Annotated in this window: 108 protein-coding genes, 16 tRNA genes and 3 rRNA genes (2 of these 127 only partly in view); 88 read left to right on the top strand and 39 right to left on the bottom strand. The window is 38.4% G+C overall.

The genetic code is table 11. The features are described 5' to 3' along the window. Nucleotides 1-354: the 3' portion of a hypothetical protein gene (locus MHB40_RS21620; protein ID WP_342533451.1), read on the top strand. Its footprint begins 282 nt before the window's first position; the window shows 354 of its 636 coding nt (coding positions 283-636); its start codon lies off the left edge, out of view; the stop codon is at nt 352-354. A 489-nt stretch (nt 355-843) separates the two neighbouring features. Further along, on the top strand, nt 844-1,482 hold the full coding sequence (locus MHB40_RS21615) for a hypothetical protein (RefSeq protein WP_342441617.1): 639 nt from the start codon (nt 844-846) through the stop codon (nt 1,480-1,482). Between the two features lie 601 nt (nt 1,483-2,083). On the opposite strand, the gene rlmD is transcribed toward MHB40_RS21615, so the two are convergent. From rlmD to MHB40_RS21600, 3 genes are all read right to left on the bottom strand, one after another. Beyond that, nucleotides 2,084-3,478: a 23S rRNA (uracil(1939)-C(5))-methyltransferase RlmD gene (gene rlmD, locus MHB40_RS21610; RefSeq protein WP_342533450.1), complete on the bottom strand. Its 1,395-nt coding sequence runs from the start codon at nt 3,476-3,478 to the stop codon at nt 2,084-2,086. A 37-nt stretch (nt 3,479-3,515) separates the two neighbouring features. Next, the gene (locus MHB40_RS21605) at nt 3,516-4,340 is read right to left on the bottom strand and encodes a polysaccharide deacetylase family protein (protein ID WP_342441616.1); all 825 of its coding nucleotides are present in this window, start codon (nt 4,338-4,340) and stop codon (nt 3,516-3,518) included. A gap of 68 nt (nt 4,341-4,408) precedes the next feature. Further along, complete coding sequence (locus MHB40_RS21600) at nt 4,409-5,317, bottom strand: TIGR01777 family oxidoreductase (protein ID WP_342533449.1); 909 nt, start codon at nt 5,315-5,317, stop codon at nt 4,409-4,411. 209 nt (nt 5,318-5,526) lie between these two features. Here MHB40_RS21600 and recX point away from each other — a divergent pair, with 209 nt between their 5' ends. From recX to MHB40_RS21585, 3 genes are read left to right on the top strand one after another with little or no spacing between them, the layout of a single operon-like run. Beyond that, the gene (gene recX, locus MHB40_RS21595) at nt 5,527-6,330 is read left to right on the top strand and encodes a recombination regulator RecX (protein WP_342533448.1); all 804 of its coding nucleotides are present in this window, start codon (nt 5,527-5,529) and stop codon (nt 6,328-6,330) included. After that, entirely contained in the window at nt 6,327-6,656 is a 330-nt protein-coding gene (locus MHB40_RS21590) for a YfhH family protein (protein WP_036076977.1), read from the top strand. The genes recX and MHB40_RS21590 overlap by 4 nt, the downstream gene beginning before the upstream one ends. Next, nucleotides 6,657-6,926, top strand: coding sequence for a YfhJ family protein (locus tag MHB40_RS21585; protein WP_205445613.1), 270 nt, complete (start codon nt 6,657-6,659; stop codon nt 6,924-6,926). A 35-nt stretch (nt 6,927-6,961) separates the two neighbouring features. Here MHB40_RS21585 and MHB40_RS21580 read toward each other — a convergent pair whose 3' ends face one another. Beyond that, nucleotides 6,962-7,948, bottom strand: coding sequence for a metal-dependent hydrolase (locus MHB40_RS21580; RefSeq protein WP_205445612.1), 987 nt, complete (start codon nt 7,946-7,948; stop codon nt 6,962-6,964). Between the two features lie 197 nt (nt 7,949-8,145). On the opposite strand from MHB40_RS21580, the gene mutY reads away from it, so the two are divergent. The 19 genes from mutY (at nt 8,146) to MHB40_RS21485 (ending at nt 29,691) form a co-directional block, all read left to right on the top strand. After that, nucleotides 8,146-9,195: an A/G-specific adenine glycosylase gene (gene mutY, locus MHB40_RS21575; RefSeq protein WP_342441613.1), complete on the top strand. Its 1,050-nt coding sequence runs from the start codon at nt 8,146-8,148 to the stop codon at nt 9,193-9,195. Nucleotides 9,196-9,275: 80 nt separating this feature from the next. Next, entirely contained in the window at nt 9,276-9,452 is a 177-nt protein-coding gene (locus MHB40_RS21570; protein WP_008173504.1) for a gamma-type small acid-soluble spore protein, read from the top strand. 333 nt (nt 9,453-9,785) lie between these two features. Further along, the gene (locus MHB40_RS21565; RefSeq protein WP_205445608.1) at nt 9,786-10,334 is read left to right on the top strand and encodes a DUF402 domain-containing protein; all 549 of its coding nucleotides are present in this window, start codon (nt 9,786-9,788) and stop codon (nt 10,332-10,334) included. Nucleotides 10,335-11,662: 1,328 nt separating this feature from the next. After that, complete coding sequence (locus MHB40_RS21560; RefSeq protein ID WP_342441612.1) at nt 11,663-13,408, top strand: ABC transporter ATP-binding protein; 1,746 nt, start codon at nt 11,663-11,665, stop codon at nt 13,406-13,408. Between the two features lie 296 nt (nt 13,409-13,704). Further along, nucleotides 13,705-14,718, top strand: a complete 1,014-nt coding sequence (locus tag MHB40_RS21555; RefSeq protein WP_205445606.1) for an ABC transporter ATP-binding protein — start codon at nt 13,705-13,707, stop codon at nt 14,716-14,718. Further along, on the top strand, nt 14,693-15,673 hold the full coding sequence (locus tag MHB40_RS21550) for a dipeptide ABC transporter ATP-binding protein (RefSeq protein ID WP_205445605.1): 981 nt from the start codon (nt 14,693-14,695) through the stop codon (nt 15,671-15,673). Before MHB40_RS21555 ends, MHB40_RS21550 begins: the two co-directional genes overlap by 26 nt. A 30-nt stretch (nt 15,674-15,703) precedes the next feature. Further along, the gene (locus tag MHB40_RS21545) at nt 15,704-17,320 is read left to right on the top strand and encodes an ABC transporter substrate-binding protein (RefSeq protein WP_342441610.1); all 1,617 of its coding nucleotides are present in this window, start codon (nt 15,704-15,706) and stop codon (nt 17,318-17,320) included. A gap of 225 nt (nt 17,321-17,545) precedes the next feature. Beyond that, entirely contained in the window at nt 17,546-18,550 is a 1,005-nt protein-coding gene (locus MHB40_RS21540) for an ABC transporter permease (protein WP_205445602.1), read from the top strand. A gap of 12 nt (nt 18,551-18,562) precedes the next feature. Then, on the top strand, nt 18,563-19,459 hold the full coding sequence (nikC, locus tag MHB40_RS21535) for a nickel transporter permease (protein WP_205445601.1): 897 nt from the start codon (nt 18,563-18,565) through the stop codon (nt 19,457-19,459). Between the two features lie 285 nt (nt 19,460-19,744). Beyond that, nucleotides 19,745-20,362, top strand: a complete 618-nt coding sequence (locus tag MHB40_RS21530; protein ID WP_205445599.1) for a TerD family protein — start codon at nt 19,745-19,747, stop codon at nt 20,360-20,362. A 30-nt stretch (nt 20,363-20,392) separates the two neighbouring features. Beyond that, the gene (locus MHB40_RS21525; RefSeq protein WP_048394760.1) at nt 20,393-20,974 is read left to right on the top strand and encodes a TerD family protein; all 582 of its coding nucleotides are present in this window, start codon (nt 20,393-20,395) and stop codon (nt 20,972-20,974) included. A gap of 33 nt (nt 20,975-21,007) precedes the next feature. Beyond that, nucleotides 21,008-21,583 carry a TerD family protein gene (locus MHB40_RS21520; protein ID WP_016994007.1) on the top strand — a complete coding sequence of 192 codons (576 nt, stop codon included), beginning with the start codon at nt 21,008-21,010 and terminating at the stop codon, nt 21,581-21,583. A gap of 35 nt (nt 21,584-21,618) precedes the next feature. Continuing rightward, nucleotides 21,619-22,365, top strand: coding sequence for a hypothetical protein (locus MHB40_RS21515; RefSeq protein WP_342441609.1), 747 nt, complete (start codon nt 21,619-21,621; stop codon nt 22,363-22,365). Nucleotides 22,366-22,448: 83 nt separating this feature from the next. Further along, the gene (locus tag MHB40_RS21510; RefSeq protein ID WP_342441608.1) at nt 22,449-23,642 is read left to right on the top strand and encodes an HpcH/HpaI aldolase/citrate lyase family protein; all 1,194 of its coding nucleotides are present in this window, start codon (nt 22,449-22,451) and stop codon (nt 23,640-23,642) included. Further along, the gene (locus MHB40_RS21505; protein WP_342441607.1) at nt 23,623-24,984 is read left to right on the top strand and encodes a phosphoribosyltransferase family protein; all 1,362 of its coding nucleotides are present in this window, start codon (nt 23,623-23,625) and stop codon (nt 24,982-24,984) included. The genes MHB40_RS21510 and MHB40_RS21505 overlap by 20 nt, the downstream gene beginning before the upstream one ends. Beyond that, nucleotides 24,981-26,081 carry a cysteine protease StiP family protein gene (locus tag MHB40_RS21500; protein ID WP_342441606.1) on the top strand — a complete coding sequence of 367 codons (1,101 nt, stop codon included), beginning with the start codon at nt 24,981-24,983 and terminating at the stop codon, nt 26,079-26,081. Before MHB40_RS21505 ends, MHB40_RS21500 begins: the two co-directional genes overlap by 4 nt. 8 nt (nt 26,082-26,089) lie before the next feature. Next, entirely contained in the window at nt 26,090-26,905 is an 816-nt protein-coding gene (locus MHB40_RS21495; protein WP_342441605.1) for an HAD family hydrolase, read from the top strand. 97 nt (nt 26,906-27,002) lie between these two features. Further along, a complete protein-coding gene (locus MHB40_RS21490; RefSeq protein WP_342441604.1) occupies nt 27,003-28,634 on the top strand; it encodes a YceG family protein in 1,632 nt (543 codons plus the stop codon). 22 nt (nt 28,635-28,656) lie between these two features. Further along, nucleotides 28,657-29,691, top strand: a complete 1,035-nt coding sequence (locus MHB40_RS21485; RefSeq protein ID WP_342441603.1) for a toxic anion resistance protein — start codon at nt 28,657-28,659, stop codon at nt 29,689-29,691. Nucleotides 29,692-29,821: 130 nt separating this feature from the next. Here MHB40_RS21485 and MHB40_RS21480 read toward each other — a convergent pair whose 3' ends face one another. Further along, complete coding sequence (locus MHB40_RS21480) at nt 29,822-30,910, bottom strand: aromatic acid exporter family protein (RefSeq protein ID WP_205445590.1); 1,089 nt, start codon at nt 30,908-30,910, stop codon at nt 29,822-29,824. Between the two features lie 135 nt (nt 30,911-31,045). Beyond that, entirely contained in the window at nt 31,046-32,332 is a 1,287-nt protein-coding gene (locus tag MHB40_RS21475) for a glutamate-1-semialdehyde 2,1-aminomutase (protein WP_205445588.1), read from the bottom strand. 129 nt (nt 32,333-32,461) lie between these two features. On the opposite strand from MHB40_RS21475, the gene bcp reads away from it, so the two are divergent. The 3 genes from bcp to perR all read left to right on the top strand — a co-directional run bounded on the left by bcp (nt 32,462) and on the right by perR (nt 34,443). Further along, nucleotides 32,462-32,938: a thioredoxin-dependent thiol peroxidase gene (bcp, locus tag MHB40_RS21470; protein ID WP_205445586.1), complete on the top strand. Its 477-nt coding sequence runs from the start codon at nt 32,462-32,464 to the stop codon at nt 32,936-32,938. Then, a complete protein-coding gene (locus tag MHB40_RS21465) occupies nt 32,935-33,879 on the top strand; it encodes a D-2-hydroxyacid dehydrogenase (RefSeq protein ID WP_205445584.1) in 945 nt (314 codons plus the stop codon). Before bcp ends, MHB40_RS21465 begins: the two co-directional genes overlap by 4 nt. Before the next feature lie 120 nt (nt 33,880-33,999). Then, a complete protein-coding gene (gene perR / locus MHB40_RS21460) occupies nt 34,000-34,443 on the top strand; it encodes a Fur family transcriptional regulator (RefSeq protein WP_205445582.1) in 444 nt (147 codons plus the stop codon). A 23-nt stretch (nt 34,444-34,466) separates the two neighbouring features. On the opposite strand, the gene MHB40_RS21455 is transcribed toward perR, so the two are convergent. After that, complete coding sequence (locus tag MHB40_RS21455) at nt 34,467-34,820, bottom strand: YgzB family protein (RefSeq protein ID WP_205445581.1); 354 nt, start codon at nt 34,818-34,820, stop codon at nt 34,467-34,469. Between the two features lie 149 nt (nt 34,821-34,969). Between MHB40_RS21455 and MHB40_RS21450 the strand changes: the two genes are divergently transcribed. The 21 genes from MHB40_RS21450 (at nt 34,970) to MHB40_RS21350 (ending at nt 43,339) form a co-directional block, all read left to right on the top strand. Further along, nucleotides 34,970-35,854 (top strand): nucleotidyltransferase-like protein, encoded by an 885-nt coding sequence (locus MHB40_RS21450; RefSeq protein ID WP_205445579.1) that lies wholly within the window; start codon nt 34,970-34,972, stop codon nt 35,852-35,854. Nucleotides 35,855-36,036: 182 nt separating this feature from the next. Continuing rightward, entirely contained in the window at nt 36,037-36,510 is a 474-nt protein-coding gene (gene tnpA / locus MHB40_RS21445) for an IS200/IS605 family transposase (protein WP_036129052.1), read from the top strand. A 434-nt stretch (nt 36,511-36,944) separates the two neighbouring features. Next, nucleotides 36,945-38,496: ribosomal RNA gene (locus MHB40_RS21440) — 16S ribosomal RNA — on the top strand. 180 nt (nt 38,497-38,676) lie between these two features. Further along, nucleotides 38,677-41,604: ribosomal RNA gene (locus MHB40_RS21435) — 23S ribosomal RNA — on the top strand. 110 nt (nt 41,605-41,714) lie between these two features. Next, nucleotides 41,715-41,830, top strand: a 5S ribosomal RNA gene (gene rrf / locus MHB40_RS21430). Together the 16S, 23S and 5S rRNA genes with 16 tRNA genes alongside form the textbook arrangement of a ribosomal RNA operon. Nucleotides 41,831-41,846: 16 nt before the next feature. Then, a tRNA-Asn gene (locus tag MHB40_RS21425) sits at nt 41,847-41,923 on the top strand. A gap of 5 nt (nt 41,924-41,928) precedes the next feature. After that, nucleotides 41,929-42,020 (top strand) — tRNA-Ser (locus tag MHB40_RS21420). A gap of 24 nt (nt 42,021-42,044) precedes the next feature. Next, nucleotides 42,045-42,119 (top strand) — tRNA-Glu (locus MHB40_RS21415). Between the two features lie 15 nt (nt 42,120-42,134). Beyond that, a tRNA-Val gene (locus MHB40_RS21410) sits at nt 42,135-42,210 on the top strand. 29 nt (nt 42,211-42,239) lie between these two features. Then, nucleotides 42,240-42,314 (top strand) — tRNA-Met (locus MHB40_RS21405). Between the two features lie 3 nt (nt 42,315-42,317). After that, nucleotides 42,318-42,393 (top strand) — tRNA-Asp (locus MHB40_RS21400). 16 nt (nt 42,394-42,409) lie between these two features. Further along, nucleotides 42,410-42,482, top strand: a tRNA-Phe gene (locus MHB40_RS21395). Nucleotides 42,483-42,494: 12 nt separating this feature from the next. Then, nucleotides 42,495-42,570 (top strand) — tRNA-Thr (locus MHB40_RS21390). Between the two features lie 9 nt (nt 42,571-42,579). Further along, nucleotides 42,580-42,663, top strand: a tRNA-Tyr gene (locus tag MHB40_RS21385). A gap of 13 nt (nt 42,664-42,676) precedes the next feature. Continuing rightward, nucleotides 42,677-42,750: transfer RNA gene (locus MHB40_RS21380), tRNA-Trp, on the top strand. A 13-nt stretch (nt 42,751-42,763) separates the two neighbouring features. Then, a tRNA-His gene (locus MHB40_RS21375) sits at nt 42,764-42,839 on the top strand. Nucleotides 42,840-42,878: 39 nt separating this feature from the next. Beyond that, nucleotides 42,879-42,954: transfer RNA gene (locus MHB40_RS21370), tRNA-His, on the top strand. Between the two features lie 19 nt (nt 42,955-42,973). Then, nucleotides 42,974-43,048 (top strand) — tRNA-Gln (locus tag MHB40_RS21365). Nucleotides 43,049-43,054: 6 nt separating this feature from the next. Continuing rightward, nucleotides 43,055-43,129, top strand: a tRNA-Gly gene (locus MHB40_RS21360). Nucleotides 43,130-43,137: 8 nt separating this feature from the next. Then, nucleotides 43,138-43,211 (top strand) — tRNA-Cys (locus MHB40_RS21355). Nucleotides 43,212-43,258: 47 nt separating this feature from the next. Beyond that, a tRNA-Leu gene (locus MHB40_RS21350) sits at nt 43,259-43,339 on the top strand. Between the two features lie 603 nt (nt 43,340-43,942). On the opposite strand, the gene MHB40_RS21345 is transcribed toward MHB40_RS21350, so the two are convergent. The 3 genes from MHB40_RS21345 to MHB40_RS21335 all read right to left on the bottom strand — a co-directional run bounded on the left by MHB40_RS21345 (nt 43,943) and on the right by MHB40_RS21335 (nt 45,757). Beyond that, nucleotides 43,943-44,293, bottom strand: a complete 351-nt coding sequence (locus MHB40_RS21345; RefSeq protein WP_342441602.1) for a DUF6241 domain-containing protein — start codon at nt 44,291-44,293, stop codon at nt 43,943-43,945. Next, nucleotides 44,272-44,475 (bottom strand): hypothetical protein, encoded by a 204-nt coding sequence (locus tag MHB40_RS21340; protein WP_342441601.1) that lies wholly within the window; start codon nt 44,473-44,475, stop codon nt 44,272-44,274. The genes MHB40_RS21345 and MHB40_RS21340 overlap by 22 nt, the downstream gene beginning before the upstream one ends. 460 nt (nt 44,476-44,935) lie before the next feature. Further along, nucleotides 44,936-45,757, bottom strand: coding sequence for a DUF2785 domain-containing protein (locus MHB40_RS21335; protein WP_342441600.1), 822 nt, complete (start codon nt 45,755-45,757; stop codon nt 44,936-44,938). Nucleotides 45,758-46,698: 941 nt separating this feature from the next. Between MHB40_RS21335 and MHB40_RS21330 the strand changes: the two genes are divergently transcribed. From MHB40_RS21330 to MHB40_RS21320, 3 genes are all read left to right on the top strand, one after another. Continuing rightward, the gene (locus MHB40_RS21330) at nt 46,699-47,046 is read left to right on the top strand and encodes a hypothetical protein (protein ID WP_342533447.1); all 348 of its coding nucleotides are present in this window, start codon (nt 46,699-46,701) and stop codon (nt 47,044-47,046) included. Nucleotides 47,047-47,373: 327 nt separating this feature from the next. Continuing rightward, on the top strand, nt 47,374-47,742 hold the full coding sequence (locus tag MHB40_RS21325) for a BlaI/MecI/CopY family transcriptional regulator (RefSeq protein ID WP_342441598.1): 369 nt from the start codon (nt 47,374-47,376) through the stop codon (nt 47,740-47,742). Between the two features lies 1 nt (nt 47,743). Further along, nucleotides 47,744-49,282 (top strand): M56 family metallopeptidase, encoded by a 1,539-nt coding sequence (locus MHB40_RS21320; RefSeq protein ID WP_342533446.1) that lies wholly within the window; start codon nt 47,744-47,746, stop codon nt 49,280-49,282. A gap of 275 nt (nt 49,283-49,557) precedes the next feature. On the opposite strand, the gene MHB40_RS21315 is transcribed toward MHB40_RS21320, so the two are convergent. Beyond that, on the bottom strand, nt 49,558-50,106 hold the full coding sequence (locus MHB40_RS21315) for a DnaA N-terminal domain-containing protein (RefSeq protein WP_342533445.1): 549 nt from the start codon (nt 50,104-50,106) through the stop codon (nt 49,558-49,560). Between the two features lie 352 nt (nt 50,107-50,458). Between MHB40_RS21315 and MHB40_RS21310 the strand changes: the two genes are divergently transcribed. From MHB40_RS21310 to MHB40_RS21300, 3 genes are all read left to right on the top strand, one after another. Continuing rightward, nucleotides 50,459-51,490 (top strand): ABC transporter permease, encoded by a 1,032-nt coding sequence (locus MHB40_RS21310; protein WP_342533444.1) that lies wholly within the window; start codon nt 50,459-50,461, stop codon nt 51,488-51,490. A gap of 2 nt (nt 51,491-51,492) precedes the next feature. Further along, nucleotides 51,493-52,182 carry an ABC transporter ATP-binding protein gene (locus MHB40_RS21305; protein ID WP_342533443.1) on the top strand — a complete coding sequence of 230 codons (690 nt, stop codon included), beginning with the start codon at nt 51,493-51,495 and terminating at the stop codon, nt 52,180-52,182. 99 nt (nt 52,183-52,281) lie between these two features. After that, nucleotides 52,282-53,370, top strand: a complete 1,089-nt coding sequence (locus MHB40_RS21300) for an S-layer homology domain-containing protein (protein ID WP_342533442.1) — start codon at nt 52,282-52,284, stop codon at nt 53,368-53,370. Between the two features lie 38 nt (nt 53,371-53,408). Here the strand turns inward: MHB40_RS21300 and MHB40_RS21295 are convergent, their stop codons facing one another. Next, nucleotides 53,409-54,155 (bottom strand): arylamine N-acetyltransferase, encoded by a 747-nt coding sequence (locus MHB40_RS21295; protein ID WP_342533441.1) that lies wholly within the window; start codon nt 54,153-54,155, stop codon nt 53,409-53,411. Between the two features lie 187 nt (nt 54,156-54,342). Between MHB40_RS21295 and nagB the strand changes: the two genes are divergently transcribed. Next, on the top strand, nt 54,343-55,056 hold the full coding sequence (nagB, locus tag MHB40_RS21290; protein WP_342533440.1) for a glucosamine-6-phosphate deaminase: 714 nt from the start codon (nt 54,343-54,345) through the stop codon (nt 55,054-55,056). A 20-nt stretch (nt 55,057-55,076) separates the two neighbouring features. Here nagB and MHB40_RS21285 read toward each other — a convergent pair whose 3' ends face one another. Further along, nucleotides 55,077-55,976 carry a DMT family transporter gene (locus tag MHB40_RS21285; protein WP_342533439.1) on the bottom strand — a complete coding sequence of 300 codons (900 nt, stop codon included), beginning with the start codon at nt 55,974-55,976 and terminating at the stop codon, nt 55,077-55,079. A gap of 121 nt (nt 55,977-56,097) precedes the next feature. Between MHB40_RS21285 and MHB40_RS21280 the strand changes: the two genes are divergently transcribed. Continuing rightward, nucleotides 56,098-57,003: an LD-carboxypeptidase gene (locus MHB40_RS21280; protein WP_342533438.1), complete on the top strand. Its 906-nt coding sequence runs from the start codon at nt 56,098-56,100 to the stop codon at nt 57,001-57,003. Nucleotides 57,004-57,018: 15 nt separating this feature from the next. Next, the gene (locus tag MHB40_RS21275) at nt 57,019-57,420 is read left to right on the top strand and encodes a cytidine deaminase (protein WP_205445563.1); all 402 of its coding nucleotides are present in this window, start codon (nt 57,019-57,021) and stop codon (nt 57,418-57,420) included. A 183-nt stretch (nt 57,421-57,603) separates the two neighbouring features. On the opposite strand, the gene MHB40_RS21270 is transcribed toward MHB40_RS21275, so the two are convergent. From MHB40_RS21270 to MHB40_RS21260, 3 genes are all read right to left on the bottom strand, one after another. Then, on the bottom strand, nt 57,604-59,190 hold the full coding sequence (locus MHB40_RS21270; RefSeq protein WP_342533437.1) for a catalase: 1,587 nt from the start codon (nt 59,188-59,190) through the stop codon (nt 57,604-57,606). A 295-nt stretch (nt 59,191-59,485) separates the two neighbouring features. Next, entirely contained in the window at nt 59,486-59,995 is a 510-nt protein-coding gene (locus MHB40_RS21265; protein ID WP_205445559.1) for a hypothetical protein, read from the bottom strand. Nucleotides 59,996-60,010: 15 nt separating this feature from the next. Then, nucleotides 60,011-60,700 carry a phenylalanine--tRNA ligase beta subunit-related protein gene (locus tag MHB40_RS21260; protein ID WP_342533436.1) on the bottom strand — a complete coding sequence of 230 codons (690 nt, stop codon included), beginning with the start codon at nt 60,698-60,700 and terminating at the stop codon, nt 60,011-60,013. 59 nt (nt 60,701-60,759) lie between these two features. Here MHB40_RS21260 and queG point away from each other — a divergent pair, with 59 nt between their 5' ends. From queG to trmL, 3 genes are read left to right on the top strand one after another with little or no spacing between them, the layout of a single operon-like run. After that, entirely contained in the window at nt 60,760-61,890 is a 1,131-nt protein-coding gene (gene queG / locus MHB40_RS21255; RefSeq protein ID WP_342533435.1) for a tRNA epoxyqueuosine(34) reductase QueG, read from the top strand. Between the two features lie 54 nt (nt 61,891-61,944). Continuing rightward, a complete protein-coding gene (locus MHB40_RS21250) occupies nt 61,945-62,949 on the top strand; it encodes a hypothetical protein (RefSeq protein ID WP_342533434.1) in 1,005 nt (334 codons plus the stop codon). Nucleotides 62,950-62,999: 50 nt separating this feature from the next. After that, on the top strand, nt 63,000-63,473 hold the full coding sequence (gene trmL, locus MHB40_RS21245; protein WP_205445551.1) for a tRNA (uridine(34)/cytosine(34)/5-carboxymethylaminomethyluridine(34)-2'-O)-methyltransferase TrmL: 474 nt from the start codon (nt 63,000-63,002) through the stop codon (nt 63,471-63,473). 38 nt (nt 63,474-63,511) lie between these two features. On the opposite strand, the gene MHB40_RS21240 is transcribed toward trmL, so the two are convergent. After that, nucleotides 63,512-64,357 carry a VOC family protein gene (locus tag MHB40_RS21240; protein ID WP_342533433.1) on the bottom strand — a complete coding sequence of 282 codons (846 nt, stop codon included), beginning with the start codon at nt 64,355-64,357 and terminating at the stop codon, nt 63,512-63,514. A 391-nt stretch (nt 64,358-64,748) separates the two neighbouring features. Here MHB40_RS21240 and MHB40_RS21235 point away from each other — a divergent pair, with 391 nt between their 5' ends. Next, nucleotides 64,749-64,919, top strand: a complete 171-nt coding sequence (locus MHB40_RS21235; protein ID WP_004230831.1) for a hypothetical protein — start codon at nt 64,749-64,751, stop codon at nt 64,917-64,919. A 79-nt stretch (nt 64,920-64,998) separates the two neighbouring features. Then, nucleotides 64,999-65,829, top strand: a complete 831-nt coding sequence (locus tag MHB40_RS21230; protein WP_342533432.1) for an aldo/keto reductase — start codon at nt 64,999-65,001, stop codon at nt 65,827-65,829. 47 nt (nt 65,830-65,876) lie between these two features. Here the strand turns inward: MHB40_RS21230 and MHB40_RS21225 are convergent, their stop codons facing one another. Both MHB40_RS21225 and MHB40_RS21220 read right to left on the bottom strand, forming a co-directional pair. Beyond that, on the bottom strand, nt 65,877-66,716 hold the full coding sequence (locus tag MHB40_RS21225) for an RluA family pseudouridine synthase (RefSeq protein WP_342533431.1): 840 nt from the start codon (nt 66,714-66,716) through the stop codon (nt 65,877-65,879). A 54-nt stretch (nt 66,717-66,770) separates the two neighbouring features. Beyond that, nucleotides 66,771-67,196: a disulfide oxidoreductase gene (locus MHB40_RS21220; protein WP_205445544.1), complete on the bottom strand. Its 426-nt coding sequence runs from the start codon at nt 67,194-67,196 to the stop codon at nt 66,771-66,773. Between the two features lie 188 nt (nt 67,197-67,384). On the opposite strand from MHB40_RS21220, the gene MHB40_RS21215 reads away from it, so the two are divergent. Together MHB40_RS21215 and MHB40_RS21210 are read left to right on the top strand one after the other, a co-directional pair. Next, nucleotides 67,385-68,500 (top strand): GAF domain-containing sensor histidine kinase, encoded by a 1,116-nt coding sequence (locus MHB40_RS21215; RefSeq protein WP_054548662.1) that lies wholly within the window; start codon nt 67,385-67,387, stop codon nt 68,498-68,500. A gap of 12 nt (nt 68,501-68,512) precedes the next feature. Further along, the gene (locus MHB40_RS21210) at nt 68,513-69,160 is read left to right on the top strand and encodes a response regulator transcription factor (protein ID WP_004230823.1); all 648 of its coding nucleotides are present in this window, start codon (nt 68,513-68,515) and stop codon (nt 69,158-69,160) included. Nucleotides 69,161-69,208: 48 nt separating this feature from the next. Here MHB40_RS21210 and MHB40_RS21205 read toward each other — a convergent pair whose 3' ends face one another. After that, nucleotides 69,209-70,330: a response regulator gene (locus MHB40_RS21205; RefSeq protein ID WP_342441578.1), complete on the bottom strand. Its 1,122-nt coding sequence runs from the start codon at nt 70,328-70,330 to the stop codon at nt 69,209-69,211. 555 nt (nt 70,331-70,885) lie between these two features. Here MHB40_RS21205 and MHB40_RS21200 point away from each other — a divergent pair. After that, nucleotides 70,886-71,812, top strand: a complete 927-nt coding sequence (locus MHB40_RS21200; protein ID WP_342533430.1) for a YafY family protein — start codon at nt 70,886-70,888, stop codon at nt 71,810-71,812. Between the two features lie 65 nt (nt 71,813-71,877). Beyond that, a complete protein-coding gene (locus MHB40_RS21195) occupies nt 71,878-72,615 on the top strand; it encodes an effector binding domain-containing protein (RefSeq protein ID WP_342533429.1) in 738 nt (245 codons plus the stop codon). An 18-nt stretch (nt 72,616-72,633) separates the two neighbouring features. Here MHB40_RS21195 and MHB40_RS21190 read toward each other — a convergent pair whose 3' ends face one another. The 4 genes from MHB40_RS21190 to MHB40_RS21175 all read right to left on the bottom strand — a co-directional run bounded on the left by MHB40_RS21190 (nt 72,634) and on the right by MHB40_RS21175 (nt 76,264). Continuing rightward, complete coding sequence (locus tag MHB40_RS21190; protein ID WP_342533428.1) at nt 72,634-73,536, bottom strand: cation diffusion facilitator family transporter; 903 nt, start codon at nt 73,534-73,536, stop codon at nt 72,634-72,636. A gap of 182 nt (nt 73,537-73,718) precedes the next feature. Then, complete coding sequence (locus MHB40_RS21185; RefSeq protein ID WP_342443773.1) at nt 73,719-75,038, bottom strand: hemolysin family protein; 1,320 nt, start codon at nt 75,036-75,038, stop codon at nt 73,719-73,721. 433 nt (nt 75,039-75,471) lie between these two features. Then, nucleotides 75,472-75,888, bottom strand: a complete 417-nt coding sequence (locus MHB40_RS21180) for a hypothetical protein (RefSeq protein ID WP_205445535.1) — start codon at nt 75,886-75,888, stop codon at nt 75,472-75,474. Between the two features lie 172 nt (nt 75,889-76,060). After that, a complete protein-coding gene (locus tag MHB40_RS21175; protein ID WP_342534808.1) occupies nt 76,061-76,264 on the bottom strand; it encodes a YheE family protein in 204 nt (67 codons plus the stop codon). A 209-nt stretch (nt 76,265-76,473) separates the two neighbouring features. On the opposite strand from MHB40_RS21175, the gene MHB40_RS21170 reads away from it, so the two are divergent. From MHB40_RS21170 to MHB40_RS21155, 4 genes are all read left to right on the top strand, one after another. After that, the gene (locus MHB40_RS21170) at nt 76,474-77,616 is read left to right on the top strand and encodes a DUF445 family protein (protein ID WP_205445532.1); all 1,143 of its coding nucleotides are present in this window, start codon (nt 76,474-76,476) and stop codon (nt 77,614-77,616) included. Nucleotides 77,617-77,631: 15 nt separating this feature from the next. Next, nucleotides 77,632-77,979, top strand: coding sequence for a YlbF family regulator (locus tag MHB40_RS21165; protein WP_205445530.1), 348 nt, complete (start codon nt 77,632-77,634; stop codon nt 77,977-77,979). A 131-nt stretch (nt 77,980-78,110) separates the two neighbouring features. Beyond that, a complete protein-coding gene (locus tag MHB40_RS21160) occupies nt 78,111-78,773 on the top strand; it encodes a ribonuclease H family protein (protein WP_342533427.1) in 663 nt (220 codons plus the stop codon). A 665-nt stretch (nt 78,774-79,438) separates the two neighbouring features. Then, nucleotides 79,439-80,350, top strand: a complete 912-nt coding sequence (locus MHB40_RS21155) for a copper amine oxidase N-terminal domain-containing protein (protein WP_342533426.1) — start codon at nt 79,439-79,441, stop codon at nt 80,348-80,350. Nucleotides 80,351-80,400: 50 nt separating this feature from the next. On the opposite strand, the gene MHB40_RS21150 is transcribed toward MHB40_RS21155, so the two are convergent. After that, nucleotides 80,401-80,799, bottom strand: a complete 399-nt coding sequence (locus MHB40_RS21150) for a hypothetical protein (protein ID WP_205445525.1) — start codon at nt 80,797-80,799, stop codon at nt 80,401-80,403. 165 nt (nt 80,800-80,964) lie between these two features. Here MHB40_RS21150 and MHB40_RS21145 point away from each other — a divergent pair, with 165 nt between their 5' ends. Continuing rightward, nucleotides 80,965-82,470: a coproporphyrinogen III oxidase gene (locus MHB40_RS21145; RefSeq protein ID WP_342533425.1), complete on the top strand. Its 1,506-nt coding sequence runs from the start codon at nt 80,965-80,967 to the stop codon at nt 82,468-82,470. 21 nt (nt 82,471-82,491) lie between these two features. Here MHB40_RS21145 and MHB40_RS21140 read toward each other — a convergent pair whose 3' ends face one another. Next, nucleotides 82,492-83,589 (bottom strand): sugar diacid recognition domain-containing protein, encoded by a 1,098-nt coding sequence (locus MHB40_RS21140; RefSeq protein WP_342533424.1) that lies wholly within the window; start codon nt 83,587-83,589, stop codon nt 82,492-82,494. Between the two features lie 165 nt (nt 83,590-83,754). On the opposite strand from MHB40_RS21140, the gene MHB40_RS21135 reads away from it, so the two are divergent. The 5 genes from MHB40_RS21135 (at nt 83,755) to MHB40_RS21115 (ending at nt 88,656) form a co-directional block, all read left to right on the top strand. Next, complete coding sequence (locus tag MHB40_RS21135; RefSeq protein ID WP_342533423.1) at nt 83,755-84,894, top strand: glycerate kinase; 1,140 nt, start codon at nt 83,755-83,757, stop codon at nt 84,892-84,894. Continuing rightward, nucleotides 84,895-86,241 (top strand): GntP family permease, encoded by a 1,347-nt coding sequence (locus MHB40_RS21130; RefSeq protein WP_342441569.1) that lies wholly within the window; start codon nt 84,895-84,897, stop codon nt 86,239-86,241. A gap of 69 nt (nt 86,242-86,310) precedes the next feature. Further along, a complete protein-coding gene (locus MHB40_RS21125) occupies nt 86,311-87,501 on the top strand; it encodes an MBL fold metallo-hydrolase (RefSeq protein ID WP_342533422.1) in 1,191 nt (396 codons plus the stop codon). Next, entirely contained in the window at nt 87,488-87,736 is a 249-nt protein-coding gene (locus tag MHB40_RS21120) for a DUF3006 domain-containing protein (RefSeq protein ID WP_342533421.1), read from the top strand. The genes MHB40_RS21125 and MHB40_RS21120 overlap by 14 nt, the downstream gene beginning before the upstream one ends. A 131-nt stretch (nt 87,737-87,867) precedes the next feature. Next, nucleotides 87,868-88,656, top strand: a complete 789-nt coding sequence (locus tag MHB40_RS21115) for an HAD family hydrolase (RefSeq protein WP_342533420.1) — start codon at nt 87,868-87,870, stop codon at nt 88,654-88,656. A gap of 44 nt (nt 88,657-88,700) precedes the next feature. Here MHB40_RS21115 and MHB40_RS21110 read toward each other — a convergent pair whose 3' ends face one another. The 3 genes from MHB40_RS21110 to serA all read right to left on the bottom strand — a co-directional run bounded on the left by MHB40_RS21110 (nt 88,701) and on the right by serA (nt 91,827). Continuing rightward, nucleotides 88,701-89,624: a hypothetical protein gene (locus MHB40_RS21110; protein ID WP_342533419.1), complete on the bottom strand. Its 924-nt coding sequence runs from the start codon at nt 89,622-89,624 to the stop codon at nt 88,701-88,703. After that, nucleotides 89,614-90,117 carry an RNA polymerase sigma factor gene (locus MHB40_RS21105; protein WP_342533418.1) on the bottom strand — a complete coding sequence of 168 codons (504 nt, stop codon included), beginning with the start codon at nt 90,115-90,117 and terminating at the stop codon, nt 89,614-89,616. The genes MHB40_RS21110 and MHB40_RS21105 overlap by 11 nt, the downstream gene beginning before the upstream one ends. A 96-nt stretch (nt 90,118-90,213) precedes the next feature. Next, complete coding sequence (gene serA / locus MHB40_RS21100) at nt 90,214-91,827, bottom strand: phosphoglycerate dehydrogenase (protein ID WP_205445511.1); 1,614 nt, start codon at nt 91,825-91,827, stop codon at nt 90,214-90,216. Nucleotides 91,828-92,636: 809 nt separating this feature from the next. Here serA and MHB40_RS21095 point away from each other — a divergent pair. Continuing rightward, nucleotides 92,637-94,286 (top strand): FAD-binding dehydrogenase, encoded by a 1,650-nt coding sequence (locus tag MHB40_RS21095; RefSeq protein ID WP_342533417.1) that lies wholly within the window; start codon nt 92,637-92,639, stop codon nt 94,284-94,286. Nucleotides 94,287-94,585: 299 nt separating this feature from the next. On the opposite strand, the gene MHB40_RS21090 is transcribed toward MHB40_RS21095, so the two are convergent. Next, a complete protein-coding gene (locus tag MHB40_RS21090; RefSeq protein WP_342533416.1) occupies nt 94,586-95,557 on the bottom strand; it encodes a rhodanese-related sulfurtransferase in 972 nt (323 codons plus the stop codon). Nucleotides 95,558-95,696: 139 nt separating this feature from the next. On the opposite strand from MHB40_RS21090, the gene MHB40_RS21085 reads away from it, so the two are divergent. Further along, nucleotides 95,697-96,479, top strand: coding sequence for an enoyl-CoA hydratase (locus MHB40_RS21085; protein WP_342533415.1), 783 nt, complete (start codon nt 95,697-95,699; stop codon nt 96,477-96,479). Nucleotides 96,480-96,531: 52 nt separating this feature from the next. On the opposite strand, the gene MHB40_RS21080 is transcribed toward MHB40_RS21085, so the two are convergent. After that, entirely contained in the window at nt 96,532-96,717 is a 186-nt protein-coding gene (locus MHB40_RS21080; RefSeq protein WP_036075853.1) for a YhzD family protein, read from the bottom strand. Between the two features lie 258 nt (nt 96,718-96,975). Here MHB40_RS21080 and MHB40_RS21075 point away from each other — a divergent pair, with 258 nt between their 5' ends. The 4 genes from MHB40_RS21075 (at nt 96,976) to MHB40_RS21060 (ending at nt 103,484) form a co-directional block, all read left to right on the top strand. Next, entirely contained in the window at nt 96,976-98,190 is a 1,215-nt protein-coding gene (locus tag MHB40_RS21075; protein ID WP_342533414.1) for a DNA repair exonuclease, read from the top strand. Between the two features lie 4 nt (nt 98,191-98,194). Then, nucleotides 98,195-101,083 (top strand): AAA family ATPase, encoded by a 2,889-nt coding sequence (locus MHB40_RS21070; protein ID WP_342533413.1) that lies wholly within the window; start codon nt 98,195-98,197, stop codon nt 101,081-101,083. Next, nucleotides 101,080-102,015: a 3'-5' exoribonuclease YhaM gene (gene yhaM / locus MHB40_RS21065; protein WP_205445501.1), complete on the top strand. Its 936-nt coding sequence runs from the start codon at nt 101,080-101,082 to the stop codon at nt 102,013-102,015. Before MHB40_RS21070 ends, yhaM begins: the two co-directional genes overlap by 4 nt. Nucleotides 102,016-102,293: 278 nt before the next feature. After that, nucleotides 102,294-103,484, top strand: coding sequence for a methyl-accepting chemotaxis protein (locus tag MHB40_RS21060; RefSeq protein WP_342533412.1), 1,191 nt, complete (start codon nt 102,294-102,296; stop codon nt 103,482-103,484). 676 nt (nt 103,485-104,160) lie between these two features. Here MHB40_RS21060 and MHB40_RS21055 read toward each other — a convergent pair. Beyond that, a complete protein-coding gene (locus tag MHB40_RS21055; RefSeq protein WP_205445498.1) occupies nt 104,161-105,141 on the bottom strand; it encodes a peptidylprolyl isomerase in 981 nt (326 codons plus the stop codon). Between the two features lie 143 nt (nt 105,142-105,284). Between MHB40_RS21055 and MHB40_RS21050 the strand changes: the two genes are divergently transcribed. Then, entirely contained in the window at nt 105,285-105,389 is a 105-nt protein-coding gene (locus MHB40_RS21050) for a YjcZ family sporulation protein (protein WP_004230765.1), read from the top strand. A gap of 231 nt (nt 105,390-105,620) precedes the next feature. Here MHB40_RS21050 and MHB40_RS21045 read toward each other — a convergent pair whose 3' ends face one another. From MHB40_RS21045 to MHB40_RS21020, 6 genes are all read right to left on the bottom strand, one after another. After that, on the bottom strand, nt 105,621-105,806 hold the full coding sequence (locus tag MHB40_RS21045) for a hypothetical protein (RefSeq protein ID WP_008173337.1): 186 nt from the start codon (nt 105,804-105,806) through the stop codon (nt 105,621-105,623). Nucleotides 105,807-105,875: 69 nt separating this feature from the next. Continuing rightward, entirely contained in the window at nt 105,876-106,361 is a 486-nt protein-coding gene (locus tag MHB40_RS21040; protein ID WP_342533411.1) for a DUF3267 domain-containing protein, read from the bottom strand. A gap of 264 nt (nt 106,362-106,625) precedes the next feature. Further along, nucleotides 106,626-107,186 (bottom strand): HTH-type transcriptional regulator Hpr, encoded by a 561-nt coding sequence (locus MHB40_RS21035; RefSeq protein ID WP_004230760.1) that lies wholly within the window; start codon nt 107,184-107,186, stop codon nt 106,626-106,628. 157 nt (nt 107,187-107,343) lie between these two features. After that, nucleotides 107,344-107,739 (bottom strand): YtxH domain-containing protein, encoded by a 396-nt coding sequence (locus tag MHB40_RS21030; protein ID WP_048391751.1) that lies wholly within the window; start codon nt 107,737-107,739, stop codon nt 107,344-107,346. Nucleotides 107,740-107,873: 134 nt separating this feature from the next. Further along, complete coding sequence (locus MHB40_RS21025) at nt 107,874-108,410, bottom strand: tryptophan transporter (RefSeq protein ID WP_205445495.1); 537 nt, start codon at nt 108,408-108,410, stop codon at nt 107,874-107,876. Between the two features lie 148 nt (nt 108,411-108,558). Next, a complete protein-coding gene (locus MHB40_RS21020; RefSeq protein WP_342533410.1) occupies nt 108,559-108,972 on the bottom strand; it encodes an HIT family protein in 414 nt (137 codons plus the stop codon). 104 nt (nt 108,973-109,076) lie between these two features. On the opposite strand from MHB40_RS21020, the gene MHB40_RS21015 reads away from it, so the two are divergent. Together MHB40_RS21015 and MHB40_RS21010 are read left to right on the top strand one after the other, a co-directional pair. Next, on the top strand, nt 109,077-109,826 hold the full coding sequence (locus MHB40_RS21015) for an ABC transporter ATP-binding protein (RefSeq protein ID WP_115674062.1): 750 nt from the start codon (nt 109,077-109,079) through the stop codon (nt 109,824-109,826). Further along, nucleotides 109,810-110,991 (top strand): ABC transporter permease, encoded by a 1,182-nt coding sequence (locus MHB40_RS21010; protein ID WP_342533409.1) that lies wholly within the window; start codon nt 109,810-109,812, stop codon nt 110,989-110,991. The genes MHB40_RS21015 and MHB40_RS21010 overlap by 17 nt, the downstream gene beginning before the upstream one ends. A 76-nt stretch (nt 110,992-111,067) precedes the next feature. Here the strand turns inward: MHB40_RS21010 and MHB40_RS21005 are convergent, their stop codons facing one another. Then, nucleotides 111,068-111,583 carry an antibiotic biosynthesis monooxygenase gene (locus tag MHB40_RS21005; RefSeq protein ID WP_205445490.1) on the bottom strand — a complete coding sequence of 172 codons (516 nt, stop codon included), beginning with the start codon at nt 111,581-111,583 and terminating at the stop codon, nt 111,068-111,070. Between the two features lie 234 nt (nt 111,584-111,817). Here MHB40_RS21005 and hemE point away from each other — a divergent pair, with 234 nt between their 5' ends. The 3 genes from hemE to hemY form a co-directional block, all read left to right on the top strand. Further along, a complete protein-coding gene (hemE, locus tag MHB40_RS21000; RefSeq protein ID WP_342441554.1) occupies nt 111,818-112,867 on the top strand; it encodes a uroporphyrinogen decarboxylase in 1,050 nt (349 codons plus the stop codon). A 164-nt stretch (nt 112,868-113,031) separates the two neighbouring features. Further along, on the top strand, nt 113,032-113,952 hold the full coding sequence (gene hemH, locus MHB40_RS20995; protein ID WP_342533408.1) for a ferrochelatase: 921 nt from the start codon (nt 113,032-113,034) through the stop codon (nt 113,950-113,952). A 14-nt stretch (nt 113,953-113,966) separates the two neighbouring features. Further along, nucleotides 113,967-115,343, top strand: partial view of a protoporphyrinogen oxidase gene (gene hemY / locus MHB40_RS20990; protein WP_342533407.1) — the 5' portion only. Its footprint extends 45 nt past the window's final position; only the first 1,377 of its 1,422 coding nucleotides appear in the window; the start codon lies at nt 113,967-113,969; its stop codon lies beyond the right edge, outside the window.

Below are 115,343 nucleotides of genomic sequence, written 5' to 3'. Positions count from 1 at the left end.
GCTGAGGCAATTGAGCGGAAACAATCCATTCAATACGAAAAGAATTTGCTAGAAATTATACAGCATCAGCACCGCTCAGCAATCAATACCGTTGCCAAAGAAAATGATGCATTACCTGGAAAACTGGAAACCTATTTAATTAACATATTGGGCAATAAAGATAAACAATCGCCAGAGGAAGTCAAATTACATACCGAAACATTTATGAAAAGAAATGAGTTTGAAATCATTGACCCCCTAAATGCTAAACAGCAAATAGAGAGATTGAGCAATCGGATTGAAGAATTTGAAACAGAGGTTGACGCTGTCTTATCAGAATCGAACGCTACAACCTTTATTGAAGTGCAAGTTTAACAAGATTTGCATGGCCTAGCGAAAATGGAAAACGAAAAGTCGCTCGCGCTTCAAGGCATGTGTGCGAGTTAAAACGTAAAACATGCCTTACACAAATGGTAACTTTCAACTAAACTGATTTGAAAGCTCAAAGGTGAAAGATGAAAGTACAAAGCTTACGTGTCAAAGTTCTTTTGATAAAAGCTGAAAGTTTAACATTTAAAAATCATTTAAATCCTGGGATATCGGTTAAGGTATCGACTTTTCTGGACCATCCATCATCCACCAGGCAGCTTGTGCTGTGCATTAGAAAAAAACGTTTCCTATTATATGGAAACGTTTTTTTTTATTTGAAAACTAGTTACTTAAGAAAAAAGCAAATTATAATCTATGTCAATCATCTAATTATTTTACATAAAAAAAATAATAAGTAATATATGGTTTGATATACCATAAATGACAATCAAATCAGAATAAACTAGTACTAATAAAGCAAAAAGGAGGTGGATAATGATGTCAGAAGAATTTTTTGAAATGAATCAGGTTGATATTGAAATAGACTTATCTCAGCAAATGAAAGATTTATATGATGAGGAAAAAATGAGCTTTGTAGGCTCAAAAGAAGAAATGTGGGAGAAATATATCAAACATCCTTCGAAATGTAATAGCCCTTGTAAGAAAAAGTTCTCTACATGTTTTATAAAAGAGGCACCTGTGAATTTACTTGCTGTTTCTAAATATGGATTCAATGCATCAGCTGATTTTTCAAGACTTCATTGTATAGTGAAGCCGTGTACTACTTATGCAACAATAAATATTCCAGGTTGTCCTCCAGAAAAAGTGAAAACTAAATTAAATGCTGTTCATATTTGTGGACAATTAGGTTATTGGTTTAATTTTAAGGAAGTTTTTATAGATGGTTGTAAGAAAAAACTTGACTTTAGAACTGCAGCTGGTCAAGGATCAACATCTGTAGATCAGGTATTGTGCTATTTACCTGAATGTGAATCAGATTGCCCGATAGACCTTTGTCATTCAAAAATTTCAGTTCATTTAAGTGATTTTATTAGATGTGAAGATAAAGTGTATTTAGTTTATCATATCGAATTTACTCTCCCACCATGCCGTAAATATAAATGTCATGATTGAGAAGTTAGAATATGACAAAGAGAATGTAATAATTGTTTTTTATAAATATAAAATAGCTATAATAAATTATAAATGAATTGACTAAGGGGGACCTAAAGTTCAGTCCCTCTTTTTTTATGCACTTCAATTAACTTAAAAAGGTGCAGTCCGCAGTTTGCAGAACAGCACCTTTTAGTCGTTATTTCATTTCTGTCTATCGGTTTTAAGAATCATGGAACAGACGTATTCCACCTGCATTGTTCGAATCCTCTTTTTAGTTTTAAACCATCAAATGAAATTGTATTCCTAGTCCTGAAATCCCCATTTCACTAAATTGCTCTAATTGGGTCGGAATTTTGGATAGTATAGTAGGATATAAGGAACCTATTGCAATGATTCCAATCTAAAGATAAATAATTCTTTAATACTTGTTTGCTTTGTCATAAGCAACCTCCTTAATAGTTATTAAATTATGTATCTTTGTTCATTTTGTTATATTAATAATGTAACAGATGTTGATAGAGTTCAATAATACCCATCTATTTGATTTACTTCCAAATTTGTTAAACACACAAAAAACAGATAACTGTAATTAGTTATCTGTTTATAGCCGCCAATAATTTTATGATTTCTTCTGATAATCTGATTTAAGAACCATGGAGCAAACACATTCCACCTGCGCAGTCTGTGCGAACATATCGACTGGCTGAATATACTCAACATCATAAAGCTTCGCTAATTGTTGTAAGTCCTTTGCCAAAGTGGATGGGTTACAAGAGGTATAAACAAAACGCTTAGGTTTTAGTTTAAGGACTGTTCGAATAAATTCAGGTGCTAGTCCTGTGCGTGGTGGATCTACCGTAATCACATCTGGAGTAAATCCTTCCTTGCGCCATTTTGCTAGGACACTTTCCGCTGTACCAACTGCATATTTCGTATGCTTGAGGCCATGGTTGCGAGCATTTTTACGAGCATCCTGAATGCTTTCAGGAATGACATCCATTCCACGAACTTCTTTCGCTTGATCCGCTAACCATAGTCCAATTGTGCCAACGCCACAGTATGCATCAACTACTGTTTCTTTTCCTGTTAAAGCAGCAGCCTTTTTTATTTCATCATAAAGATGAACTGTTTGTGTTGGATTTAGTTGGAAGAAGGCGCGTGCTGATAAATCAAAAGCCAATTCGCCAAGCTCTTCATGAATTGTTTCTTTGCCATCAAGTACAATGGTTTCATCACCGAAGATTAATGATGTTTTTTCACGATTAATATTTTGTGCAATGGATACAATACTTGGATCGATTTTTTTAATACGTGTAATCAATTCAGCTAAATGAGGGATTTCTTTTCGTGTTGTGACAAGAACGACTTGTGTCTCACCTGTACGAATCCCTGTACGTACAACAATCGTACGCACTAAACCATCTAGCGTACGACCATCGTAAATAGTGATATTTAGCTTTTGCAAAATTTTTCGAGTGGCTACGGTAATTTTAGAAGTAATGGGGTGTTGAACAAGACAATCATTAATGTTTAACAGCTTATTGCTTCCTTCAGCGAATAAACCTGCGTAAACACGCTTGCCTTCTTTACGCACTTGGAATTGGCTTTTATTACGGTAATGCCAAGGGTCATCCATACCAAGTGTTTTTCGTACTTCAATCGTTTCAACTAAAGGTTTGGCATAACGCTCTAATGCTTGCATAACAATGTCACGCTTTTCTATTAGCTGTTTGTCATATGTCATATGCTGAAGCTGGCAGCCGCCACAGTCATCGTACACTGGACAAGGTGCTTCCTGACGATGCTTTGAAGCTTTACGAATGGCTAAAATCTCTGCTTCAGCAAAATTACGCTGTGTTTTCGTTATTTGAGCTGTGATTTCTTCTCCAGGAATAGCTCCCTTTACAAATACCACATTACGTTTATAAAATCCTACACCTTCACCATTAATGCCTAGCCTTTTTATTGTGAGTGGGAATTTTTGTCCCACGGTCATTGTTGTTTGCTGTGTCAAACATTCCACGTCCCTGCTCTATAATGTCATCTCCCCATTATAACGAAGGAGCAGGCGATTGCAAAGCAACAGGGAAATCTTCATATTCTAATACTAAATCGTCAAGCGATAAGAAGGTATAACCCTGTTTTTTAGCTTCTGCAATAAACATTGGTAAAGCTTCTGCATTATCCTGTGCCACTGTATGCATTAAAATAACGGCACCTGGATGCAATTGTTCCATAAGTGCATTATAAGCATAATCTGCACCACGACGCTCATCCTTCATCCAATCCTTGAAGGCCACAGACCAGAAAATATGACGATAGCCTTCAGCATTGCCCACCTCTAACACTTTTGCATTAAAAATACCTTCAGGTGGACGAGCATATGTGGTACGATCGATGCCTGTCAGTTCACGTAACTTGCCATCAAATTTTTTCCATTCGGCACGTATGCCATCCTGTGAGAGTCGTGCCATATTAGGGTGACCATATGAGTGATTCCCAATAATATGACCATCCTTCACCATGCGTTTCACTAAATCGCTGGCACTGTCTAAGTAATGGCCTGTTAAAAAGAAAGTTGCAGGTACATTTTCTTTTTTCAATGTATCCAAAATACTTTCAGTAAAGCCGTTTTCATAGCCATTATCAAATGTTAAATAGGCAATTTTTTTATCTGCCTTCCCTTTATAAATCGCACCATATTTGTCGAGTAACTGATCGAGCTGTGCCCCTGCCTCTGCTTGTTCACCGTTTTTAGCTCGCTTAAAGCCCCAATGATGTTCATCAGAACCAGCAGCAAAATATGGATTAAAGCTAATTCCTGCGGCAATAATAAAAGTAGCAATTACCGCACCTACAATATGTTGTTTCCACATAAAAAACGCATCCTTTCTTTTTCATTAGAATGCGTAATTACTAAAAAAATTATCCAACTTAATTTTTTCTAATCTTGAGCCTTTAACAAATTTTCAAGTGCTTGCTTTAAATAAGGGTATTTAAATATAAAATGTTGTTGTTCTAAAAGGGTTGGCAGCACATGTTGTCCTTCTAGTACAAGTGTGCTTTGTTCGCCGAGAGCACAACGCATCGCAAAGCTAGGAACAGGTAGCCAATGACGTCTGTCCATGACTTCTGCAATCGTTTGACCAAATTCCTTCATTCTCATCGGGTGCGGCGCTGTTATATTAAATGGACCGTGAACATTTTCATTTGTAATAGCGAAATAAATCGCACGTGCTACATCTTCAATATGTACCCATGAAAGCCACTGCTCTCCAGAACCAATCGTTCCACCCACATGCATTTGATAGGGCAATAGCATGGGTGGAAGTGCACCACTATCTCTCCCTAAGATGACACCAAAGCGTGCAAGAGCCACACGTATACCTAACGCTTCTGCTCGTTTCGCATGGCGTTCCCAATCATGAACAGTAGTGCCCAAAAAATCAGTTGCATAATCTGTAAAATCTTCATTATAGATGGCTTGAGTGGAAGTAGGATATATACCAACTGCACTAGCATTGACAAGTACTTTTGGCTTTATCTTGAGCATGTCCATTATCCGTACTAATTCCAATGTTGCATTCATTCGGCTCCAATAGATAGCTTTCTTTTGTTTTTTTGTCCAACGACCATTATTTAATGAAACACCTGCTAAATTCACAAAGGCATCCACATCTTCAAATATTGCCAAAGGTTGCTCGTGCTGCTGCAGCCATTGTACATAGTGAACGCCATTTTCTAGCTTTGACTCATGACGTGTTAAGACAAAAAGGTCATGTCCATTGTTCTGCAATAGCTTTATAAGTGCCTTTCCAACAAAGCCAGTGCCACCTGCAATAACGATTTTCATAACAAGCACCTCTTTTCTAATCGAATAAAAACGCTTCCTAATAAGTTTATCATGTAACAAGAAAGTAAACATCTTTAGGCATTCATTGCAGAGCATGAGAATTACTCGCGGAAGGGAAGTGAATACTCGCGAATGAAGGCAAAATACCCGCGCTAAATATCAGAACCCCCATAAAGAAATGCTATAATGACAATAGTGAGGTGTTTGCTATGCGTATGATTACGAAAATTGCACGTCAAAAAAACAATCCTGAACGCTATAATATCTATTTAAATGAAGAATATGCTTTTCCGGTTGATGAAGCCATTCTCATTCAGTTCGGTTTAACAAAGGGGAAGGTGCTCGATGAATTCGAAATCCAGGAGATTGCCTATGAAGATGAGATACGTAAGGCATTTAATAAGGGGTTAAACTTTCTCTCTTATCAAATGCGAAGTGAGCATGAGGTAAAGAAAAAGCTACTCGCATTAGAATTTGGAGAAGCTGTGGTGTTAGAGGCGATCCAAAAGTTAAAATCCTATGGCTTTATTAATGATGAAAACTATTCGAAGGCATTACTTGATACTAAGAAAGCTACGATGAAAAAAGGACCAAGAGCCATTAGACAAGACCTGATTAAAAAGGGCATTGAGAAAAACTTGCAGGATGAGGTGCTTGCTACATATAGTTTTGAGGAACAATTAAAACTGGCAATGCAGTTAGCGGAGAAAATTATTCGCTCAGAGAATAAGAAAACGCCAACCCAAATAAAGACCAAAATCCAGGATTTTCTTTTAAGAAAAGGGTATGCATTTTCGATCGTGGAAGAGGTGCTTAGCCAAGTGGAGATAGCGCAGGATGATGACAACTGGCAGCAGTTGTTAGATACTCAAGGCGAAAAAGTTTGGAAAAAGTACGTATCGAAGTATACTGGTTATGAGCTAAAAATGAAGGTTAAACAGGCGCTCTATCAAAAGGGTTTTCCTATAGAAGTAATAGATTGTTTTATAGAAGAGAAGGAGAATGAAGAATGAGTGAAAAAAATTATGCAGCTATGTCTGAGCATGAACTGCGAGAGGAAATTGCTTTTCTAAAAGAGAAAGCTCGAAAGGCAGAACAGCTAGGAATTATCAATGAGTTTGCTGTTTATGAGCGCAAAGCTTTAATGGCTGCGGCTTATTTGGTAGATCTGGATACGATCGTTCCAGGAGAAATGTATCGTATTGATGGTTCAGATAATGAGTTTTTCCAAGTAGATTATTTAAAGGGACGTTTTGCTTGGGGACACCGTTTAGGCGGGGACAAGTACCAAGAGGCATTACCAGTATCTATCCTTTCCCCTGTAAAGGTGGGCAAATAAATGGATGAGAAAATTGAAAAATTAACAGCAGAGTTATTAGCAAAGAATCCACAGATGTCTGTTGGACGGGCACGGGTTTGGGTGGAATTGCTATGGAGTGACTTTGAATCAACTGCCGCAAAAGCAGGGTATGATTATCGTGGAGCAGCGTATACAGAAAATCTTGTTCGTCAATTAATTGCTAGCTACGGTGATAAATTACACGCATTTGCAGGACGTAATCCGAAGTATATACATTTACTAGATGCTAGTGATGATATGGCACAATAATAAAACCCTGACCAATCTTGGTCAGGGTTTACTGCTTAATTACTTGCGCCAATTTGTAGTTTTCTCTGGAGCTTATCTTCTGTAAAGATCCAGCCTGTGTAAGACGTAACAATGTCATTATCATCATTTAAATGTGCAACAGCCACGAAAGGATAGCGATTGTCACTGCGGTAACGCAAATCGATTAGCCTTACTTCTATTAGGCCGTTTTCAAGCTCTGAAATCTCCCATCGGTACATTGGAGAGAAGGACACAAATGCAGCTAAGTTAGGATCTTTCATTGCGGCATCTATAAGCGCAGTTTTAGGTAAAGGCTTAATTTCGAATTTATCGTAAATATTAACAGTCCTTCCATATGCACGCCCAACGTAATAATGTGTTTTAGATTTGGCTGCGATACGCCAGTGGAAGAAGCGCATAGTAGGCGCTACAATGACATATTCTTCATCTTGAATAGTATGATGCACTGCATTTTTTACCGCTTTTTGAACGGCAAATCGTAAAATATAGTAAATCACGATAACCATATACATGATACTAAATGTCCATACTGGATTTGTACCGAATGCCCATAACACAATACCAACACAATGTAATGAAAAGATAATGGGATCGAAGGTATTAATGACACCTAAAGCAACCCATTTTCTAGAGAATGGTCGAATTGCTTGCGTACCATACGCATTAAAAATATCAACAAAGACATGAAGACCAACAGCCAAAAATGTCCAAAGCCATAAATGAAACACATTTACGTCTTGCAAAATAAGTGATAAAACAATTGTAATTAAAATAGGCCAAATAGCTACAGCTGGTAGTGAATGTGTAATTCCTCTGTGATGTCGAATATAGATGGCGTTATTACGTAGTTTTAACACAGTGTCGACATCTGGAGCTTGTGAGCCAATAATTGTACCTGCCATTACTGCTGTAAAAGTCATTGAATGATCGGCTACTACAGGGTCGGCTAATGCAAGACCGCCAAGGGCTATACCCATAACGAAATGTGTACCTGAATCCAAAAATATCCACTCCTAGTATGCATTAAAATCGAGTACAATGTGCATACAACTTTATTTCGAAAATGATAAAAGGTATATTGAACTATTCTGACATTCGTGTGAAAGAGACAGTTTTTGTCGAGTATACACGAATATTCTTTTCTTCATTGTATACCCTTTTCATCATAAATTAAATCGTAAAAACAACGGAGGTCACTGTGAATTACCCATATGTAACAGAATTTCGACAATCTTTAGTCGACTGGTTTAACACGGAGAAACGTGATTTGCCGTGGAGACACACAACAGACCCTTATAAGATTTGGGTATCGGAAGTGATGCTGCAACAGACACGTGTCGATACAGTTATTCCTTATTACAATCGTTTTATGGAAAGTTTTCCAACATTAGATTTGCTGGCGGAAGCACCACAAGAATACTTATTAAAGCATTGGGAAGGTCTTGGCTATTATTCCCGTGCTCGCAATTTACAAGCAGGTGCTCGTGAGGTTTTAGAAAATTACGGCGGTATAGTACCTGACAATCGCCATGAAATATCTAAATTAAAAGGTGTTGGTCCCTATACTGCAGGCGCTATATTAAGTATTGCCTATAATAAGCCTGAACATGCAGTTGACGGTAATGTTATGCGAGTTCTCAGTAGGGTGCTTGATATACATGATGATATAGCTCTTCCAAAAACGAAGAAGATTTTTGAAGTGGCGGTTGAGGAACTAATTGATCCTCATCATGCTTCATCGTTTAATCAAGGCTTAATGGAGCTGGGTGCACTTATTTGTACACCTACCTCTCCAAAATGTTTATTATGCCCAGTCAGAGAGTATTGCACGGCTTTTAATGAGGGAGAACCAGAAAAATTACCTGTCAAATCAAAAAAAATAAAAATGAAGCATCTCACATATGATGTACTCGTATATGAAAATGACAATGGACAATTTTTAATGCAACAACGTCCTGAGGAAGGCCTGCTAGCTAATCTATGGCAATTTCCCATGATGGAAACGAGCCAAATTTCAGCAGAAAACTATACAAAGGAATGTACAGAAAATGGACAGGCCAAACAGGAGCTGCTTACATTTAAACATGTTTTTTCACATTTAACTTGGCATATAAATAGCTATTATATAAAATGCGAATCCGCTGAGCTGGGTGATTGGCTAAGTCGTGAGCAAATAGAACTTTTGCCGATGCCTGTTCCGATGCTAAAAATTTGGGAAGAAGTAAAAAAGCAAACAGCAGGAAAATAAAACCTTCTTAAAATAATCAATTCATGAGCATAAAAGTCATCACCTCCGTACACAATAACTAGCGTGGAGGTGAATGAAGGATGAAAAAACAAAACAACCAAAATTTCCAACCGAATAAAAACATGCAACGTCAAAGTGAAGAGTTTGGTTATGAGACGGACGTAAATGAAGTGCAAAAGCAAAATGCGAAAGCAGAGCAAAAGAAAGCTCCAGCTTCAGGTCGTTTCTCTAAAACTAACCAAGATTTAGGTGAGTAACACTTTGTAACTGCATAATTGCATTTACCTCTAAGGGGCTGTCTTAAATCCGAAAAGATGAAAAAGACAGCCCCTTTCAAATTGTTCAGTTAAGTAAATCATCAGCTGTAAAGGAAATCCTCTAGAGGTGGAATATTTGCGGAATTAACTAAAAAATCCCATCAAAGCTGACATTATAATAAAATTCGCTTATAATTGACTAAATTTTATACAAATTCAAAATAGCGTAGTGAAATTTGTGGTTTTCTAACTACACCTTTCGCGTACACATTGCTATAATATACTAGAGACTGCTAGATTTAGGTAGCATAGACGAAAAGGTGGGCTAACAAAATGGCATTACCGGTAGAAGGAGAAACGATACAAATACATAGTTATAAGCACAATGGCCGTATCCACCGTGTTTGGCAAGAAACGATGGTTTTAAAAGGAACGAAAAATATCGTAATCGGTGCGAATGAACGGACACTTGTGACAGAATCCGATGGTCGTACATGGCTAACGAGAGAGCCCTCTATTTGCTACTTCCATGCGGAACACTGGTTTAACATCATCTGTATGCTACGTGAAGACGGTGTGTATTATTATTGCAATCTAAGCTCACCATTTGTTTTCGATAATAATGCCATTAAATATATCGACTATGATTTAGATATTAAAGTTTTTCCTGACATGTCTTATACCCTTTTAGACGAGGATGAATATGAGCTCCATCGTAAGGAAATGTCTTATCCTGATGTCATAGATAAGATTTTAAAGCGCAATGTCGATAAATTAATAAGCTGGATTCAACAAAAAAGAGGACCATTTGCACCCGATTTCATCGATGTCTGGACAAATCGTTACAAGTTCCAGCTTGATATGCAGTCAGATGATCGTTAATGACACCTATTAGTTTAACTAATAGGTGTCATAGTGTTGAAAAACAAAACCATCAATAGAATTTTTGTGAAAGGTGAAAACAGATTTCCGTTGCAGGCTACTTGCTTTCCTGTGGGCGAGCGCCGAATCGCTTCCTCCGCTACCGCTCCGTGCAGGGTTTCGCCTGTCTCGCTATCCCACGGGAGTCAAGTAGCCCTCCACTCCAACCAATAAATATTTAACTTTTTAACAAAGGTTTTCAAATAAAGTGAAGGTGTTCACTACTCTTTATGATGTCACGCATCACTTCTCCACATTGAAAATAAAGGGCCTATCCCCCTAAGAATACAGTTATTGGGCTATTTGATTGCTATGCTAGTATGAAAAAAGTAAAGACATTTTGCAAAATGGTTGATTGGAGTGGAGCCAGCGTCACTCCTAGGGGATTTAGCGTCACAGAGGAGACCCTGGAGCGAACGTTAGTGAGTGAAGCGGCTCATCGGACGCCCCCTGGAAAGGACGCTGGCGGAACGGAAATCACCCCTTCATCTTGCTAAAATATCTTTTTCTGCTAGTGACATGATCTTTTTTCAACAACATGACACCTATTAGTTTAACTAATAGGTGTTTTAGTGTTGAAAAACAAAACAGTCAATTGAAAGGTAGAAATGGATTTCCGTTGCAGGCTACTTGCTTTCCTGTGGGCGAGCGCCGAATCGCTTCCTCCGCTACCGCTCCGTGCAGGGCTTCGCCTGTCTCGCTATCCCACGGGAGTCAAGTAGCCTTCCACTCCAACCCACTGACTTTTTAGCAAAGGTGTTCAAATAAAGGGAAGGTGTTCACTACTCTTTATGAAGAGGTTTTGTCACGCTTCACTTCTCCACATTGAAAATAAGAGCTCATCCCCTCTAAGAATACAGTTAATGGGCGATTTGATCGCGATGCTACTATGAAAAAAAGTAAAGACACTTTGCAGCATGGTTGATTGGAGTGGAGCCAGCGTCACTCCTAGGGGATTGAGCGTCACAGAGGAGACCCTGGAGCGAACGTAAGTGAGTGAAGCGGCTCATCGGACGCCCCCTGGAAAGGACGCTGGCGGAACGGAAATCAACCTCTCACCTTGCAAAGTTGCTTTTTCTGCCGTTGACATCATCTTTTTTCAACAGCATGACCTATTAGTTTAACTAATAGGTGTTTTTTTATTGGAGGGGATCAGAGAGCTGTAAAGACAAATGTAAAATAGTTCGCTATAAAGTCATCATAACTGTATTCTAATCGAAATATTGCTATAATACTTAGGGCATTCATCATCGAATGCCTGTTTCTTTTTGTAAGGATGTGATGATAAATTGGGAAGCATAAAGCGATATATGCGCTTTGTAAAACCATATACATGGGAAATTATTTTAACGATTATCATTGGTATAGTAAAATTTGCTATTCCTCTATTTATTCCACTGCTCATTAAGATTGTATTGGACGACATTATTGCAGCAGATGACTTAACAGATGTAGAAAAAACAAAAGAGCTATTTTATTGGCTGGGTGGAACTATTATTGTGTTCTTTATTATCCGTCCACCTATTGAGTACTATCGACAATATTATGCACAACACGTTAGTAATAAGGTGCTGTTCGATATTCGAAAAGAGATTTATGCACATTTACAGCGCCTAAGCTTAAGATACTATGCCAATACACGTGCAGGTGATGTTATTTCAAGGGTTATTAATGATGTTGAGCAAACGAAGACCTTTGTTATGACGGGCTTAATGAATGTGTGGTTGGATCTTGCGACGATAGTAATTGCAATTGCCATTATGCTAACAATGGATGTGAAGCTAACACTAGTAGCTTTAATCGCATTTCCATTTTATGCATTCAGTGTGAAGTACTTTTTTAGCAAATTGAGGGATTTAACACGGAAACGTTCTCAAGCACTTGCAGGTGTACAAAGTTATTTACACGAACGTGTAGCTGGTATGAGCATTATTAAAAGCTTTACTTTAGAAAAGCATGAACAAAAATTGTTCGATTCAGCAAACGGCGAGTTTTTAGAAAAAGCACTTGATCAAACAAAGTGGAATGCAAAATCATTTGCTGTCGTAAATACAATCACGGATGTTGCACCATTGTTAGTGATAGCCTATGCGGGCTATCAAGTAATAAATGGGTCACTTTCAGTTGGAACAATGGTTGCTTTTATAGCTTATATTGAACGTCTGTATGGTCCACTTCGTCGTCTTGTTAGTTCTTCCACCACTTTAACACAGTCTATCGCTTCAATGGATCGAATGTTTGATTTAATAGACGAGCCTTATGAAGTGAAAGATAAGGACTACGCTCGTGAACTCCCACGCGCAAATGGGGCGGTTTGCTTTCACAATGTAGCCTTCCAATATGAAGAAACTGGTTCACCTATTTTAAATGCAATTGATTTAACGATTAATCCCGGGGAGACTGTTGCCTTTGTAGGGATGAGTGGTGGTGGTAAGTCCACGATTATCAGTTTAATTCCTCGCTTTTACGATACAACAAGTGGGAAAGTGACCATTGATGGATATGATGTACGAGACGTCACTTTACATTCGTTACGATCGCAAATTGGTATTGTCTTGCAAGATAATATACTTTTTAGTGATTCTGTCAAAGAGAATATCTTAATGGGGAGACCAGATGCAACAGATGAACAGGTCATCCAAGCAGCGAAAGCGGCAAATGCCCATGACTTTATTATGAGTCTGCCTAACGGTTATGACACAAAGGTTGGAGAACGAGGAGTAAAGCTATCCGGCGGACAAAAACAAAGGGTTGCCATTGCACGTGTGTTTTTAAAAAATCCACCGATTTTAATCCTTGATGAGGCTACTTCTGCGTTAGACTTAGAAAGTGAAGCACTGATACAAGAATCATTAGACAAACTTGCTCATGAACGAACGACTATTATTATTGCGCACCGTCTTTCTACAATTACCCATGCTGATAAAATTTTTGTCATCGATCATGGACAATTAATCGAAAGTGGAACACATGAGCAGTTAATGGACAGCCAAGGAACATATTATAATTTATTCCAGGTGCAGCATTTAGATTGAAAATTAACGTAAATTCCACGATTTATAAATTTTTTTTTAAAAAAGTCTTTCATTTTTTTGAAAATGGAAGGCTATTTTTTTTTGATAAATGTAAGAAATTATCTCTTTATAAGATTTAATTATTATCGAAGACGATTATTGTAGAAATTCTATGTAATTTGCAGAATATTAATGATTGAAAGAGTCGGGATTTTTAGTTAGAATTATCTGAAAATAAGGAATTTAACGAAAGTTATAGTATTCTATTAATATTATTATACATTTAAGTAAAATATAGGTAGGGTGGGGCGTTACACATGAGGAAAAAACTACTAGAAATAAAAGGTTTGAAAACGACCTTTTTCACAGATAATGGGCAAATTCCTGCTGTAGACGATATCGATTTTTCTGTCCATGAAGGAGAAATTTTAGGGATTGTAGGAGAATCGGGAAGTGGTAAAAGTGTTACGTCGCTGTCCATCATGGGATTAATTCCATCACCACCAGGAAAAATAACAGGTGGAGAAATTTTGCTAGATGGCAGAAATATTGCTAAATGTACGGATAAACAAATGCAAAAAATACGTGGTAAAGACATTGCAATGATTTTTCAGGAGCCAATGACTTCGCTAAACCCTCTGTTTACGATTGGTGACCAGTTAAAAGAGGCGATATTAATCCATAATCCAAAATGGTCGAAAAAGGAAGCGTTTGCAAGAGCGGTTGAAATTATGAAATTAGTGGGTCTACCACGTGCTGAGGAATTGCTAAAGGATTACCCACATCAGCTGTCTGGTGGTATGCGTCAACGTGTGATGATTGCTATGGCACTTGTCTGTGATCCTCAGGTATTAATTGCGGACGAGCCTACAACTGCATTGGATGTTACGATACAAGCCCAGATTTTACAGCTTATGAAAGACTTAAATAAACGCTTGAATACAGCTGTGTTGTTAATTACACATGATCTGGGTGTTGTCGCAGAAACTTGTGAGCGAGTGATTGTTATGTATGCAGGACAAATAGTGGAAGAGGCACCGATTCATGAAATTTTCACTAATCCTAAACATCCCTATACGCAAGGACTCATTCAATCAGTACCTGATATGCGTTATAAAAAGGATAATCTATACTCCATTCCTGGGAGTGTACCGAAACCAGGAAGTATTCAGGTTGGCTGTCGTTTTGCAGCACGCTGTGAGTATGCGATGGAACGTTGTTTACAGGAAACACCACCTTTATTTGAGGCAGCTGAGAATCATAAATCGAGATGTTTTTTACTAGAGAAGCAGGAGGTGGAGCAACGTGTCGAAAGCGCTATTAAAGGTTGAGGGGTTAAAAAAGTATTTTCCGATTCGAAAGGGAGTCCTTAATTCGCATACGGGAGATGTAAAGGCAGTAGATGATGTTTCATTTGAAGTATTTGAAGGAGAAACATTAGGGATTGTTGGCGAATCAGGCTGTGGTAAATCGACAACGGGTCGCTTGTTAATGCGCTTACTAGAGCCAACTGGAGGTAAGATAGAATTCGCAGGTAAAATGATTTCAGAATTATCCAATAATGAAATGAGGAAGGCGCGTAGAGATATTCAAATGATTTTTCAGGATCCCTATGCCTCGCTGAATCCACGCCATAACATCGGCAAAATATTAGAGGAGCCTCTTATTGTTCATGGGATAGGTAATGCCAAGGAGCGCAAACAGAAAGTGTTGGAGCTACTTGAGATTGTTGGATTGAATGAATATCATATCAAGCGTTATCCGCACCAATTTAGTGGAGGGCAAAGGCAGCGTATCGGCATTGCTAGAGCCTTAATGACCAATCCACGCTTAATTATTGCGGACGAGCCAGTATCTGCGCTCGATGTGTCCATACAGGCACAGGTTTTGAATTTATTGCAAAAGCTGCAAAAAGATTTAAAGCTGACTTATATTTTTATTTCCCATGATTTAGGGGTAGTTCGCCATATCAGTAATCGTGTTGGCGTTATGTATTTAGGTAAATTAGTAGAGTTGACAGCGAGTGAGGACTTATATGCTGAACCGCTTCATCCATATACACAGGCACTTTTATCTTCGGTTCCTGTTCCAGATCCTACGTTTGAACGGGAACAGATTATTATTACAGGAGATATTCCAAGTGCATCAAACCCGCCAAGCGGTTGTACGTTCCATACGAGATGTCCATTTAAAAAGGAACAGTGCTCACAGGTAGTACCTAAAATGCAAGAAGTGAAACCGGGTCATTATGTTGCTTGCCATCTTTATGAGGCACTCCAACATTAAATGATATAAAAACTCATAGGGGGAAATTCGATGAAGAAAAAGAAGTTTTGGACTTTAGGTGTAATGCTACTCCTTATCCTCTCGACAATCTTAGCGGCTTGTGGCGGCTCAGATACTAAGGATACGGGTAGTAAAGATACTTCAACTGGTGGCGATACAGCTGGCAGTGGAGAACCAAAAATTTTAGTGTATGGTCGTGGTGGAGATTCTGTAGCACTAGACCCTGCTGTTGTTACAGACGGTGAATCCTTCACGGTAACAGCTAATATTTATGAAACATTAGTAAACTTTGGTGAACGAGATGTAACGATTCAACCAGGCTTAGCAAAATCATGGGAGGCATCAGAGGATGGTTTAACGTATACTTTCCAGCTAGAAGAAGGTGTGAAATTCCATGACGGCACAGATTTCAATGCTGAGGCTGTTGTTAAGAATATTGAACGTTGGAAATCAGGTGCGGATAAACACCCTTATTTTAGTTCGCAATTTGTCGTTGGTGACAAGCAAGTAATTGAATCAGTAACTGCAGAGGGTGACTACACAGTTGTCTTTAAATTAAGCCAACCACAAGCACCATTCCTGAAAAATTTAGCAATGTCTCCATTCGCGATTGCTTCTCCAACTGCATTTGAAGCAGATGAAGAAGGTTTATCTGCAAATCCTGTAGGAACAGGTCCATTCAAGTTTGTAAGCTGGGTACGTAATGATTCAATCACAATTGAAAAAAATCCAGATTACTATATTGATGGCTATCCTAAATTAGATAAAGTGATTTATCGTTCTATTCCAGAAAACTCTGCACGTTTAAATGATTTATTAGCAGGCAATATTGATGTAGCTGATGGCTTAAGCCCATCTGATAAAGCAACAATTGAAGGCGATGCTAATTTACAGTTAATCGAGCGTCCATCTATGAACGTTGGTTATCTTGGTTTAACAGTTACTCGTCCTCCTTTTGATAATGTAAAAGTGCGTCAAGCAGTTAACTATGCAATCGATAAACAAGCATTAGTGGATGCATTTTATGAGGGGCTAGCTGAGCCAGCGAAAAACCCAATGCCACCAGTAATTTCTGGTTACAACGATGACGTTACAGGCTATACGTATGATCCTGAAAAGGCGAAAGCATTACTTGCTGAAGCAGGCTATGATGGTAAGGAAATTGAGCTTTGGGCAATGCCAGTACCACGTCCATACATGCCAGACGGTCAAAAAGTGGCAGAAGCGATTCAAAAGAATTTAGAAGATGTGGGCATTAAATCTAAAATTGTGTCATTTGAATGGGCTACGTATTTAGAGAAAGCACAAAATGGTGAAGCAGATGCGTTCCTACTTGGCTGGACAGGCGACAATGGAGATGCGGATAACTTCCTATACACGTTATTAGACGGCGATAATATTGGCTCTAATAACTATACATTCTATGATAATCCTAAATTACACGAAATTTTTGTTAAAGCTCAAACTGAAATTGACGAGGACAAGCGTAATGAACTTTATAAGCAAGCTCAAGTAATTATTTCTGAGGATGCTCCATGGGTTCCACTTGCTCACTCAACACCAATTTTAGCGGCTAACGTGAAAGTGACGAATTATATTGCGCATCCTACTGGCTCTGACCGTTTAGATGCAGTAGATATTCAATAGTAAATTTCATCATTTTCAATTGAACAAAGAAATGTGAAGAATCTGCTTGCTTTTCTGCGGGTAAGCCGTGGAAATCTCGCAGATTCTTTTCAAGTAACGATAATGATTATTTCCTGTATGAAAGAACTCAACTAAACATTCAAAACCGTTTAGTGAAGGCTCAACCTTTCAACAGTATATAAAGACTTCAAAGTAGATTATGAAAATCATAGAGAGGTGATGAAAATGCTTCACTATATGGGGAGACGTTTACTTCAACTAATCCCAGTTTTGCTTGGAATGACTTTTATCGTCTTTATGTTGATACGAGCAATTCCTGGAAATCCAGCACAAGTTATTTTAGGACAACAGGCGACAAAAGAGGCGGTCGAGGCGTTAAACGCAAGTTTAGGATTAGATAAGCCGTGGTATACACAATATTTTAGTTACTTAGCAGGTATTTTTCAGGGGGATTTAGGGGTTTCCCTACGTACGAAACTACCTGTATCAGAAGAAATTTTTCCATACTTAGCAGCAACGGCCGAACTTGCACTATTTGCGATGATTATTGCGATCGTTATTGGTGTGAATGCCGGCATTATTTCTGCATGGTTCCAAAATTCATGGTTTGATTATACAGCGATGATTATAGCATTAATCGGTGTTTCTGTACCTGTGTTCTGGCTTGGCTTAATGGAGCAGTGGACATTTAGTAGTAAGCTTGGTTGGCTGCCTACCTCTGGTCGAGAAGATGTGCGAAATCCAATAACCGCCATAACCCATTTTTATTTACTAGATACGCTCATTCAAGGTCGCTTTGATCAATTCGTCGAAGTCATAAAGCGATTAATATTACCAGGAGTAGCACTTGCAACGATTCCGATGGCTATCATCGCAAGAATCACAAGGTCTTCAATGCTGGAAGTTATGCGCTCAGATTATGTACGAACTGCAAGGGCAAAAGGCCAAAAAATGTTTATTGTTGTTTATAAGCATGCATTAAAGAATGCGGTTATCCCTGTGTTAACGGTAATTGGTCTACAAACAGGATTACTGCTAGGTGGAGCCATTTTAACAGAGACGATTTTTAGTTGGCCAGGAATTGGTCGTTATATTTATGATGCGATTGGCTTTAGGGATTATCCTGTTATTCAATCAGGTATTCTAATCGTTGCATTTATTTTCATCATGATTAACTTAATCGTGGATTTACTGTACACAGTAGTCGATCCACGTATTAAATACAAATAGAAGGGAGTTGCAATGATGACTGGAGCAATTGATATAAAAAAAGAAGCAGCACCAGTTCGAGAAAAGGCAGTAGGTCCATGGCTCGAAGGCTGGCGTAGCTTTAAGAAGAGCAAAGTATCCCTCGTAGGAGCAGGAATTGTTATATTTTTTATTTTACTGGCTGTCATTGGTCCATACATTGCACCACAGGGCATCAATGAACAAAATTTAACAAAGCGTTTACTGGCACCATCCGCTGATCATTGGTTTGGAACGGATGATTTTGGACGGGATATCTTTTCGAGAATCATTCATGGTGCAAGGATTTCGTTATGGGTAGGCTTTTTCTCAGTTATTTTATCCGTCATAATTGGCAGTTTACTTGGCATCATTGCAGGCTATTATGGAAAATGGATTGATACGATTATTTCGCGTATTTTTGATATTATGCTAGCTTTCCCTAGTATGCTACTAGCGATTGCAGTAGTGTCAGTGTTGGGTCCATCTTTACAAAATGCATTAATCGCCATTGCCATTATTAACGTACCGAATTTTGGGCGCTTAATCCGCTCTAAAGTTTTAAGCGTCAAGGAAGAGGAATATATTGTAGCAGCAAAAGCAATTGGCATGCGTGATGCACGAATTCTATTTTCTCATATTTTGCCAAATTCCATAACTCCAATAATTGTGCAGGGGACACTAGCGATTGCGACAGCTATTATTGAAGCTGCGGCATTAGGTTTCCTAGGATTAGGAGCACAAGCACCAGCACCAGAATGGGGAAAAATGCTGGCGGATGCACGGAAGTTTTTATTAAATGCTCCATGGACGATGATTTTCCCTGGTCTAGCTATCATGTTAACCGTTCTAGGCTTTAATCTAATGGGTGATGGACTACGCGATGCACTTGATCCAAAAATGAAAAGTTAGTAAATAGGAACAATAGCCTTCTACAAGTTAGAAGGTTTTTTCAGCTGTTTTGGCGAAACGTACAAATGGATATAAAAGGAACATTTTTAACGCAAAAACGTTCTAAGATATATAGATGTGTGAATGGCTTTCAAAAATAAGTGAAAACACCTTTTCGGAGCCATTAATTGAATTTTTTGTCACGTTATTTTAGACTTAATTTAAGTAGAAATCTTTTAGCTTAGTAGATTATTGCTTACCATAAAATCTTTCGTTTGAAATACATATTTGAGGAGGGTGTTAGAGTTGGGGATTAATTTACAAAAAGGACAAAGAGTTGATTTAACAAAAGGTAACGCAGGTTTAAATAAAATTAAAGTAGGTTTAGGGTGGGACCCTGTAAGTCAAGAGAAAAGTGGCGGCTTTTTAGGTGGTTTATTTTCCAGTAGAAATAGTGGCAGTGGCAGAAGTATCGACTGTGATGCTTCGGTATTAATGTTACAGGATGATAAGGTTGTAGCGGGTGACGATGTTGTTTATTTCGGGAAATTAACAAGTAGCTGTGGTTCTGTTCGACACTCAGGTGATAATTTAACAGGTGATGGCGATGGTGATGATGAGGTAATTACAATTGAGCTATCATCTGTACCTACGCAATATAACAAGCTTGTGTTTGTTGTAAACATTTATGATGCGGCAGGTCGCAATCAACACTTCGGCATGATTCATAATGCATATATTCGTGTGTATGATGACAGGACAGGAAGTGAACTAATTCGCTATAATTTAACTGATAATTATTCGAATTTAACGACGTTAGTATGTGGAGAAATTTACCGTCATAGTAATGAATGGAAGTTTGCTGCGGTTGGTACGGGAACAAATGACATAAAGCTTGGCGACGTTGTTCGAAGATATCAATAAATAATTGACTAAATAGGAGGAATAAAAATTATGGGCATTTCACTACAAAAAGGTCAAAAGGTAGATTTAACAAAAACAAATCCAGGATTAACAAATGTTGTGGTAGGTTTAGGCTGGGATACAAATAAATATGATGGTGGTCATGATTTTGACTTAGACTCATCTGTATTTTTACTTGCTGATACAGGCAAAGTAGCAGATCAAAATGATTTTATTTTTTATAACAATACTACAGGTGGTAATGGCTCAGTTGAGCATTCAGGCGATAATTTAACGGGTGTAGGCGAAGGTGACGATGAAGTGGTGAAAGTGGCATTAACTCAAGTACCTGCACATGTTCAGCGACTAGCCTTCACTGTAACAATCCATGATGCAGAGTCTCGCAGTCAGAACTTTGGCATGGTGTCTAATGCCTATATTCGTATTATGAATGCTGCTTCCAACGAAGAAATTATTCGCTATGATTTAGGTGAGGATTTCAGTATTGAAACAGCTATTGTTGTAGGGGAATTATACCGTCATAATGGGGAATGGAAATTTAATGCGATTGGCGCTGGCTACCAAGGTGGTTTAGCTGCTTTATGTAATGATTATGGCTTAAGTGTAAATTAAAATTTCATCTTTGAACAGAAAGGGAGATTTTGAATGGCTATACAATTAAGTAAAGGGCAACGTATCGATTTAACCAAGCAAGATCCAGGCTTAAATAGCATTGGCATTGGGTTAGGCTGGGATGTAAAGCAATTTGATGGTGGACAAGACTTTGACCTGGATGCATCTGTATTTTTACTAGATGCTTCAGGAAAATGTCGTAATGAACAGGACTTTATCTTCTATAATAATTTAGCGAGCCCAGACCAATCTGTTGTCCATACGGGTGATAATCGTACAGGTGCAGGAGATGGGGATGATGAAAAAATTCTTGTCAACTTAAAGCAAGTATCACCTCAAATTGAAAAAATTGTTGTGACGGTAACAATTTACGATGCAGAGGGGCGTCATCAAAACTTTGGACAAGTCTTAAATGCCTATGTTCGATTGACGAACGAAGAGTCGGGATCAGAGGTATTGCGTTACGATTTAGGAGAAGACTTCAGTATTGAAACAGCCGTAGTATTTTGTGAACTGTACCGTCATAATGGTGAGTGGAAATTTGCTGCAGTAGGCTCAGGTTACCAGGGTGGTCTAGCTGCATTAATCAATGCATATGGACTACAGTAACTAGTAGGATATAGGTACATGACGGAGGATTTTGTGTGGATGTAATAAACGAGATATTAAATACATATGCACAGTTTTTTAACTGGCAGATGTGGGGACAGGTTTTAACAGATCCAGTATCATGGGGCCTTATTTTTTCGTTGATTATTATGGAGGGCCTATTGTCTGCAGACAATGCGCTAGTTTTAGCGGTGCTTGTTAAGCATTTACCGCAACGTCAGCGAAGAAAAGCATTAATGTATGGGATGTTTGGGGCTTATTTTTTCCGATTTCTCTTCATCGGTATTGGTGTATATCTCGTAAAATTCTCTATTGTTAAAGTAATTGGAGCGACTTATTTAATGTGGTTAGTCATACTGCACTTTAAAAATAAAAGCACTGATGAAGGAGAAGCACACGAGTTTAAAAAGACGGGTTGGATGGTTCGTGTCTTTGGTACTTTTTGGGCGACTGTTATTTCAGTTGAATTAATGGATATTGCCTTTTCAGTAGACTCTATTTTGGCGGCATTTGCGATCTCAGATCAAGTATGGGTTCTATTATTAGGAGGCATTTTAGGTATTATCATGATGCGTACCATCGCTGGTGTATTCCTATCATTAATCGAACGAATACCAGAGCTTGAAACGACTGCCTATATTTTAATTGCCATTATTGTACTGAAAATGTTTGCTAGTATTTTTGGCTACCATCTTTCACATGAAATCTTCTTTATTATTTTAATTGCTGCATTCTTATTAACATTTGTTGTTCACAAGTTGAATAAGAAAACAGCAGTGTAAACAAGGCACTGTATTGGTCTGTGTGGAACAGGCTGATACAGTGCTTTTTTCACAAAAGGCATAGTTATTGGGGAGAGGATTAGATGCAACACTTTGCAACAGAAGCAGAGACGATATTTTATAAGAAGCCACAGCCATTTACTAAGTGGGAATCGCCAGATATTTTGTCGTATGCCTTAGGTGCGACTTTGTATATGCCCGCTTCCATGCCTACGATTGTGAGTTTGATCCGGTCACAAAAATATAAGGAACTCACATCACTCGTCATTGATTTGGAGGATGCAGTAGGGGATTCAGAGTTAGTAGATTGTGAAGCTAAGTTGATCGAGGATATTAGTGAATTATATGCACTCTATCAGCAAAAACAGCTATTGCTTCAGGAGCTCCCATTACTTTTTATTCGAGTACGACATGTTGAGCAATTTCAAAAGTTAACGACTGCTTTAGGGAAAAAGCAGGAAATATTAACAGGCTATGTCTTTCCGAAGTTTACTGCAGAACAGGGTGCCCGGTATTTTGAGTTGCTTGAACAAACCATTTTAGAAAATGATTTGATTTTATATGGTATGCCGATTTTAGAGAGTCGTGAGGTACTATATAAGGAATCTCGTATGGAAGCATTATTAGGCATTAAAGAAGTTCTACATCATTACAGAGCCCGTGTATTAAATGTACGAATTGGTGCCACGGATTTCTGTGGTATTTACGGAATTCGTCGCCGTATGGACTCCACCATTTATGATATTAGTGTGATTCGAGATTGTATCGCAGATATTGTCAATGTCTTAGGTCGTGAGGAAGATGGGTTTATTATATCGGGGCCTGTGTGGGAGTATTTTAATAATCAGCGTGTATTAAAGCCCGCATTAAGAGTGACGCCATTTAGTGAGAAAGGTGCTCTCGATGCAAGGAAAGCGTTGTTAGATGATTGTTTAGATGGATTAATGAAAGAAGTTTTAATGGATAAACAAAATGGCATAGTGGGAAAAACAATTATTCATCCGAGCCATATTCGTGTTGTGCATGCTCTCTATGCCATTTCGTATGAGGAATATCTAGATGCCCTAAGTATTATAGAAAATAATGATGGACGTAAAGGTGTTATGAAAAGTCACTATGCCAATAAGATGAATGAAATCAAGCCACATATGAGATGGGCACAGCGAATATTAAAACAGGCTCATGTCTATGGTGTTTATCATGAATCTGTCGATTTTGCCTCACTTTTATTACAGTCTGAAATAGGTGGTAGTGTGTATGCAACAACAAATGAGTAAATTAAGCATTTTACCGAATTATTCAATTGATATTGAAATTACCTACAATCCGCATAATTTTGCGCTAACCGATCTGTTTAGAATGGCAGCTCGGATTAATAAGAAGAGACAATTTTTGTTTGTAAGCACGGTTCTAGGCAAACATTTGGCTGTGCATCCGCAAATCCCCTTACTGACAGGAACTCTTCTAGCTATGCTGTATCAGCAGCAACTTATTGGACAAAAGGAGATGGCTTTGTCAGCTGTCGTAAAAGCTTTAAAAGACGGAGCAAATTTGGATGAAGTACAAAAATCCGTAGAAGGAACCATAGAGTTAACGGAAGAGACATTGTTTATTGGGTTTGCGGAGACGGCTACAGCACTTGGTCATGCAGTATTTAATGCCTTCCATTCGAATGCTATGTATATCCACACAACAAGGGAAGTGCTTCCTGACTTTGAACCGTTTATTACGTTCGAGGAGGAACATTCACATGCGACAAGCCATAGAATTTATACGGAGGAGCCAGAATTTTTACTGCAAGCTAAGCGCATTGTGTTAATAGATGATGAGATTACTACTGGAAATACGGTCATTAATATTATTGAGACATTAAGACAGAAGTTTCCTTTAGTGAAACAATATGCGGTACTATCTATTTTAGATTGGCGTTCTGAACAGCAGCAATCAATCTTTAAGCAATTAGAAGTACAATGGGATATCTCTATCGAATTCATCTCCATTATGTGCGGGAATTTTAGCTGTTCAGGTATTCCAAGCTTAACAAGCACGCAGCCAAATTTACGAACACAGGCTACAGAGGACATGGCACTATGGCCAATTCAAGTGCCTGTTGATCGAAAATTCTATCGATCTGTCGCTGAGAATGGTTTAGTAAATAATCAGCCTTATCTAGTAGCGACAGGGAGGTTTTTGCTCACGTCAAACCAGCATGTTGCACAAAAGAAATCGTTACAAGCTATCGCTAAGCAATTACAAGAGCTAAGAACAAATGGTCCAGCGCTTGTTATTGGCACGGGTGAGTTCATGTATGTTCCTATGCAAATTGCCTCTTATTTAGGAAATAATGTTTATTTTCAATCAACTACTCGAAGTCCAATCTATTGTACAGACGATTTAGGATATACGATTACCGAAAAAATAGCCTTTGAGAGTCCAGAGAATAACGGGGTTACTAATTATTTATATAATCTACAAAGCCTGTCCTACACGGAACTTTTCTTCATTGTGGAACGTATAGCAAGTGAAGAGGTAGTTGCTCGTGTGGTAAAGGCATTACAAGAAGCCACTAATGCAAAAGTATATGTGATTAGTATGGATGAATTGGAGGTAGAGCGATGATATCGACTTTGCAGCCAGATAAAATGGGGAGTTATGCACCAGAGGACGTTATTTTTTTATTGCGTGATATTGGAAGTGCATTTCTTGAAATGGATAATGAAAAACGTGAACAGCTCATTCAATCAGGCATCCATTATTCTGAAATGCTGCCAGTGGAGAAACAACCATCTAATACCTACATGAATCTTTTTTATAAAGCGCTAGATGCTCATGCAGAAAGAATAGCAATCGCCGTTGGAGTGGTAGCAGAACAAATCATTGAGACTAGAGGGTTAGAAAATTTAATTCTTGTGAGTTTAGCTCGTGCAGGTACACCTATTGGCATTTTAATCAAACGGTATATATCCATGCGTTATCGTGTGAATGTCCCTCATTACTCCATTTCTATACTGCGTGGTCGCGGGTTTGATGAAACGGCGATTCGTTATATTTTGACTCAGCACCCTCTAGGATGTCTTCAATTTATTGATGGTTGGACAGGAAAAGGGGCAATTACCAATGAATTAATCCAATCCTGCCAAAAGTTTAATTTACAATATCAAAAACAGTTAAGTGCTGATTTAGCTGTTTTGGCTGATCCGGGACATTGTGCCGCTATTTATGGAACTCGTGAGGATTTTTTAATACCATCTGCTTGTTTAAATTCGACTGTATCTGGATTGGTGAGTAGAACGGTGTTAAATTTGCAGTTTATGGATGCGAACGACTTTCATGGTGCAAAATACTATAAAGAATTAGAGGCCGTAGATGTCTCCAAGCTGTACATAGAACGTATCGTCACATGTTTTGAACAAGTGCAGAATACAATCGTGCAACAAATTCAAGAGGAAGACACCTCTCCGATTACTTGGGAGGGCATGAAGTCCGTGCAAACAATTCAACGAGATTTTGGTATTGATAATATTCATTTCATTAAGCCTGGTGTTGGTGAAACAACAAGAGTTTTGTTGCGAAGGATACCTTGGAAGATTTTAATTAATCCACAGTACATGCATGAATTGAAACATATTTTATTACTAGCGCAGGAAAAAAATGTATTGGTTGAAGAATATTCAAATATGTCCTATGCATGTTGTGGTTTAATCAAAGAATTATAGAGGAGAATATGATGATACTATTTACATCTGACTTAGATCGAACACTTATTTATTCTAAACGCATGATGGAGATGTTTCCGCCCGCTACAGAGACAATGGTCGTTGAACACAAGGCTGAAAAAGCAATGAGTATGATGACACAGGCAACAGCACCCCTATTGCAACAGGTACACCAACAAACATTATTTGTACCTGTTACGACAAGAGCATTGCATCAATATAAGAGAATCCATTTTATTCATGATTTATGCCCTGCTTTTGCAATTACAAGCAATGGGGGTACAATAGTAGAAAAGGGTCAGCCATATGAAAAATGGACGCAAACATTATCTAGACGTATTGAAGATTCTTCGATCCCTCGTAAGGATATGCTAAAGCTATTTGATAGGGTTAAATCTGATACATGGCTACAACGCTCTTTGTATATAGATGATCTTTTTTACGTACATCATGTGGATATTGAAATTTTACCTTCCGATGAATTACAAGCAATGATTCAAGAGTTCGATGTTCATGGTTGGTATGTGCTTCTACAAGGTAAAAAATTATATTTTATGCCTAAGGTACTGACAAAGGAAGCGGCCATAGAATATATAAAAGAGTTCTGTACATATGATGTGCATATCGCAGCAGGTGATTCTATTATGGATTATGGAATGCTTGCAATGGCTGATTTAGCTTATACACCAAATCATGGAGATTTAAAGGATAAACAGCCAAAAGTTTTACAAAATACAACTTACTCGCCTCACAATGGTGAAGCATTTACAAAAGACCTATTGGAAACGGTTTTACAAATGGCTTCACAACAAACGGTCGTATAGATGTTCAAATATTTTTCGTTGTCATTAGGTAGAGGCATTCAATGACAAATGAATGCTTCAGCATAGGCTGAGGATGATTTTTAGGAGGTGCGTTTGTATGCAAACAATCACAATTAAATCAGTGTTGGAGCGTCATCCTGATGATTGGCTACAGGCGTTTCAAGATTCACCAAAGGATCGTGCATTTTATGAAATAACAGAGCAACAAGTGAGCTTTAGTAGAATTGCTGTTCGTGTATTAGGCGTACCAATCGAAGAAGATGATTATTTCAATTCATTATTTACATTGTCACAAAACGCTAACATCCATATTTTAAGTGAGGAATTAAATAAACATATTGAACCAAAAGACTTTCAAGCAATACAAACGATCCTTTCGCAGCATCAACAAACACCACAAGGACTATCTATTAATCGTTTAGTGGCAATGATGTATGGTTATCAATTAATTCCTAAGCATGATGACAGTGTAATGAATCGCCATTTACAGTTAGCAACCATTAAAGTAGTAGAGCTCTTTCAAAAACAGCAATCGTTAGGTTTACTAGCAAATGACTTTCGCCGTTTTTTAATTGATATGGTGAAATGGCTAAAAAACCATTGGATTCTATGGACAAAATCCATGAAACCAACAGATGATTTTCCTAAAGTTGTTTGGTACGGGGAAGCAACTCTTAGTCAGCGCTATTTTTTATTACTATTAATGGAGCTTGGCTGTGATGTATTGATTTTTCATCCAACTAAAATAGATGAATTGGCAGAGATTGATCCTAATGATACATTCTCCATCACTTACGCATATACCAATCAAACAACTTTACAGCCATTCCCTGATAAGTTGCGTGACCGGCAGGCAACGGTCGGATATCGTTCTAGTCAGCATTTTGAACAATTAATGCATGATCAGCAATCAGGTGTCTATAAGCCTTGGCAGTTTAAAGATTTTATGCCGCGTTCCTTAACATTACGGATGACATATGATGATATTTTTATTTATGCAAAAGAGAAAGCTTTGGTTCGACCACAGTTTGAAGTGGTTGGGGATGAGATTGCCATTCCAGTCATATTTGCAAAAATTAGTGGGGTTTCGAGCCAACGTGAAGAATACTGGCATTATATGCATCAGTTATTAGCAAATCCGCAAACTGTTTTTGTCCAGAAATTCCCTTATGCAGCAACGAGCAGAGCCAATTTCCACTTTCACTATAAGCATTGCCTAGTGAATGGAGAGCTGTCAGTAGAGCGTATTATGCAAAGTGATTGGTGGCAATATGGTGAGTTAACATTGGAGCTACAGCGTGCGATTGCCCACACGATAAAAACTTCCTGTGAGCAGCCCATGCTGAAACAACAACCAAATGAGACCTTATATGATTTACAGTTATTTTTATTTAAACAAATGACGATGATTCCACAGGAGATTCTACGATTACTACAAAGCTTTGATTATTCCCAAGAGGTACCGAAGCTGGTATTATACCAAGCACCTCAACAACCAGCTTTATCACGTGAGGATATGGCGTTATTGGCCTTTTTAAATCGATTTGGTATGGACATTGTTTTTTACAATCCGACAGGTCAACTAGATTTAGAAAAGCATTTGCAAGAGGATAGTTATGATGTACACCGATTAGAACATATGCTATTTGACTTGCACTATGAAGAACCAAAGCAGCAAAAAAAAGCACCCGACAAAATCATAAAAAAACTCTTTAATCGTTTTTTCTGATGATAGGAAGGAGGCGACACGAATGTCAAATAACTCGTTGACGCTGGAGCAGCTGACACTAGAAACAGCAGAAGCCGTCAAAGAACAGCTACGGGACCATGCAGAGGTACAGCAAATTGCCAATCAAATCAATATAAAAAATCAGATAGAGCTATTGGCATTGGGAAAAGAGCCAGCAACAAAATTAGCTACATTTGCCGATCAAATTTTAGCAATCATCACCCAGTCAACAACTTTCGAATCAAATGAATTATTTAAGCAACTTGAAGCACTTATGCAGACATTCGACAAACAAGATTTTGCTGAACAAAAGGGCTTTTTTAAAAAGCTATTTGCACGTAAGACTAAAAATGATGGCGATCTATTTACGAAATACAATGGACTGGGTAGAGACATTGAGAAAATCCATTATCAATTTGTGCTGATGGAAGAGGAATTAGCAAAGGATAATCGAGTACTTGCACGCTTATATCAAGAAGACCTAATGTACTACCTTGAACTAGAAAAGTATATCGTAGCAACTGATATGAAACTACATGAGGTCCAAACAACATTGATTCCGATGTATGAAAAACAGAGCGACACAGGTAATCAGCTGGCGAAAATGGAGCTAAATCGTTTGCAAGCAATTGCAGAGTTGCTCCAGCAAAAAATAGATGAGTTAGATAAATCGCGTATGGTGGCGATTATAACAGCCCCTCAAATCGAGATGCTACGAAATGGCAATCGTGAATTAATTGAACAGATTAATGGTGCTTTTGTTAAGACCATACCTGTTTTTAAAATGGGGTTAATAAATGCAGTGAATGACAGGCGTCAACAATTACAAAGTCAATCTGCATCAGCGTTTGAAAACCGTATGAAGCAATTTGGAGGAGCCAGCAATGAAGCAGTGCAACTAAGTACTGCCATGGCTCAACAATCAAGCACAACGCAGACTCTTGAAGAAATGTGGGATACTATTGTTTCAGGTATTGCCAATTATCAGCAATTACGTGATGAGCAAACGGTCAAACGCCAGCAAGCAGAGCAACAGCTGTTAACATTGCGTCATTAGCTTCTATTCCTCTAAGTAGAGCACTACTTGGAGGTTTTTTTTGTATAAAAAAAGCAACAGAGTGATCTTCATTCAATGGGTGTTCAAAAGCCCCCCTGAATCAAGGTAATCTGTTGCCATAAAATGCTAGCTAAATGAATTCTTCTTCAAATTCTACATTGATTTCATGTCCATGATAGCTTTGGTAGGACACGATGAGTGTATCTAGATGTTCTAGGTTTTCCTCATAATCTAAAATACGCGATAAAATATAGAGTAGGTGATAGCTAGAAAACTCCGTATCGCCCTCTTCACGAGCAAAGTTGACTTGTTTAATGAAAATTTCCATTAATTCATTACGTTGGACATAGTCGATGCTTTTGCTCCACTCGGAATGCTCAGGTTTTAATTTCCCTGTATATTTTAACAGCAATTGTTCGTGGTACGTTAGCAAGGAATCAAGTCTCTCCTGAATCATTAAGTGAAATTGTGTAGGGAGCTGAGCTAATTCGTTTTCGTGATTATGCAAACGCTGTAGCAATTCCAAGCTTTTCTTGGAAGTTAAAATCATTTGTCGATAGACTACTAGTTTGCGTGCTTTCACATATTTTTTATTTTTAAAGTAATTACGCTCTTCCTTATATAAATCATACAGCGTATCCACTCGTAACATACGGTTCTTAAACTTACTTAATGCTGTCTTTGTGGATGTATGCTCAGAAGCTTGACGTACAGCCAGTCGTGTCCAACGAATAATATCATCTTGTAAAATATAAATTTTGCGAAATAGTTTTATCTCATATTTTGGTGGTAAGAACACAAGGTTAACAACAAATGCTGCTAATACCCCAACTAATATCGTAACAAAGCGTATCAAACCAAACGTTAAAAAGTCATCCCCTTGAAATTCCATAATAGCTACGACTGATACCAACGCTAGCGAAAGTGATTTTTCAAGTTTAAACTTCAACATTAAACCAATAGCTATTATGACGGCTATACCAATGGCAACAACATGATGGCCAAAAAGTAAGCCGAAAATGACGGCAATTGTCGCACCTATAATATTCGCTTGTACTTGCTCTACAATGGTTTGATAAGAACGATAAATAGAAGGCTGAATAGCAAAAATGGCTGCAATTCCAGCAAAAACAGGTGAAGGCAGTTTTAACAACTCTGCTATAAATAATGCAAATACGATAGCTACACCAGTTTTAAATACACGGGCACCTAATTTCATAAAGATGTCCTTTCTGTCTAATATTTTTTAGCTTCTTTACATTATAGAAGGAAGTGCTCATAAAATACATAGATTTGCACGGATGAATAATAAAAAGGCGACTTCTACTAGCAAGTCGCCTTTTTATTGTCATGATTACAATTGTGAAAACGCAGTATCTACTGCTTTAATTGTTTCCTGAATGTCTGCTTCTGTATGCTCAGTTGTTAAGAACCATGCTTCATATTTAGAAGGAGCTAGATTAATGCCTTGTTCAAGCATAAGTTTAAAGAAGCGTCCGAATATTTCACCGTCAGAGTTTTCAGCTTGCTCATAGTTTTCTACTTTCACGTCTGTAAAGTAAATAGTCAGCGCCCCTTTGAGACGATTTAACGTGATGGTTACGTCATGTTTTTTAGCAGCAGCTAAAATGCCTTCTTCTAAAATTCCACCCAATCTATCCATTTCCTCGTAAATGCCTGGTGTTTGTAGCACTTCTAGGCAGGCAATACCCGCTTGCATAGATGCGGGATTTCCAGCCATCGTACCCGCTTGGTAGGCTGGACCGAGTGGGGCAACAGTATCCATAATCTCTTTACGTCCGCCATATGCACCGATTGGTAAACCACCACCAATAACTTTACCAAGTGCAGTTAAATCAGGTGTGAGGCCAAGTAAATTTTGAGCGCCACCATAGTGGAATCGGAAGGCCGTGATGACTTCATCGTAAATTGTTAAGGCCCCTTTTTCTTTTGCAGTAGCGTGTACTAATTCAAGGAAGCCAGGATGCGGTTCAACAATACCAAAGTTTCCTACAATTGGCTCGATTAAAATAGCTGCAATCTCTTCGCCCCATTTATTCATGGCTTCTGTAAAGGCTTCAGGATTATTAAAAGGTACAGTAATAACTTCTTCAGCAGTCGAAGTTGTCACACCTGCTGAGTCTGGTGTTCCTAATGTTGCTGGACCTGATCCTGCAGCTACTAATACTAAATCGAAGTGACCGTGGTAGCAACCAGCAAATTTCATGATTTTTGTACGCCCTGTATAGGCACGTGCCACACGAATCGTTGTCATAACAGCCTCTGTACCAGAGTTGTTAAAACGTACTTTATCCATTGAAGGAATGGCTTCCTTTAACATTTTTGCGAAAGTAACTTCATATTCAGTCGGCGTCCCAAACAATGTACCATTTTCAGCTGCATGCGTTATTGCTTTTGCAATATGAGGATGGCCATGACCAGTAACGATTGGTCCATATGCTGCTAGATAGTCGATATAACGATTGCCGTCTACATCCCAAAAATAAGCGCCTTTTCCTCGAGCCATAGCTACAGGAGAACCGCCACCTACTGCTTTATATGAACGAGAAGGGCTGTTTACACCACCAACAATATGCTGTAATGCCTCTGCATGTATTGCTTCAGATTTTGCATGATTCATAGAATTGCCTCCTAACTTTTTATACGTAATCTATTGTAGACCTATCGCTGTAAGAAATCCAAAGAAATTAAGAGATATGACTTGATTTGTTACTTAGAGTAAAATAGAACCTACAGAGGAGGAGATTGTATGACTTTACTAGAAGGACAAAAGGCGCCGGATTTTTCTCTAATGAATGAAAAGGGCGAGATGGTGCATTTAGCTGATTTTAAAGGAAAGAATGTTATTTTATACTTTTATCCAAAGGATATGACACCAGGCTGCACGACAGAGGCATGTGATTTTCGCGATAAATTTGAGGACTTCAGTCATTTAAATGCTGTTGTTCTTGGTGTTAGCCCAGATAATGCAAACAAACATACAAAATTTATTGATAAGCATGGTTTACCATTTTCATTATTAGTTGATGAGGATCATGCAATTGCTGAAGCATATGATGTATGGGTTTTAAAGAAAATGTATGGACGTGAATATATGGGCATAGAGCGTTCAACGTTTTTAATTGATACGGAGGGTAAGCTTGTAAAAGCTTGGCGTAAAGTTCGAGTAAAAAATCATATTGAAGAAGTTTACACATATTTAGCAGAACAGGAGGCAGCACAATGAGAATCTATTTTACATTTGAACCTAGACCAGATTTACGAGAGCCATTATTAGCAGAATTTCCACAGGTTGAATTTATCTTCGAAAAGGGCTTATCAAATGAAGAGCTTCAACAAGCGGATGTATTAGTTACATATGGTGAAGATTTAACAGAAGAAAGTATACAATATGCGACAAAGTTAAAATGGATTTTCGTTGCATCGGCGGGTATAGAAAAAATGCCAGCTCAGGCTATTATCGAACGTGGGATTCTAGTCTCAAATGTTCGTGGCATTCATAAAACACCTATGGCTGAGTCGATGCTCGCCCATATTTTAGCGATTAAACGAGCTTTGCCTTGGGTGTATGAGCAGCAAAAGAAAGGTGAATGGTCGAAAAAAGCGCAGCAAACGGAATTACGAGATAGTACGGCACTTATTTTGGGACCAGGTGCCATTGGTTCGGAAGTTGGGCGTTTATTGCAAGCTTTTGGCGTGAAGACGATTGGCTGTAACCGCTCTGGAAAAGAAGCGGCTTATATGGATACGATGATTAGCTTTGCCCATTTAAAAGAAGCGCTACCTAATGCGGATATTGTTATTTCTGTGCTACCAAAAACAAAAGAAACGACCCATTTATTAAAAGAAGCGCATTTTGCTGCAATGAAAAATAGTGCGATTTTCATGAATTTTGGTCGAGGTAATTTAGTTGATGAAAAGGTGCTCATTCAAGCGATTGAAACAAAGCAAATAGGACACGCAGTTTTAGATGTATTTGAAGAGGAACCTCTGTCATCTGACAATCCATTATGGACATTACCAAATGTCATAGTATCACCTCATGTATCAAGTCATTCTTCTCGTTATGTTGAGCGCAGCTTAGAAATTTTCAAGCCAAGCCTAATAAAATGGCTAAAGGGTGACACTGATTTAGAAAATGTTATGGATTTATCAAGAGGATATTAAGGAATAACCATTGATTTATTGAGAATAAGCAATGTGTGATTGTTGACGAAGTAGTACGAATTGGATACACTATTTATAACAATTATAAATTAATAATACTTATGGAAGAGGTGCATGACGATGTCTGCAACGCATTTACAAGATGCACTGGACACGTTGAAAACAACTGGTGTACGTATTACTCCTCAGCGTCATGCTATTTTGGAATATCTAATTCAATCAATGGCACATCCTACTGCCGATGAAATTTATAAAGCACTTGAGGGCAAGTTCCCTAATATGAGTGTAGCGACTGTTTATAACAACCTGCGTGTATTTCGTGAAGTAGGTCTTGTGAAAGAGCTAACTTACGGGGATGCTTCAAGTCGCTTTGATTTCGTGACAAACGATCATTACCATATGATTTGTGAATGCTGTGGTAAGATCGTCGATTTCCATTATCCTGGACTCGACGAAATAGAGCATTTTGCATCACAGGTAACAGGCTTTGATGTGCATTCGCATCGTTTAGAGATATACGGCACTTGTCCATCATGTAAAGCAGCTACTGCAAAAGTACAATAAAAATCCTAGCTCTTAAAAAAGGGCTAGGATTTTTTTGTTTTACTATTATAGGATTGATCAAACTCTTTACCTTCTAGAGTAGGATCAAGTGTTAATGGCTCATTGCAGTACATGCACATATCTACTCGGCCTAAAACCTTTGTATGTTTATGGCAATTAGGACACTCAACTTGAACAGCTCTTGTTGATAGTAATCCGATCCAAGCATATACAACTGTACTACCGATAATACAAAGAACACCTAAAGACATGAAAATTAAAACTAATATCGGGCTATTTTTAAAGAAAATGCCTCCGTACATGACAATAAAACCAAAAAAGATTAGTGCTAATGCGAATGAACGTATTTTATTAATTTTACTTTTATAAGGTTTCATATTTCATCTTGCCTCCCAATCTAAAATCTACTATAACATATAAGGGCAAAGTATTTTAGCTTTGAACTGAATGAAAGAAGGAATACTTTTAGAGTATGTCGAATTTTTAACGGAACAAAAGAACCTATATGAATAAAGGGGGGCTGAACATGGAGCAAGTACTGCGTCCAATATATCAAGAACGTGCGAGTCAGTCGAATACATTAGGCGTAATTTTAGTGGAAAAGCGTGAAGAACAAAGTAACGTTACAGATACATTTGATACAGTTTTACTCATTATTGTAAAAGAAGCAGAGCAACCAGTCTTTTCAAAACATTACTTATATGAAGGAAATAAAATCGCTCTACATACTGTTACGGAGAAATTAATTCGAAAATGGTTACTCATCGGTTCAAATAGGAAGGTCGTCGATTGGATATTCTTCGGTAGAGTACTATTTGATCGGAATGAATTTCTGCATAAATTAAAAATAGAATTGCAGGAATTTCCGTATAGCGGCCGTAAAATTAAAACAGGTATTCAATTTTCAAAGTTAATTCGGCGCTATTTGGAAGGGAAAGAATACTTCGATAAAGGAAGTTACTTAGATGCTTATAATCACGTTGTTGATTCTCTACATCATCTAGGCCGTTTATCTATTATCGATAGTGGCCTGTATCCTGAAGTAACTGTTTGGGCACAAGTGAAAAAAATTGAGCCGGCTATCTATAAGCTGTATGAAGAGCTAGTGACAAGTAATGAACCAATAGAAAAGCGCTTAGAATTGTTGTTTTTAGCAAGTGAGTTTTTAATTCACTCTCGTACACGAGATGGAGCACAGCATATATTAGAAGTTATGCAAACAAAAGAAATGTGGACCATTCAAGAACTGCATGACCATCATGAGCTCGTAAATTACTCAGTAGATCTAGAAGTGTTTGTTGAGTATTTAGTGGATAAAGGCTATATTCAAATAGAACCAATTGCTGCGAAAAATGATAGAATATTTCACCGTCATTACAAGGTAAATAAAGATGCTCTAGAAATGGGGTAATGACTGTAGTATGCTTGTAATCGAGGTATTTAAAAATACCTCGATATTTTTTGTGTGCTTTGAAAACCCCCTGCTATGCAGGGGGTTCCGGAAAGCTTTTAGCTATGGACAATAAAAAAACTCCAAACGTACAATAAAGTCAGGTCTAGTCAACCGACTTCGTACGAAAGGAGCCACCATAAATGGATAATAAAAGTTTAGCACATACAACGTGGAATTGTAAGTATCATATCGTCTTTGCGCCAAAGTATAGAAGGCAGATTATTTATGGTCAAATTAAAGCAGATGTTGGAAGAATATTGCGCCAATTATGTGAAAGAAAAGATGTAGAAATCATAGAGGCAACAGCCTGTCCTGACCATATTCATATGTTGGTAAGTATTCCTCCGAAATTGAGTGTATCTGCGTTCATGGGTTATTTAAAAGGGAAGAGTAGTCTAATGATTTTCGACCGACATGCAAATTTAAAGTATAAATACGGTAATCGTCAATTCTGGTGTCGAGGATACTATGTGGATACAGTCGGCCGAAATAAGAAAAAGATACAGGAGTATATAAAAAATCAATTACAAGAAGATATCCTGCAAGATCAAATGACGATGAAAGAATTCATTGACCCATTCACAGGAGAAGAAATCAAGAGAAAGAAAAAATAAGTAAGCCGCTTTAGCGGTTTGTGTGAAAACGGAGTGCGGTTGACGGACCATTCAGAATGTCTTTAGACATGGGCCAGTACCCCAGCGTTTCACGCGCAGAGCAAACCACCAGTTATACTGGTGGTTCTGATTTTAGAAAAGTAGTTGACGGATGGTATTTTAGTATTGTATTATATTAATTGTCGCTAAGACATAACGAACAACTCAGAAAGAAACACAAAAAACTTTTTAAAAAAGTTGTTGACATGTTTTGAATGAGATGTTAATATAAAGGAGTCGCTGAAAAAAACGACTTAAACAATGAACCTTGAAAACTGAACAAGCAAAACGTAATCAATAAAGTTTTAAGTAGCTAGCTTCGGTTAGTGAACGAAACAAAAATTTTGGACATCAAAATTGATGCCAGCAAAACAATTTGAGCTAATCAAATTTCTTTTATGGAGAGTTTGATCCTGGCTCAGGACGAACGCTGGCGGCGTGCCTAATACATGCAAGTCGAGCGAACAGAGAAGGAGCTTGCTCCTTCGACGTTAGCGGCGGACGGGTGAGTAACACGTGGGCAACCTACCCTATAGTTTGGGATAACTCCGGGAAACCGGGGCTAATACCGAATAATTTGTTTCACCTCATGGTGAAACACTGAAAGACGGTTTCGGCTGTCGCTATAGGATGGGCCCGCGGCGCATTAGCTAGTTGGTGAGGTAACGGCTCACCAAGGCGACGATGCGTAGCCGACCTGAGAGGGTGATCGGCCACACTGGGACTGAGACACGGCCCAGACTCCTACGGGAGGCAGCAGTAGGGAATCTTCCACAATGGGCGAAAGCCTGATGGAGCAACGCCGCGTGAGTGAAGAAGGATTTCGGTTCGTAAAACTCTGTTGTAAGGGAAGAACAAGTACAGTAGTAACTGGCTGTACCTTGACGGTACCTTATTAGAAAGCCACGGCTAACTACGTGCCAGCAGCCGCGGTAATACGTAGGTGGCAAGCGTTGTCCGGAATTATTGGGCGTAAAGCGCGCGCAGGTGGTTTCTTAAGTCTGATGTGAAAGCCCACGGCTCAACCGTGGAGGGTCATTGGAAACTGGGAGACTTGAGTGCAGAAGAGGATAGTGGAATTCCAAGTGTAGCGGTGAAATGCGTAGAGATTTGGAGGAACACCAGTGGCGAAGGCGACTATCTGGTCTGTAACTGACACTGAGGCGCGAAAGCGTGGGGAGCAAACAGGATTAGATACCCTGGTAGTCCACGCCGTAAACGATGAGTGCTAAGTGTTAGGGGGTTTCCGCCCCTTAGTGCTGCAGCTAACGCATTAAGCACTCCGCCTGGGGAGTACGGTCGCAAGACTGAAACTCAAAGGAATTGACGGGGGCCCGCACAAGCGGTGGAGCATGTGGTTTAATTCGAAGCAACGCGAAGAACCTTACCAGGTCTTGACATCCCGTTGACCACTGTAGAGATATAGTTTCCCCTTCGGGGGCAACGGTGACAGGTGGTGCATGGTTGTCGTCAGCTCGTGTCGTGAGATGTTGGGTTAAGTCCCGCAACGAGCGCAACCCTTGATCTTAGTTGCCATCATTTAGTTGGGCACTCTAAGGTGACTGCCGGTGACAAACCGGAGGAAGGTGGGGATGACGTCAAATCATCATGCCCCTTATGACCTGGGCTACACACGTGCTACAATGGACGATACAAACGGTTGCCAACTCGCGAGAGGGAGCTAATCCGATAAAGTCGTTCTCAGTTCGGATTGTAGGCTGCAACTCGCCTACATGAAGCCGGAATCGCTAGTAATCGCGGATCAGCATGCCGCGGTGAATACGTTCCCGGGCCTTGTACACACCGCCCGTCACACCACGAGAGTTTGTAACACCCGAAGTCGGTGAGGTAACCTTTTGGAGCCAGCCGCCGAAGGTGGGATAGATGATTGGGGTGAAGTCGTAACAAGGTAGCCGTATCGGAAGGTGCGGCTGGATCACCTCCTTTCTAAGGATTATTTCGGAATACAAACCTTGGGTTTGTAAGATTACGTTTTGCGTTCAGTTTTGAAGGTTCATTCTTCTGAATGAAATGCTTCAAAACTTGTTCTTTGAAAACTGGATAAAACGACATTGAAATTGTAACAAACACATTTATTTTTTAAGTTTTTTATAGGCTTAATAACTTGGTTAAGTTATTAAGGGCGCACGGCGAATGCCTTGGCACTAGGAGCCGAAGAAGGACGGCACTAACACCGATATGCTTCGGGGAGCTGTAAGTGAGCTTTGATCCGGAGATTTCCGAATGGGGGAACCCACTACGTTTAATCGCGTAGTATCTTGACGTGAATACATAGCGTCTTGAAGGCAGACCCAGGGAACTGAAACATCTAAGTACCTGGAGGAAGAGAAAGAAAAATCGATTCCCTGAGTAGCGGCGAGCGAAACGGGAAGAGCCCAAACCAAGAGGCTTGCCTCTTGGGGTTGTAGGACACTCAATACGGAGTTACAAAAGAGCGAGTTAGATGAAGCGACTTGGAAAGGTCCGCCAGAGCAGGTAAAAGCCCTGTAGTCGAAAGTTCGTTCTCTCCTGAGTGGATCCTGAGTACGGCGGAACACGTGAAATTCCGTCGGAATCCGGGAGGACCATCTCCCAAGGCTAAATACTACCTAGTGACCGATAGTGAACCAGTACCGTGAGGGAAAGGTGAAAAGCACCCCGGAAGGGGAGTGAAAGAGATCCTGAAACCGTGTGCCTACAAGTAGTTAGAGCCCGTTAATGGGTGATAGCGTGCCTTTTGTAGAATGAACCGGCGAGTTACGATTACGTGCGAGGTTAAGCTTTAGAAGGCGGAGCCGCAGCGAAAGCGAGTCTGAATAGGGCGAAATAGTACGTGGTCGTAGACCCGAAACCAGGTGATCTACCCATGTCCAGGGTGAAGGTGAGGTAACACTTACTGGAGGCCCGAACCCACGCACGTTGAAAAGTGCGGGGATGAGGTGTGGGTAGCGGAGAAATTCCAATCGAACTTGGAGATAGCTGGTTCTCTCCGAAATAGCTTTAGGGCTAGCCTCGTGATGAGAATACTGGAGGTAGAGCACTGTTTGGACTAGGGGGCCATCCCGGTTTACCGAATTCAGACAAACTCCGAATGCCAGATATTTATACACGGGAGTCAGACTGCGAGTGATAAGATCCGTAGTCAAAAGGGAAACAGCCCAGACCACCAGCTAAGGTCCCAAAGTAATCGTTAAGTGGAAAAGGATGTGGCGTTGCACAGACAACCAGGATGTTGGCTTAGAAGCAGCCATCATTTAAAGAGTGCGTAATAGCTCACTGGTCGAGTGACGCTGCGCCGAAAATGTATCGGGGCTAAACGATTCACCGAAGCTGTGGATTGACATCTACGATGTCAGTGGTAGGAGAGCGTTCTAAGTGCGTTGAAGTCAGACCGGAAGGACTGGTGGAGCGCTTAGAAGTGAGAATGCCGGTATGAGTAGCGAAAGACGGGTGAGAATCCCGTCCACCGTATGACTAAGGTTTCCTGAGGAAGGCTCGTCCGCTCAGGGTTAGTCGGGACCTAAGCCGAGGCCGATAGGCGTAGGCGATGGACAACAGGTTGATATTCCTGTACCACCTCCTCACCGTTTGAGAAATGGGGGGACGCAGTAGGATAGGGTAAGCGCGCTGTTGGATATGCGCGTCCAAGCAGTAAGGCGTGTGTGTAGGCAAATCCGCACACTGTAACGTTGAGCTGTGATGGCGAGTCCGTATGGACGAAGTTCCTGATTTCACACTGCCAAGAAAAGCCTCTATCGAGGTGAGAGGTGCCCGTACCGCAAACCGACACAGGTAGTCGAGGAGAGAATCCTAAGGTGTGCGAGAGAACTCTCGTTAAGGAACTCGGCAAAATGACCCCGTAACTTCGGGAGAAGGGGTGCTCTTGAGCGTGCAAGCGCATGAGAGCCGCAGTGAATAGGCCCAGGCGACTGTTTAGCAAAAACACAGGTCTCTGCAAAACCGTAAGGTGACGTATAGGGGCTGACGCCTGCCCGGTGCTGGAAGGTTAAGAGGAGTGGTTAGCGCAAGCGAAGCTGCGAATTGAAGCCCCAGTAAACGGCGGCCGTAACTATAACGGTCCTAAGGTAGCGAAATTCCTTGTCGGGTAAGTTCCGACCCGCACGAAAGGCGTAACGATCTGGGCACTGTCTCAACGAGAGACTCGGTGAAATTATAGTACCTGTGAAGATGCAGGTTACCCGCGACAGGACGGAAAGACCCCGTGGAGCTTTACTGTAGCCTGATATTGAATTTTGGTACAACTTGTACAGGATAGGTAGGAGCCAGAGATCTCGGAGCGCCAGCTTCGAAGGAGGCGTCGGTGGGATACTACCCTGGTTGTATTGAAATTCTAACCCATGCCCCTTAGCGGGGCAGGAGACAGTGTCAGGCGGACAGTTTGACTGGGGCGGTCGCCTCCTAAAAGGTAACGGAGGCGCCCAAAGGTTCCCTCAGAATGGTTGGAAATCATTCGTAGAGTGTAAAGGCACAAGGGAGCTTGACTGCGAGACCTACAAGTCGAGCAGGGTCGAAAGACGGGCTTAGTGATCCGGTGGTTCCGCATGGAAGGGCCATCGCTCAACGGATAAAAGCTACCCCGGGGATAACAGGCTTATCTCCCCCAAGAGTCCACATCGACGGGGAGGTTTGGCACCTCGATGTCGGCTCATCGCATCCTGGGGCTGTAGTCGGTCCCAAGGGTTGGGCTGTTCGCCCATTAAAGCGGTACGCGAGCTGGGTTCAGAACGTCGTGAGACAGTTCGGTCCCTATCCGTCGTGGGCGTAGGAAATTTGAGAGGAGCTGTCCTTAGTACGAGAGGACCGGGATGGACACACCGCTGGTGTACCAGTTGTCTTGCCAAAGGCATCGCTGGGTAGCTATGTGTGGACGGGATAAGTGCTGAAAGCATCTAAGCATGAAGCCCCCCTCAAGATGAGATTTCCCATTACGCAAGTAAGTAAGATCCCTCAAAGACGATGAGGTAGATAGGTTCGAGGTGGAAGTGTGGTGACACATGGAGCTGACGAATACTAATCGATCGAGGACTTAACCAAAACGTTTGAAACATTCAATGCACGTTTATCCAGTTTTGAAAGAATAAAATATTATAATATACTTGTAATTTTTATAAGATATGTTATAATAAGTATTGTCTTTCAAATAGTCTAGTGATGATGGCAAAGAGGTCACACCCGTTCCCATACCGAACACGGAAGTTAAGCTCTTTAGCGCCGATGGTAGTTGGGGGCTTCCCCCTGTGAGAGTAGGACGTCGCTAGGCTATATACTAAAATTATTCCGAAGTAGCTCAGTTGGTAGTAGCACCTGACTGTTAATCAGGTTGTCGCAGGTTCGAGTCCTGCCTTCGGAGCCATTCTTGGAGAGTTGTCCGAGTGGCCGAAGGAGCACGATTGGAAATCGTGTAGGCGGTTAACACTGTCTCAAGGGTTCAAATCCCTTACTCTCCGCCAGCACTTTGATTTGTTCCAATAGTTGGCCCCTTGGTCAAGTGGTTAAGACACCGCCCTTTCACGGCGGTAACACGGGTTCGAATCCCGTAGGGGTCACCATTTAAATACCCAGATGGAGGATTAGCTCAGCTGGGAGAGCATCTGCCTTACAAGCAGAGGGTCGGCGGTTCGAGCCCGTCATCCTCCACCATTATTTTTTACAATAGTATATATCATTATCGCGGGGTGGAGCAGTGGTAGCTCGTCGGGCTCATAACCCGAAGGTCGTTGGTTCAAATCCGGCCCCCGCAACCAAATGGTCCCGTGGTGTAGCGGTTAACATGCCTGCCTGTCACGCAGGAGATCGCCGGTTCGATCCCGGTCGGGACCGCCATTTATTTTAATAACATGGGTCAGTAGCTCAGTTGGTAGAGCATTAGATTGAAGCTCTAAGTGTCGGCGGTTCGATTCCGTCCTGACCCATCATGTTTTTTTGCCGGTGTAGCTCAGTTGGTAGAGCAACTGACTTGTAATCAGTAGGTCGTGGGTTCGACTCCTATCGCCGGCACCATGTATTCCCGGAGGGGTAGCGAAGTGGCTAAACGCGGCGGACTGTAAATCCGCTCCTTAGGGTTCGGCGGTTCGAATCCGTCCCCCTCCACCAGTTTTAATCTAATAGGGGCATAGTTTAACGGTAGAATAGAGGTCTCCAAAACCTTTGATGTGGGTTCGATTCCTACTGCCCCTGCCAATTTAATTTTATGGCGGTTGTGGCGAAGTGGTTAACGCACCTGATTGTGGTTCAGGCATTCGTGGGTTCGATTCCCATCAGTCGCCCCATTTAATTTTAAATTAGAATAATACCAAATAGTAATTATGGCGGTTGTGGCGAAGTGGTTAACGCACCTGATTGTGGTTCAGGCATTCGTGGGTTCGATTCCCATCAGTCGCCCCATTTTTATCTAATTATCTTTTGGGGTATAGCCAAGCGGTAAGGCAACGGATTTTGATTCCGTCATGCCCTGGTTCGAATCCAGGTACCCCAGCCATTTTTTGCGGAAGTAGTTCAGTGGTAGAACACCACCTTGCCAAGGTGGGGGTCGCGAGTTCGAACCTCGTCTTCCGCTCCAAGTATGATGGCGGCATAGCCAAGTGGTAAGGCACAGGTCTGCAACACCTTTATCACCGGTTCAAATCCGGTTGCCGCCTCCATATTTTAACTGCTAATCGGTTTATCCGATTTTTTTTATCGCCATTATGCCGGTGTGGCGGAATTGGCAGACGCGCACGACTCAAAATCGTGTTCCTTTGGAGTGTCGGTTCGACCCCGACCACCGGTATCTAAAACTAGCAATAGAATGCTACGTATCAAGGCTTCACACTTAATTGTGTGGAGTCTTTTTTGTGTTCCTTTACACTACAAAATCAATTCAAGTAGTGTGCGGAGGTAGTGTAACAGAGCCTTTGTATGCAACAATTGCTGTTAATATCCCGACTTCGATAGTTGATTGTCCAATAGAATAATAGGGAATATAACCCAAAAGAAAAAACGTCACTACGGTTAAGTAAATGACGTTTTGTGATGTTATTGATCTCGTGATTTATTTGTGGTCATTTCTATTAAGTCTTGAATAAACTCAGGAGTCTCAATGGATGTAAAAATTTAGAAACTTGTTGTCGCGCTTGTTTCTCATTGTATGGGAACGGTCATGGGCCAATTTTATCAATTCAATCGCCAAACTCTTCTTGTACACGTTCTTCAATCCATAGGCTTTTGCGTTCAAAGCGATATTTAAGTGATAAAGTTCTTTGTCTGTTAGCGGTCTTTCTTCCATATATAAAACCCTCCGCCGATAATTTTTTTGTATCTTAGTAATTGGTGGATTTTAGTAATTAGTATTATGATAATAAATTGAAAAATAGCAGACAAATAGAAAATTTCCCTATTTTTTATTTTCGAAATATTCTTTTATATAATACCCTTCCTCCTCTGGCGTTGACAAACGAGTTGCTTTTCCTAGGGCTTCTTCACCTCCGCCTTGTTGTAATTTCCAAATTTTATTATGGTCGTCAACGGCGTTTGAAAAATCACCTTTCGACCATCTTTCCAATATTGGAATGTAAAGATCGTTATGTTCATAATCGTTCATTTTACATACAGCCAACAATCGGTCAACCTTTTCTTGTGTTATTTGCTCGTGACCCCATTGAGCACCAGATTGAACCTTTTGGTGAGACATGCTGTGAATGGCTTCATTTATTTTGTCTTCTATTAAGTTGTCAGGATAAAGCAATTCTTCTTTTGTTTTACTTTCGAGAATTGCTCCGTCACCTTCAACAACAATTGTTTTTGTTGAAAGTGAGCAGGTTGAGCAGGTTTTTCTATTGGATTTGTGAATTGAGTGTAAGCAAAAGCTGCACCGATGATGGCTGCTATTACAATGATAATAGTAGTCGATTTTGTTTTTCTTTTCATTCTATTAACTCCTCATTGTAATTTGTATGATTATGTAATTATATATTGCTTTATATTATGTAATTAGGTTAATAATAACAGATTATTATAATTAAACGGGATTGATTAAGGGAAGCAAAACAAAAAAAGTCCATGTTTATTTTTCAAACATGAGCTTTTTTAATAAAATTTAATTTGGACATTGTAAGGCGTTTATTGTTCTTCTACTGATACATTTCTGTAAAAGTATCGATTGCCAATTGATCGTTTCCTTCAATGGTTTCTTTTAGAAGATGTGCATAAGTTCTCATTGTTGTTTCAATGTCTTCATGACCTAAGCGTCTACTTATGTATTCCCCGCAAATCAAATTTTCTGTGAAAAGTGTGAAGTAAAAATGTTCCCTGAGGGCTATTGTTTGCCTGTTACCACATTTGAAGTGGAGACGGACAAGTGTGGGTGCTTTCCCCTCATTTATTTTAATTAGGAATAGTATACTTTTTCTACTTTATATAATGTTTGCTCGATAGTCGAGCAGAGAACGGCATCTACATTGTAAAATTTAACTCGAAAGTATAAACTTTTCAAAAAGTTCTTTATATTATTTTTTTGCTTAAAGGCAGGGAGAAATTCTGAATTTTTCTCCACATCACCAAAACTTTGAATCCATTGCTCTACATGAGTCTGACTAAGTATTTTTCTATTTAATACACTAATTATACATTTTACCATTCTTTCATCTTCCCCATCGGAGTAAACTCGATCTGTTATGGTCATCTTTTCGTAAACCAAATCGAGGATAGTTAAGAGGTCACTTTTATCCAGTTCGGAGCATTGGGCCAAATCATCTAAAGCATCTGCTGCATGGGCTATAGCATGAGCCCAGCCTTTTTCTTCGTCATACCCACGGTAATCTCGCTCTTCCTGTACATTGTAAAATACTTTCTCTTTTATCTGATGAATTTGCTCTCTTGAGAGAAATGGTGATTCTCTATTCCTTGTGAAGAGGAGCGGTATGACTAGCATGGAGAAAGATCGAGTGAAGACAGAGTCTGTATTTGTTTCACCAAGCTTAAAAAGCAGATGGTTTTTATCCAAAACAACTGGTAGAAGTTGTTCTAGTTCGTTTGCTGTTAGAGAATTATCAGGAATCCAATGTGATAAGGTCGTATAAATTAGCTCATCACGTAGTTGGGCATCCAAAGAACCGATGTTATTTATCATTTCTAGCATCAACTGGAATGTATCGGGGGGTGCCTGGTATCCATTTTCTTTTATTAATATCAACTTTTCTTTTAAATTCATTTTACACGCTCCTACTAGAAATTTTCTGAACTAACTTTTTCAAGGGTTTCTACTGATTATACGGCTTCTTCCCTTACGATGAGGTACAGATAGGATCAGAGACAATCCGCAATAGCAGAAAGGAATAAATTATTTCCAAGCGGTTTATTTCCTCATAAAATCCATAAAATTCCTCCTCCTTCGATTGTATTTTATACGATAACTTACTATCTAAAAAACTTTCCCACCCGATTTTAGGATAAAGAACCCATATAATAATATTAAAAATTTTCATTGTAAGTTAATGGTTAGATAGTTATCATTTGTATGTTAAATTAAATTAATACAAAGTGCAATAACTAATGGAATTTAAATTTTGGGCGTGAACTTCTACTGAAGTAATAATTACAATCGATCTAATAAGAAAAGACAATATTCAGGAAATATTATCGTTGTCACCTACACAGCAAGGACTACTCTTTAAATATCAGATGGATCCTAAATCGAGCGAATACATGGAACAGGTTGTCCTAAAAATTAAAGGAGATATAACTGATAAAGAGATTGAAAGAGTATGGCATTACTTGATTAGCGCTTTGAAGAAAGAGTGAGAGATTGTACTACCATATTAAATGAAATACGGGATAATGAGCTGAAAAAAGGGATTGATTTAGCAATGGAGAAATAAAAAGCAAAACACAAAGAGGAGAAAGTTTAGCGGAATGTCTCAGCAAGAATTAGCAGAGAGCAACATGTACTGGGATTATGACTAGTCCCAATGCAGAGTATACATGTGGAGAAATCTGGACTAAGCGAAATTGTCGATAAAGCATTTATAAAATCATGATATAATGAAATGGAAGGATAATGAATTCATTCCCTAATATTACATAAATCTGTGGTGGAGGGAAATTTATGATTAGAATTAAAAAGATCATAATTCTTTTGAAAGGGTGATCATAATGAAAACAATTTATATTTATCCAAAATTAGCAATGGGATTTAGGGGATTTGCAACAGGTTTAGATAGAGAAGGATTCTTTTTGAAGAAAAGGTCAACGAGGCTAAAAAAAAGTATAGACAATTCATTGAAAGAGAATAATTTGAGTTTTAATGTAGAAGTTACTCATGGGTTTGAATCTCCAGAGGAATTATTAGAAAATGATGGCGTTTTGGTTTTGATTTCTCCATACTTAAAAAGTTTACTTGGTCACATTGATTTTTCTAAAAGTGGATACTATCTTTTATCAGAGGCAGAATATAATTCTGAAAATATTGATAACATCTTAAAGTATATAAAAACGCTATAAGAGTAAAAGAAAACTATTGAAATGCTAAAAAATCCAGTTTAGCTATTAGAAATATATGTAAAACAAGAATGTTTATATTAGCATTCTTGTTTTTTTTGTGTGATACAACCAATTTTATAATAAAAGGAAAAGTAGTAGATAAGGAATGATTCAATTTCAGACGGGAACAGGGAAGTTAAACTCGAAAGATTATGTCATCGAGGAGCTTTTCAACTTATTAACTACTCCAGTTCATTCACATAATTTTAGTAAAATTTGATAACCGTTTAAGACAGATGTATTATATAATTAAGACAATTGACTTAAATGGAAAAGGGGTGAGTATATATGAAAAAATTGCCTGAAGCAGAATTTGAGATTATGAAGATAGTTTGGGAAAGTAATCCTCCAATTACTACAGGTATCATAATGCACGAAATAGGAAATGAGAAAGGTTGGAAAATCCAAACCGTAGTATCTCTTATGAAAAGATTAACTGAACGTGGATTTCTTCGCAGTGAGAAAAAAGCTAAGGAGAGATTTTATTACCCTACAGTAGAAAAAGATGCCTATCTAAGTTTTGAAACAGAACAATTTATGAAGCTCTATCATAAAAATTCCTTTATGAATTTAGTAGGTACACTCTATAAATCCGATACTATTTCTAATGAAGATTTAGCTTCGTTAATTAAATGGGTGGAAGAAAAGAGGGATTAATATGCACAGTATCATGGTAGGTTTATTCTTTAAATCAGTAGTTATGTCCTTTATTGGACTACTCTTTATGGCTGTAACGCCTTTCCTTTTAAAACGATACAGTGCTAGGTGGCTTTATTATGGCTGGCTTGCTATCCTTGCAGGTTTTATTTTACCATTTACAATCAATAGATCGACCCCAGTTATCAATCTATCAGAATCGGTGCAAGTACCATCTAAAGAACCTATTCCGACTAACAGTAGTCACATAACGCTTGTGTCCTCATCCGTAGATACAGTGACAGCACTTTCTGTTTGGCAGATAGTGATGATCATTTGGATTTTAGGAATCGTTGTATTTTTGGCAGTTCATCTTGTAAAACATTATCGATTTATGTACATGGTGAAAAGATGGGGGCAAACGATATCTGAACCAAAAACCCTTCATTTGCTTGAAAAAGTTAAAAGCGAAATGAATATCACGAAGGAAATCACATTGAAAGCATGTAGCTGTATCCATTCCCCCATGTTAGTGGGATTTACTAAAGATACTATCTGGCTACCTAATAATGCTTATCGAGAAGAAGAACTAACCTTGATATTGAAGCATGAGTTAGTTCATTTAAAACGGAAGGATTTATGGTATAAAGCTTTTGTATTGCTGATTAGTAGTATTCATTGGTTCAATCCATTGTTCTATCTATTCGCTAAAGAACTGGACAACCTTTGTGAACAGGCTTGTGATGAGGAAATAGTAAAAAATACTGACCTCCAACTTAGAAAAACGTATAGTCAGACGATACTACATGCCGAGAAATTAAAAAGAGGTGAGGGTGTTTTTTCTACAAATTTTCTAGGAGGTACACAAATTCTAAAAAAGAGAATACTCTCCATTATGGATATGAGTAAGAAGAAATCAGGAATCGTTGTGATGGCACTATTAATTTTATTTACAACAGGTGGAATGGCTGTCAGTTCAGCATTTGCTATTTCCAGTAAGCCATTGAACTATTTAGACGAAACATTTATGAAGGAATCCATTTTAACTGGTGCATCAAGAGGCTACTTTGCAACAGACAAATTTATTATTTACCCAAAGAATATGAGTGATAGAAAAACGGTGCCACCTGAGCCTACTATAAACAAAGAGCTCTATCGAGATGTGTTTTCAGCGGGTGTTATTGGAACTGAAGCAAGATACCAATACCCAATTGAAATTGTGCATAAACAGAATGGACAAAAATATACAACGGTAATTCATATTGAATATGACTATGAGCTACTAGCACCTGTTGAATATGATGAGCTCAATACCCTTATCGAAGCCTATTTGTTGCCATTTAATGAGTTAAAGGCTATACCCTATGCAGATTTCATCGCACCGAATTACCTAGAAAATAGATTGAAGGACTATATGCGAGATATTGATACACAGAATACAGACGCACGAGTGGAATTCACATTTCGTTTTGGTGGTTGGGTAACGAACAATGATCATCTGCCTTTCCCAAGCCAGGATTCTATAGGTACTACACCACGATATATGAAGTCTACACCATAGAAATCGTGTTGTAGTCTTCTTCTTACAAAGAAGATAACGTTTTACTTCATTTGCATGGGATTTATAGATTTCACTTAAAATCTGATTAGATATCTATTCCATTATTTATATTTACATGCTTTTATATAGAATGAAAACGAGATTCGTTACAGGAAATACCGAAATATTCCTATAAAATGAAAAAGTATATTATGTATGGATTTTCCAGCACATAATATACTTTTTATTTGCTTAGCATCACTACACATCTTCATTTAACTTTAAAAGTGTTCTCTTTATGAATTCGTCACTGAAACAGGGAAGTCATCCGAGTCCAAGTTTTTTTGAACAATAAATTCGACAAGCAAGTCTTCACCTGTGATCTCCTTTAATACTACTTTAAACAAATGGATATAATGATTATCGAGCCAATCACGAGCAAACACATTTGGCGCACTAATACTCAAAGTTGACCCATTATATGAAAATAGTTTAGTAGATTTCATCCACGTTTCGAAGCTTGGTTTAGAAACCCTTTGTTCAATTTGAGCCAGGACAGTGTTCCATAGTTCTTCTAAACTATTAATCTCTAATACTACGTTTTTCAAGTTTTCCTCTGGCATTTGTTTATTTACTTGTTTTTTCGTTGTAGGTTTAGGTTCGCTCATTGTTGGAATAATTGTGTTCATACACAGTTTTCCTAGTTCGCCAGCAATGTAACTGAGGTTTTCATCCATTTCATCAAAACGTTTGTCCAATTTATCTAGGCGTTGATTTATCTTTTGTTGTTCTTGCTTTATTTCTCGTAACAATTCAATCATAATTTTTTCTGTTTCGTTTTCCAATTTAGTTCACCTCCAGTTCTATAATATCACTTAAATCTGTAAGTAAAATTGTTTAGTTTTACTCATGTTAGAATATTAAATTGGAGATTTATGGCCACTTAGAAGGTATGACTAGCTTAAGAAAAAGGCTGAGAGGAAGCAAATCAGTGGCTATTAAAGAATAAGCGCCTAAGTAAATTTCTGAACAAAATAATACAATGAGCTATTTTTTAAAACGATCCCTCTAAAGGATAATAAATGCCCTTTAAAGAGCGGTTTTTTTATATTATCCCTACATTTTAACGATTAGTTCATGCTCTGTTCATTTAACAATTTTAAGCTATGAGTAATCAAAGAAATGGAGGGGTTAGTGATGAATCTTGCCTGGAAAGAAATGAAGAAGAATAAAGTACGGTTTTTAATCTTGGGCTCCATTATCTTCCTAGTTAGTTTTTTAACGTTTATTATCTCGGGATTAGCAAATGGTCTGTCACAGGATAATGCAGCTTTAATTAAGGATTTACCGAAGGGACAATTTTATATGGCTGAGGATGCAGATGGGACGTTTAATCTTTCAAGAATCAATAGCAATCTGCAGCAGGAAGTCATTAGTCAAGAAAAAGAGGCAGTAGCTTTTTCGATACAGATGGGCTTTTTAAACGATCAGGATGATAAACAGCAAAGTGTTGCCTTTGTCACATCTACGGAATCAACGCTATTTAGCAATGTGCATCAGGGTGAGGTACTTTTGGATAGCTCGCTGCAAGATAAAGGAATTCGAGTTGGAGATATATTAACGAATAATCAATACAGTGGAAAGTTCATTGTAAAAGGTTTTGTAGAGCAAAAGAAATATAGCCATGCTCCTGTCGCTTATATTAGTGAAGAGGCTTATGAGGAGATGTATCGAGTAAATGATAAGCAGTTAATTTATGTACCCAATAGCGAGCCGAAAGATTTTAAGGGGCTACAAGCATATAGCAATAAAGAATTTCTCAATACAATTCCTAGTTATAGTGCGGAACAGTTATCTTTAAATATGATTATATGGTTCTTAGTTGTGATTAGTGGGATGTTGTTTGCTATTTTCTTCTATATGATGAATGTCCAAAAAATTGGCTTGTATGGCATCTTAAAAGCGATTGGTTTAAAGACAAGTAAGCTATTTAAAATGATCTGGACACAGATGGCTATTATTACAGTCTTCTCACTTGTGGTATCTGTCAGCCTTAGTCAGCTATTTAATGTAGTTGCTCCTAAGGGGATGCCTTTCACCTTATCAATAGGTACTACAACACAGTTATCCATTGTGTTTCTTATCATTGGCTTTATCGGAGCTACACTGTCAGGAATGCAAATTAAAAAAATTGAACCGTTACAGGCTATACAGCAAGGGGAGGCTTAATCATGACGTTATTTACAATTGATGAAGTACGAAAAACGTTTAAGAATGGTGAAGTCGAGGAGGAGATCTTAAAGGGCATCAATCTTTCTTTACAAGAAGGAGAGATTACAGCATTGGTAGGTGCTTCTGGCTCTGGGAAAAGTACATTATTAACGATAGCTGCAGGACTACAACCAGCAACAGATGGGCAAGTGCTATTTGAAGAACAAAATCTAACAACGATGAGCACCGAACAGATACGAAAATTACGTGCAAGTAAATTCGGCTTTGTCTTTCAGTTTGCACATCTCGTCCCATTTTTGACAGTTGAGGAACAATTGCTATTAATGCTAGATGTTGCTGAATCTCCATTAAAAAAGAATGAACAAAAACATGAAGTCAATCGTCTATTGCAATTAGTTGGAATGGCTCATCGTAAAACCGCTTATCCATCCTCCTTGTCAGGTGGAGAGAAGCAACGCGTAGCAATCGCACGTGCTATTATTCATCAACCGAAAGTATTGTTTGCTGATGAACCAACGGCTAGTTTAGATTCCCAGCGCTCCAAGGAAATTATGTTGCTGCTAAAAGAATTAACCAAAACATTAAATATTACAACATTAATGGTGACACACGATGAGGAAATGCTTGCTTACACTGATCGTATTATTAAAATGAGCGATGGTGTCGTGTTACCAAATACTATGTACTAATAGGAATGACCACAATCATATAATAAATGGTTGTGGTATTTTTGTTTGAAGAGTAAGAGATAGCTTAGAAGGGTAATGAATGGAGGAAGGAGGGAAAACATGAAAAAACCATTGAAACTAGTATTTTTGATCCTAATGACGGTTGCCATATTACCTAAGGAAGCACAAGCGGCAAACTTTATAGATTTAGCAGATGAAACATTATCAACAGAGATAGATTATTTAGTGGAGCAGGATATTATGAAGGGCTATTCAAATAAACTATTCAAACCAAATGAAAATGTTACGAAGGCACAGGTAGCTGTTATATTAACTCGTGCCTTAGGATTAAATACAATCAATATAGAAAATCCAAAATTTCAGGATGTAACAACCACACATAAGTATTATAAAGAAATTGCAGCGGTACAAAATGCGGGGATCTTTGAAGAGGGCCATATATTTAATCCAGATGCAATCATGACAAGAGGACAAATGGCCATTGTGCTACAAAGAGCCTTCCAGCTTAAGGGCTCCGCGCCTGATTACTTTACAGATGTAACAGAACAAACACCAGGATATAAAGAAATTTTAACCCTAGCTTATAATCATTTAGTAAGGGGCTATGAGGATGGTACATTTAAACCAGATGAACCTGTTACACGTGCTCACTTTTCAGCATTTTTAGCACGTGCTATGACGCTATCTAAACCAGATTTGCTAAAAGATCCTGCTTTTATTTATACGTATGCCTATTATTCTTTAAATGATCATCAACGTTATACGTTAAATTATCAATACGACCACCATGACGGTAAAAATGATGTATGGGTAGTCGAAAATTTAAGTACAGAACAAACCTTTCCTAATGAACTGATATACGGCGATGATCGTATATACGGTCAAGCCATTGCTCGTGATGGTAACACACATTATGATTTATATTTGGAGCTACCGCTTAGAATAGGTGTTATATTACATGAGGATGATGCAGGGGTTACGTCAGGTGTACGAGTGACAGTCAAAACGACTAATGGTATTGTTCAAGCTGGAGAAGTGCAATATTCAGGTGTCGTCATTCTAGAAGAAAAATCCATCATTAATGGTACAGTGAAAACCTATTGTTTTGTGGATGGAATAGGTTTAGTGAAAGAGTTACACAATGACATTGTCGTGTTTGAACTGCTTAATCGAACAATGAAAAAGTAGAAAGCAAGCCTGCTTTTCGAAGTGGGCTTGCTTTGTTTTTAGTCGTGTAATGTAATATGAAAAAAACGCTGAAGGGCTAGCAACCATTCCTTCTCAGTTTGTGTTGTGTAGGTTGTTAAAGAAGAACCTTCATAGATTCTAAATTCATTGTTCATCATAGTATGACGACCACGAGTGGTGCGAATCATAGCAATTTTATTTTTTTGCTTGGAGAGTCGTGGTGCAAATTTTGCATCATTGGCATCGTCGTGAAAACTATATAGCAAACGCCAACTATGTTTAGTTTGTTCCAACAGCATCCAACCATTCGCTTCATCATAATCTATTTTATATAACTCTTTACCTTCACGATGTTGATAGCCAGCAATCAATGGCACTGGTTTACAGGGCGCTAAGGCACCGACACCTACATCTGAGATATAGAATTGACCACCATCGTTCACTAGCAATAGTTGATGCATGGGGATTTCCTCTGGAGGAGTATTTTCCGTTATGTTGCGCCAAAACTGGGCATAACGATTGGTGACAGAATAGCCAAGCTCCCGCAAAAGCCAGCTGAATAAGATATTTAGTTCAAAACAATTGCCACCACGTTTATCAATAATTATTTTTTGAAATAAATTAGGAATAGCGAAGGAGATACCACGGTTCAAGGCAACATCTAAATTTTCATAGGGAATGGTTAATAGATGTTTAGTTTGTAGTTGTCCAAGTAACTGGATAGATGGCTCTAACGTTCCTTGAAATTGAATATGCTGTAAATAGTGCTGAATCTGTTCATTCATAAAATCGCCTCACTTCCTTATTAATAACATAACCGAAATAGTCTTGGATTACACGCATAAACTGAAGGAGGAAATGATAGAAAAATAGCTAAATAACTAGTAAGATTAATATATTAGCTACTATATAGTGAAATATTTTACATATTAGTTAATAATATTAATGGTGAGGGTAGGTATCGTATAAAGAATGAAATGGATAGAAGTGAATACATATGAGGAAATGAGTGAAGTGGCAGCTAACATTTTCTCGAAGCAAATACAGGAGAAACCTGATAGTATTTTAGGTTTAGCAACTGGTGGATCACCTGTTGGTATGTATAAGGAATTAGTGACACGACATCAGGCTGGCCGTTTATCTTTTAAGGAAGTACAAACTTTTAACTTGGATGAGTATGTAGGTCTTGAGCAAACAAGTCCAGCAAGTTATTGGACATTTATGCATGAGAATTTATTTAATTTTGTAGATATACAGCCAGAAAATATTCATTTACCAAATGGGAAGGCAACCAATTTAGCTGATGAATGTGCTACATATGATGAACGTATTGAAGAAGCGGGAGGCATTGATTTACAACTTCTTGGCATTGGTGTTAATGGCCACATCGGTTTTAATGAGCCAGGAACATCGTTTGATTCTAAGACGAATATTGTGGAGTTAACAGAGTCCACAAGAACAGAAAATGCAATTTACTTTGATGATCCGTCTGAAGTGCCAACACATGCGATTACAATGGGCATTCACTCCATAATGAAGGCAAAGGAAATCATCCTCATTGCCTTTGGTGAAAAAAAGATCCCAGCGATTGAAAAATTGAAAAGTGGTCTTATTACAGAAGAATTCCCAGCAAGCCAATTATTAAACCATCCGAATGTTACCATAATTTATGGTGGTACGAATTAGAAAAAATAAGCAAAGACTTCTTAGGATTGAAGTCTTTGCTTGTTTGTTTTTCCTGATAGAATAACCCCCGCAACAACGGCTAGCCCACCTATAAGCTGAAATGAATGCAATTTTTCATCAAGAAAAAGGACGGCAAAAATGGAGGCGAAAACAGGAATGAAATTTAAATAAATACTTGCCTTGTTCGCTCCAAGCTGGATAACACCACTGTTCCAGCAGAGAAAAGCAACGATGGAAGCGAAAATACCAACATATAAAATAGCAGCAATAGTTGACCATTCCCAATGAATTACAGTTGCGCTAGACAGTGTTTCATAGAGAGAAAATGGGAATAACACAATAGCCCCAAGTCCAATCGTTACTAGAAAGGTAGATTGCCCTGGTAAACGAGTGGCATATTGTTTAATGAGCAATGAATACACGCTCCAACAAAATACCGCTGCGATCACAATTAAGTCCCCTTTGTTGAAAGTAAAATCTACCATCCTTGTAAAAGAGCCTCCCATTATAATAAAGGCAACTCCACACAGAGATAAAACGGTCCCTATTAACTGAAATTTTGATAGTTTTTCCTTCAAAAAAATAAAAGAAAGTATGTAAATCATTATAGGTGTAGAAGAGTTCATCAACGATGCATTAATGGACGTTGTGTAATGTAATCCAATGTAAACAAGCGTGTTAAATGCTGCAACACCTGTTAACGATAAGATAATGACAATCAGCCAATGTCTTTTCAGTATCCGCCATTCACGCTTTAATTGGCGAAATGCTATGGGAAAAAAGATAATAAATGCGACACACCAGCGTAAAAAGGCAAGTGTTAGGGGAGGGATATCTCCGCTAACGGCACGTCCAATAACAAAATTACCACCCCATAAAAGAGTTGCGAGTACTAATAATATATATGGTGGTATTTTCATGAAGCCATAACCCCTTTATTAATTGAATAGTAAAGTTAATTATAGGCAATCAGCGTAGCAATAATCAATGCCTCTGAAGTTTTGCTATGCTAAAATAAGGAAAACAAGAGGAGGAATAACTGTGAAAAGTACCGTACCATGTTTACAAAAGGGAGATTTAGTCGGTGTTGTTGCACTTTCAAGTCTTGTAGAGCCTGAAAAACTAGGAGAAGCAGTAGCCTTTTTAGACGAATTGGGACTTCGTTATATTGTGGGTGATACGATTCATGCAAAACATGCATATTTGGCAGGTAGTGATGAAATCAGACTAGCTGATTTTCATGACATGGTGAAAAACCCAGAAGTGAAAGCAATCTTTTGTGTAAAGGGAGGCTATGGCTCTGCCAGAATAGCTGAAAAAATTGATTATGCCTTAATAGAGGAAAATCCTAAAATTTTCTGGGGCTTTTCTGATGTTACATATTTACATTGTGCCATTAATGAATATGCCAATATGGTGACATTTCATGGACCAATGCTTATGTCAGCTAATGAGATGGATGATTTATCGAAGAAAATGTTTTTACAACTATTTTCCCCTATGGAAATTCAGTATACAGAGGCAATTTCTCCGTTAACAACTATTGCTGAAGGCATCGCACGTGGTGAAATGATTGGAGGGAATCTCTATCGTCTTGTCAGCACACTAGGAACCAAATTTGAAGTGCAAACTGAGGGCAGGATTTTATTAATAGAGGATGTAAATGAAACGATTCCGGTTATTGATTCGATGCTTCAGCATTTAAAACAAGCAAGGAAGTTCGAGCAATTAGCAGGAGTCATCATTGGTTCATTTACACAGACAGGAACTGATGAAGCAGCACTTCATTCATTAATGAAGGAGTATTTTGCAGATTTAGGGATTCCAGTCGTGGCTGGTTTTAAGATCGGACATGAAGCAACGAATATTGCGATCCCATTAGGAACAGAGGCTATTTTAGACGCACAGGAAAAGGTGTTGAAGATACTACCAGGCGTGCATGAATGATAGGGAGAGGGAACTATGGATATTGAAAAAGCACTGTATGAAGCTGCGGTTGCACTAGCAGTAAAAAGATATCCCTCCGGATGGGGAGGAGCTGCAGCTTTATATACCGAAGATGGTCGGATTTTAACAAGTGTTGCACCAGAGGTCATTAATGCAGCTACTGAATTATGTATGGAAACGGGTGCCATTCTAGAGGCACACAAATTTAATACAAAGGTTACGCATTCGATTTGTGTTGCTAGGAAAGACGAAACATCTAAATTTGTAGTGCTAACACCCTGTGGAGTCTGTCAGGAAAGACTTTTCTATTGGGGAGAGAATGTAAAGGCAGCGATTACGAATGCAGATGGTGAATTGATATTTAAATCATTAAAGGAAATTCAACCATATCATTGGTATAAGGCATATGAACAATAAAGCAAAAGAGGCTGGGACAAAAGTGTTTCAGCCAACAAAAAAACCTAACTATCCACTGAAACGCTCACGTGAAGTGTTTCGGAATAGTTAGGTTTTTCTAATTATCATGTTTTGTTAATTTAGAGATTATTCGGGTTTAAGAAGGTCCCAGTTAGTTATGTTTCAGCCTCTTTTTTAGCTTAGTTAATAAGGCTCGGCATCGTGTCCTTTATTCATAGCATCTTGTGGGGCTTGATCACCATTGATATTGCCAAGTGGTTTTGATGCAGAGGAGCCTTTTCTAGCGTTGTGCAAACCTTCCTTGAGTAAGCGACCATATTCTTCATCGGCTTCTTCTGCCAAAGCAATCATGGCGTTTTGAATGTCCTCATGACAGACCGATAGATCATTTATTAAATTTTCAAGAAGTTCATCGCGCTCCCACTGTTCAAAGTTACGATAAGTCTCACCAGCCTGTTTGGTATTACTTTGACGATCAATCGATTCGCGAACAAGGTTTCCTTCAATGTATGGTGTGTATTCTTTACCCGCTTGTGTTGCTTCCTTTAATCCATTAAGCATGGACGGCTCATAATTAATATGTGGATTTTGGCCAGGTGCCAAATCACGCTTGTACATCATTTGCCCACCATGTTGATTGGTTGCTACACGTTTTTTAGGTGCGTTAATTGGAAGCTGTAAGTAGTTGGCTCCTACACGATGGCGTTGTGTATCAGAATAAGAGAAAGTACGACCTTGCAACATTTTATCATCAGAGAAATCTAAGCCATCAACAAGTACCCCTGTGCCGAAAGTAGCCTGTTCCACCTCAGCAAAATAATCTTCAGGGTTTTTGTTTAACACCATTTTGCCGACTGGATACCATGGGAATTGATCGTTTGGCCAAAGCTTTGTGTCATCCAATGGATCAAAATCAAGCTCAGGGTGTAGGCCATCCTCCATAATTTGAACGTGTAGCTCCCATTCAGGGAAGTCTCCACGTTCGATAGCATCATATAAATCTTGTGTAGCATGATTGAAATTTTTCTGTTGGATTTCTTCTGCTTCTTTTTGTGTTAAATTTTTAATGCCTTGTAGTGGTTCCCAATGATATTTGACAAGGACTGCCTTGCCTTCACTATTCACCCACTTGTACGTATTAACCCCAGAGCCCTGCATCATACGATAATTAGCTGGAATCCCCCAAGGAGAGTACACGAATGTTACCATATGGAAGGTTTCTGGTGAGCTAGCGCAAAAATCAAAGAAACGTTCAACATTTTGAATATTAGTAATGGGGTCAGGCTTAAAAGCATGAATCATATCTGGAAATTTCAGTGCATCCCGGATAAAGAAGATTTTTAAATTATTACCTACTAAATCCCAGTTGCCATCCTCTGTATAAAACTTTACTGCAAAACCACGGGGATCACGTAATGTTTCTGGAGAGTGACCACCATGGATAACAGTTGAAAAGCGCACAAAGACAGGCGTTTTCTTCCCTTTATCCTGAAAGACTTTTGCGCGTGTATATTTAGAAATGGGTTCATTGCCAACAACACCATAGGATTCAAAATACCCATGTGCCCCAGCACCACGAGCATGCACAACCCGTTCTGGAACTCTCTCTCTGTCAAAGTGGCTCATCTTCTCTAGAAAATCATAATTTTCAAGTGTTGCAGGACCTCGATTACCAACTGTTCTTAAATTTTGATTGTTCGTAATTGGATGTCCCTGTCGATTGGTCAATGTCATATCTTGCTCATGTGTTGAATCATTTTGCTGTGTCATAGTATGACCCCTTTCCTATAGATACTTCCATTTTGTCCTTGAATGGGTCAAACTAGTCATCCAAATTATTCTTTGAGCTAATAAAAAAGCTCTCCATACATAAATGTAGGAGAGCCTTGGATGGCGTTTTCAAATGGAATCAAGTTGTTTTGAGTATGGCCATTGCTTATAGTTGGTCATGAGTCATCGGTCATACAGTAACAGGTAACTTGTCATTGGTTTTTAACTAATTAGCCGAAAAGCTAGATTTGAAAACAGCACATCCAACTCGGTTTGGAGTCTCACCGCCCCGAGGCTAGAAATAACGGGAATCGTCAAAGTTAATTTGAATACTGTAATTTTTTGAATTGATAAGATTGGATAGTTTATGTGCATCTTTTTCAAGCTTCGTTGCTCGTTCTCGATATTCATCCGGCTCATACAAAGCGATTTCATATAACATTGTATTTTCGCCATAGCCAAATCTTACACTCTCTTTTTCTCGCATACTGAAATCTTTACACAAATCAGCCTCAGCACGGAGTTGTGTCGCTAGTTCGATGGCTTCTACTAGTGCCAGCTTTTGACCTTTAAAGTCTACTGTGTTTTGGATGTTTGCTTCATAAACTAGGCGGTCTAATGTACGTGTATCTAGACGAACTTGTGCTAAGTCAGCTTCAATAAGGGGGAGGGCTCGATTACTTGTTTTAGGAGCTTGTCCCTTTTCAACTGTTACAAAAGCACTGCGATGTAGTTCACTTACTAGCTCTTGAGTTTTCTTTCCTAAAATACTTTTTAGTTTAACAGCTTCTGCAAGATTAATCACGAAAACACGTCCTTTTTATAGTGTTATAGATGGCTCATCATTCGACATGAGGGCGATTTGATAGTGTCCGCCATGAATTTGATTAAACATTTTCCCTGCTGATGCAAGTAGTTCTTTCGATGCGTCATTTGTTAAAGATGGTCGGAGATAAAATATATGTAACGCCTCTGTTGTTTCCTCTGTGACAGCTGTGCGTTTAGAATCAACAAAAGGTGAGCCAAATGCTCCTACCTCATCACGACTGTAGAGAATATTAGCTAATGTATTAAAGCGCCCATTCAAACCATCATAACCAATTTCGTCATGACCAAGATCAATTTCTACAAATTCTTTGATTTGAGCGATATCATAAAGTCCAATAGGCATTTCATATTGGAGTGAAAAGAAATTATTTAAATCAACACCTGAATGAATTGGCGTTAAGTAGTTTTGCTTACTAATTCGACGCATTAGGCTTTCTGCTGCGTGACGATAACGGTTTGGATCAGCACCAAGCTTTTTCCAGAGCTGTCGCCATTCTACAATACCCTCACGCTGTGTTACAGGAAGTTCCTGCATTTCAAGAAAGAGATTTTCCTGATACAATTGCATACGCCCTTTAATCATTTGAGGAGATTCCGCTACGGCAATTTTGGTATAATGAATAATGCCGATTTTTAGCTCGGGATGTTGTGTTAATAGAGATTGGTTAATGGAAATTTCCAATGAACATCACCTACTTTATCTATTTCTATTATTGTACCATGTAAGGAGTTGGAAATAAAATGAACATACACGACCTACAACATGATTTTGTGGCATATGCGATGTCCATTGGTGTTGATAAAATAGGTTTTACAACAGCAGCTCCCTTTACAGAATTAAAAAACAGATTGCGTCGACAGCAGGAGCTCGGCTATCAGTCTGGATTTGAAGAAAGTGATATTCAAAAACGTACAGAACCCCTTCAACTACTAGATGAAGCAGAGAGTATTGTAGCAATAGCTGTTGCTTACCCTTCACGTATGCAAAATGCACCAATTGGTAAAAAGGGTGCGCGACGTGGGATTTTCTGCCGTGCTTCATGGGGTGTCGATTATCATACAGCATTACGCGAGCGTTTAAAGTTATTATCTGCTTGGCTTGAGGAACATGTCGAAGGTGTACGTATTGAATCAATGGTAGATACAGGAGCACTTGTAGATCGGGCGGTAGCAGAACGTGCAGGCATTGGTTGGAGCGGCAAAAATTGCTCGATTATCACCCCTGAATTTGGTTCCTATGTGTATTTGGGAGAGCTCATCACAAATATTCCATTTGCGCCAGATAAGTCAATGGAGGATGAATGCGGAGATTGTCGCCTATGCTTGGATGTTTGTCCAACGGGAGCCTTAATCCAAGGTGGACAATTGAATGCTCAGCGCTGTATTGCTTTTCTGACTCAAACGAAGGGAACATTGCCAGATGAGTTTCGTAGTCATATCGGTAATCGACTGTATGGCTGTGATACATGCCAGACCGTATGTCCTAAAAATAAAGGGAAAATTAATTGGATGCATGAAGAATTTATGCCAGATCCAGAGCTAGCCAAGCCATTACTGACACCGCTTTTAACGATTTCCAATCGAGAATTTAAGGCGAAGTATGGTCACGTCTCAGGCTCATGGCGTGGGAAAAAGCCTATCCAACGTAACGCCATCTTGGCACTTGCTCATTTTAAAGAGGAAGCCGCCATACCAGATTTGATTGCTTTACTTCATAAAGATGACCGTCCTGTCATTCGAGGAACAGCTGCATGGGCTTTGGGCAAGATAGGCGGAGAAACGGCCCAATCAGCTTTACATGAAGCGGAAGCTATCGAGCAGGACGAAGAAGTACTGAGTGAAATTCATAAAGGGTTGCAGTTTTTCAAGTAAGATTGGATCTAGGGACAATTGGTTAACTACATTTCAATGTAGGGATGAAATCAGTTGATTGGAGTCCCTATAATTGGGAGAAGAGTCGCTCCAAAAGAAGAGTACCCCGCTCAATCTGTGAGAGAAGCCGCTCTAAAAGAAGAGGGATCCGCTCAAACTGGAGGGAGAGTCGCTCCAAAAGAAGAGAACTCCGCTCAACGTGTGAGAAGAACCGCTCTAAAAGAAGAGAACTCCGCTCAACCCGAGAGAAGAGCCGCTCCAAAAGAAGAGAAGCTCGCTCAACCCGAGAGAAGAGCCGCTCTAAAAGAAGCGAATCCCGCTCAACCTGTGAGAAGAGTCGCTCCAAAAGAAGAGAACTCAGCTCACCCCGAGAGAAGAGTCGCTCCAAAAGAAGAGAAGCTCGCTCAACCCGAGAGAAGAGTCGCTCTAAAAGAAGATGAATCCGCTCACACCGTGAGGAGAACCGCTCCAAAAGAGGATGAATCCGCTCAACCTGTGAGAAGAGCCGCTCCAAAAGAGGATGAATCTGCTCAACCTGTGAGAAGAGCCGCTCTAAAAGAAGCGAATCCCGCTCAACCTGTGAGAGAAGCCGCTCAAACTGGGGGGAGAGTCGCTCCAAAAGAAGAGAACTCCGCTCACCCCGAGAGAAGAGTCGCTCTAAAAGAAGAGAAGCTCGCTCAACCTGTGAGAAGAGTCGCTCTAAAAGAAGAGAACTCCGCTCAACGTGTGAGAAGAGTCGCTCCAAAAGAAGAGAACTCAGCTCACCCCGAGAGAAGAGTCGCTCCAAAAGAAGAGAAGCTCGCTCAACGTGTGAGAAGAGCCGCTCTAAAAGAAGAGGGATCCGCTCAACGTGTGAGAAGAGCCGCTCTAAAAGAAGATGAACCCGCTCAACCCTGTGAGAAGAGCCGCTCTAAAAGAAGCGAATCCCGCTCAACCTGTGAGAAGAGCCGCTCAAACAGTGAGAAGAGTCACTCTGAAAGAAGAACAACCCGCTCAACCCGTGAGAAGAGCCACTCTAAAAGGAGAGAAGTTGATCCAAAAGAGTCAGACTTCGTTTAATTCTTAAAAGAGCTAGCTTAAAGAAATATTTAATAAGGAAGTGTGTCGTTATGCCATTGCATATCGTTTTATATCAACCAGAAATACCGGCCAATACAGGAAATATTGCTCGTACCTGTGCGGGTACTAATACATCGCTCCATTTAATTCGTCCACTAGGTTTTTCAACGGATGATAAAATGCTGAAACGAGCGGGCTTAGATTATTGGCATAGTGTGAATATTGTCTATCATGATTCACTTGATGATTTTATAGAGTACTCTAAAAATGGAGATGTTTATTTAATCGAAACGTATAGTGACGAGCCGTTTTCGACACATGATTTTAGCGATCAAGACCGAGATATTTATTTTATGTTTGGGAAAGAAACAACTGGTTTGCCGAAGGACTTTGCTTACGAACGCCGAGATATGTGCTTGCGTATTCCGCAAAGTGATCATGTGCGATCACTCAATTTGTCCAATACGGCTGCGATTGTTATTTATGAGGCATTACGTCAGCAAGGATATCCAGGTTTACATTAAAAAGCAGTTCTCCACATGTGAGAACTGCTTTTTTCATACTAAAACTTTAATAGCACGACATTTCCAGCTGGGTCCTCTGTTTGGAACCCTCCATCGATTTCCGTAACGGGTGCCCCCATTACACGAAGGTTTTCTTTCATTGTTGCTGCTTGTTCTTCATTATCTAAGCGCAACGAGAACGTTTTTAAGCCGACCTGGTTTTGTCCAAGTTTTGGCGCATTTTCTGAGTGCCAAGTGTTTAAACCAATATGATGATGATAACGGCCTGTAGAAATAAATAATGCTTGGGACCCGTAGCGTGTGACAATATCATAACCTAATCCCTTTGTATAAAATTGCTCAGCTTCAGCTAAGTTGGAGACCGATAAATGAATATGGCCCATCACTGTACCAACAGGAAGTCCATTCCAGTTTCCATTGCCTTCTTCTAAAATAGAACGAATATTGAGTGGTTCTGTCACCATATGCACATGATCGTTATGCCATGTCCATTCACTTTCAGGACGATCTGTATAAATCTCGATACCATTATGATCAGGATCATTTAAATAGAGTGCTTCGCTAACATCATGGTCAGAAGCCCCAAGGTAAACGCCCTTTTCGTGGAAATGAGTAATGATGTTAGCTAAGTCACGGCGAGTTGGTAATAATAAGGCAAAGTGATAAAGACCTGCCGTCATGCTAAGCTTTTCTTCCACTGTTTCAGGCTGAACAATGGTTAATAGAGCTGTTTCTCCATCGGCAGTTAATGTGGCTTTATGTGATTCTTGTTGTAAAATTTTAAAGCCGATGATTTCTTGATAAAAGGTTAAGGAGCGCTGTAGATCACTTACTTTTATTTCAACATTCGTTACATATGTGTTGGGTTTTTCATGAAAATGCATATAGGATTCCTCCGATTAGTTATTATTTTTCATTAAGTTACTTTATGTAAGTTAGTTTATTTTAAAAATAAAGGAAAGTCAAGTATTTCTATTGTTCCACAAAAAAAGAAAATCACTAAGCTTTTCTAAATGCTTAGTGATTTTCTTGAGATATTATTTGTCAGCTTTGTAGTCGCCTTCGTATCCAGCAGTGAAAATAGCTGTTAAGAAAGCAACTGTTACACCAATGATTAATAATAATTTCATGGAAGTAACCCTCCTCATGTTATAAAGAAATCTCTTTTTAGTATAGCCTATCTACTTTAAAAATGAAACGACATAGCAGAATAAAATATGTCAGAAATGGTTCAAACAGATTAATATCGGGAAAACTATTAATGAGGTGATCATTATGGAAAAAAAGGTGCCAAATATTGAAAATGGGACAATGGTGAGAGATATGAAGGAATTAAAAGATTTGGGCAAACAGATGGAGCATTTACGTGATGGTCTAGAGCTTGCAGAGGATGAGCGCATCGCTGATCCAATTCAATTGGAAGATGTTGAACAAAAGAAAAAGTAGTATATAAAACAGCCGCTTTATTTTTCTTAAATCCAATTTTTTGTATAATGGTACTAGGAAAAGAAAGGGGTTGTGCTTTTTGAATTTACAATCAACGAAAACATTATTAAATGGTATAGAAATGCCTCGTTTTGGCTTAGGTGTTTACAAAATGACAGAACGTGAGGAAACATTACAGGCTATTGATAAAGCAATTCAATACGGTTATCGAGCTATTGATACAGCATCCTTATATGGGAATGAGGTAGAAGTAGGAGAAGCAATTCGTCATTCAGGCATTCATCGTGAAGATATTTTTGTTACAACAAAAGTATGGAATAATGACCAAGGATATGATGCAACATTACGTGCTTTTGAGGTTTCGCTAAAGAATTTAAATATGGATTACCTAGACTTATATTTAACTCATTGGGCTGTCCCAGAAACATTTGAAGAAACATATCGAGCTATTGAACGCCTTTACGATGAAAAATTAATTCGCGCAACAGGTGTATCGAATCATCATGAGCATCATTTAGAAAAAATATTAGCAAAGGCAAATATCGTGCCAATGGTCAATCAAGTGGAGATGCATCCATATTTACAGCAGCAGCCATTAAGCGCATTTTGCAGTGAACATCAAATTGCTGTTACGGCATGGTCACCACTAGGACGCGGAGGTGTACTTGCGGATCCTACCATTATTGAAATCGGGCAAGAAATCGATAAAACCCCTGCTCAAGTAGTGCTACGTTGGCATTTACAAAATGATACACTCGTTATTCCAAAATCAGTGACACCGAGCCGAATTGAGGAAAATGCAAAGATTTTTGACTTTGAATTAACACAAGAACAAATGGAGAAAATGGCAACATTAAATCGTAACCAACGTTTTGGGCAAAATCCAGATCATTTCAAATTCGATTTTTAGAAAATGAGTAAATCCCGCTCTCCAACAGAGAGGCGGGATCTTTTTTCTTATTGCTCGTCCTTGACGATAATTCGTTTATTTAAAAATGGATGTTCAAATTCTAATTGAATGGCATGCAGTTCGTAGTCATCACTTGCTGTTTCTCGTGCACCATACATAGTATCCCCAATAATTGGATGGCCGATATAGGCTAAATGTACACGAATTTGATGTGTTCGTCCAGTCTCAAGTATAAGATGAACAACACAGGAATTTTTGTAGCGGGCCACCACTTCATAGTGTGTTACAGCATGCTGTCCAGTTTTAGATACAACACGTCTTGTGGCATGATGGCGGTCTTTGCCAATTGGTTCAGCAATCGTTCCAGAAGCTGTTCGTAAATTACCTTGCACTTCTGCTGCATACGTACGAATAATGGTTTTTTCCTCAATCATTCGATCAAAAATGGACTTTGCTAAAGGGTGCTTTGCAACTAGTAATAAGCCTTGTGTCCCTTTATCGAGACGATGAACATGCTCAGCATAAATACCACCTTGTTCTTTGATATGTGCCATGACATGGTTCATACATGTATGTGTATCACGAGCATCATTAGGATGTGTTGCCATACCTTTTGGCTTCGATACGATTAAACAATGGTCATCCTCATAGACTACATCAATAGCACATACAGGTGTTGGTTTGTAGCTAGATGTTGGAATAGGAAACGTAAATTTGATAATTGTTCCAGTTTGTAAAGGTGTTTTCCATTGAATCAGCTCATCATTTGCCAATGTGACAGCTTTGGCCATACGCAATTCATGAACGAGCTTTTTACCAAGTTGCCACTGATTACGTAGCAATTCTTCCACACTTAAGTTATCTTCAGCGATTTCATAATGAAACATAGATCTTCCTCCGTAGAAAAAACCGTATTCCAAAGGTAGAACACGGTCTTCCGATTATTTTGCAGCTTTAGAAGCTTTTATTAAATAAAAGCTTGCCCCTGCGATTAAAATAAATGCAGTTAATGCTAAAAACGGAATCGTAATAAAGCCTAACCAGTTAATATATTGTCCTGTACAGGAAACTGCGCCACAGGAAGGGGCATTTTCAGCTAAATAGCTAAGCTTTTGAATTCCGTAATGGTAAAGTGAAATACTGCCGCCAATGACAGAAAATACAGCTGTTGTGACAGCAATACGTGCATTTTTTTGTATAAATGCTACTGTCGTCATAATAACAATTGGATACATAAAAATACGTTGAATCCAACATAATTTACAAGGTTCATAGTGACGAATTTCAGAAAAATATAAAGAACCTAACGTTGCTATAGCAGAAACAATCCAAATAAATAATAAGCCATTTTCCTCTTTTTTAGACATATCCAATCTTCCCTTCATAAAACCATGTCCTTGTTCGATTATAGTGGTTCTAGTTTTATATGTAAATCAACTTACACAAAATAAGGTATGTGATGAAATTCAGTCTAAAGTATGAACGGCGGAAGCAGACGCTTTCAATAGCTTAATGGTATCATTAACAATAGTAATGCTAAAGAAGAGGTGTTTTCGTGAGGGAGAATGAGCATTCCAATATCAGTATTTTAAAAGAAATTGCTGAACTATTAAATGAAGAAACTGAAATTGTCACAATGCTAAAAGGTGCACTCATCAAATTTTTAAATGGCACCAACTTTGAAACAGGCTGGATTTTTTTTATTGATGCAAAGGGGCGCTCAGAGCTTGTTGTCCATGAAAATTTACCAGAGGCATTAGAATATAACAATTGTCATTATTTAAAAAAGGGTGGCTGTTGGTGTGTATCACGTTATCGCAATGAAGAGCTAAAAAAAGCCTCCAATATTATCGAGTGTCAGCGTATTGAAAGTGCCATAGCCGCAAATGTTGGGGATCATGAAGGAATTACACATCATGCGACAGTACCTCTACAATCAGGACAAGAACGTTTTGGGGTATTAAATGTCGCATCTAAGGATACAGTGCGCTTTTCAGAGGAGGAGCTAGCTTTATTAGAATCAGTTGCCTTTCAGATGGGGTCGGCTATTAAGCGAATTTTACTGACAAAGCAGGAGCAGGAAATGGCACTTGTGAAGGAGCGTAATCGTCTAGCTCGTGATTTACACGATTCAGTCAATCAACTACTCTTCTCAGTCACGTTAACAGCAAGAGCTGGCATTGAGATGACGGATGATTGTGAAGTAAAAGAAACATTTAAAGAGATTCAGCATTTAACACAAGATGCACTAACAGAGATGCGTGCGCTAATTTGGCAACTGCGACCTAAAGGGTTAGAAAATGGTTTACTTGAGGCCATGAAAGTATATGCTGAAATGCTTGGCTTGAAACTACATGTTACGGTTTCAGGTGTATTGCAATTTCCCTCACGTATTGAAGAAACATTATTTCGCGTAGCGCAAGAGGCTTTAAATAATGTACGTCGCCATGCAGGTGTATTAGAGGCAGCATTGTATATTACTGTTACATCAACAGATATATTGTTGGTTATTCGTGATGAGGGACGAGGCTTTGTTATTGATAACAATACAAAGTTGCTGTCGATGGGCTTACAATCTATCAAGGATCGTGCAAAATCAGTGGGTGGAACTGCTGACTGGGTAAGTGAAATTGGCAAAGGTACGGAGCTGCTAATCCGCTTGCCGTATTAAGGGGGAGAGGACATGATACGTGTATTAATTGCAGACGATCATCACGTAGTGCGAAGAGGACTACTGTTTTTCTTAAAGACACAAAAGGATATTGAAGTTGTTGGAGAGGCGAAAAATGGGCATGAAGCCGTAGCATTAGCGGAAAGCATCCAACCAGATATTATCTTAATGGATTTAGTCATGCCTGAAATGGATGGCATTCAGGCAACTAAACGCATCAAAGCAAAGTTTCCGCAAATAGAAATTTTAATGCTTACTAGCTTTTCTGATCGAGATCATGTGGTCCCAGCAATGGAGGCAGGAGCGGCGGGCTATCAGCTAAAAGATATCGAGCCAGATGAATTGGTCTTATCCATTCGTCGTATAATGCGTGGCGAAAACACTTTGCATCCTGAAGCAACGACAACGCTTGAAATGGATCGCCAAGAGTCACAGAATGCCCCCCATTTATTAAATCCGCTGACACCTCGTGAGCAGGATGTGCTAGCAGAGCTCACCAAGGGCAAGAGTAATCGGGAAATTGCATCCTCACTCTTTGTCACAGAAAAAACGGTGAAAACCCATATTTCAAATATTTTTACAAAGCTACAAGTACAGGACCGTACCCAGGCAGCGCTATATGCTGTTAAGCACGGGCTAACTGAGGGTAGCGGTATGTAAATAAACGGCGAGCTTCTACTCACATAGTAGCACTCGCCGTTTTTTACATTATTTATGTTGAACAAATAGTTTTTTTGATATCTCTAATAATGTAGAGCTTGGTGTTAGTGCTAGATCTTCCTCTAGTTTTTGTTTATATGTTTGGAAAATTTTATGCGCCTGTTCATGAAGCCCCGCCTGTATTAACGTATATAAATAGTGCTCAAGTTTTTGTTCATTGTATGGATCATATTCTAATAATGCATGTAAAAATTCCATCGCTCTTTCAGTATCTGAAAAGATCGTTGTTTGAAATCCCTTTTCTAATAACTCTATGTATGATTTCATTAATTTATCCTTATAGGCAGTTGACCATTCATAATCATCAAAAACAAAAAGGCCATTCTTATAAATAGAAAGACATTGATTAATCAAAGAAATAGAGGGGAATTCCAGTCGTGAAAAATCTTCATGAAGTTTTTGAAAATCGTATAAATCACACACAATATTTGGCCTTTCAAAGATATAGTATTTATTTGAAAAGACAATACAGTTTTCATAGCCAATTGTATTTAAAGTTTTCCTTAAATAGGAAAGAGCCGTATGAAGATTGGATTTGGCCCGCACATAATCTAAATCTGGCCATAGAATTTCAATTAAATAATCGCGATGAATCGGTATATTTGGGTGCAAAATAAAATAAGCAAACAATTCCTTCGTTTTTTCAGTTTTAAATGCCACTAAACTATTGTTACTATAGACGGCAAATTGATCAAAGCACTGTACATTTAATAAAGTTTGTGTAGCTTGTTGAAGCATTTGCTGTATAGAAAATTCATGCTCAATACGGGCTATTGTTTTTTCTAAACGGGCATGACTAATAGGCTTTAATACATAGTCAAGACTACCAATCTCATAGGCTTGTAATGCAAATTCATGATAGGAGGTAATAAAAATAACACTGACTTGTGGACGCTCTGTTTTAATAATATCAGCTACTTCAAGTCCTGATAATTCTTGAAGTTTTACCTCTAAAAAGATAGCCTCAAACTCCATAGTCGGCAACTCGTTCAGAAATACTTCTACACTTGTAAAGGTTTGAATCACCTGTATTTGTTGAAAGGCATGTAGTTTACTTTGAAAATAGTGTAAAGCTAAAGGTTCATTGTCTATTAAAACGGCTCGAATCACATCAAACTCTCCTTTTTACAATTAAATTAAAAACATTAAACTCTAGTTCATTTTGGGTGAAAAGGCTTTCTATATATAGTGAAGGGCAAGAAAAGTGGATATCACTCAACTTTTCTATTAAAAATTTGATACTAGAAAAAGCAATTTGTGTTGTAGTACTTCCACAGGTGAGAGTCCATGAATCCTGATGTGTGTTGTTACATCACGTCAAATCCATTCAAAGAAAGTTTCGCCGTTCAATATATAGAAGATAAAAGTTTTGTATGTTGTGTTAAGAGAATTGAAATAATTGTTTAGGCGTTTAAATCAAACTATTCTTATACAAAAATAAAACAACATAGTATTTGGAATGAAAGTTGAATAGGGGCATAAGCCTTGTTTTTTCTTATATTGCTAAAATAGTATAATTGTTGTAACAATAATTAGGCGTTATTATAGTACATTTGTCTTAAAAAATACTCAAAAAGTACTTAAAAAATACTTAAAAAGATAGGATATTAATTAAAATAGAAGTGTATATAGGAATAATGGGATAGCATGAAAGGAGATTTTACCATGAAATTAGAGCGTCTTCTAACAATGACGATGATTTTAATCAACCGTAAAAAGGTGAAGGCTCAGGAATTAGCAGAGCTGTTTAATGTTTCCGTTCGTACAATTTATCGAGATATTGAAACACTGAGCTGTGCAGGTGTACCTGTTATTAGTCAACAAGGTGTAAATGGTGGCATCAGTTTAATCGATGGCTATCGTGTTGATAAGCAAGTGTTGACGAAGGACGAGCTGACGTCACTTTCTATTGCGATTAAAAGTGCTTTGACTACTTATGAAGATGCCCACGCTGAAGCTGTGCTTGAGAAAATAACGAGTATTGCTGATGATCATGTAAAACAATCAATGGACCACCTATTTGTCGATCTTAGTCCGTGGGGCCCAAACGTTCTTTTTAAAGAGCATATTACGACACTAAAGAAAGCTATAGAGCGTAAGCATTGTATAAGCTTTCATTACTCTACTACGTATGGGGAGCAAACAAGTCGAATAGTTGAACCACATACAATTGTGCAAAAAGGTAAGATATGGTATTTATATGGCTATTGTACATTAAGAAAGGATTTTCGTTTATTTAAGCTTGCGAGAATGAAAAACTTACTACAAGTTGATTCTACCTTTGAGCGGAAGGAAGTGAATTTAAGTGAACTTCCTTGGGGGAAAGAATGGCATAGACCACAAAACGTAGTCGATTTAGTCATTTCTTTTGATAAAGACATCACGACATTGGTGGAGGAATCCTTTGGTGCAGAACATATAGACCATGACTATTCTATGATTAATATAGCTATACCCGAAGATGAATGGCTTTATGGCTTCTTGCTCAGCTTTGGGCATCGCATTAAAATCATTGAACCACTTTATATAAGAGATATTATTCAAAAACGCGCACAAGAAGTTGTTCAATTATATAAAAATCTAGACAATTGATGACAGACAGTTGTCAGGTTTCCTTTGGTATAGTAAGGACAAATAAAGCGAAAGGTGGAATGACGATGCAAAGCTATTGTCAAAGCTGTGGTATGCCTTTAGTAGACGAGGCGTTATTGGGCACTGAAAAGGAAGGGGACAAAAGTCAGGATTATTGTACATATTGTTATGAGGGAGGCGAGTTTAAACAACCTCATTTAACAGTGGAAGAAATGATTGAAATTTGTGTACCACATCTTAAGGAAGATGGTATGTCTGAAAACGAGGCACGTAATATGCTGACTTCCTTTTTGCCAAGTTTAAAGCGATGGAGAAAAAATGAGTGGAAAGAACCAAAAGTGGTTGAATTGAACGCATTTAATATCGTAGGCATTTCAACTCAAACAAGTAATGCAAATGAAATAACAGAACAAGCTAAAATTCCGCAATTATGGGATCACTTTTATCAGCAAAATATTGCGGGCAAAATAGCAGAGCCAAAAAATGGTAATGTCTATGGCTTGTATTCGGACTATGAAACGGATGTGAATGGTATTTACAACATTACACTTGGTGTAGAGGTAAATAATGATAACATTCCAGCTGATTTAGTAGTGAAAATGATTCCGGCAGCTAAGTATTTAGTTTTTACATCTGATAAAGGAACAATGCCAGACGTTGTCATTCAAACTTGGCAAGAAATTTGGGCGTGGTTTGCAAATTCTAAAGTTGAACGAACATACACAGGCGACTTTGAACTTTATGATGAACGATGCGCTAACCCACACGAATCACAAGTGGATATTTATATAGCTATTAAATAAAAATAAGTCTCTTACCAATCAATTGGTAGGAGACTTATCGTCGTTTTGTGGAGGGATTATATGTGGCTCAATATGCACGAGAACCTGACAAAAGCGATTTTCACGCATAATGGTATGCTCAATTTCTTCTGTAATGCGGTGACTTTCAAAGACATTTAAATAAGGATCCACTGTGACAGTAACGTCGATGAAGTACATATTGCCATGTGCACGTCCTTTAAAGTCTAAAAGCTCCATTACTCCGTCTACGTTCCGGATTAAGACCGATAACGTTTCAACTTCATCAATATCAAATGCATCTGTAAGGCTTTGAACAGCTTCCCAAAAGATTTCTACTGCTGTTTTAATAATTAAAAAGGCAACAATGAGAGCTGTAAGTGAATCAATGATTGGGAAGCCGAAAATGGCTCCAAAAATTCCAATAGCTGTACCGATACTGACAAGTGCATCAGAGCGATTGTCAAAGGCGGCTGCTTTAACAGCGGCACTTTTAATTTTTTTAGACAGTGCTAAATTATAACGATAAACCACATACATGACAGCGGCACTACCGATTGCTACATATGCAGTTAACAGAGAAGGTGTTGTACCAGTAGGCGCCCATAAGCTTTTTAAAGAACTAACTAATACTTGAAGACCAACAACGAGCATAATGAACGATGCTACTAAAGAAGCAACAGTCTCAGCACGTAAATGTCCGTATTGGTGGTTGGAATCAGGTGGTCTTTGGGCAATACGTAATCCAATCAATACGGCGATAGATGCAATGATATCAGTGGTGTTGTTTAAACCATCTGCTTTCAACGCCTCAGATGTACCAATGTAGCCTATTGTAAGCTTGGCAGAGCTGAGGATTAGATATGTACCAATGGATAGCCATGCACCTTTTTCCCCTTGACGTAAATTTGTATAGAGCTCCATTTTGTTTCCTCCTCGCAAAACTTTCGGACATTAGAAAACGACCCCCTTTTAAAAGGGAGTCGCTTTCATCTATTTATTACGGTAGTTGCTCCCACCTATATAAGGTGTGAAGGAAAGACCATATTTATAGCTTGAATTATACAAGCGTGCTTTTTAAAGTACCACGACCAGACAATTCAATTTTAATCAATGACTGCGTCATATTCATTTGATAAATCACTGTTAGGTAATTTCAGAACTTCTAAGTATAAAATATGGTGACCATCTAATTCTTTTGCGATAAATTCAAAACCTTGCTCTTGAATACTGTCTCCTTCGACCGCATCAAAACGCTTCGTCATGAACCAACCACCGATAGTATCAATATCATCATCTTCTATGTCAGTACCTAGCATATCATTCACATTTTCAAGAAGCATCTTAGCATCTAAAATAAAATGATTTTCTGCAATTTCTTGTACTTCCGGGATTTCGTCTTCATCAAATTCATCTTGAATATCGCCGACAATCTCCTCAATAATATCTTCAATCGTCACTAAACCAGATGTTCCGCCATATTCATCCATTAAAATGGCCATATGAATACGTTCACGTTGAATTTTTAGTAATAAATCGTTAATTTGCGTCGTTTCCATCACTCGAATAATAGGTTGCATATAATCAATGACTGGCTTATCACCATTTTTGGAATCTTTAATGTAAGCGGTTAATAAATGCTTCATGTTAACTAAGCCGATAATATGATCTTTATCTCCATCCAGAATTGGATAACGAGTATATTGCTCAACACCCATTAAATCAAAAACTTCTTTAATCGTAAGCTCTTTTTCAATGCCGACGATTTCAGTTCGAGGAACCATGATTTCTTTTGCAAGACGATCTGAGAACTCGAAAATACTGTTAACATATTCATATTCTGAGTTATTAATTTCCCCACCTTTTAAACTATCCGATAAAATCATACGCAACTCTTCTTCTGTATGAGCCACTTCTGATTCTGACATCATTTTTAAGCCAAAAAGACCTGTTAAACCGCGGGCAGATCCGTTTAATAACTTAATGATCGGATACGTAATATTGTGGAATAAAATTAATGCGCCAGAAAAGTTTAATGTGACAAATTCTGCTTTTTGGATGGCTAATGTTTTTGGCGCCAATTCCCCAATAACAACATGCATAAACGTAACGATTGAGAATGCAAGTATAAATGAAAGGATAGATGTTATACTACCATTCAAATTTAGAAATTCAAACACTGGGTGCAGTATGATTTCAAATGTAGGTTCACCTAACCAACCTAAACCAAGTGCAGTGATGGTAATACCTAGCTGACATGCAGATAAGTACTCATCTAAATCTGAAACAACACGTTTTGCATTTTTCGCTTTCTTATGCCCTTCTGCGAGCAATTGATCAATGCGGGTAGTTCTCACTTTAACAATTGCAAATTCTGTTGCAACGAAAAATCCTGTCATTATAATTAGTAGGGCGAATGCCGCCAACCTAATGGTTATCTCCAATATGTCTCCGTCCAAATAATTCCTTTGTTCCCGCCCAAATGAGGGAAGTAAACAAAGTGTACACCTCCTATGATTTAAAAAATTGTTGGATGTTTCAATAATAAGTTATTTAAAAGAAAAACACAAATATTGACAACAACTTTTTCGCTTGTTTTTCACGTATCTTTTTGAAAAAAAGTAGCTAGATTCAAATATCAAAAGATTGTATTTACTATTGCTATATGCTAACTTTAAAAAGAGCAAAGATAGTTTGTTTAGGGAAAGAAGCATTTTGCATCTCATATAATACGACACGTCAAAAATCTCAAGAGTGCTTTAGCTTGCGGATTTTTTTAAATGAATTATTTTTTATAGCTAAAGGGGGAGTCTCAATATTCATTTGAGACTCCCCCTTTCTAAACGTTTACCATCACTACTATTCTTGTTGGAAGCGTAATTTTAAGCACGCTTTCTCAACATCATGAACGGTTTCCTTTAAAGGAATATCACCTGTAAACGGTGCGATAGAGACAGGTGCTTTTTCTGTAATACCTTGCTGTGTTAGAACATAGTTCTTATTGTTGTACGCCAAATAGAACGTTTTGATCGATTTCTTGCCGAAGGAGCTAGCAGAAGAATCAAACAAGCCCTTTAATTGACTGCAATACTCATTGTAAAAGTCGCTTTTATAGCCAGAAAGTTCCTCGAATTTTTTACTATTAACAGCCCCCGCTTCATCCGCTAGTTCGAATATTTTAGCGGAAAATTCTGAAAACAACTCTTTTACTTTTACACGAATTAACGCTTTTGAATTATAGCTATTTAAGTCATCCGAAAGTGTGACTTTACTCATTGAAATGGCCCCCTGCATAAAAAACATTTACTATATAAGCTGATATCATAAATGTATAAGAAAAATATACAAATTTCAACATGATTCAACATAAATAGCTTAAAGGACGTGCTATTTATAGTAAATATAGGTATTTTTGTGCGGGATTAGGGCGAAAAAGTGACTACAAATTTTAATCGTATACATGGAAAAGCATAAGCTCATGTATCATTTTTTTAACATCCTCTTCGTCTGATGGAATGGCTCCTATCCACTGAATCGTACCATCCTTTAAATATTCCGCTTGGTATCGTTCTCGTTTATAAAAAAATGAAATGGCCCACCCTGGTAGTTGAGTGTTTTCAAATAGTGGTTTAAAACTAAAATGCTGAATCATCATCAAACCTCGTTTCTATAGTATGTAGTTCATATTATTTAAGTAGAACGATAATTTTGCAACTATTCACTTCTCGATAGAAGTGAATAGGGTGTGATTGAAATTCTAAAGGGGTATTTCTTTCGTTGAAAATCCTTGCTCTGCTATAATGAGTGCAGAAGGCGACAAAATACGCCAATTGTGAATACAATTGAAATGAGAGGATACTAATGGATAATTTTATAGTGACATTACTTTTTATGGCTATAATTGGAGCTGCAATTGGGGGCGTAACAAATCACTTAGCCATTAAAATGCTTTTTCGTCCACATAATGCAATATACATTAAAAACTGGCGTCTCCCATTTACACCAGGTCTTATCCCAAAACGACGTGATGAATTAGCGAAACAGCTTGGTCTTACAGTAGTAAATTATTTGCTAACTCCTGAAACATTTAAAAAGAAATTTTTCTCAAAGGATATTCAGGACAAAGTAGAACACTTTGTGCAAACAAAAGTTGAAGAAACAATCTTTACAAACGACAAAACAATTCAGGATTGGCTAAACTTAGCGGGGTTTTCGCATATGCCTGCTACCATTGAGCAGAAGGTTGAAGCGATTGTTGAGGGACAATTTTCGTCAGTAAAGAATACACTATCAACAAAATCAATTCGTACGCTGTTATCTGATGATATTCAAAATACGATTGATGCTAAAATTCCAGTAGCGGTTCAGCATATTTTAGAAAAAGGCGAGGATTATTTTTTATCACCTGAAGGCGAAATGACGATTAAGGCGATGATTGATGACTTTTTATCATCAAAAGGGTCTCTTGGTGGCATGATTAATATGTTCTTAGGTGATTCCTCCTCACTTGTTGGGAAAGTTCAACGTGAGCTTGTGAAATTTTTACAAGCACCAGGAACGACAACATTACTAACTAAAATATTTACACAGGAATGGGAAAAATTCAAAGATCGACCAGCTATGGACTTTTTGCAAGATGTTCAATTTGAACCCATTTTATCGAAATTACAAGTGTACGTGAAAGAGCAATTAGCCATCTCAGAACGTTTAAATCAGCCGATTTCTTATTATTGGCCTGAAGGAAATGAGTGGGCGAAGTATACCGTGATCCCACAAGTGATAGAAAAAGCTTTTGTGAAGGCAGAGGAAAAACTTGAGGATGTACTAAAACGTTTAAATTTACAAGAGGTCGTTCGAGAGCAGGTGGACTCATTCCCAGTAGAGAAATTAGAGGAGCTTGTATTAGGTATTTCAAAACGTGAGTTTAAAATGATTACCGTATTAGGTGCGGTGCTTGGTGGATTGATTGGGATTGTGCAAGGCTTGATAGTTTACTTTATTTAAAAGGAGATTGTATGAATGATTAATATTTATAATGACATTAATGCGCTAGAGGCAACTTTCCGTAAGATTCCAGAATTTGAAGCATTAAAAGCTGCTGTTGAAGTTGTTAAACATGATGAAGAGGCATTAAATGTCTTTAAAAACTTCCGTAAAATCCAAATCGAGTTACAGAAAAAGCAATTAGCTGGTGAGGATATTTTGGAAGATGAGCTTGTCTATGCACAAAAAGCGGCACAGCTTGCACAGCAAAATGAAAAAATTTCAACGATGCTTGAAGCGGAAATGAAGCTTAGTAAAGTAATCGAAGAAGTAAATCGTATTTTAATAAAACCTATCCAAGGTTTATATGAAGGAATTCAATGATTGCAATGTAAAAAGGAATAATTTTTCTAGGAATTGCACATATAACAAGTAAGAGGAAAACGTGTATCCGTTATTGGTCGGTACACGTTTTTACTTTATGTACCAATTAGAGAGTATTGGAGGTTATGATTATGCATGTCATCATTGAATGGACCTATAAAACACCAAAAGGAGCAACAACGGTTTTACGTTCAACTGAAATGCCTGCAGCTCAAGCACTATTACTTGCAGAGGATATGGAAAGAACGGGAAGGGTAAAATCGATACATTGCGTTGATCGACAAGATACAAATTGGTCACTTAAAGAGCTAAAAGCATACTTAAAGGAAATTGATACAGAGCCACATAATATTACGGTCTATTTTGATGGAGGCTTTGATCGTGGGACAAGGCAAACAGGACTAGGCTGCGCTATTTATTATGAACAAAATGGTAAACCTTTACGTTTAAGAAGAAATGCGTTTTCGTCTGAATTGAAATCAAATAACGAGGCAGAGTATGCAGCGCTTTATTTAGGCTTAGTAGAGCTTGAACTGTTAAATGTCCATCATTTACCTGTTCGTATTATAGGAGATTCACAAGTGGTCATCAATCAGCTAAATGGAGAATGGCCAGCATTGGAAAAGGAATTAGCAAGCTGGGCAGATAAAATTGATGCAAAATTAGAGCAGCTTCACATCCAAGCAGAATACCAGCTTGTTTCACGTAAGGATAATTCAGAAGCGGACCGCCTTGCTACACAAGCATTAAATGGCATAGATATTACAGGCTTGAGCGAGATTGTAAAAGATTAATAATGAGAGGTGACAGTAGATACTGCCACCTCTTCATGTTGTTGAAAAAAGATGATGTTAACGGTAGAAAAAGCAACTTTGCAAGGTGAGGGGTTGATTTCCGTTCCGCCAGCATCCTTTCCAGGGGGCGTCCGAGGAGCCGCTTCACTCACTTCCGTTCGCTCCAGGGTCTCCTCTGTGACGCTAAATCCCCTAGGAGTGACGCTGGCTCCACTCCAATCAACCATTCTGCAAAAGTGTCTTTACTTTTTTTCATAGTAGCATAGCGATCAAATCGCCCATTAACTGTATTCTTAGAGGGGATAGGCTCTTATTTTCAATGTGGCGAAGTGATGCGTGACAACCTTCACTTTATTTGAAAACCTTTGCTAAAAAGTCAGTGGGTTGAAGTGGAGGGCTACTTGACTCCCGTGGGATAGCGAGACAGGCGAAGCCCTGCACGGAGCGGTAGCGGAGGAAGCGATTCGGCGCTCGCCCACAGGAAAGCAAGTAGCCTGCAACGGAAATCCATTTCTACCTTTCGATTGACAGTTTTGTTTTTCAACACTAAGGAGAGGTGACAGTAGATACTGCCACCTCTTTCTCATTAAATCCTTATTTACACTGAAACTTTTTCCATTTTAAAGCTACTACTCCTATGAATCCAAACAATAAGGAGAGATTTTATGAACATGAAAAAAATAGCACCTGCAGCTATGACTGCATTATTATTTGGAAGTGCCCTTGTACCGGTAGCTTCAGCAAATGAGCAGCATTCTACAGGAGCAGAGGTACCGCAAATACAAATTGATCCTGTACATATTTTCAATGATACTCGCGGTACTGTGGAAGATGTTCGCGTTGGGGAAAATATTACATACTACACAGTAAAAGAAGGCGAGCAAACAAATGTATTAGAAATTACTAAGGATACACTTGTGTTTGACAATACTGGTAAGAAAGTGGACCTTCAAAAAGGTGATAAAGTATTAGCTTATACATTTGCTAACAAACCTCAAAAATATATTTATCCACCACAATTCAACCCTGAGGTTGTCATTGTTGAATCAGAGGAAGTTGGCTTTGTAGAAGTTGATTATTTCTTTGAAGATTTAACAAATACGTATGATATTTTAAAATTAAATATCGGTAAAGATACAGAGCTATTCGATGTAAAAGGTGAAAAGGTAGAGGCTAAAGATTTAGCAGAGAAGCACCTTGTTGTTTTCTATACAGCCTCTACTAAAAGTATTCCAGCACAAACAACACCATCTAAAGTGATTGTACTGGACGATTATCCCGCAACTACGGTGAATCCAGTAAATGAAGAAATTGATAATATTATCGCATCAGATTCTTACGAAGTAGCTGGTACAAAAATGGTGCCATTACGCGTGATCGCTGAAAAACTTGGCTTCAAAGTGGACTCTACAGGTAAAGGGGCTATTCTTTCAAAGGGCAATATGTCTTACACAATTACTCGCGGAGAAAAAACATTTGGCTATAATAAGGCATTACTTACACTAACAGTTGCACCGACCTTGAAAGATACAAAGACATATGTACCTATTGAATTTGTGGATGAATATTTAAAATAATTGAGAAAATAGTATGCCAACAGTGCTTGGCATACTATTTTTATTTGAAGTTATTCAGCCATTGCTAGCGTGTAATGGCTTTTTGAGGAAATATAGGTTGGATACTTTTTCGCAAATTGCTGAAGACATTGTTTAAAGGATACTGTATTCATAAAGCTTTTGGCCAATGTCATTTCATCTGAATACAATAAAAATTGCTGGAAGTGCTGTTGAATAAATACCCTTGTTTTTTCATAATGCTTGTTGATAGAGATAGCACCATAGATTTCCTGTTGGTCAACAATGTAAATAAAATCACAAAGTACTTTATGTGTGCCATATTTAAGTTTTACCGTGACGTATAATGTTTTTTCGTCACATCGCTCTAAATCAAAATGGTGGAATGCTACTTCTACTTGATGTATAAAGCTCGAAACAGATGTATAGTTGCCATTTTTTAAAATAAACATTCTCGACACCACCTTTTCTGAAAATTATAATGACAAAAAAATAGTTTGTCTACATTTAAACTGAATATTCTGTCATTTTAGAGATTCTAATTGTTATTTTGCTTAAAGTCATAGAAATTTGTTAAACTTAAATCTGCAATATATAAAAGAAGAGAGCGAAACAAAATGAAAATTATTCACATAGATCAAAAATATCCTGAAGATTGGATTCGTGTATTAAATCATATTGCGAATTTATTTTTTGAGGATTCCAAGTTGAAGATTGAACCAAAGGGAGCAGACATGTCTGCTTCATTTGACTATCAGACTGGAGATGATTTTTCCATTTCTACAAAAGCAGTCTTAATTGTAGATGGTCAGCAATATACAAATGAATATCGTATTCAATATGAAACACCAGCAATAGGTCGTGAGCTAAATATTCGTATAAAACGTGCATTGTCACATGTATTTTTAGATGTTCTTGAACAACATACTGGGGTGCATCAACAATGGGGGATTTTAACAGGTGTACGCCCGACAAAGCTATATCATAAATTTAGAAAAGAAGGTAAAAGTGAGCAGGAAATTGCTGATCTATTAATTCGAGATTTCCGCTTATCAAAGGACAAAGTGGCACTATTAAAGGAAATTGTGGACCGACAACTAGTAACCATTCCTGATCTTGATGCGATTGGACAAGAGATCAGTGTTTATATCGGTATTCCATTCTGTCCTACCAAATGTGCATATTGCACTTTCCCAGCCTATGCGATTGGTAGCAATCGTAAGCAAGGGCGTGTTACAACTTTTTTAGATGGCTTGCATATTGAACTACGTGAAATGGGCAAATGGCTGAAGGACAATCAAATGAAAATCACCTCCATTTATTGGGGTGGTGGTACACCAACTTCAATTGAGGCGGATGAAATGGACGCCTTATATCAAACGATGTATGAATCATTCCCTAACCCTGAAACCATTCGAGAGGTTACAGTTGAAGCAGGAAGACCGGATACAATCACACCTGAAAAATTAGAAGTACTTAAAAAGTGGGGAATTGATCGTATTAGTGTAAATCCACAATCTTATACAGATGAAACATTAAAAGCCATTGGTCGTCATCATACGGTTCAGGAAACCATTGATAAGTTTTGGCTTGCAAGAGAATCAGGTATGAACAATATCAATATGGATCTCATTATTGGGCTACCGAATGAAGGAATCGAGGAATTCCAACATTCATTAGAGGAATCGGCAAAGATGCAGCCAGAGTCATTAACTGTTCATACACTATCATTTAAACGTGCGTCAGAGATGACACGCAATAAGGATAAATACAAAGTAGCCGATCGTGATACGGTTGCTGAAATGATGGAAATGGCACAGATTTGGACAAAAGAAAATGACTATGTTCCATACTATTTATATCGCCAAAAAAATATATTAGGTAATTTAGAAAATGTCGGCTATAGTAAAGCGGGAGAAGAAAGTATTTATAATATCGTTATTATGGAAGAGGTGCAGACAATCTTAGGAATTGGCTGTGGGGCATCTTCAAAATTTGTGCATCCCGAAACAGGAAGAATTACACAATTCCATAATCCGAAAGATCCTGCCGCCTATATCATGACCTTTGAAGAGGCTATTGGGAAAAAAATCGAGTTTTTAAATGAATTATATAACGAGTAAGATGAAGGCAATCTGATTTGTTCAGATTGCCTTCATTGTTTGTAGTGCTCGTAATGTACAGGCCATTTTTAGCAGAACAGCATCCTCAAAATATTGCGGATCATAGCCTGTTAATTCTCTTATTTTATTTAAGCGATAAGTAAGTGTATGACGATGAATATTCAATTGTTGTGCACAAAGCTTTAGCTGTAAATTACAGTCAAAAAATGATTGTAATGTTTCTAATTGTTTAGCGTCCAAATTTTTGAGTATACGACGGTAGAATGCTTGTACTTCCTCCGATTCACGAGGTTTAAAAAGGGAAAATAACTCGACATCTTCAAAAAAAGTCAATTCATTATGGATTGCAGAAAATTTTAGAGCTGTTCTGGCTCCCTGGTAGCTATAGGGAAGCTGGGATAATTGCTGTACCACGGGCCCTACACCAATTTGAAGGGAGGGTAGTTTTTGCTTCTGCTTGCGAAGTGCTTTTATAATGGGACGGCAATTTTGCTCCTCACAATTTGTTAGCAGGATATAGTATTCCTGTAATTGGCTATGACCTGCAAGAATAGGCTGCTTGTAAAATAAATCCTCAAAAAAGAACGGAATCGTATTTTCTACGTAAGATGCTTCACTTAAGCTTACTAAAATCACTTGAAAGGGTGCCGCTAGGGCAAAGGGTAATTTTTGAATTCGTTCATTTAAGGTTCCTTCTAGCTTACTCCCATGAACGAGTGCTTCAAATATGTAATCGTTATTCTTTCGTTGCCATTCGCTTTTAGATTCAACAATCGCTTGATGGGTCATCATCTCTGTTGTGAGTTGCACGAGATTAGCAATTTCAAGCATCTCCTCCGACTCTCCTGTTATACCAATAACACCTACTACCTCATCCTGATACATAATAGGCATATTAATGCCTGGTTTTGTATTCGGAAACAGCGCTATATTCTCTTCGTTAATAATTAAAGTCTTTTTTGTTTGTGCTACATAAAGCGCACCTTCATGAATATTTTCCACCCTCATTTTATCTCCGGAAGCTAAAATGACTCCACTTGGGCTAATGACATTAATATTGTGCCGCAAACGCAGCATCGTTTGATGGACAATTTCTTCTGCTAACTTTTTTGTCAACATGTTTATACACCCCGCATAAAAAACAGCCTGTTATATGACAGTTAAATTGTACACCTATTATAATGTTTTCTGAATTTATTGTCATTATAATAAATTGTAAGCGCTTAACATTGGGATATGAAAATTTACGTAAATATCAATGGACGACATAAGTGGAGGTAGAACATGAAAGTCATAATTAGTCCAGATTCCTACAAGGGTACTCTGTCAGCAGTTGAAGTAGCAAAAGCAATGCAGAAAGGAATTCTGGATGCAAATCAATCGATTGAAACTATTATATTACCAGTTGCAGATGGCGGAGAAGGCACACTGCAATCACTTATCGCCTCTACAAATGGTCAATATTTTTCCGTAACTGTGCTTGATCCATTGGGAAGAGCTATCCAGGCCCAATATGGTGTATTGGGCGATCAAGTAACATGTGTGATAGAAATGGCTCAAGCATCCGGGATTATGTTGTTACAAGAAAATGAGAAAAACCCTGAACTTGCTACATCTTATGGCACAGGACAATTAATTAAAGCCGCACTCGATCAGGGCTTTAGAAAATTTATTATTGGCATTGGCGGAAGTGCTACAAATGATGCGGGTATTGGCATGTTACAAGCATTAGGTGTGCGTTTAATAACAGCGGAGGGGTTAGAGCTTGAGGCTGGTGTTTCTAACCTCATGAAATTAGATGCTATAGATAGTAGTCAGTTAGATGCTAGATTAGCAGAGGCAACATTTACGATAGCTTGTGATGTTGATAATCCACTCATTGGTGAACAAGGGGCAACCGCTATTTTTGGTCCGCAAAAAGGTGTTCAAAAACATCAGATTGCCGAATTTGATCGCTGTTTAAAGCATTTTGCAGATATTGTTGAGACCGAATTTTCTATTCGATTACATGACTTTAAAGGTGCAGGAGCTGCTGGGGGAATGGGCGGCGCATTAATCGCATTTTTAAAAGGAACCTTTCATGCTGGAATTGATATTGTGCTGGATGCTGTACAGCTACAGGCTCATTTAGCAGAAGCACAGTTAGTGATAACGGGTGAGGGAAAATCCGATCTCCAAACATTACATGGTAAGGCACCATTGGGTGTAGCGAAGGCTGCTAAGCAAGCGAATGTAGAGGCAATGCTGTTATCTGGAGGAATCGATGAAAAAGCGAATGCAGCATTGCAAACGTATTTTACTATTGTTGAGTCATTGGTAGATGAGGAGATTAATGTACAACAGGCAATGCAAGAACCTGCTCACTATATTCGCTTAAAAACAAAAAGAATGATTGAGCGTTACATACAAAAGGGGGTTGACTAGATGTTGTTCATCATTATTTTAATAGGGGTATTATTTGTTGTTTTGGGAACGGCTAAGTTGAAGCTTCATCCGTTTTTAGCTTTATTAATTAGTGCTTTCTTTGTTGGGATTGCTTCAGGTATGCCATTATTGACCGTTGTGGAAAGCATTAATACTGGATTTGGAGGCTTGATGACAAGTATTGGTTTAGTCATTATCGCTGGTACCATCATAGGTTTAATATTAGAAAAATCAGGTGCTGCTTATCGTATGGCAGAAGTAGTGTTACGCATTGTAGGACCTAAACGCCCGCAATTAGCGATGTCTTTAATCGGTTATATCGTTTCCATACCAGTATTTTGTGATTCAGGCTTTATTATTTTATCTAGCTTACAAAAATCATTGGCAAAGCGAGCAAATGTCACGATTGCATCCATGGCAGTAGCTTTAGCAACGGGCTTATTTGCGACGCATGTATTAGTACCACCAACTCCAGGGCCTATTGCAGCAGCAGGAAATATTGGCGCAGCGGATTATTTAGGAACAGTCATTGTTATTGGTTTACTAGTAGCGATACCAGCGACATTTGTAGGTTATCTCTGGTCAGTGAAAGTAGCGACAAAAATTCGAGTACCTGAAGATGAGGTAGAGGCATTAGATTATGAGGAAGTCATTAAATCCTTTGGTAAAATGCCCTCAACATTTAAAGCGTTTTTACCAATCGTTCTGCCGATTGTGTTAATCGGTCTTGGTTCTATAGCAGCATTAGTTGGTGATACGGAATCCACTTTCAATACAATCTTTAAATTTTTAGGTTCTCCAACAGTAGCTTTATTTTTAGGTGTAGCATCTGCATTTTTATTATTGCCGGAAATTAGTGAAACGACATTAACAGGTTGGATTGGCGAAAGCTTAAAAGAAGCGGCACCTATTTTACTTATTACAGGGGCTGGTGGTTCATTTGGTACTGTTATTAAAAACGCTGGTGTTGGAGAAATGCTTCAGGAAATGGATTTAGGTATGTTTGCCTCAGGTACGTTATTCCTTCTCGTGCCGTTTATAGTAGCAGCAGCATTGAAAACAGCCCAAGGTTCTTCCACAACAGCTCTTGTGATTACATCTACTTTAGTAGCCCCTATGCTTGTGACACTTGGAATTGAGGGAGCGGTACCATTAGCATTAGTGGTGATGGCAATAGGTGCAGGAGCAATGACCGTTAGCCATGTGAATGATAGCTTCTTCTGGGTGATTACGCAGTATAGTGGTATGGAAGTGACACAAGCCTATAGAGCGCAAACAGTGGCCACATTATTACAGGGACTTGTGACTATTATTATTACGATGATTTTATGGTGGATATTTGTTTAAAGTAAAAGGAGAGCAGCCCATGGGTAGCTCTCTTTTTGTATAATAGGAAAATAGAAAGGAAGTTAGTAGATGAAAAAAATAATAGTATTACTCCTTTGCATTTTTTTATTAGCTGGCTGTACCGAGGTAGTCAAGACAGAGAAAATTCCTGTAACAGCTGGTCATGAAATGCAGGTTCATTTTATTGATGTGGGTCAGGGGGATTCTATACTGATTGAATCACCGAATGGTAAAACAATGCTTGTAGATGGCGGAGTGAAGGGCGCAGGACAACAGATTGTTTCTTATTTAAAAGAACTTGGGATAAATAAGCTCGATATAGTAGTGGCGACACACCCAGATGCTGATCATATCGGAGGCCTTATTCCTGTATTAGATACCATGCCGATTGAGCAATTTTATGATTCAGGAAAAGTACATACCTCGCAAACCTTTGAAGAAATGCTAACACGCATTGATGAAAAAAATATTCCTTATCATGTACCGAAAACTGGTGATGAGATTGAATTTGATAAGGAAGTGAATGTGAAAGTATTAAATGCGAATGAACAGGCTACAGATAATAATGATGCCTCCATTGTCTTAAAAATGACTTATGGCAATGTCTCCTTTTTATTGACGGGAGATGCTGGAGTAGCATTAGAAAAGGACATGCTGCAGTATGATGTGACAGCAACGGTTTTAAAAGCAGGACACCACGGCTCTAACACAAGCAGCTCAGAGGAGTTCGTTCGGGCTGTAAAACCAGAAGTCACGATATTAAGTTATGGAGAAGATAATAAATATGGTCATCCACATACAGAAGTAGTAGATCGTTTGCAGGCTATTGGTAGTAAAATCTATGCCACAGCGGATTTAGGAACGATTACGGTATCCACAGATGGGGTAAACTATGCGGTGAATGGGAAGGAAACTTCTAAAGTAGAAACTGGCACAAAACCATCTAAAGTAGAGGCACCGCCAATAGCTATTGAGATCGTTAGCAAGGATCTAGTCACTGAAATTGTAGGTATTAAAAATAGTGGACAACAAGCGGTATCTTTAAAAGATTGGCAGCTTATTTCAATTGAAGGACATCAAGTTTTTAATTTCCCTAATTTTTCTTTACAGCCAGGGAAAACAATATATATTACTAGTGGAACCAATGCGCGAGAAGGGCAAAATTATTTGAAATGGACAACTAAACAGATTTGGTTAAATGATGGAGATGCTGCGCAATTACGCAATGAGAAAGGGGAACTTGTCAGTGAGCTCGAATAAATACACATTAGACCGTATTGAAGATGGCTATGCGGTTTTCTTAAAGTTTCCAGAGGAAGAGGAACAACTCATTATTTCACAGTCAGCCATGAACAAGCCAGTGCGAGTAGGTGATCGTGTTCAGATAGAAGAAAAAGATGGCATTTACTATATTGAAATTTTACAAGATGAAACACAACAAAAAAGAGCAGACATTCAAAGTTTAATGAACCGTTTGCGTAATAAACATAATTAATAGATGACAAGCTGTGAAGATTTGACGCACAGCTTGTTTTTAGATAGAGGAATTGTACATAATTTGTTATCCTAAATATTTTGAAAATATGCTAAAATAGTAGTATTAATCGGGAGCTAGGAGCGGACAAAATGTCGATAAATACAATTATTTTTGATTTAGATGATACACTACTATGGGATAAAAAATCGGTCAAAACAGCTTTTGAAAAAACATGTGACTATGCAGCAACAGTACATAATGTGAATCCTGCTGAGTTAGAGGAAGCTGTTCGCCGAGAGGCACGTGCTTTGTATGAAGGGTATGAAACATATGATTATACGGTTTTAATTGGTATCAATCCATTTGAAGGGCTTTGGGGAACGTTTGACGACTCGACGGATTCCTTCCAAAAAATGAAAGAAATTGTTCCTAGTTATCGTGCAGCGGCTTGGACAAAAGGGTTAGCTACTCTTGGTATTGAGGATACAGCGTTTGGAGCAGAGCTAGGAGAGCGCTTTGTAGCCGAGCGTAAAGTAGCGCCATTTTTATACGAAGATACTTTTGCAGTGTTAGATGAATTAAAAGGAAAATATCAGCTTGTATTGCTAACAAATGGCGCACCAAGTTTGCAAAATTTAAAGCTAGAAATTACACCAGAAATTGCACCATATTTTGATCATATTATTATTTCAGGAGACTTTGGTAAAGGTAAGCCGGACGCATCTATTTTTGAGTATGTGATGGAGAAAGCAGGCATTACAGCTGACGAGGCAATTATGGTTGGTGACAATCTTAATACTGATATTTTGGGTTCATCTCGTGTCGGAATGCGCAATGTATGGATTAATCGTGAAAACAATATCGCCAATGGGGCTGTGACACCTACCTATGAGGTAGACTCTTTGACAGCATTGTTGGAGCTTATAAATAAGCTATAATATAAAAATGTACTGATCCCTCATGGAGTCAGTACATTTTTTTGTTAAAAATAGACATTCAGTCCAAGATATAAACATGTAAAAGCTATAGCTATACAAAGCTGGACAAGAGCGCTAGCTATTAAGTAACCCTGAGGTTCACCAGCCTTTTTACGATAATAGATTTGCATAAAGGAGTAGAGTGAGAAAAGGCCATAAATAATTACTGCATGAATAGTATGGTGTACAAGATAGATACCAAATGAAATACCTCCAAACAACACGAGCATGATGGCATTGGCAATAGCATGCTCAACTGTCGCAGCGAAAAAGCGACGTTCTGTATGAGGCATTCTTTTTTTAGCAATCCATAGGATGAAATGCATAAGTAGGATGAAACTGTTCCCAATAATAAGTTTCGTCGACCGCTCCTCATCATAAAAATAGCGTAGTGAGTCAAATGACTCTTCAATCACAAAGGCTTGCTTAGTTTCAACATTGAAGAAAATCTTATTATTGAGTACCTTCCATTTCTCTTGTGTACGGTCATTATAGAGAACCAAAATATCATAGATAGTACCACTTTTCCACTGACTAGCGGATATTGTTACAGGAGAAGCGTTGTCCCAATTTTGTTGTAGCTGTGTGATAGCCTTTGAATGAGCATAGCATTGCTGAGGAACATACAGGCAAGAATCCTGTGCTATAAAGGTTTCCTTGTTCATATTCTCCTTTAAATAGATTCGTTGGATTGCTTTGGAGGAATCCATTGTTGTTGGAGAATTAGTAGAACTTTGAACAAAAGATAATAGTAATATAGAAAGAACTACTATAAATAGCACTGACACAGAAGGGATTTTCCATCTATTTTTAGTCGTTTGTTTACTAATTACTGAGGGCTCTGCCATATTGCGTAATAATTTTTTTTGCTGCTGATCCGATAACATTAAATCATCTAAGTGTTGCCATGTATTCTTATCATTCTTCATCCATCTCACCTCCTAACTGTTTTTTTAATGCGATGAGTGCTCGTTTTAATGTGTTTTTTACTTTTCCCTCATTCCAGCCAAGAATAGCGCAGGTTTCCTCGATGGAAAGCCCCTCTATTTTGCGCAGAATGATCACATCACGATAGGTGATTTTTAGTATACGAATAGCAAGATATAGCATCTTGGCATCTTCTTGTTGCATCAGCCATTGATGAGGAGAAGGTGACGCTTGTTCTTCATGCTGTTGTAAAAAAGGGACAAATTGAATAATCCTTTTTCGACGATAATGATCATAGGCAAGGTTCCGTGCAGTGCACCGCAACCAAGCGAGATCGGCTCCTTCTTTTATTGTTTGGTGATGTTTCAAATAACGGACAAAGGTTTCCTGTGTATAATCCTCCGCTAATTTTTCATCATTTAGTAAGTAATATAAGTATTTAAAAATGGTGTGATTATGTAAGTAAAATATTTCTTCTATCTTCAAGCTGAACACCTCCTTTTCTTTAAAGACGAAGAACCCTTAGAAAAGTATCATTTTACCAAAATAAAAAGCAGAGAGTAGAGACTCCCTGCTTCTTGTTATTATTCATTATAGGTTAATGGCTTTTACCTCATCAATGTTTTCAAGCTGTGCCACAAAAACTAAATCTTCTTCTGTTACAACATTGTCAACCGTTAGCATCATAACCGCTGTACCACCAACCTGCGCACGACCAACCTGCATTGTCGCGATATTGATTTCTTTTTCTGCAAGCTTTGTTGCTACACGGCCAATTGCACCTGGTTTGTCAGTATTTTTAATGTAAAGAAGGTGGCCTTGTGGAATGACGTCGACAACATAGTCCTCTACTTTTACGATACGTGCACCTAAACCGTTTAATAGTGTACCCGCCACAGTATGCGTTTCGTTAGCAGTAATAATTTCAATCGTAATTAAGCTTGTAAAGCCTTTTGCTGTTGTTGTTTTGTGCTCATTAATTTTCATACCGATACGTTCAGATAAGTAACGAGCATTAACATCATTGACATGATTACCGTGATTTTTAGACAGTAAACCTTTTAACGCATTTGAAGTTAATGGACGAACATCATAGTTTGCTACTTCGCCAGCATAAGATAGGTTGATTTCTTTGACCGGCTCTGTTGTTACTTGTGATAGGAATGAACCAAGCTTTTCCGCTAATTCAAAGAAAGGCTCAACTTGTGCAAGAAGCTCTTTTGGTATAGATGGCATGTTCACTGGATTTGTTACAGTACCTGTTTTGTAAAATTTAATGATGTCATTTGATACGTCAACCGCTACAGATTCTTGTGCCTCGATTGTAGATGCTCCTAAGTGAGGCGTTGCGATCACCTGTGGCAAAGTCAGTAGCTTATGATCTGTTGCTGGTTCAGAAACAAATACATCAAGAGCTGCTCCAGCCACTTTTCCTGCTACAATTGCATCATATAAATCGTCTTCATTGATGATACCGCCACGTGCACAGTTAATAATACGTACGCCATCTTTCATCATCGCAAATTTATCTTTATTAATAAGATTGCGAGTTTCAGGTAGAAGTGGTGTATGAACTGTAATGAAATCTGCAGCTGCACAAATTTCTTCAACTGTCGCTTTTGTTACACCTAATTCTTTTGCACGCTCATCTGTTAGGAAAGGATCGTAAGCCATAACGTTCATACGTTGACCTTTTGCACGATAAGCTACTTCAACACCGATTCGACCAAAACCTACAACACCTAAAGTTTTATTTTTTAGCTCCACGCCAACATAAGATTTGCGATCCCATTTTCCATTCTTTAATGTATTAAAAGCTTGTGGAATATGACGGGCAAGTGAAGTCATCATCGCAATTGTATGCTCGGCAGCTGAGTTTGTATTACCATCTGGTGCGTTGACCACGATAATGCCATGTTCAGTAGCAGCAGCTAGGTCAATATTATCGACACCAACACCAGCACGACCAATTAATTTTAAGCTTTTAGCTGCTTCAATCACTTCACGTGTTACCGTTGTTTGAGAACGAACAAGTAATACATCTACATCTGCGATTTTAGCGATTAATTCTTCTGGTGCTAGTCCTGTGTCTACAATAATGTTTAAATCTAAATCTTGTTCCTGGCGTAATGGGAAAATACCATCCTCACTTAGTGGATCAGCGATAAATACGTTAATAGTTCTTGTTTTTGTTGCAATAGTCATTATAATTAGCTCCTTTTTCCTCATTATTGGTAGGTTGTGGCTTTTTCTACGACAGTCTGAAATTTGTAAAATTCGAACATCTTACAGCATGCAAACAATCTCCTTTCTAAATCGAAAACAATATAAAAAGCCTTCCACGCCTTACAAACACAGTTATTGTGTTGTAAGGGGCGAAAGGCTGAATAAACATTGGTTCGCGGTACCACCCTTAATCACTGCTGGAAAATTTATTCTGGCAGTCTTAGCTATATGCGTAACGTGCATGGGACGGATAAGCTTACTTTAAAGTTGTTCGGCCTATCTATTCAGGAGTGGAACTATTATCGTAGAAATCACTGATTTGCACCAACCATCAGCTCTCTTTGGATTTTCTTGCGACTAGTGTGTCTCCGTCGTTATATTTTGTGTGATTAAATTTGTTAACATCATAATCCCTATTGTTCACCTTTGTCAACGATATTTCTTAAAAACTTTAAAAATAGTGACTTCAAAAGTCTGAAAAATAACTAAAAACGAACGTTTTAAATGTTTTATCGTTTTATTGTTCGTCTTTTTGGAGGATACAATGAAAGCGCTAACGATATTTGAAAAGTCCGATAGTATCAGGTTTCTGTGCAGTTTTAGAATAAAAAAATATATGGGAATTAAATGGAATAAAATAGAGGATTTATGCTAATTGTCGATGGTTTTGTTCCAAGAAAGCGAACGTTTTTGTTTGTCACATTTTAGACAAAAATATGAATGGTAGAAGGTAAACAGACTGTGAGAGAAGAATGTTAGTTAAGGATGATTGATTTGGGGGTGTAAGAATGAAGTACGATGTTGCAATAGTTGGTGCTGGACTTGCAGGATTAGTCGCAGCTTGTGAATTAATCGATGCAAAGAAAAAAGTTCTTTTAGTAGATCAAGAGCCTGAAAATTCAATCGGGGGACAGGCATATTGGTCTTTCGGTGGAATATTTTTAGTAAATTCTCCAGAGCAAAGAAGGCTTGGGATTAAAGATAGTAAGGAACTTGCATGGCAAGATTGGCAAGGAACTGCAGGCTTTGATCGTTTAGATGATGAGGATTCTTGGGCATATAAATGGGCAAGAGCCTATGTCGATTTTGCTGCAGGGGAAAAATACGACTGGTTAAAGTCAAAGGGGATAAAGTTTTTCCCCGTTGTTGGATGGGCAGAGCGAGGAGGTTCGTTAGCAGGAGGTCATGGCAATTCAGTACCTAGGTTTCACATTGTCTGGGGAACAGGACCTGGCATTGTAAAGCCATTTGTAGATAAAGTAAAACAGGCGATGAAAGAAGGGTTTATTGACTTCAAGCCAAGACATCGTGTGGATGAATTTGTGCAGCAAGAAGGAAAGATTACAGGAATTAGCGGAACTGTACTAGCTGAAACCTTTATTAATCGAGGTGAAAAAAGTTCGAGATTAGGGATTGGGGAATTTTCCTACGAAGCGAAAGCTGTGATTGTGGCAAGTGGTGGCATTGGGGCCAATTTTGATTTAGTGAGAAAAAATTGGCCTGCTCGATTAGGGACACCTCCAAAAAATATGGTATGTGGTGTGCCGGCTTATGTTGATGGAAGAATGCTAGAGATCGCGGAACATGCTGGGGGACGTATTGTAAATCGTGATCGCATGTGGCATTACACAGAAGGATTAAGAAATTGGGACCCGATATGGCCCAACCATGGAATTCGGATATTGCCAGGTCCTTCATCCCTGTGGTTTGATGCAGAGGGGAATCGATTTCATGCACCCAATTTTCCAGGGTTCGATACGCTCAGTACGTTAGAGGCGATTCAAAAAACAGGTTACGACTATTCCTGGTTTATTTTAACGGAAAAAATTATTGAGAAAGAATTTGCTTTATCTGGCTCAGAGCAAAACCCAGATTTAACAAACAAAAGCATTGGCGATGTGCTAAAACGCATTTTGCCAGGTCCACCTGCTCCTATCCAAGCTTTTAAAAATCATGGAGAGGATTTTGTGATTGCACATGATTTAAAAGAACTCGTAGATGGAATGAATAAGCTTGCTGGGAATGACTTACTTGATTTCATGAAAATTAAAGAGCAAATCTTGGCAAGAGATCGTGAAATGGATAATAAGTTTACGAAGGATTTACAGGTAAACGCCATTCATGGGGCAAGAAATTATATTGGTGATAAATTGGTACGCGTTGCCAAGCCCCATAAAATTTTAGATACTAAAAATTGGCCTTTAATTGCCGTTCGCTTAAACATTCTAACAAGGAAAACTTTAGGTGGCTTACAAACAAATTTAAATGGCGCTGTATTGGGCATGGACGGTCAGCCAATACCTGGTTTATTTGCCGCTGGTGAAGTAAGTGGTTTCGGTGGCGGTGGTGTCCATGGCTACCGCGCTTTAGAAGGGACATTTGTCGGTGGCTGTTTATTTAGCGGACGACAGGTAGGGCGTTATTTAGCACAAGAATAGAGTGTATTTCTTTATACGAGTAAGAGCATCGTCTTGATGAACGATGCTCTTTTTGAATGGGTTGATCATGCTGAGGTAGGATCACTAAGCTGAAGTTTTTGAGCGGCAATCGCTCTGAAATGAGCACTTAGGTCACGATATGGAGCGGAAATCCACTAGAAATGAGCGCTTAGGTCATATTTTGGAGCGGAAATCCATCAGCAATGATCACTTAGCTCAAATTATTGAATGGATTAGAAATCTCATTTGCTCAAACTACAGAGAAACCATCTTCTAACAATGCATTATCTCTCCAAGTATTAACAACTTGATTGTTGGACCTCTGCAATCTTAGCAATTTGCTCTTCAACTTGTTCCTTTGTCCAACCGTTTTCCTCCACGAAGAAGTTGCGTTCGGCACGACGACAATCATCTGAACAGCTACGCATGTAAAATGCCTCATGTTTTTCTTCACACAGCATTAATTTATGACACTCTGGGTTTGCACAGTTTGTATATCGTTCAGAAGGTTCCCCAGTGAAATAATCCTTCCCAACAATGACATGCTCCACCTGATTAATCGGTACACTTCGACGACGGTCAAAAACAAACATTTGACCATCCCATAATTGGCCTTTTACTTCAGGATCTTTCGCATATGTAGCAATACCGCCATGTAATTGACCTACGCTCTTACCATAGCCCTCACGTTTTAGCCAACCAGAGAATTTTTCGCAGCGAATACCACCTGTACAATAAGTTAAGATTTTTTTATCTGCAAAATCTTCTTTATGTGCCTCCATCCAAGCAGGGAGGTCACGGAATGTTTCGATATCAGGTCGTACAGCACCTCTGAAATGACCGAGATCATATTCATAGTCATTACGGGCATCGATAATCACTGTGTTATCTTCTTGCATTTGTTCCATAAATTCTTTAGGTGTTAAATAATCACCTGTGATTTCTAACGGATTGATATCCTGTTCTAAACCTAGGTGAACAATTTCCTGACGAGGACGTACATGTATTTTTCTAAAGGTATGCCCTTCAACCTCATCAATTTTCCACATAATATCATTAAAACGAGCATCAGCCTTCATATGGTTCATGTAAGCATCTGTTTGCTCAATGGTACCTGATACAGTTCCGTTAATACCTTCGTAGCCTACTAAAATGCGACCAAGAAGCCCAATTTCTTTACACAATGCTAAATGTTCTTCTGCAAAAGCTTCAGGGTCTTCAATCGTAATATATTTATAATAAAGTAATACACGATAGTCTTTTTGTGTCAAAATACGTTACCACCTTTATGTCGATATTCGTCCTTTAATATAGCATAACAAGAGCAATTTTGCTTAGCGTAGAAGGAGTTTTCAAGAAAAACACGAATTATACATAGTGAATGACTATTCATAATTGGGGGTTATAGAGATGGAATTTTCAACGATTACTTTAGAGAAGTTAGAACGTCGTGCAACGTTAACGTTGAATCGTCCACAGGCGATGAATGCTATGGATGATGTCATGATGCGTGAACTTGCAGAATGCTTTGAGGCTCTACAACAGGAACGAGATATTCAGGTGCTTGTTATTCGGGGAGAAGGAAAGGTCTTTTCTGCGGGTGGCGATATAAAAGCAATGCTAGATGAAAGCAAACCGCTGAATATTGATGAAGCAATGGTTTATCTGACACGTATCGTGAAGGCATATTATCAGCTACCGATGATTGTGATTGCAGCAGTTCATGGTGCATCAGCAGGTTTAGGATTTAGTCTAACACTAGGGGCAGATATTGTTGTAGCCTGTGAAAATAGTAAACTTGCTATGAATTTCATTGGAATAGGACTCATTCCAGATGGTGGCGGTCATTTCTTCATGAAGGAACGTGTAGGAACGGTTAAAGCGAAACAAATGATATGGGAAGGGAAGGTATTAACAGCAAATGAAGCATTAGATGTAGGGTTAATTGATTATATTGCACCAGAGGGCACTGTATTTGCAATGGCAGATCAGCTTGTTGGGAAAATGCTTGCATCCCCTATCTCTTCCATGATTACGACGAAAAAAATTCTGCATGCACAAAATATGCCACAGCTAGAAAATATCTTAGCATTAGAGGCTGAGGGCCAGTCTGCAATGCGTAAAACAATAGATCATGTTGAGGGCATTCATGCATTTGTAGAGAAAAGAATGCCTATCTTTGTAGGGAAATAAAAATAATAAAAGGCGCGTAGCAAATAATTGACTACGTGCCTTTTATTAGCCACTAAACATGGAATAAAATTAATTTACCCGAAGCGTTTACTAGACGATGCGTTTTATCGGCAACACCTTTTTCCTCAATTTGTTGTTGTCCATTTAGTTTAGCAGCCTCATCATTTTCAAAAGTCCAAGTTTCATCAAACAATGTTTCCCCTGTTTTTTCAAAAGCTGTAAAACGATAATTCTCCATACAGACCCCACCCTTTTACTTGAATATATTTCTATTATACATAGAAGATTTATAAACTTCACGGTAAAACTAGTGAATTTTTTGATAAATTACGAAAATTGTGGAAAAAGTAAGGCAATGTTGTTTTTTTCCGTAATAGCATTTTTCATCAAACAGGAATTATGATAAAATAGAACAAATATTCGGTTTCGATTAGTCAACATATTATTACTTTGGTTTGTACGAAAGAGAGAATTATCTACTATTTGAGGTGATTGGATGTCAGCAATTCGTTTTTTCCATATGGCAGATTTACATTTAGATAGTCCATTTAAGGGCTTATTTGGCCTACCCGAACACATTTTAAAGAAAATTCGGTCAAGCACTTTTGAAGCATTCGATAAAATTATCCATAAAGCGATTCAGGAAAAACCTGACTTTTTACTAATTGTTGGAGATATTTATGATGGTGAAAATCGTAGCTTGCAAGCACAACGAAGATTTCAAGATGCAATGGAAAAGCTTTTTCAACACAATATCCCTGTGATTGTGAGCTACGGAAATCATGATCATTTAAATGGCACTTGGACACGGTTTGCTTTACCAAGTAATGTCTATGAATTACCAGCTGAGACGAGTGTGGTTCAATTAAAAATACGTGGTCAGCAAGTGAATATATATGGTTTTAGTTATCCTGAACGTCATTTAAAGGAGTCCGTTATTGAAAGCTATCCAACTGCTCAGGATCAGCAAGCCATTCATATTGGTATGCTACATGGCAGTGAGGCAGGCAATAAGACACATGATGTGTATGCCCCTTTTACAAAACAGCAGTTACTTGAAAAGAACTATCATTATTGGGCGTTAGGCCATATTCATAAACGACAGCTTTTACATCAAAACCCAGCCATTGTTTATCCAGGCAATATTCAAAGTCGACATCGTAAAGAACAAGGAATGAAAGGTTTTTATGATGTGATGTTATCCCAAACATCGACTGAACTTGATTTTATCTCTACTTCTGCTGTTGTTTATAGCACGATAGAGGTGGACTGTTCGAGTGTGGTACATGCCAATGAATTACTGAAAAGATGTGCAGAAGCCATCACAGCCAATAGGACGAAATATGGGGCATCGGTAGTAGAGCTTCATTTGCAACATATTGATGAGCAAACGGAAGCTTTATTTGAGCATGCAACAGTAGATGCTTGGTTAGAGACTATTCGAGAGGCTGAGGAAGGCATTGAGCCAATGTGTTGGGTACAAAAAATGGTGTTGCAAAAGGCAGCGAGATATTATGAGCATACAGCAACAACTCAATCCGTTGTGAGCTTAATGGAGCAGTGGGACAGTAATGAATGGAAGGATATTCTAAAAGATTTGTACCAATATGCCGGTGGTGCTAGGCTGATAGAGCCACTAAGTGAAAAGGATATTGAGAAGTTAACGCATCATGCACAAACATTATTAGCAGAAGAAATTCAAAGGGCGTGATTACATGCTGACAATACAGAAAATCCAAATATATGGCTTTGGTAAGCATGAAAATATCTCCATCTCCTTAAGTGATGGCGTCACTATTTTTTATGGATTAAATGAAGCAGGAAAAACGACGATTCAGCAGTTTATATTACAAATGCTTTTTGGTTTTCCTACAAGGCAGCAGACACAGCGCAAATATGAGCCGAAAGTTTCGACGAAATATGGGGGTCAGCTGACAATTTTGCACCCGATTTATGGCCAATGCACAATTGAACGTGTGAAAGGAAAGGCTGCTGGTGATGTTACTGTCTATTTTGAGGATGGTACAACGGGGCATGAGGAGTTGTTAGTAAAGCTTTTATATGGTTATTCTAGGGCTTCCTTCGAATCCATCTTTTCTTTTTCATTGCATGAGCTACAAGGTATTGAAAAAATGTCTGAGGAGGAGCTAACCCATTTGCTACTTGCCTCAGGTACAACAGGTATTCAGCATTTATCCACCCTTGAAAAGAAAATGGATAAAGAGGCTAGCGAGTTGTTTAAAAAGACAGGTAAAGTGCCATTGATTAATCAAAAGATTGAACAATTAAAGCAGCTTGAACGAACGATTAAACAGGAACAAGGGAAGATTCAAACATTTGAGGACAAACTACAGCAATTACAACTACTTGAGCAAAAGTTAGAGCAGCTATATGGTACGCAAAAAATGCAACAGCAACAGTGGCAGCAGTTAACTATTCAAAAGCAGGCACTACCTCTTCTTAAGCAGCAACAGACTTTACAGCAGACATTGACCAATTATCAACATGTTCAGTTTCCAGCAGAGGGTATCAGACGTTATGAACAATTAAAGGATCGTCTGTTACATGAAAGTCAACAGCTGATGCAATTAAAGGAGCAGTATCAAACATTGCAGGATAAAGTACTTGCAACAGTGGATGAGCAAACGGTCAATGAAATGGCTAGACTTATGCAAAAAGAGGCAACATGGCATCAACTGATGGTGAAAGAGCAAAATTTACATGATGATCTCTTTTTGCTTGAGCAAGAAATCGAAGCACAATTTCGTTTATTAGGTGTAAAAGAGAAAGAGGCACAAGATATACTTCTGCAAGAAACAGTTTCACTCCAACAAGAACAACAATTTCAGCTTCAATTAGGTAAGTTAGAGGAGACAGAGGAGGAGTTAAAGTTTCATCTACGTTCTCTTGAGCAGGTTCATCTAGAATTAGATGCAATTGCTAAACAGAAGCAGCGGGTCATGCAGGAGTCATTAACAAGTGAAGAAGAACATATTTTAGCACAGTGGCCCCAACAAAAACGAAAGCTTGAGCAATTACGTACTGCCAAATCGCTACGTATTAAGCAGAAGCAACCTCATTACTTTATCTGGCTTGTACTACTGCTTGGTTTCATGTCGTTTGCCTATGGTGTATTTGAAAAAAATCTAGTTGTAATGATCATCGGAGCAGTTTTATCATTGCTAACCTTTTTGTTTATTCGATATGGTAATCGAGCAGATGAGCCTACTAGTAAAGAGCACAGTTTCCTCCTACGGGAGTTAGAGCAAGAGGAAATGACAGTACAAGAAATGCTTTTAAAGAAGCATAGATACGAAGATCGTTGGTTACATGTCAATGAACAGCAAAAAGAGAAGGAGCAGCAATACACTTCTCTTGAATATAAAATTCAACAAGCGGAGGTAGAGAGTGAAGAAGCCACTCAGACACTCCAGCATTTTTTAAAGCGTTATCGCTTACAGGGAACGATAGCCCGCACGTTAATGCCCGAATTATTTATGCGTATCCGTGGTGTACAAGAACTAGCAGCTAAAAGAAACAGTACCCTAAGTCTTTTGCAAGAAGCTCAGGTAGAAAAGAACAGCATTTATGAGCAACTACAACGGGTTTTAGATGGAGCTTATGATGAACATGAAGTCTATATATATTTACGTACAGCCTACCTTGAAGCACAGCAGCATCAACAGCAAGCACAGCATGCAAAAGATCAGCTAGCTAGCCTCCAAATAAAAATGGAAGGTGGACAATCAAGAATTGATCGTTATTCAGCAGAAATGTCCGAGCTATTTAAGGAAGCGCAAATTCAAAACGAGCAGGCATATTATGAAATGCATGAGCAATCTGAGCAGAGAAGAAAAATTGTGACAGAGTTGCAAACTGTTCAGGCTCAATTATCTTCACTCAATCTTCAACAGCCAGCGAGTCTGATTGAGGACACAGTTAACGAGGACATACTTGCTTTAGAACAAGAGCAGCATTCATTGCAACTAACAATTGACCAATGTCTGGAACAACGCGCTTCTTTGCTTATGGAAAAGGAACAGCTATTAAATGATGAAAAGTATGGCCAAGTGCTTCAACAGTTTGAGCAGGAGAAAACAGAATTACAGCAGCTAGTTGAGCAATGGGCAACTAAAAAAGCTGTAGCGACAGCTATTCATGAAACCTTATTTCGTCTTCGCGAAGAAAAATTACCGCATGTGCTTGCAGAGGTAAATGCCATTTTTCGTTTACTTACAGGCGGAAGCTATGACAAACTTTCGATTCATGAGGAAGGTTATTTTGTAGCACAAGATGCTGCAGGAATACGTTATCAAATGGTCGAATTGTCACAGGCTACCAAAGAGCAAGCATATATTGCATTGCGAATGGCCCTTGCAAAAACCCTAGTGAACACGGCTCCATTTCCAATGATTATGGACGATCCTTTTGTCCATTTTGATCGAAACCGCACAGACAAAATGGTACAATTAATGAAAGAAGTAGGATATGAACGTCAAATTTTATATTTTACTTGCCATGACACAATGCTCAAACATTGGCAGCGAGAGCAAATTGTCGATATAGGAGCATTAGCAAATGAAAGGGGAGTGACGTCAACATGAAAGGGATAACGACGCTCCAAGTTGGAGAAGCAGTTGATCAATTTTTATTAATAAAACAAGCGACAAAAGGTGTTACAACCGTTGGAAAGCCATTTATGTCGCTATTATTACAAGATAAGAGTGGAGATATTGAGGCAAAGCTATGGGATACCAATGAGGACCATGAAAAGCTGTATCATGCGGAAGCTATTGTGCGTGTAGGTGGAGAGATTCATGACTATAGAGGGAAGAATCAATTGCGTATCAAATCGATTCGTGTTGCCAAGCCAGAGGAAGGAATCGCTATCCATGATTTAGTGCCGTCCTCTGCAACACCGAAAGAACAACTATATGAAGAATTAAACCAATTTTTCTTTGATATTAAAAACCCTAATATTTCTAGAATTACAAGAGCAGCTATTAAAAGGCATCAAGAGGCCATTTTAGTTTTTCCAGCAGCGACTAAAAATCATCATGACTATGCGTCAGGTTTATTAGATCATATGGTATCCATGCTCAAACTAGGTAAAGCTATTGCTGATTTATACCCAACACTTAATCGTGACCTATTATATGCAGGAATTATCTTACACGATATAGGCAAGGTTGTAGAATTATCAGGACCAGTTGCCACAACGTATACAGTGGAGGGCAATTTGTTAGGCCATATTACAATTATGGTCAATGAAATTGCTAAGATTGCTAGTGAGCTTGAAATTGAAGGTGAAGAAGTCATGCTGCTACAGCATATGGTATTGTCTCACCATGGGAAAGAAGAGTGGGGAAGCCCAAAAAAACCTATGCTTCAAGAAGCGGAAATCTTGCATTATATAGATAACATCGATGCGAAGATGAATATGTTAACAAGAGCATTAGGAAAAACAGCACCGGGTGAATTTACAGAGCGACTCTTCCCACTGGATAATCGTTCATTCTATAAGCCTACTATTTAATAGTAATATAATTCAGACCATAAACTGTTGCTACTTACTAGCTATTCGCTTTTAATTTCTCTAAGTCTAAATATTCATATGTGTAATAATAGTGGCTAACTATTGTACCAATATTAGTATTTCTTTTAGAATAGAGAGAGAAATTATAGGAATGGGGAAAAGCAATGGATACAGAGGGACTTTTTTCGCGGAAAATTAAGTTTTGGAAAAGTTTGATTTTCAAAATGATACTAGCTATTGGTATAAGTTTGTTTATAAGCTCCCATATTTCAGAGTTTGTGAGTCGTCAATTCGAAAAGGTAGTGCAATTAAATGGTAGTGCGGGTGTTGTCATTAATACATTTATTTCGTTGTTTATTGGCACAGTAATTATTTCGTTATGTACAAGGTATATCGTCTTAAGGCGTGTAAAGCGTGTGTTAAATGCTATGACACAGGCTGCTGATGGCGATTTAACAGTACGAATTGATGATCATTTGAAAGATGAAATTGGTCAATTATCGACTGAATTTAATCATATGTTGGAGCAAATTGGCACGGTCATTGAAAAGACGAATAAAGCATCTACAGATGTATCGACTTTTACAAAGGAATTTACAACGATTACAGAGCAAAGTAGTCAAACAGTTGAAACCATTTCTAATGCAATTGGGGAGATTGCCTCCAGTGCAGAAGGACAATTGGGGCAAATGGATTTATTATCTGAATCAGCACATTTAATTACTAAAGATATGGATCATGCATCTTCTGCTGTACAGGCAGTTGCCTCTATAGCGAATGAAACAAACCAAAAAGCGGATTTAGGCTTACAGTTAATTGAGCAAACGATTGATAAAATGAATACAATTAATGAATCTGTCCATCAGTCAACAGCAGTTGTGAATGCTTTAGGTGAAAAATCAAAGGAAATTAGTACGATTGTAGCGCTGATTACAAGTATTACAGATCAAACAAACCTCCTTGCATTGAATGCCTCTATTGAAGCGGCACGTGCTGGAGAGGCTGGAAAAGGATTTGCAGTTGTAGCGGATGAGGTAAGAAAGCTAGCAGAGGAATCTGGAAGGGCTGCAGACAATATTCGAACATTAGTAGATGATATCTTAAAGCAAACCTCCAGTGCTGTTTATGCTATTAATAGTGGAACACAGTTTGTGGAGGAAGGGCGTGAGGCTGTTGAACAGACAGGCGATGCCTTTAAAAATATTGTCGTATATTTGCAACAGATTAGTCATCGTACAAAGGAAGTAACGGATATTGTATTGCGTGTCAATGAAAAGGCAAGCCAAACGGACGATGCTGTAAAAGAAATTGTAGGTATTGCGAATGGTACGTCTTCAGGCATACAGCACATAGCTTTATCAATCGAGCAACAAAGCGCCTCTAATGAGGAAATCGCAAGCGCGGCAAATGTACTTCAAACAATGTCAAATGACTTACAAGCTGAAATTAGTCAGTTTAAAGTAAAATAGAGAAGAAAAAAGAAGCATCTGATGTGTCAGATGCTTCTTTTCATGTTGTTGCAAAAAGATGATGTCAACGGCAGAAAAAGCAACTTTGCAAGGTGAGAGGTTGATTTCCGTTCCGCCAGCGTCCTTTCCAGGGGGCGTCCGATGAGCCGCTTCACTCACTTCCGTTCGCTCCAGGGTCTCCTCTGTGACGCTAAATCTCCTAGGAGTGACGCTGGCTCCACTCCAATCAACCATTCTGCAAAAGTGGCTTTTCCTTTATCTTTCATACTAGCTAGCCGTAGTAATCAAATTAGCCTATTATTTGTATGATTAGAGAAAGGATAGACTCTTAATTTCATTGCGAAGAAGTGATGAGTGTCAAAAGCCCTCCATAAAATGGGGAGTGAAGACCTTCACTTTATTTGAAAACCTTTGCTAAAAAGTTAACATTTTGTAGGTTGGAGTGGAGGGCTACTTGACTCCCGTGGGATAGCGAGACAGACGAGCCACTAAACGGAGCGGGAGCGGAGGAAGCGGCTCGGCGCTCGCCCACAGGAAAGCAAGTAGCCTGCAACGGAAACCATTTTCACCTTTCACAAAAATTCTATTGATTGTTTTGTTTTTCAACACTAAGAAAAGAAGCATCTAAAATGTCAGATGCTTCTTTTTGTTATAGATATTAACACTAGTCTCTAATTTATTTAGATTCCTTGTCAGTATCTTCTGCTTTGTCTTCAGAATCTTCTTTTGCAGCATTTTCTTCAGCTTTTTTAGCTGCTTCTTCAGCTGCTTTTGCTTGTTCTTCACTTGTTGTTGTGAAGAATTCTAGTGAATCTTTTAAATCTTTATCAGAAGTTTTAACATCTGCATCTTTTGCCATTTTTGCAATGATGTCTTTTAGAATCGTTTGAGCTTCACCAGTTTGATTCAGTTTATTTAACATAGTTGAGCGAATGTTTTCTTCTTCATCTTTAAATGAACCAACACCCTTAACATCACGCTTGTCCGTAATTTCAATTACGTGATAACCAAAGCTAGATTTTACTGGCTCACTTAATGTATTTAATTCAAGAGCATAAGCAGCATCGTTAAACTCGTCTACCATTGAACCTACAGAGAACCATCCAAGCTCTCCACCTTTTTGAGCAGAGCCAGTGTCAGTTGAGTACTCTTTTGCTACGTCCTCAAACTTAGCGCCACCCTTGATTTTTTCAATCACTTCTTTAGCTGTTTTTTCATCTGCTACTAAAATATGACGACCATTTAGTTCTGTTTTCATTTGCTCGTAGTATTTTTTCACATCTTCTTCTTTAATAGCTTGATCTTTTAAAGCTTTTTCTTGAAGAAGTTGGACACGTAAAGAATCTTTAAAGCCTTGTTCTGTTAAGCCACTTTCAGCAAGTGCTTGTGTAAAGCCATCACCAAATTGTGATGCAGTTGTGTCATAAGCTTCTTTGATTTCTTTATCTGTTACTTCATATTTGTCAGCTAAAACTTTTTCAGTCACCATTTGCTGCATTACATATGAGCCTGTTAAAGCTTTTGCCTTTTCATTAAAATCAGCTACTGAAATATCGCCCACTTTAGAAGTAACGATTGCTTTGCTGTCTCCGCCGCTACAAGCACCAAGCGCTAATACAGACGCAGCTAAAGTTAAAGATAAAACTGTCTTTTTCATAGTGGATATTCTCTCCTAACATGGTTTCGTCCATTTTTTACTATAACATAAACGATTTAAAAACAAAATGGTTCCCCCTTGAGTATTGCCTATATTTCAAATTTTGAAGCGCATAGGATATAGAAAAGAAAGGGGGTGAAGTTATGGGCAACGGAGGATACGGTGGCGGTGGCTACGGCTCAGGCTTTGCTTTATTAGTTGTGTTATTTATTTTATTAATTATCGTTGGTGCAGCGTTCCTATACTAATTAATAAAACAGTGAAAAGCTAAGAGCTTTAACTCTTAGCTTTTCTTAACAATGTTAGACATTCGCGCCGCATGCCTGAGATTCTAGCCAATCTGATTGGCTAGAAAAAGTTGTTGCATGGGGGGCTCGACTTATCTTCGAGCGTGCGGACGGGCGCGGATGTCATAAATTTTTAAAAAAAGCCTGGAAAAATTTAGAAACCATTACGCCGAGGCGTAATGGATTTTTCTGTTATACTGCATATAAAATTTCAATGTAGAATGAGACAAGTAGGATCGTAATAAGTATATTTATAGTTCGGAATATTTTTGGTTGGTTTTCTTCGGGAATTTCACGTCGCATGCATAGAGCATATGTCATGCGGTTAATTTGAAATAAATAGAATACCGAGAATAGAACTACAATCATTAATAGCAAGTCTATTCCTCCCCTCTTTCAATAGTAATAGCATAACAAAGAACGCCAATAAAAAACAAGTACAAGCATTTAGTGAACAGTTGGTGGAACTAAAATTTCATAGCCTTTAGGTGTTTCTTCTATTTGCGAATTTCTAGGTGAATTCAATAGATACTTCACGTAAAGGATATCAATCAGACATAGACTACAATGATAGGCTAACAGCAATGTCCCATAATGTGTATAGGCTGGTAAAAGCCATGTTCCAACTATAATACTAGTGTTTACAACGATAAAAGGCGTAAGTAATGCTAAGATGTAACGATTTTTAGATAAAGGCTCTCGAATTCGCATGTGTAAAACAGGAATTATATAAAATTGACTACGTACGCGTAATTTTAAATGCTGGCGTAAATCGTATAGCGCCAAAAAGTGCAAAAATTTGTGAATGGGATAGAGTGTTAACACAGCTATTACAAAGAGCCAGAATAAACGATCTGTATAATGCTCTTCATTGAATAAATTAAACGTTACATACGAAACAGAAAAGACCACTAAAAAAGTAATGACACTCATTATAATAATACGCGTAGTACCGTAATGATGTTCTAAATTTAAAATTTTCCAGCAATGCATGGTTATTATCAACTCCGAAATAGGAAGTGTCCTATTTAATGTAAATTGAATTATGTTAGAATGCAAGAAAAAGGAGGTACTTCAGAAATATTTCTGAAATACCTCCTTTCACATGACTTATTCCTGAATGAACAGTAGTATAACTCATTATGTTCAACTTATAAATAATTGCAGGAAAAATTATGTGCAGTTTGAAGCTTCGTCTTATCCTTTTACAGGTGTGCGTTCTTCTAGCGTGTCAAAGGAATCGCGGAAATGTTGGAAGGAGCGTTCGAAAATGTCGATGAAATCCTCACCATAGATATTTCGAATAACAGCCATTACATCTAAAAAATCAGGGAAACGGCCATATAAATCTTTTAATGCTAGTGATCCTTCCAGTACGGAATGATACGTATTATGGTAGTTTTTATTCATCTCTATAATGAGCTCTGTGCCAGCTTCGGTAAGCTCAACATACGTATTACGTTTATCGTCATCACGTTTGGAAAACTTAAGAAAGCCACGCTCTTCTAGTTTTTTGGAGAAATTAAATGCTGTAGAAACATGCATCACGCCAAATTTTGCAACATCAGAAATGGAAGCCCCTTTTAAATGGTATGAAATCCATAAAATATGGTGTTCATTAATATTTAAATCATAAGGTTTAATCCATTGTTGCCAATCCTTTTCAACCGCTTTCCACAGCGCTTTTGATAACTGCGCGATTCTTTGACTATAAAGCATCGCTTCTTTTTGTGTATATAATTCCTCTGACAAAGCCATCACCTACTGCTTTCTTTCACATTTTTAAAAATATTATAGCAGTAAAGGAAAAAAGTTTAAAGTTAGAAAAATTAAAAAATTGAAAAGTGGCTAAAAAATAATATTATAGCAATAGTTTTTAATAAAAAAATAGATTATTCATCTATTACCAAGGACTTTAGTCGCTAACTTTTTCTTGCGGTTTTTTCTTGTTTTCTGTGATTTGTGCAATGTTTTTCTCGATTTCGCTTATCGAATTCTGTAAAGCATCTAATTCTTGTTGTAAATTATTTTTTGTAGGTTCAATTTCTTCCGTAAAAGTCGTTATTGTTTGCTTTAAATCATTTATTATTTGCGGGATATTATTTTTAACTTCATTTGTTAATGTATTAACAGATTGTTTAACAGTCCCTACTTGTTGTTTTACATCAAGGAGCATACCTTTTGTTTGGTCAACATTTTGTTTGACAGAAGCACGTAGCTGTTGTCCAGATTGCGGTGTTGAGAAAAGTACAGCGATTGTTCCACCGATAATGCCTGTTGTTAGTCCAAGTAAAAATGGTTTTGCTTTCATATTGGATACCTCATTTCTAGTCATGTTTATCTACTATTAAACCATGAAATGCACAAATACAAAAAGAAAAAAGAAACTAAACGAGTGATTTGACCGTCACAGTTTAGTTTCTTTTGATTATTTAAAGTGTTTATTTATGAAATTTGAGAAATAGCTGTATTGAATTTAGAGCGCTTCACTAATTTTGCAATAATTGGATAAATAACAGCAAACGCAACAACGTTAAATGCGACAGCTGGAAGGACAACGCCAATAAATAGCATCGCAAATGTTGCACCAACATTTGCATTGAACACAAAAAGCGCTACTGCCAAAAAGACAGTTCCTGAAAGAATCGTTCCCAAGCCAACTAAGACAGCAGATACGGCGAAATGACCTGCCAGTTTTTTGAGAATGAGTAAAGCAGCTAAAAATACAAAACCAGTAACAGCTTTATCAATAATATTTGGAACTAGACCTGCTGGGAATGTTGTAAACAAACCTGAAAGCACCCCTGTTGAAAGAGAAAGTAGGAACGTTTCTTTCACAGTTGGGAACAATAAAATGCCAATAAACATCATGGTTAACATAAAATCAGGCTTCATCCCATTCACCATTCCTGGTGTAACCACATAAAGTGCAGCACCGACACCTACTAACAGTGCCATTAATACTAAATTCTTTGTATTCATTTGAATCTCTCCTCGACTATGCTAATCTATTTGTCTCCTAGCGTGTCCTCTTGACCGCTAGCGAAACTTATTTGTGATTGTACGCTAAATTTTTAAAATTTGCAATACAGCATTCTGAACATTCCGATGTTAATATATTACAAATGGCTTATAGATTGGCTTTAATATTTTCTGCTACTTCTGACAACTGCTCTGGTGAGTACTTTTGTGTTTGCCAAATTAGGCCTAGCCCTTCTTTTTCATCGTAACGCGGAATAAAATGTAAGTGGTAGTGGAAAACAGTTTGTCCAGCGGCAGCACCGTTGTTATTAATCGTATTTAAACCTATTGGCTGAAACGCTGCTTTAATAGCATTCGCGATTTTTGGTGCAACAGCATATAGATTACGTGCCACTTCCTCTGGCATCTCGAATAGATCTTGGCAGTGATGCTTTGGAATTAATAGTGTGTGTCCTTTTGCAACAGGTGAAATGTCTGTGAATGCATAGACATGATCGTCTTCATAAACTTTTGTACTTGGAATGGATCCGTCAATAATTTTGCAAAATAGGCAATCGCTCATAAGAATTTCCCCCTTAACGTATATGTAAGTACATTCTATCATACTCAAACCTGTATCATTTGCTAATTTTTGATAAAATATAAAACAAGAAGAGGAGTGAGGATATGTCAGTATTAGAGGTACAGCATGTGACAGGTGGTTATACAAGAAAACCTGTTATTAAAGATCTATCTTTTACGATTGGAAAAGGTGAATTAGTTGGCTTAATCGGCTTAAATGGAGCAGGTAAAAGTACAACGATTAAACATATTATAGGAACGATGTTGCCAAAGGAAGGGGACATTCGTTTAAATGGTGTGACATTAAAGGAAGATACGGACAAGTATCGTACAGCTTTTTCTTATATTCCTGAGACCCCTGTATTATACGATGAGCTAACATTAAGAGAGCATTTAGAATTAACAGCAATGGCTTACGGTATAGACAAAGCAACACTCGATGCTCGTTCTGAGGTGCTGTTAAAAGAGTTTCGAATGGAGAAAAGATTAAATTGGTTCCCTTCACACTTTTCAAAGGGAATGCGTCAAAAAGTCATGATTATGTGTGCCTTTTTAGTGAATCCAAGTCTATATATTATTGATGAGCCTTTTGTGGGATTAGATCCACTAGGTATTCAATCGTTATTAGACCAAATGGATGAAAAGAAAAAAGAAGGCGCTTCTATATTAATGTCTACACATATTCTATCGACAGCTGAAAAGCATTGTGATCGCATTATTTTATTACATGAAGGAAGAGTGCGAGCACAAGGAACAATGGCTGATTTACGTCAATCATTTGCTATGCCGTATGCGACATTAGATGACCTTTATATTGCTATGACAAAGGAGCGGGACCATGAAGAACTTGCGTGATGTATGGTCCTCTCGCTTCATGCATTATATAGGAGAAGTACAAAAATATATGCAATTTATATTTACAGGGCATATTGCCATTGTACTTGTATTTCTAATAGGAGCAGGGGGCTATCAATATAGCGAATGGCTGAAAGTTGTTCAACCAGACTTTCCAGCAGAAATCGTGGTAGCTGTTATCATAGGGATTTTATTGGCCTTTAGCCGTCCGACTACACTGTTGAGAGAGCCAGATCAAGTATACTTATTACCTTTAGAATCAAAAATGTCTCTGTATTTCAGCAAGGCGCTGGCTTGGACGTTTTGGTCTCAGGTGTGGATTGTAGCGATTGTCTATATTGTTAGTATCCCGTTATTAAAAGCTGTGACGGAATTAACAACGGTGGAAATATGGACGATTTTTTTACTTACCATTGTATTGAAATATCTAAGTGTTCGAGGAGAATTCAGCTATCGTTATAGTGAACGAGGACAAATGGTTTGGGTGGATAGATTTATTCGAGCTGTTATATTTGCTGCTGCTCTATATATGGGGCTTCATGCGCAGCTGCTATTAGCGGTAGTCGCTACAGTTATTAGCATTATTTATATTATTGTTTTTAGAAAAAAATCAGTTGGCGAACCTGTGCCGTATGAGCATTTTGTCAAGCTCGAACAGAATCGTATGATGAGCTTCTATCGTTTTGCAAATTATTTTACAGATGTACCCCATCTACACGGAAGCATTCGGCGTCGAGGCTGGATGGACTGGCTCTATCGGTTTGTACCGTATGGTAAGGAGAATACTCAAAAGTATTTGGTGTTTCGTACCTTTATCCGGACAGATGACCATTTCTATTTATGGCTTCGTCTTACGGCCATTTCTGCCGTCATCGCAGCTTTTGTAGATATTCCTGTCGTTACATGGATTGTAGCAGGCGCACTAAGCTTTGCCACAACAATTCAGTTAAAACAAGCGCTGCTATCTAGTGGTGAATTTCGAATGGACATGCTCTATCCGTTACCAGATCATGCTCGTCAACTAGCTGTGAAGCAAATTGTACGTTTAGCAATGATTACCCAAGCAATTATTGTTGGTTTATGTGCCATTACACAGCCCATGTTTTATATTGCCGTTATCCTAGTTTTAGTGATTAGTGAATTAACAGCGAAAATATCCAAATGAAGAGGCTATAGCTGACAAATTGAAAAGCTCATTTTCCAATGCTCGCATTCGGAAAATGAGCTTTTTTATTATCTATCTACTCTGTATCTTCTTTCGGTATAGCACTGTAAGTAGTGACATAGGAAGCTGCTGAAAAGATATTTTGCTGACGTACGGCTGTTGAATCGTCTGTTTTTGCATGGGCTGATTCAAACGCTTTGGAGCTCTTCCATGCTTCAAAAGAATGTGGTCCATTCCATTGCGTCATAACAATATAAGTCTCACTCTTGATTGGACGTAATAAACGGAATGCCACAAAGCCTGGCTCATTTTCAATAGCGCGTGAACGCTCTAAAAAGCGGTGCTCGAAAACTGGACGCCCTTCATCTGTTACAGGAATATTGTTGAAAACAAAGAAGCCACGTTCCTCTATATCATTTACTGAATCTAGCACTTCAAATTTACGGGGCGTCGCAAATACTGTTTTTCCTTCTGTTTCATGTATCAATACAGAATTACCTTCCCCATGAATTAAAATCATATGGTCATTAGGATACTTATTTTTTACTTGCTCTAAAAAATCGCCAGTACCAGAAGTTAAATAAATATACATGAATTTATCCTCCTTATGAATCTTACTAATATAGCGTGATTATACCCTTTCTAGCGGAAGTCTAACGCTCCGTTCAAAAAGAATATGTCGAGAAAGAACAATTTTATGACATTTCACTAGGAAAACTATACAATTTCAGAGGAAGCGTTTACTATTGGAAACGGATATCAATAATAAAGGAATAAACAAGCGATTTTTTTATAGTAACAATTTAACGAGGGGAAGGAACTATTCATGACAACTTTTAATGATACACTTCTACGTGCTGCACGTGGAGAAAGGACCGCACATACACCTGTTTGGTATATGCGTCAGGCAGGACGATCTCAGCCAGAATACCGTGCCATTAAAGAGAAATATTCCTTAGAGGAAATTACACATCAACCTGAACTATGTGCGTATGTTACTCGTCTGCCTGTAGAAAATTATAATGTTGATGCAGCGATTTTATATAAAGATATAGTCACACCTCTCCCTGGAATTGGGATAGATGTAAAAATCAAAGCAGGCGTTGGTCCTGTTATTTCAAATCCAATTCGTTCAGTAGCTGATGTAGAAAAATTAGGTGAATTTAATGCCAAAGAGCATACACCATTTGTATTAGAGACGATCAAGATACTTGCCGAAGAGCAATTGAATGTTCCTTTAATCGGTTTTGCTGGGGCACCATTCACACTTGCAAGCTACATGATTGAAGGTGGTCCTTCAAGAAACTATAATAAAACAAAATCATTTATGGTTTCAGAACCTCAAGCTTGGTTTGCTTTAATGGATAAACTAGCTGACATGATTATTGCAGATGTAACAGCTCAAATTAAAGCTGGCGCAAAAGCCATCCAAGTGTTTGACTCATGGGTTGGGGCTTTAAATGTCGAGGATTATCGCGTATTTATTAAACCAATTATGACGCGTATTTTTGCAGAGTTGCAAAAAGAAAATGTACCATTAATTCAATTTGGTGTCGGTGCTAGCCATTTAGCAAAAGAATGGAATGATTTACCGATCGATGTTGTAGGCTTAGACTGGCGTTTACCTATTAAAGACGCACGTGCGAATGGCATTACAAAACCTGTACAGGGTAACTTAGATCCATCCCTATTACTTGCGGACTGGTCAATTATTGAAAAAAGAACAAAAGATATTATCGATCAAGGTTTAGAAATGCCAGGTCATATCTTTAATCTAGGACATGGTGTTTTCCCAGAGGTTGACCCTGATGTCTTAAAACGTCTTACAACGCTTATTCATGAATATAGTGCTCAACAAATTCAAGCTCGTTCTTAATAGAAGTCAATGAAGTGTAAATAATATGAATAATATGTCCTTTTCTATATAGGAAGTTTTAATTTCCATGTAGAAAAGGAGCTGTCCAATAATAAAGATTGGGCAGCTTCTTTTTATCACATAATGTATGAAAACATAAAACAATTTTAGAGGTGAAAAGGGTAATGAAAGAAGTTAAAGGCTTATTAGTAATGGCATACGGAACACCTTATAAAGAAGAAGATATTGAACCTTACTATACGCATATTCGTCATGGACGTAAACCTTCCGCAGAGCATTTAGAAGATTTACGTAGTCGCTATGAAGCAATCGGTGGTTTGTCCCCATTAGCTGCGGCAACTCAAGCACAAGCTGAAGCATTATGTGCGCGTTTGAACGAAGTGCAGGATGCTGTAGAATATAAATTGTTTATTGGTTTAAAACATATTCATCCATTTATTGAAGATGCAGTAGAGCAAATGCTGGCAGAGGGCATAAGAGAAGCAGTTTCTATTGTTTTAGCTCCTCATTTCTCTACGTTCTCTATTAAGTCTTATAATGGTCGTGCTGAAGAAGCAGCAGGAGGTCGCTTAAAGATTACTTCTGTGGAATCTTGGTATGATGAGCCGAAATTCATTGAGTACTGGACACAACAAGTGAATGAGACATTCAATGCAATGTCAGAAGAAGAACGTGAGAAAGCTTGTCTAATTGTGTCAGCTCATTCATTGCCTGAAAAAATTAAAAACTTAGGTGATCCATATGAAGATCAACTAATTGAAACAGCACGTCTTATTCAAACTGCGACAGGTTTAAAAAATGTAGAGGTTGGCTGGCAATCAGCAGGCCAAACACCAGAGCCTTGGATTGGTCCAGATGTTCAAGATTTAACACGTGAGCTATTTGAAGAAAAGGGCTTCCGTTCATTTGTTTATACACCAGTAGGTTTTGTAACAGAGCATTTAGAAGTGTTGTATGACAATGATTTTGAATGTAAAGTAGTTTGTGATGAACTTGGCGCAAAATACTACCGTCCAGCGATGCCAAACACACATCCATTATTTATTGATGCGATGGTAGATGCAATTCATAAAAAATTAAGCTAAGCGAAAAGAAAGTGATGATGTTGGTGACTCAGAAAAGACGAAAGGTAGTTGTCGTAGGCGGTGGCATTACAGGCCTTACAGCTGCGTTCTATATGCAAAAAGAAGCAAGCGAAAAAGAATTGCCATTAGATATCGTACTTGTCGAGTCGTCATTACGTCTTGGCGGAAAAATTCAAACACTAAGAAAAGATGGCTTTATTATTGAGCGTGGGCCAGAATCTTTTTTTGATCGTGAAAACTATGTCAATGCTTTAGCAAAGGATCTTGGGATTGAACAGAAACTATTAACAAGCAATGCAGGGCCAAATTATGTTGCTGTTGGTAGTCAGTTATATCCAATACCTAGTCATCTCCTATCAGGAGAGACACCCCATATCTCCTCCTTCATAACATCAGGCTTGTTTTCACTTAGCGGTAAAGTTCGTGCGGCTGGGGACTTTTTCATCCCTCGTTCAGCACAGGATGACGATCAACCGCTAGGCGCGTTTTTTAGAAGAAGATTTGGTGCTGAGATTGTGGAAAATCTAGTAGAACCATTACTAGCGGGTACATTTGCAGGAGATATTGAGCAATTAAGTATGAGCTCAACCTTCCCACAGTTGTATAGTTTAGAACAAAAATATCGTAGTTTGCTGATTGGTATGAAGAAGTCAGGAACAAATTTTTTAAGCAATCATCAGATAGCTGAAAATAAGGGAATCTTTCAAACCTTTAGCAATGGCCTTGAAACACTCATTGAAAGTATAGAAGAATCACTACTTCCTGGGACAGTTATGAAGGGTGTCAAAGTAGAGGAATTAGAGCATGGCAAGGATGGTTCAGTTCAAGTGATGCTCAATAATTTCTCGCATATCAAAGCGGATGCTGTTATTATTGCTACCCCTTTTAATATGGCTGAAAAAATGTTTAGTAAGCAAAGTCTGTTACATGAATTGGGGACTATGAAGGCTGCAACTATTGCAACCGTTACAATGGCGTTTAAAAAGGAACAGCTCGGTGATTTAGATGCACTGTCTTTTTATGTCTCGAGAAATAGTGATTTTTCGATTACTTCTTGTACTTGGATGAATCGAAAATGGCCAGGTACCTCACCAGACGATTATGTATTATTACGTAGTTATATTGGTCGAGTGGGCGACGAAGCGATAGTGGCGTTATCGGATACGGAGATCGAAAAAACCGTGCTACAGGATTTAAAGAAAACGATTGGTATTGATGGGGAACCTATCACAACAGTTGTAACACGTTGGAAAAATGCGATGCCACAATATACAGTTGGACATGAAGCGAAAGTTCAACGTATCAAGCAGGAATTACAAGAACATTTTCCAACTGTCAAACTTGCAGGAAGCTCGTTTGAAGGAATATCGATTCCAGAGTGTGTGCAGCAA

Source organism: Lysinibacillus sp. FSL K6-0057, assembly GCF_038630885.1.
GTDB lineage: Bacteria > Bacillota > Bacilli > Bacillales_A > Planococcaceae > Lysinibacillus > Lysinibacillus fusiformis_F.
Note: the sequence above shows the minus strand (reverse complement) of the source record. Positions and strands in the feature narration are given on the sequence as shown.

Bases quoted from the DNA above. Each gene is read 5' to 3' on its own strand.
- MHB40_RS21615 (WP_342441617.1), top strand. From the start codon at position 844: ATGATGTCAGAAGAATTTTTTGAAATGAATCAGGTTGATATTGAAATA.
- MHB40_RS21605 (WP_342441616.1), bottom strand. From the start codon at position 4,340: ATGTGGAAACAACATATTGTAGGTGCGGTAATTGCTACTTTTATTATT.
- MHB40_RS21600 (WP_342533449.1), bottom strand. From the start codon at position 5,317: ATGAAAATCGTTATTGCAGGTGGCACTGGCTTTGTTGGAAAGGCACTT.
- recX (WP_342533448.1), top strand. From the start codon at position 5,527: ATGCGTATGATTACGAAAATTGCACGTCAAAAAAACAATCCTGAACGC.
- MHB40_RS21590 (WP_036076977.1), top strand. From the start codon at position 6,327: ATGAGTGAAAAAAATTATGCAGCTATGTCTGAGCATGAACTGCGAGAG.
- MHB40_RS21585 (WP_205445613.1), top strand. From the start codon at position 6,657: ATGGATGAGAAAATTGAAAAATTAACAGCAGAGTTATTAGCAAAGAAT.
- MHB40_RS21570 (WP_008173504.1), top strand. From the start codon at position 9,276: ATGAAAAAACAAAACAACCAAAATTTCCAACCGAATAAAAACATGCAA.
- MHB40_RS21565 (WP_205445608.1), top strand. From the start codon at position 9,786: ATGGCATTACCGGTAGAAGGAGAAACGATACAAATACATAGTTATAAG.
- MHB40_RS21555 (WP_205445606.1), top strand. From the start codon at position 13,705: ATGAGGAAAAAACTACTAGAAATAAAAGGTTTGAAAACGACCTTTTTC.
- MHB40_RS21545 (WP_342441610.1), top strand. From the start codon at position 15,704: ATGAAGAAAAAGAAGTTTTGGACTTTAGGTGTAATGCTACTCCTTATC.
- MHB40_RS21540 (WP_205445602.1), top strand. From the start codon at position 17,546: ATGCTTCACTATATGGGGAGACGTTTACTTCAACTAATCCCAGTTTTG.
- nikC (WP_205445601.1), top strand. From the start codon at position 18,563: ATGATGACTGGAGCAATTGATATAAAAAAAGAAGCAGCACCAGTTCGA.
- MHB40_RS21525 (WP_048394760.1), top strand. From the start codon at position 20,393: ATGGGCATTTCACTACAAAAAGGTCAAAAGGTAGATTTAACAAAAACA.
- MHB40_RS21520 (WP_016994007.1), top strand. From the start codon at position 21,008: ATGGCTATACAATTAAGTAAAGGGCAACGTATCGATTTAACCAAGCAA.
- MHB40_RS21510 (WP_342441608.1), top strand. From the start codon at position 22,449: ATGCAACACTTTGCAACAGAAGCAGAGACGATATTTTATAAGAAGCCA.
- MHB40_RS21505 (WP_342441607.1), top strand. From the start codon at position 23,623: ATGCAACAACAAATGAGTAAATTAAGCATTTTACCGAATTATTCAATT.
- MHB40_RS21500 (WP_342441606.1), top strand. From the start codon at position 24,981: ATGATATCGACTTTGCAGCCAGATAAAATGGGGAGTTATGCACCAGAG.
- MHB40_RS21495 (WP_342441605.1), top strand. From the start codon at position 26,090: ATGATGATACTATTTACATCTGACTTAGATCGAACACTTATTTATTCT.
- MHB40_RS21490 (WP_342441604.1), top strand. From the start codon at position 27,003: ATGCAAACAATCACAATTAAATCAGTGTTGGAGCGTCATCCTGATGAT.
- MHB40_RS21485 (WP_342441603.1), top strand. From the start codon at position 28,657: ATGTCAAATAACTCGTTGACGCTGGAGCAGCTGACACTAGAAACAGCA.
- MHB40_RS21480 (WP_205445590.1), bottom strand. From the start codon at position 30,910: ATGAAATTAGGTGCCCGTGTATTTAAAACTGGTGTAGCTATCGTATTT.
- MHB40_RS21475 (WP_205445588.1), bottom strand. From the start codon at position 32,332: ATGAATCATGCAAAATCTGAAGCAATACATGCAGAGGCATTACAGCAT.
- bcp (WP_205445586.1), top strand. From the start codon at position 32,462: ATGACTTTACTAGAAGGACAAAAGGCGCCGGATTTTTCTCTAATGAAT.
- MHB40_RS21465 (WP_205445584.1), top strand. From the start codon at position 32,935: ATGAGAATCTATTTTACATTTGAACCTAGACCAGATTTACGAGAGCCA.
- perR (WP_205445582.1), top strand. From the start codon at position 34,000: ATGTCTGCAACGCATTTACAAGATGCACTGGACACGTTGAAAACAACT.
- MHB40_RS21455 (WP_205445581.1), bottom strand. From the start codon at position 34,820: ATGAAACCTTATAAAAGTAAAATTAATAAAATACGTTCATTCGCATTA.
- MHB40_RS21450 (WP_205445579.1), top strand. From the start codon at position 34,970: ATGGAGCAAGTACTGCGTCCAATATATCAAGAACGTGCGAGTCAGTCG.
- tnpA (WP_036129052.1), top strand. From the start codon at position 36,037: ATGGATAATAAAAGTTTAGCACATACAACGTGGAATTGTAAGTATCAT.
- MHB40_RS21340 (WP_342441601.1), bottom strand. From the start codon at position 44,475: ATGAAAAGAAAAACAAAATCGACTACTATTATCATTGTAATAGCAGCC.
- MHB40_RS21335 (WP_342441600.1), bottom strand. From the start codon at position 45,757: ATGAATTTAAAAGAAAAGTTGATATTAATAAAAGAAAATGGATACCAG.
- MHB40_RS21330 (WP_342533447.1), top strand. From the start codon at position 46,699: ATGAAAACAATTTATATTTATCCAAAATTAGCAATGGGATTTAGGGGA.
- MHB40_RS21325 (WP_342441598.1), top strand. From the start codon at position 47,374: ATGAAAAAATTGCCTGAAGCAGAATTTGAGATTATGAAGATAGTTTGG.
- MHB40_RS21320 (WP_342533446.1), top strand. From the start codon at position 47,744: ATGCACAGTATCATGGTAGGTTTATTCTTTAAATCAGTAGTTATGTCC.
- MHB40_RS21310 (WP_342533444.1), top strand. From the start codon at position 50,459: ATGAATCTTGCCTGGAAAGAAATGAAGAAGAATAAAGTACGGTTTTTA.
- MHB40_RS21305 (WP_342533443.1), top strand. From the start codon at position 51,493: ATGACGTTATTTACAATTGATGAAGTACGAAAAACGTTTAAGAATGGT.
- MHB40_RS21300 (WP_342533442.1), top strand. From the start codon at position 52,282: ATGAAAAAACCATTGAAACTAGTATTTTTGATCCTAATGACGGTTGCC.
- MHB40_RS21295 (WP_342533441.1), bottom strand. From the start codon at position 54,155: ATGAATGAACAGATTCAGCACTATTTACAGCATATTCAATTTCAAGGA.
- nagB (WP_342533440.1), top strand. From the start codon at position 54,343: ATGAAATGGATAGAAGTGAATACATATGAGGAAATGAGTGAAGTGGCA.
- MHB40_RS21285 (WP_342533439.1), bottom strand. From the start codon at position 55,976: ATGAAAATACCACCATATATATTATTAGTACTCGCAACTCTTTTATGG.
- MHB40_RS21275 (WP_205445563.1), top strand. From the start codon at position 57,019: ATGGATATTGAAAAAGCACTGTATGAAGCTGCGGTTGCACTAGCAGTA.
- MHB40_RS21270 (WP_342533437.1), bottom strand. From the start codon at position 59,190: ATGACACAGCAAAATGATTCAACACATGAGCAAGATATGACATTGACC.
- queG (WP_342533435.1), top strand. From the start codon at position 60,760: ATGAACATACACGACCTACAACATGATTTTGTGGCATATGCGATGTCC.
- trmL (WP_205445551.1), top strand. From the start codon at position 63,000: ATGCCATTGCATATCGTTTTATATCAACCAGAAATACCGGCCAATACA.
- MHB40_RS21240 (WP_342533433.1), bottom strand. From the start codon at position 64,357: ATGCATTTTCATGAAAAACCCAACACATATGTAACGAATGTTGAAATA.
- MHB40_RS21235 (WP_004230831.1), top strand. From the start codon at position 64,749: ATGGAAAAAAAGGTGCCAAATATTGAAAATGGGACAATGGTGAGAGAT.
- MHB40_RS21225 (WP_342533431.1), bottom strand. From the start codon at position 66,716: ATGTTTCATTATGAAATCGCTGAAGATAACTTAAGTGTGGAAGAATTG.
- MHB40_RS21220 (WP_205445544.1), bottom strand. From the start codon at position 67,196: ATGTCTAAAAAAGAGGAAAATGGCTTATTATTTATTTGGATTGTTTCT.
- MHB40_RS21210 (WP_004230823.1), top strand. From the start codon at position 68,513: ATGATACGTGTATTAATTGCAGACGATCATCACGTAGTGCGAAGAGGA.
- MHB40_RS21200 (WP_342533430.1), top strand. From the start codon at position 70,886: ATGAAATTAGAGCGTCTTCTAACAATGACGATGATTTTAATCAACCGT.
- MHB40_RS21195 (WP_342533429.1), top strand. From the start codon at position 71,878: ATGCAAAGCTATTGTCAAAGCTGTGGTATGCCTTTAGTAGACGAGGCG.
- MHB40_RS21190 (WP_342533428.1), bottom strand. From the start codon at position 73,536: ATGGAGCTCTATACAAATTTACGTCAAGGGGAAAAAGGTGCATGGCTA.
- MHB40_RS21180 (WP_205445535.1), bottom strand. From the start codon at position 75,888: ATGAGTAAAGTCACACTTTCGGATGACTTAAATAGCTATAATTCAAAA.
- MHB40_RS21175 (WP_342534808.1), bottom strand. From the start codon at position 76,264: ATGATTCAGCATTTTAGTTTTAAACCACTATTTGAAAACACTCAACTA.
- MHB40_RS21170 (WP_205445532.1), top strand. From the start codon at position 76,474: ATGGATAATTTTATAGTGACATTACTTTTTATGGCTATAATTGGAGCT.
- MHB40_RS21165 (WP_205445530.1), top strand. From the start codon at position 77,632: ATGATTAATATTTATAATGACATTAATGCGCTAGAGGCAACTTTCCGT.
- MHB40_RS21160 (WP_342533427.1), top strand. From the start codon at position 78,111: ATGCATGTCATCATTGAATGGACCTATAAAACACCAAAAGGAGCAACA.
- MHB40_RS21155 (WP_342533426.1), top strand. From the start codon at position 79,439: ATGAACATGAAAAAAATAGCACCTGCAGCTATGACTGCATTATTATTT.
- MHB40_RS21150 (WP_205445525.1), bottom strand. From the start codon at position 80,799: ATGTTTATTTTAAAAAATGGCAACTATACATCTGTTTCGAGCTTTATA.
- MHB40_RS21145 (WP_342533425.1), top strand. From the start codon at position 80,965: ATGAAAATTATTCACATAGATCAAAAATATCCTGAAGATTGGATTCGT.
- MHB40_RS21140 (WP_342533424.1), bottom strand. From the start codon at position 83,589: ATGTTGACAAAAAAGTTAGCAGAAGAAATTGTCCATCAAACGATGCTG.
- MHB40_RS21135 (WP_342533423.1), top strand. From the start codon at position 83,755: ATGAAAGTCATAATTAGTCCAGATTCCTACAAGGGTACTCTGTCAGCA.
- MHB40_RS21130 (WP_342441569.1), top strand. From the start codon at position 84,895: ATGTTGTTCATCATTATTTTAATAGGGGTATTATTTGTTGTTTTGGGA.
- MHB40_RS21125 (WP_342533422.1), top strand. From the start codon at position 86,311: ATGAAAAAAATAATAGTATTACTCCTTTGCATTTTTTTATTAGCTGGC.
- MHB40_RS21115 (WP_342533420.1), top strand. From the start codon at position 87,868: ATGTCGATAAATACAATTATTTTTGATTTAGATGATACACTACTATGG.
- MHB40_RS21110 (WP_342533419.1), bottom strand. From the start codon at position 89,624: ATGAAGAATGATAAGAATACATGGCAACACTTAGATGATTTAATGTTA.
- serA (WP_205445511.1), bottom strand. From the start codon at position 91,827: ATGACTATTGCAACAAAAACAAGAACTATTAACGTATTTATCGCTGAT.
- MHB40_RS21095 (WP_342533417.1), top strand. From the start codon at position 92,637: ATGAAGTACGATGTTGCAATAGTTGGTGCTGGACTTGCAGGATTAGTC.
- MHB40_RS21085 (WP_342533415.1), top strand. From the start codon at position 95,697: ATGGAATTTTCAACGATTACTTTAGAGAAGTTAGAACGTCGTGCAACG.
- MHB40_RS21080 (WP_036075853.1), bottom strand. From the start codon at position 96,717: ATGGAGAATTATCGTTTTACAGCTTTTGAAAAAACAGGGGAAACATTG.
- MHB40_RS21075 (WP_342533414.1), top strand. From the start codon at position 96,976: ATGTCAGCAATTCGTTTTTTCCATATGGCAGATTTACATTTAGATAGT.
- MHB40_RS21070 (WP_342533413.1), top strand. From the start codon at position 98,195: ATGCTGACAATACAGAAAATCCAAATATATGGCTTTGGTAAGCATGAA.
- yhaM (WP_205445501.1), top strand. From the start codon at position 101,080: ATGAAAGGGATAACGACGCTCCAAGTTGGAGAAGCAGTTGATCAATTT.
- MHB40_RS21055 (WP_205445498.1), bottom strand. From the start codon at position 105,141: ATGAAAAAGACAGTTTTATCTTTAACTTTAGCTGCGTCTGTATTAGCG.
- MHB40_RS21050 (WP_004230765.1), top strand. From the start codon at position 105,285: ATGGGCAACGGAGGATACGGTGGCGGTGGCTACGGCTCAGGCTTTGCT.
- MHB40_RS21040 (WP_342533411.1), bottom strand. From the start codon at position 106,361: ATGAGTGTCATTACTTTTTTAGTGGTCTTTTCTGTTTCGTATGTAACG.
- MHB40_RS21035 (WP_004230760.1), bottom strand. From the start codon at position 107,186: ATGGCTTTGTCAGAGGAATTATATACACAAAAAGAAGCGATGCTTTAT.
- MHB40_RS21030 (WP_048391751.1), bottom strand. From the start codon at position 107,739: ATGAAAGCAAAACCATTTTTACTTGGACTAACAACAGGCATTATCGGT.
- MHB40_RS21025 (WP_205445495.1), bottom strand. From the start codon at position 108,410: ATGAATACAAAGAATTTAGTATTAATGGCACTGTTAGTAGGTGTCGGT.
- MHB40_RS21020 (WP_342533410.1), bottom strand. From the start codon at position 108,972: ATGAGCGATTGCCTATTTTGCAAAATTATTGACGGATCCATTCCAAGT.
- MHB40_RS21015 (WP_115674062.1), top strand. From the start codon at position 109,077: ATGTCAGTATTAGAGGTACAGCATGTGACAGGTGGTTATACAAGAAAA.
- MHB40_RS21010 (WP_342533409.1), top strand. From the start codon at position 109,810: ATGAAGAACTTGCGTGATGTATGGTCCTCTCGCTTCATGCATTATATA.
- MHB40_RS21005 (WP_205445490.1), bottom strand. From the start codon at position 111,583: ATGTATATTTATTTAACTTCTGGTACTGGCGATTTTTTAGAGCAAGTA.
- hemE (WP_342441554.1), top strand. From the start codon at position 111,818: ATGACAACTTTTAATGATACACTTCTACGTGCTGCACGTGGAGAAAGG.
- hemH (WP_342533408.1), top strand. From the start codon at position 113,032: ATGAAAGAAGTTAAAGGCTTATTAGTAATGGCATACGGAACACCTTAT.